The organism is Burkholderia sp. NFPP32 (assembly GCF_900119325.1).
GTDB classification, from domain to species: Bacteria; Pseudomonadota; Gammaproteobacteria; order Burkholderiales; family Burkholderiaceae; genus Burkholderia; species Burkholderia pyrrocinia_C.
The window spans coordinates 282890-374601 of record NZ_FPJP01000006.1 but is presented as its reverse complement, the minus strand read 5'-3'; the positions used below and the strand labels follow the sequence as shown (position 1 = coordinate 374601).

General features: G+C 65.3%; 89 protein-coding genes and 2 pseudogenes. 55 read left to right on the top strand and 36 right to left on the bottom strand.

Annotation, left to right across the window (positions count from 1 at the left end; all coding sequences use genetic code 11):
* Positions 1–320: 320 nt before the first annotated feature.
* On the bottom strand, positions 321–1391 hold the full coding sequence (locus tag BT264_RS15655; protein WP_072445493.1) for an IS110 family RNA-guided transposase: 1071 nt from the start codon (positions 1389–1391) through the stop codon (positions 321–323).
* Between the two features lie 183 nt (positions 1392–1574).
* Here BT264_RS15655 and BT264_RS39595 point away from each other — a divergent pair, with 183 nt between their 5' ends.
* The 5 genes from BT264_RS39595 to BT264_RS15635 all read left to right on the top strand — a co-directional run bounded on the left by BT264_RS39595 (position 1575) and on the right by BT264_RS15635 (position 5020).
* Positions 1575–2009, top strand: a complete 435-nt coding sequence (locus tag BT264_RS39595) for a hypothetical protein (protein ID WP_181437220.1) — start codon at positions 1575–1577, stop codon at positions 2007–2009.
* Positions 1930–2208: a ribbon-helix-helix domain-containing protein gene (locus BT264_RS15645; protein WP_072437682.1), complete on the top strand. Its 279-nt coding sequence runs from the start codon at positions 1930–1932 to the stop codon at positions 2206–2208. The genes BT264_RS39595 and BT264_RS15645 overlap by 80 nt, the downstream gene beginning before the upstream one ends.
* Positions 2208–2357: a type II toxin-antitoxin system RelE/ParE family toxin gene (locus BT264_RS40490; protein ID WP_110281458.1), complete on the top strand. Its 150-nt coding sequence runs from the start codon at positions 2208–2210 to the stop codon at positions 2355–2357. Before BT264_RS15645 ends, BT264_RS40490 begins: the two co-directional genes overlap by 1 nt.
* 450 nt (positions 2358–2807) lie before the next feature.
* Positions 2808–3530 (top strand): response regulator transcription factor, encoded by a 723-nt coding sequence (locus BT264_RS15640; protein ID WP_072437683.1) that lies wholly within the window; start codon positions 2808–2810, stop codon positions 3528–3530.
* Complete coding sequence (locus BT264_RS15635; RefSeq protein WP_072437684.1) at positions 3527–5020, top strand: HAMP domain-containing sensor histidine kinase; 1494 nt, start codon at positions 3527–3529, stop codon at positions 5018–5020. The genes BT264_RS15640 and BT264_RS15635 overlap by 4 nt, the downstream gene beginning before the upstream one ends.
* A 19-nt stretch (positions 5021–5039) precedes the next feature.
* Here BT264_RS15635 and BT264_RS15630 read toward each other — a convergent pair whose 3' ends face one another.
* The 4 genes from BT264_RS15630 to BT264_RS15620 all read right to left on the bottom strand — a co-directional run bounded on the left by BT264_RS15630 (position 5040) and on the right by BT264_RS15620 (position 7748).
* Positions 5040–6146 (bottom strand): AraC family transcriptional regulator, encoded by a 1107-nt coding sequence (locus BT264_RS15630; RefSeq protein ID WP_072437685.1) that lies wholly within the window; start codon positions 6144–6146, stop codon positions 5040–5042.
* A 158-nt stretch (positions 6147–6304) separates the two neighbouring features.
* Positions 6305–7054: an SGNH/GDSL hydrolase family protein gene (locus BT264_RS15625; protein ID WP_072437686.1), complete on the bottom strand. Its 750-nt coding sequence runs from the start codon at positions 7052–7054 to the stop codon at positions 6305–6307.
* A 50-nt stretch (positions 7055–7104) separates the two neighbouring features.
* Complete coding sequence (locus BT264_RS38195) at positions 7105–7497, bottom strand: alpha/beta hydrolase family protein (protein ID WP_143156743.1); 393 nt, start codon at positions 7495–7497, stop codon at positions 7105–7107.
* Complete coding sequence (locus BT264_RS15620; protein WP_072437687.1) at positions 7452–7748, bottom strand: NERD domain-containing protein; 297 nt, start codon at positions 7746–7748, stop codon at positions 7452–7454. Before BT264_RS15620 ends, BT264_RS38195 begins: the two co-directional genes overlap by 46 nt.
* 366 nt (positions 7749–8114) lie before the next feature.
* Here BT264_RS15620 and BT264_RS15615 point away from each other — a divergent pair, with 366 nt between their 5' ends.
* The 3 genes from BT264_RS15615 (at position 8115) to BT264_RS15605 (ending at position 11893) form a co-directional block, all read left to right on the top strand.
* Positions 8115–9749: an AMP-binding protein gene (locus tag BT264_RS15615; RefSeq protein WP_072437688.1), complete on the top strand. Its 1635-nt coding sequence runs from the start codon at positions 8115–8117 to the stop codon at positions 9747–9749.
* Positions 9749–10909, top strand: a complete 1161-nt coding sequence (locus tag BT264_RS15610) for an AraC family transcriptional regulator (RefSeq protein WP_072437689.1) — start codon at positions 9749–9751, stop codon at positions 10907–10909. The genes BT264_RS15615 and BT264_RS15610 overlap by 1 nt, the downstream gene beginning before the upstream one ends.
* A gap of 204 nt (positions 10910–11113) precedes the next feature.
* Positions 11114–11893 carry a GNAT family N-acetyltransferase gene (locus BT264_RS15605; RefSeq protein WP_072437690.1) on the top strand — a complete coding sequence of 260 codons (780 nt, stop codon included), beginning with the start codon at positions 11114–11116 and terminating at the stop codon, positions 11891–11893.
* Positions 11894–11924: 31 nt separating this feature from the next.
* Here BT264_RS15605 and BT264_RS15600 read toward each other — a convergent pair whose 3' ends face one another.
* Genes BT264_RS15600 through BT264_RS15585 form a run of 4 tightly spaced genes read right to left on the bottom strand, consistent with a single transcriptional unit; the run spans position 11925 to position 17621 of the window.
* Positions 11925–13202, bottom strand: coding sequence for an MFS transporter (locus tag BT264_RS15600; protein ID WP_072437691.1), 1278 nt, complete (start codon positions 13200–13202; stop codon positions 11925–11927).
* A gap of 29 nt (positions 13203–13231) precedes the next feature.
* Positions 13232–16051 (bottom strand): molybdopterin-dependent oxidoreductase, encoded by a 2820-nt coding sequence (locus BT264_RS15595; RefSeq protein WP_072437692.1) that lies wholly within the window; start codon positions 16049–16051, stop codon positions 13232–13234.
* Entirely contained in the window at positions 16032–16886 is an 855-nt protein-coding gene (locus tag BT264_RS15590) for an FAD binding domain-containing protein (protein ID WP_072437693.1), read from the bottom strand. The genes BT264_RS15595 and BT264_RS15590 overlap by 20 nt, the downstream gene beginning before the upstream one ends.
* Before the next feature lie 57 nt (positions 16887–16943).
* Complete coding sequence (locus tag BT264_RS15585) at positions 16944–17621, bottom strand: TetR/AcrR family transcriptional regulator (protein ID WP_072437694.1); 678 nt, start codon at positions 17619–17621, stop codon at positions 16944–16946.
* Positions 17622–17953: 332 nt separating this feature from the next.
* Here BT264_RS15585 and BT264_RS15580 point away from each other — a divergent pair, with 332 nt between their 5' ends.
* The 3 genes from BT264_RS15580 to BT264_RS15570 all read left to right on the top strand — a co-directional run bounded on the left by BT264_RS15580 (position 17954) and on the right by BT264_RS15570 (position 20613).
* Positions 17954–19342 (top strand): sensor histidine kinase, encoded by a 1389-nt coding sequence (locus BT264_RS15580; protein WP_072437695.1) that lies wholly within the window; start codon positions 17954–17956, stop codon positions 19340–19342.
* Between the two features lie 336 nt (positions 19343–19678).
* Complete coding sequence (locus BT264_RS15575) at positions 19679–20068, top strand: BON domain-containing protein (RefSeq protein WP_072437696.1); 390 nt, start codon at positions 19679–19681, stop codon at positions 20066–20068.
* 98 nt (positions 20069–20166) lie between these two features.
* Positions 20167–20613: a DUF3331 domain-containing protein gene (locus BT264_RS15570; RefSeq protein ID WP_072437697.1), complete on the top strand. Its 447-nt coding sequence runs from the start codon at positions 20167–20169 to the stop codon at positions 20611–20613.
* A 49-nt stretch (positions 20614–20662) separates the two neighbouring features.
* On the opposite strand, the gene BT264_RS15565 is transcribed toward BT264_RS15570, so the two are convergent.
* From BT264_RS15565 to BT264_RS15555, 3 genes are all read right to left on the bottom strand, one after another.
* Positions 20663–21094: a universal stress protein gene (locus BT264_RS15565; protein ID WP_072437698.1), complete on the bottom strand. Its 432-nt coding sequence runs from the start codon at positions 21092–21094 to the stop codon at positions 20663–20665.
* A gap of 163 nt (positions 21095–21257) precedes the next feature.
* Complete coding sequence (locus tag BT264_RS15560) at positions 21258–21806, bottom strand: RNA polymerase sigma factor (RefSeq protein WP_072437699.1); 549 nt, start codon at positions 21804–21806, stop codon at positions 21258–21260.
* A gap of 554 nt (positions 21807–22360) precedes the next feature.
* Positions 22361–22597, bottom strand: a complete 237-nt coding sequence (locus BT264_RS15555; RefSeq protein ID WP_072437700.1) for a DUF4148 domain-containing protein — start codon at positions 22595–22597, stop codon at positions 22361–22363.
* 596 nt (positions 22598–23193) lie between these two features.
* Between BT264_RS15555 and BT264_RS15550 the strand changes: the two genes are divergently transcribed.
* The 6 genes from BT264_RS15550 to BT264_RS15525 all read left to right on the top strand — a co-directional run bounded on the left by BT264_RS15550 (position 23194) and on the right by BT264_RS15525 (position 30919).
* A complete protein-coding gene (locus BT264_RS15550; RefSeq protein WP_072437701.1) occupies positions 23194–25416 on the top strand; it encodes an ATP-binding protein in 2223 nt (740 codons plus the stop codon).
* A 55-nt stretch (positions 25417–25471) separates the two neighbouring features.
* Complete coding sequence (locus tag BT264_RS15545; RefSeq protein WP_072437702.1) at positions 25472–26140, top strand: response regulator transcription factor; 669 nt, start codon at positions 25472–25474, stop codon at positions 26138–26140.
* A gap of 133 nt (positions 26141–26273) precedes the next feature.
* Positions 26274–26657 (top strand): response regulator transcription factor, encoded by a 384-nt coding sequence (locus BT264_RS15540; protein ID WP_072437703.1) that lies wholly within the window; start codon positions 26274–26276, stop codon positions 26655–26657.
* Positions 26658–26793: 136 nt separating this feature from the next.
* Positions 26794–27861 carry a sensor histidine kinase gene (locus tag BT264_RS15535; protein WP_072437704.1) on the top strand — a complete coding sequence of 356 codons (1068 nt, stop codon included), beginning with the start codon at positions 26794–26796 and terminating at the stop codon, positions 27859–27861.
* Between the two features lie 323 nt (positions 27862–28184).
* Positions 28185–29477, top strand: a complete 1293-nt coding sequence (locus BT264_RS15530) for an MFS transporter (RefSeq protein ID WP_072437705.1) — start codon at positions 28185–28187, stop codon at positions 29475–29477.
* A gap of 248 nt (positions 29478–29725) precedes the next feature.
* Positions 29726–30919 (top strand): MFS transporter, encoded by a 1194-nt coding sequence (locus BT264_RS15525; protein WP_083534029.1) that lies wholly within the window; start codon positions 29726–29728, stop codon positions 30917–30919.
* Between the two features lie 162 nt (positions 30920–31081).
* On the opposite strand, the gene BT264_RS15520 is transcribed toward BT264_RS15525, so the two are convergent.
* The 3 genes from BT264_RS15520 to BT264_RS15510 form a co-directional block, all read right to left on the bottom strand.
* On the bottom strand, positions 31082–31339 hold the full coding sequence (locus BT264_RS15520; RefSeq protein WP_072437706.1) for an NAD(P)/FAD-dependent oxidoreductase: 258 nt from the start codon (positions 31337–31339) through the stop codon (positions 31082–31084).
* Between the two features lie 25 nt (positions 31340–31364).
* Positions 31365–32522: a phthiocerol/phthiodiolone dimycocerosyl transferase family protein gene (locus tag BT264_RS15515; RefSeq protein ID WP_256260638.1), complete on the bottom strand. Its 1158-nt coding sequence runs from the start codon at positions 32520–32522 to the stop codon at positions 31365–31367.
* Positions 32523–32701: 179 nt separating this feature from the next.
* A complete protein-coding gene (locus BT264_RS15510; protein ID WP_072437708.1) occupies positions 32702–33184 on the bottom strand; it encodes a cupin domain-containing protein in 483 nt (160 codons plus the stop codon).
* A gap of 206 nt (positions 33185–33390) precedes the next feature.
* On the opposite strand from BT264_RS15510, the gene BT264_RS39925 reads away from it, so the two are divergent.
* The 7 genes from BT264_RS39925 to BT264_RS15480 all read left to right on the top strand — a co-directional run bounded on the left by BT264_RS39925 (position 33391) and on the right by BT264_RS15480 (position 38886).
* Positions 33391–33774 (top strand): DUF4148 domain-containing protein, encoded by a 384-nt coding sequence (locus tag BT264_RS39925; protein ID WP_256260637.1) that lies wholly within the window; start codon positions 33391–33393, stop codon positions 33772–33774.
* Positions 33775–33858: 84 nt separating this feature from the next.
* Positions 33859–34275 carry an organic hydroperoxide resistance protein gene (locus tag BT264_RS15500; protein WP_072437709.1) on the top strand — a complete coding sequence of 139 codons (417 nt, stop codon included), beginning with the start codon at positions 33859–33861 and terminating at the stop codon, positions 34273–34275.
* A 139-nt stretch (positions 34276–34414) separates the two neighbouring features.
* On the top strand, positions 34415–35686 hold the full coding sequence (locus tag BT264_RS15495) for an epoxide hydrolase family protein (protein ID WP_072437710.1): 1272 nt from the start codon (positions 34415–34417) through the stop codon (positions 35684–35686).
* 90 nt (positions 35687–35776) lie between these two features.
* The gene (locus tag BT264_RS15490) at positions 35777–37009 is read left to right on the top strand and encodes an MFS transporter (protein WP_072437711.1); all 1233 of its coding nucleotides are present in this window, start codon (positions 35777–35779) and stop codon (positions 37007–37009) included.
* A 30-nt stretch (positions 37010–37039) separates the two neighbouring features.
* Positions 37040–37165, top strand: a complete 126-nt coding sequence (locus BT264_RS39920; protein WP_256260636.1) for a hypothetical protein — start codon at positions 37040–37042, stop codon at positions 37163–37165.
* A gap of 237 nt (positions 37166–37402) precedes the next feature.
* The gene (locus BT264_RS15485) at positions 37403–37951 is read left to right on the top strand and encodes an RNA polymerase sigma factor (RefSeq protein WP_072437712.1); all 549 of its coding nucleotides are present in this window, start codon (positions 37403–37405) and stop codon (positions 37949–37951) included.
* A complete protein-coding gene (locus tag BT264_RS15480; protein WP_072437713.1) occupies positions 37948–38886 on the top strand; it encodes an anti-sigma factor family protein in 939 nt (312 codons plus the stop codon). Before BT264_RS15485 ends, BT264_RS15480 begins: the two co-directional genes overlap by 4 nt.
* A 150-nt stretch (positions 38887–39036) precedes the next feature.
* On the opposite strand, the gene BT264_RS15475 is transcribed toward BT264_RS15480, so the two are convergent.
* Positions 39037–39282, bottom strand: a complete 246-nt coding sequence (locus BT264_RS15475) for a hypothetical protein (protein ID WP_143155701.1) — start codon at positions 39280–39282, stop codon at positions 39037–39039.
* A gap of 382 nt (positions 39283–39664) precedes the next feature.
* On the opposite strand from BT264_RS15475, the gene BT264_RS15470 reads away from it, so the two are divergent.
* The 4 genes from BT264_RS15470 (at position 39665) to BT264_RS15455 (ending at position 45294) form a co-directional block, all read left to right on the top strand.
* Entirely contained in the window at positions 39665–41455 is a 1791-nt protein-coding gene (locus tag BT264_RS15470; protein WP_072437715.1) for an acyl-CoA dehydrogenase, read from the top strand.
* Between the two features lie 81 nt (positions 41456–41536).
* The gene (locus tag BT264_RS15465) at positions 41537–43165 is read left to right on the top strand and encodes an electron transfer flavoprotein-ubiquinone oxidoreductase (protein ID WP_371293614.1); all 1629 of its coding nucleotides are present in this window, start codon (positions 41537–41539) and stop codon (positions 43163–43165) included.
* A 42-nt stretch (positions 43166–43207) separates the two neighbouring features.
* Positions 43208–44401, top strand: a complete 1194-nt coding sequence (bktB, locus tag BT264_RS15460; protein WP_072437717.1) for a beta-ketothiolase BktB — start codon at positions 43208–43210, stop codon at positions 44399–44401.
* A gap of 38 nt (positions 44402–44439) precedes the next feature.
* Positions 44440–45294: a 3-hydroxybutyryl-CoA dehydrogenase gene (locus tag BT264_RS15455; protein ID WP_072437718.1), complete on the top strand. Its 855-nt coding sequence runs from the start codon at positions 44440–44442 to the stop codon at positions 45292–45294.
* Positions 45295–45359: 65 nt separating this feature from the next.
* Here BT264_RS15455 and BT264_RS15450 read toward each other — a convergent pair whose 3' ends face one another.
* Entirely contained in the window at positions 45360–46025 is a 666-nt protein-coding gene (locus tag BT264_RS15450; RefSeq protein WP_072437719.1) for a TetR/AcrR family transcriptional regulator, read from the bottom strand.
* Between the two features lie 97 nt (positions 46026–46122).
* Here BT264_RS15450 and BT264_RS15445 point away from each other — a divergent pair, with 97 nt between their 5' ends.
* Both BT264_RS15445 and BT264_RS15440 read left to right on the top strand, forming a co-directional pair.
* The gene (locus BT264_RS15445) at positions 46123–46947 is read left to right on the top strand and encodes an NmrA family NAD(P)-binding protein (RefSeq protein ID WP_072437720.1); all 825 of its coding nucleotides are present in this window, start codon (positions 46123–46125) and stop codon (positions 46945–46947) included.
* Between the two features lie 2 nt (positions 46948–46949).
* Entirely contained in the window at positions 46950–47435 is a 486-nt protein-coding gene (locus tag BT264_RS15440) for an anthrone oxygenase family protein (RefSeq protein WP_072437977.1), read from the top strand.
* A 24-nt stretch (positions 47436–47459) separates the two neighbouring features.
* On the opposite strand, the pseudogene BT264_RS15435 reads toward BT264_RS15440, so the two are convergent.
* The 4 genes and pseudogenes from BT264_RS15435 to BT264_RS38190 all read right to left on the bottom strand — a co-directional run.
* A pseudogene (locus tag BT264_RS15435) lies at positions 47460–47659 on the bottom strand (helix-turn-helix domain-containing protein); the annotation flags it as partial.
* Positions 47660–47907: 248 nt separating this feature from the next.
* Positions 47908–48207 carry a hypothetical protein gene (locus BT264_RS15430; protein WP_072437721.1) on the bottom strand — a complete coding sequence of 100 codons (300 nt, stop codon included), beginning with the start codon at positions 48205–48207 and terminating at the stop codon, positions 47908–47910.
* Between the two features lie 313 nt (positions 48208–48520).
* Complete coding sequence (locus BT264_RS15425; RefSeq protein ID WP_072437722.1) at positions 48521–49111, bottom strand: dimethylsulfoniopropionate lyase; 591 nt, start codon at positions 49109–49111, stop codon at positions 48521–48523.
* Positions 49112–49453: 342 nt separating this feature from the next.
* Positions 49454–49597, bottom strand: a pseudogene (locus BT264_RS38190) (transposase); the annotation flags it as partial.
* 129 nt (positions 49598–49726) lie between these two features.
* On the opposite strand from BT264_RS38190, the gene BT264_RS15420 reads away from it, so the two are divergent.
* From BT264_RS15420 to BT264_RS15365, 11 genes are all read left to right on the top strand, one after another.
* A complete protein-coding gene (locus BT264_RS15420; RefSeq protein ID WP_072437723.1) occupies positions 49727–53182 on the top strand; it encodes an adenylate/guanylate cyclase domain-containing protein in 3456 nt (1151 codons plus the stop codon).
* Positions 53183–53274: 92 nt separating this feature from the next.
* Positions 53275–54324 carry a patatin-like phospholipase family protein gene (locus BT264_RS15415; protein ID WP_072437724.1) on the top strand — a complete coding sequence of 350 codons (1050 nt, stop codon included), beginning with the start codon at positions 53275–53277 and terminating at the stop codon, positions 54322–54324.
* Between the two features lie 138 nt (positions 54325–54462).
* A complete protein-coding gene (locus tag BT264_RS15410) occupies positions 54463–55002 on the top strand; it encodes an HD domain-containing protein (RefSeq protein WP_177318358.1) in 540 nt (179 codons plus the stop codon).
* A gap of 350 nt (positions 55003–55352) precedes the next feature.
* Positions 55353–56156, top strand: a complete 804-nt coding sequence (locus BT264_RS15405) for a transporter substrate-binding domain-containing protein (RefSeq protein ID WP_083534028.1) — start codon at positions 55353–55355, stop codon at positions 56154–56156.
* A 4-nt stretch (positions 56157–56160) separates the two neighbouring features.
* Complete coding sequence (locus BT264_RS15400; RefSeq protein WP_072437725.1) at positions 56161–56895, top strand: ABC transporter permease; 735 nt, start codon at positions 56161–56163, stop codon at positions 56893–56895.
* Entirely contained in the window at positions 56892–57659 is a 768-nt protein-coding gene (locus tag BT264_RS15395) for an ABC transporter permease (protein WP_072437726.1), read from the top strand. Before BT264_RS15400 ends, BT264_RS15395 begins: the two co-directional genes overlap by 4 nt.
* 27 nt (positions 57660–57686) lie before the next feature.
* Positions 57687–59069, top strand: a complete 1383-nt coding sequence (locus BT264_RS15390) for an LLM class flavin-dependent oxidoreductase (protein WP_072437980.1) — start codon at positions 57687–57689, stop codon at positions 59067–59069.
* Positions 59070–59420: 351 nt separating this feature from the next.
* Positions 59421–60929, top strand: coding sequence for a sugar ABC transporter ATP-binding protein (locus BT264_RS15380; RefSeq protein ID WP_072437728.1), 1509 nt, complete (start codon positions 59421–59423; stop codon positions 60927–60929).
* Between the two features lie 15 nt (positions 60930–60944).
* Complete coding sequence (locus tag BT264_RS15375; protein WP_072437729.1) at positions 60945–62003, top strand: ABC transporter permease; 1059 nt, start codon at positions 60945–60947, stop codon at positions 62001–62003.
* A gap of 263 nt (positions 62004–62266) precedes the next feature.
* Entirely contained in the window at positions 62267–63343 is a 1077-nt protein-coding gene (locus tag BT264_RS15370) for a substrate-binding domain-containing protein (protein ID WP_072437730.1), read from the top strand.
* Between the two features lie 72 nt (positions 63344–63415).
* Positions 63416–63946: an OsmC family protein gene (locus BT264_RS15365; RefSeq protein WP_072437731.1), complete on the top strand. Its 531-nt coding sequence runs from the start codon at positions 63416–63418 to the stop codon at positions 63944–63946.
* 50 nt (positions 63947–63996) lie between these two features.
* Here BT264_RS15365 and BT264_RS15360 read toward each other — a convergent pair whose 3' ends face one another.
* From BT264_RS15360 to BT264_RS15350, 3 genes are read right to left on the bottom strand one after another with little or no spacing between them, the layout of a single operon-like run.
* Positions 63997–64827 (bottom strand): ABC transporter ATP-binding protein, encoded by an 831-nt coding sequence (locus tag BT264_RS15360; RefSeq protein WP_072437732.1) that lies wholly within the window; start codon positions 64825–64827, stop codon positions 63997–63999.
* A complete protein-coding gene (locus BT264_RS15355) occupies positions 64824–65678 on the bottom strand; it encodes an ABC transporter permease (protein ID WP_072437981.1) in 855 nt (284 codons plus the stop codon). The genes BT264_RS15360 and BT264_RS15355 overlap by 4 nt, the downstream gene beginning before the upstream one ends.
* 10 nt (positions 65679–65688) lie before the next feature.
* Positions 65689–66681, bottom strand: a complete 993-nt coding sequence (locus BT264_RS15350; RefSeq protein WP_072437733.1) for an aliphatic sulfonate ABC transporter substrate-binding protein — start codon at positions 66679–66681, stop codon at positions 65689–65691.
* Between the two features lie 343 nt (positions 66682–67024).
* Here BT264_RS15350 and BT264_RS15345 point away from each other — a divergent pair, with 343 nt between their 5' ends.
* Entirely contained in the window at positions 67025–68452 is a 1428-nt protein-coding gene (locus BT264_RS15345; RefSeq protein ID WP_034184591.1) for an MFS transporter, read from the top strand.
* A gap of 121 nt (positions 68453–68573) precedes the next feature.
* Here the strand turns inward: BT264_RS15345 and BT264_RS15340 are convergent, their stop codons facing one another.
* Positions 68574–69974 (bottom strand): LLM class flavin-dependent oxidoreductase, encoded by a 1401-nt coding sequence (locus BT264_RS15340; RefSeq protein ID WP_072437734.1) that lies wholly within the window; start codon positions 69972–69974, stop codon positions 68574–68576.
* A complete protein-coding gene (locus BT264_RS15335) occupies positions 69971–71230 on the bottom strand; it encodes an acyl-CoA dehydrogenase family protein (RefSeq protein ID WP_072437735.1) in 1260 nt (419 codons plus the stop codon). The genes BT264_RS15340 and BT264_RS15335 overlap by 4 nt, the downstream gene beginning before the upstream one ends.
* A 292-nt stretch (positions 71231–71522) precedes the next feature.
* On the opposite strand from BT264_RS15335, the gene BT264_RS15330 reads away from it, so the two are divergent.
* Entirely contained in the window at positions 71523–72761 is a 1239-nt protein-coding gene (locus BT264_RS15330; RefSeq protein ID WP_072437736.1) for an SfnB family sulfur acquisition oxidoreductase, read from the top strand.
* Positions 72762–73007: 246 nt separating this feature from the next.
* Here BT264_RS15330 and deoC read toward each other — a convergent pair whose 3' ends face one another.
* Positions 73008–73688 (bottom strand): deoxyribose-phosphate aldolase, encoded by a 681-nt coding sequence (gene deoC / locus BT264_RS15325; RefSeq protein WP_072437737.1) that lies wholly within the window; start codon positions 73686–73688, stop codon positions 73008–73010.
* 146 nt (positions 73689–73834) lie between these two features.
* On the opposite strand from deoC, the gene deoR reads away from it, so the two are divergent.
* The gene (deoR, locus tag BT264_RS15320; protein WP_072437738.1) at positions 73835–74605 is read left to right on the top strand and encodes a DNA-binding transcriptional repressor DeoR; all 771 of its coding nucleotides are present in this window, start codon (positions 73835–73837) and stop codon (positions 74603–74605) included.
* A gap of 22 nt (positions 74606–74627) precedes the next feature.
* On the opposite strand, the gene BT264_RS15315 is transcribed toward deoR, so the two are convergent.
* From BT264_RS15315 to BT264_RS15295, 5 genes are all read right to left on the bottom strand, one after another.
* Complete coding sequence (locus tag BT264_RS15315) at positions 74628–75680, bottom strand: aldose 1-epimerase family protein (RefSeq protein ID WP_072437739.1); 1053 nt, start codon at positions 75678–75680, stop codon at positions 74628–74630.
* A 2-nt stretch (positions 75681–75682) separates the two neighbouring features.
* Positions 75683–77056, bottom strand: coding sequence for an L-fucose:H+ symporter permease (gene fucP, locus BT264_RS15310; RefSeq protein ID WP_072437740.1), 1374 nt, complete (start codon positions 77054–77056; stop codon positions 75683–75685).
* Between the two features lie 41 nt (positions 77057–77097).
* Positions 77098–78024, bottom strand: coding sequence for a ribokinase (gene rbsK / locus BT264_RS15305; RefSeq protein ID WP_072437741.1), 927 nt, complete (start codon positions 78022–78024; stop codon positions 77098–77100).
* Positions 78025–78749: 725 nt separating this feature from the next.
* Positions 78750–79160, bottom strand: coding sequence for a PIN domain-containing protein (locus BT264_RS15300; protein WP_072437742.1), 411 nt, complete (start codon positions 79158–79160; stop codon positions 78750–78752).
* A complete protein-coding gene (locus tag BT264_RS15295) occupies positions 79160–79378 on the bottom strand; it encodes an AbrB/MazE/SpoVT family DNA-binding domain-containing protein (RefSeq protein WP_072437743.1) in 219 nt (72 codons plus the stop codon). The genes BT264_RS15300 and BT264_RS15295 overlap by 1 nt, the downstream gene beginning before the upstream one ends.
* 360 nt (positions 79379–79738) lie before the next feature.
* On the opposite strand from BT264_RS15295, the gene BT264_RS15290 reads away from it, so the two are divergent.
* Positions 79739–80122, top strand: coding sequence for a hypothetical protein (locus tag BT264_RS15290; protein ID WP_256260635.1), 384 nt, complete (start codon positions 79739–79741; stop codon positions 80120–80122).
* A 745-nt stretch (positions 80123–80867) separates the two neighbouring features.
* On the opposite strand, the gene BT264_RS38180 is transcribed toward BT264_RS15290, so the two are convergent.
* Both BT264_RS38180 and BT264_RS15280 read right to left on the bottom strand, forming a co-directional pair.
* The gene (locus BT264_RS38180) at positions 80868–81086 is read right to left on the bottom strand and encodes a hypothetical protein (protein WP_143155702.1); all 219 of its coding nucleotides are present in this window, start codon (positions 81084–81086) and stop codon (positions 80868–80870) included.
* A 72-nt stretch (positions 81087–81158) separates the two neighbouring features.
* Entirely contained in the window at positions 81159–81542 is a 384-nt protein-coding gene (locus BT264_RS15280) for a hypothetical protein (RefSeq protein WP_072437982.1), read from the bottom strand.
* A 247-nt stretch (positions 81543–81789) separates the two neighbouring features.
* Between BT264_RS15280 and BT264_RS15275 the strand changes: the two genes are divergently transcribed.
* From BT264_RS15275 to BT264_RS15265, 4 genes are all read left to right on the top strand, one after another.
* Positions 81790–82230 carry an Hsp20/alpha crystallin family protein gene (locus BT264_RS15275; RefSeq protein WP_072437744.1) on the top strand — a complete coding sequence of 147 codons (441 nt, stop codon included), beginning with the start codon at positions 81790–81792 and terminating at the stop codon, positions 82228–82230.
* A 15-nt stretch (positions 82231–82245) separates the two neighbouring features.
* Positions 82246–82653: an Hsp20/alpha crystallin family protein gene (locus BT264_RS15270; protein WP_072437745.1), complete on the top strand. Its 408-nt coding sequence runs from the start codon at positions 82246–82248 to the stop codon at positions 82651–82653.
* Positions 82654–82731: 78 nt separating this feature from the next.
* Positions 82732–82911, top strand: coding sequence for a hypothetical protein (locus BT264_RS38175; RefSeq protein WP_143156742.1), 180 nt, complete (start codon positions 82732–82734; stop codon positions 82909–82911).
* A 50-nt stretch (positions 82912–82961) separates the two neighbouring features.
* Positions 82962–83525, top strand: coding sequence for an Hsp20/alpha crystallin family protein (locus BT264_RS15265; protein WP_072437746.1), 564 nt, complete (start codon positions 82962–82964; stop codon positions 83523–83525).
* A 159-nt stretch (positions 83526–83684) separates the two neighbouring features.
* Here the strand turns inward: BT264_RS15265 and BT264_RS15260 are convergent, their stop codons facing one another.
* Positions 83685–84764: an extracellular catalytic domain type 1 short-chain-length polyhydroxyalkanoate depolymerase gene (locus tag BT264_RS15260; RefSeq protein ID WP_072437747.1), complete on the bottom strand. Its 1080-nt coding sequence runs from the start codon at positions 84762–84764 to the stop codon at positions 83685–83687.
* Positions 84765–85551: 787 nt separating this feature from the next.
* On the opposite strand from BT264_RS15260, the gene BT264_RS15255 reads away from it, so the two are divergent.
* From BT264_RS15255 to BT264_RS15240, 4 genes are all read left to right on the top strand, one after another.
* Entirely contained in the window at positions 85552–86358 is an 807-nt protein-coding gene (locus tag BT264_RS15255) for a transporter substrate-binding domain-containing protein (RefSeq protein ID WP_034184581.1), read from the top strand.
* 65 nt (positions 86359–86423) lie between these two features.
* Positions 86424–87110 carry an amino acid ABC transporter permease gene (locus tag BT264_RS15250; RefSeq protein WP_034184580.1) on the top strand — a complete coding sequence of 229 codons (687 nt, stop codon included), beginning with the start codon at positions 86424–86426 and terminating at the stop codon, positions 87108–87110.
* Positions 87107–87757, top strand: coding sequence for an amino acid ABC transporter permease (locus BT264_RS15245; protein ID WP_072437748.1), 651 nt, complete (start codon positions 87107–87109; stop codon positions 87755–87757). Before BT264_RS15250 ends, BT264_RS15245 begins: the two co-directional genes overlap by 4 nt.
* On the top strand, positions 87744–88493 hold the full coding sequence (locus BT264_RS15240; protein WP_072437749.1) for an amino acid ABC transporter ATP-binding protein: 750 nt from the start codon (positions 87744–87746) through the stop codon (positions 88491–88493). Before BT264_RS15245 ends, BT264_RS15240 begins: the two co-directional genes overlap by 14 nt.
* 71 nt (positions 88494–88564) lie before the next feature.
* Here the strand turns inward: BT264_RS15240 and BT264_RS15235 are convergent, their stop codons facing one another.
* Positions 88565–89542 carry an AraC family transcriptional regulator gene (locus tag BT264_RS15235; RefSeq protein ID WP_072437750.1) on the bottom strand — a complete coding sequence of 326 codons (978 nt, stop codon included), beginning with the start codon at positions 89540–89542 and terminating at the stop codon, positions 88565–88567.
* A 94-nt stretch (positions 89543–89636) separates the two neighbouring features.
* Between BT264_RS15235 and BT264_RS15230 the strand changes: the two genes are divergently transcribed.
* The gene (locus tag BT264_RS15230; RefSeq protein ID WP_072437751.1) at positions 89637–90470 is read left to right on the top strand and encodes an oxidoreductase; all 834 of its coding nucleotides are present in this window, start codon (positions 89637–89639) and stop codon (positions 90468–90470) included.
* Between the two features lie 160 nt (positions 90471–90630).
* The gene (locus BT264_RS15225) at positions 90631–91467 is read left to right on the top strand and encodes an alpha/beta fold hydrolase (RefSeq protein WP_072437752.1); all 837 of its coding nucleotides are present in this window, start codon (positions 90631–90633) and stop codon (positions 91465–91467) included.
* Positions 91468–91712: the final 245 nt, after the last annotated feature.

Here is a 91712-nt window from a genome sequence, read left to right as displayed (position 1 = left end):
TGAACCGCCTATAAGGACCTCCCCGTTTTGACAAGCGGGTTTAATGCGTCACTGGTCAAGCTCCGGTGTCGTTCGAGACGTTGGCGGTGCGGACGGCGGCGAGACAGACTGCATGCCTATAAACGGCCTTGCTGGGCGCTGTGGTTGCTACGCCCGGGCCCGGATAGTAACCGCGCAGCGGGACTCCATCCCTGGGACGGCGAATAGATGCGATTTGGCGCCTTACGGTTCATCGAGTTCGCCCGCTGCCGGTCTGACCTGTCGCTATCCTTTACCTGTTGCGTCTTCGAGAGCATAGTGGATCCTGGTTGATGCCTGGATCAGCTGTTTGTTGCGCAAATCACCGCGCGCGGAGCAATACACACGTGCGATGGATCGAATTTCTCGCCTTTCGCGAGCACGGCCCAGAGAATACGCGCATGCTTGTTGGCGACGGCGACCAGCGTCTTGTAGTAGCCGACGCGCGCCTGGAGCTGGACAATCCAGCACGAGAGCCGGTCGTCACGTCGGTGTGCCGTCAGAACCGCTGAGCGCGCGCCCTGAAACAGCAGGGTTCGGAGATAGTCGTTGCCTTGCTTGGTGATGCGTCCGAGCCGCTGTTTGCCGCCGCTGCTGTTCTGTTTAGGTACGGTGCCGATCCAGGCAGCCATCTGCCGGCCGTTTTTGAATTGTCGCGCATCAACGACGGTCGCAACAGCGGCGGAGGCAGTCAGAGGGCCCACGCCGCACACGTCCATGCACCGTTGTGCCTGAGGATCATGACCGGCGTGTTCGGCAATCTGTTTGTCAAGCCACGCAATTTCCTCATCCAGTGCCTGGCATTGTGCCCAGCCACGCATCAGGGCCTGGCGTGCGGGACCAGCGAGTTCGTTGCTGCCGTCTTCGATACGGTCGACGATGTGTTGGTGTAATGTGCGGATGCCTTGCGACAGAAACACACCAAACTCGGCAAGCAGTCCGCGCAGGCGATTCACCAGCGCGGTACGCTCCTCGACAAACCCGGTCCGCATGCGGTGAAGTACAAGCACGCTTTGCTGGGCCGGTGACTTGACCGGCACGAAACGCATCTGTGGACGGCTAGCGGCCTCACAGATCGCTTCGGCATCCTGTGCGTCGTTCTTCACGTGGGGACCTCCCTTGCGATAGGGGGCCGCAAATTGCGGTGGAATGAGCCGCACTTCGTGTCCGAGCGTGCGCAGCTTACGCGCCCAATAGTGCGCCGCGCTGCACGCTTCCATGGCCACCAGGCACGGCTCAAGATTGGCAAACCAGATCACGAACCGTTCGCGGGCAATTGCCTTGCGTACGACGACACGTTCGGCAGCGTCAACCGCGTGGACTTGCATCACATTCTTCGCCAGATCCACGCCAACGCGAGTAATCTTTTCCATGACTTCCCCCTTCGCTGAAGGTTGTGTAGCACAGCCATGATGGCACCAACCGGTGCCGATCTGGCGATCGGGGAGGTCCTTACCAATTCCCGGGAATGTAGGAGACTTCGGATCTTGGCTGACACCGGGGGAGGCGGCGCGGATTCACGTGCTCGTCGAATATGAGGGGGCGCGCGCAAGCTGATGCACACGCGCCGCAAGCGTGTAGGCGAGCCGGAATGGCGCGATGCGCACAAGGTCGAGCCGTGCGGCATCAAGGCGCTGCCGGAATTCCACTTTCCAATGCACGGCGAGCTTGTCGCGCTGTATCGGCACGCGCGCGATCCAGATGTGCGCCGGGTGATCCTCGAAGTGGTGCGTGCGCGGCGCGTAATAGGCGAGATTGAGGACGCAGGGCTGTCGCGCGGTTACCGCGACCGACACATAGCACAGCCATCACCCTATGAGACGCTGTTCAACTGGCGGACAAGCAGTCCGCCGGTTGCTTTCCGCAGCCCGAGATGTAGGATTAAATCCTACTCAATCACGGAGGCCTATCGTGCGTTCGACCCAGCAATTCAGCATCACATTGCCGACGGAGTTGGCCGAGCTAGTTCGCTCGAAGGTCGCCAGCGGTGAGTACGCTACCGATAGCGAAGTCATCCGTGACGGTCTGCGGACGCTGGCAGCCCGCGATCGGGCCGTGGAGTCTTGGCTAAGAAATACGGTTGCGCCCACGTACGATGCTTTGAAGGCCGATCCATCGCGTGCGCTGACGGGAGACCAGGTTCGGCAACGGTTAGCCGAGAAGCGTAAGATGCGCGGAACCAAAGTCTGATGGCCGCGTTTTCCGTCGAGTTCGCCCCGGAAGCGGTAGAGCAACTCGAACAGATTGAAGAGTACATAGCCGAACAGGGTTCGTCCCGTGTCGCTACTGCCTATGTCGATGCCATCGTAGCCTTTTGCGAGAGTCTGCAGTCGTTTTAATTGGGGAACACAGCGCGATGACATTCGACCTGGCTTTCGGATCACCAACTATAAGGGCAGCGCAATCAGTGCGTTCGCGGTGATCTCCGGCGAGTGCTCGGCGGCTCGGGAACGGACGTCATGGCGCAGGTAGGATTCTGCTCGAAAATGCGCGGCTTGCGCCATCGCTCGGAGCGTATCGCGTCCGCTTTTTAGTGTCTTTTTAGTGTTCGGGCGGGATGACGCAAATTTTGTTTTAGGGGCCGGAGCGGAAAGCCTTGCAGGGATTGGCTTACAGTACAGGCGCGATCCAAAGTTAAATGATTTGTGATCACTCGCCGCCGCAAAATTTTGCACAATGGCGGCAGCGCGGCGTTGCGCCGCGATTCGCCCCCCCGGCAACCGGCAATCCCGACCACCGTTGTCGCAACCGTTACCGAACCCGAGCCCGACGTGCCGCCGCCCACCGCCATGGACCATCCGAAACGCATCCTGATCGTCGAGGACGACGCCGACATCGCCGACGTGCTGAGCCTGCACCTGCGCGACGAGCGCTACGAAGTCGTGCACAGCGCGGACGGCGCCGAAGGGCTGCGCCTGCTCGAACAGGGCAACTGGGACGCGCTGATCCTCGACCTGATGCTGCCGGGCGTCGACGGCCTCGAAATCTGCCGGCGCGCGCGTGCGATGACGCGCTACACGCCGATCATCATCACGAGTGCGCGCTCGAGCGAGGTGCACCGGATCCTCGGCCTCGAGCTCGGCGCCGACGACTATCTGGCGAAGCCGTTCTCGGTGCTCGAACTCGTCGCGCGCGTGAAGGCGCTGCTGCGGCGCGTCGATGCGCTCGCGCGCGATTCGCGGATCGACGCGGGCACGCTCGACGTCGCCGGGCTGTCGATCGACCCGATCGCGCGCGAGGCGAGCGTCGACGGCGCGCGCATCGACCTTACGCCGCGCGAATTCGACCTGCTGTATTTCTTCGCGCGGCACCCGGGCAAGGTGTTCTCGCGGATGGACCTGCTCAATGCCGTGTGGGGCTACCGGCACGAAGGCTACGAACACACGGTCAACACCCACATCAACCGGCTGCGCGCGAAGATCGAGGCCGATCCGGCCGAGCCCGTGCGGATCCTCACCGTATGGGGACGCGGCTACAAGCTCGCCGCGCCGGGCCAGCGGGACGCGTCATGAAACTCACGCTCACCCAGCGGCTGTCGCTCGTGTTCTCGGTCCTGCTGCTCGCGTGCTCCGGCGCGTCGGCGTGGCTGCAGATCCGCGCGAACGACATGCGCGAGAAGGAAGTCGTGCAGGCGCTGTCGCGCGACCTGGCCGCCAACATCGCCAACAGCGCGCCGCTGATGGACGCGAACGGGCTGCGCCCCGACGCCGTGCGCACGCTGTTCGGCCAGCTGATGGGCGTGAACCCGAGCGTCGAGGTGTACCTGCTCGACAACGCGGGGCGGATCAAGGGCGACGATGCGCCGCCCGGCCACGTGAAGCGCGACCGCGTCGATCTTGCTCCCGTGCAGCGCTTCATCGCGGGCCAGCCGCTGCCGATCCTCGGCGACGATCCGCGCAGCCCCGACGCGCGCAAGGTGTTCAGCGCCGCGCCGCTGCAGCGCGCCGGGCAGCCGCCGTCGGGCTATATCTACGTGGTGCTGCTCGGCGAGGCGCACGACCGGCTGGCCGCGCGCGTCGACGCCGGCAACGTGCTGCGCACGACGCTGTGGTCGATGGCGGTCGTCGCGCTGCTCGGCCTGCTCGCGGGCCTCACCGCGTTCAGCTTCATCACGCGCCCGCTGCGCCGGCTGACGGACGCGATGCGACGTTTCGACGCGAACGGCGTGCCCGACACGCAGCCGCCGGTGCCGCGCTCGCCGCCGGGCCGGCGCGGCGACGACATCGTCGTGCTCGAATCCGCGTTCGCTCAGATGGCCGACCGGATCGGCGAACAGTGGCGCGCGCTGACGCACCAGGACCAGCAGCGGCGCGAACTGATCACGAACATCTCGCACGACCTGCGCACGCCGCTCACGTCGCTGCACGGCTATCTGGAGACCCTGTCGCTGAAGTCCGACGCGCTCGCCGAACCCGAACGGCGGCGCTACCTGTCGATCGCGCTTGCGCAGAGCGCGAAGGTCGGCCGGCTCGCGCAGGCGCTGTTCGAACTCGCGCGGCTCGAATCGGGCGGCGTGCAGGCCGAGCGCGAGCCGTTCTCGCTGGTCGATCTCGTGCAGGACGTGTTCCAGAAATTCGAGCTGGCCGCGCAGGCGCGCGGCATCGCGCTGCATGCGCGGATCCCGCCGCGCGTGCCGGTCGTGTCGGCCGATCTCGGGATGATCGAGCGCGTGCTGACCAACCTGCTCGACAACGCGCTGCGGCACACGCCTTCGCGCGGCGAGGTCGAGGTCGCGCTGGAGCCGCGGGGCGACTGCGTGGTCGTGACCGTGTCGGATACCGGCGAAGGGATTCCGGCGGCACGCCGCGAAGGGCTGTTCCAGCGGCCGCAGCGGCCGATGAGCGGCGCCGCGTTGACGAGCGGCGGGCTCGGCCTGCTGATCGTGCACCGGATGCTGGCGCTCAACGGCAGCAGCATCCGGCTCGTCGATCGGGCCGGGCGCGGCGCGGTGTTCGAATTTGCGCTGGCGGTCGCGTCGCCGGCGGCCGGCGACGCACGCTGAAATTCGTCAGCGTCCGCGTTCAGCCGCCGCGCTTGCGCCGCACGTCGCTCGGCGTGGTGCCGGTCCAGCGCTTGAACGCGTGACGGAATCCGACCGCATCGCTGAAGCCGAGCGTCAGCGCGATGTCCTCGGTGCTGAGCGTGGTGGTGCTGAGATAGTCGATCGCGAGCGCCTTGCGCACGCTCGTCAGCAGTTCGCTGTACGACGTGCCTTCGGCTTCGAGCTTGCGGCGCAGCGTGCGCGCGGTGATGCACAGCGTCTGTGCGATCGCGTCGAGGTCCGGGAACTGCCCCGGCATGCGCGTGAGTTCCTGGTAGACGCGGCGCGTGACGCCCGACTGGGTGCGCAGTTCGTCGAGCAGCCGCGCGCAGTGCGACGACACCTGCGCGGCGGTGATCGGGTTCGCGAGCTGCGGTGCGCGCGTGAGCCACGCGGCCGGGTAGCTGAGCACGTTGCGCGGCTGGTCGAACGCGAGCGGGCATTCGAGCGCGTCGGACAGCATGGCCGCGTGCGGCGGCTCCGGCTGCGTGAACTGCGCACGCGCCGGCACGCACCACGTGCCCATCACGTCCTTGATGATCGTCACGTGCAGCGCGAACTGCATGTCGATCAGGAAGCGGTACAGCGGCTCGTCGAGACAGGGCAGCGGCATGGTTTCCCGATCGGGAAACAGCCACGAAACCGTGTCGTCCTGCACGACCCAGCCGATTTCGAGCATGCGGTTCGCGAGCTGGTGGTATTTGACGGCCGAGTCGAACGCGTGGGCCATCGATTCCGAGCACAGCATCGCGTAGCCGTACATCCCGTAGCTCGACGCGTGCAGTCGGTGCCCGACCCGCACGCCGAGATCCGGGTTGCCGTAAGCGCGGATCGCGTTGCCTGCGGCTGTCAGGAACTGCTGGGACGACGTGAGCGTGAACGGATCGGCGACCGCGGCGGGATCGAGATCGGTCCCGGCGAGCACCGCACCGGCGTCGAGCCCCAGGTCCGACGCGACCTGCAGCAGGACCGCGAGCTTGGACGGCGAGAAGCACTTCTCGCGCAGCATGGCGGGCAGCGCGGCGTCGGGCGACCGATCGCCGGGGGGCCGTGTCTTGGCCGGTTTCAACGGCGCGTCGCGCAGCATGGGTGAGTCCTGAGTCCGATTCGATAGCGATTCCGGGTACGCGATTCTGCCCTCGAATGCACCGGGTCGCCACGGGGTTCACCCTGAGTCCGGCCGCCGCCCGTGGGCCGGACCGTCTGCCGTGCATGGCGCCGGCGCTCCGTTTTGCCCGATGTCGACTACTTTCCCGTGTGTAGAGGCGGGCTCGTCTCGCTGAGCAACGTCAGAATTTTGTCGGTGACGAGTTCGGCCCATCGACGATATTGATTCGGCCCGGGATGGTACCGGTCGATTGCCATCTCGGCGGGATTCGCGGCCCACTCGAGCGACACGTAACGTCGCGCGGGATGGAGGTCGACCCAGCGCCGCAAGATCCGATCGAGTCGAATGGCGTAGCGGCCGAGGTACCACCGCAGCGGATGCGGTGCGGCCGGCAGGATGCGCAACGGCGGCAATCCTGTCACGACGATGCCGGCGGCGCCGGTTCGCAGTCCGAGATGATCCGCGAGCGCGATATAGTCGCGGATGAATTGCCCCGGCTTGCGCTGGGACGTGACGTCGTTCGTGCCGAGCGCCGTGACGAGGTAGTCGGCCGGCCCGATCGTGCTGCACGTCAACAGCTTCAACGCCTCGTCCGTATTGATGCCGGACTTCGCGATCAGTTGCCATTCGACCCGTCGGCCCGTGGCGCGTGCCAGGAGCCGTGCAACCGGCTGCGCCAGTGCATGTTCCTGCTCGTCCACGCCCACGCCCGCCGCCGAAGAATCGCCGACCACCAGGATGCGCAGGGGCGCCGTCGAACCATCATCCGCGCCCTCGCTCCCTTTACGGGGACCGTTGGCCTCGGGCAGGCGCAGCGCGGTTCTGCGCAACCAACGTGCCTGAGCCAGCAGGATCGGGCCAAGCGCGTACTTATATAGCGTCAACATAGAGCAAGAAGATCGAGGTGATGCGCTTTCGCAGTGAAGAATCGCGGAGGCTACGCGACTTCGTTCATAAAGGCCAGCGTGGCCGCAATACCGGTCTTGTCGCGCAAGATCTTCCGATGACCTTGCTTGCGTGTCGAGAAGAGCCTTGCGTTGATGTGGCTCGAATGGAGTTCCTGCGCCTGTCGGAACGGCACCTCGTCGTCGTCCTCGTCATGAATCAATAGTACCGGCCGATCGAAACCACGGATCAGTCGCGCCGGCGCTATCTGGTCCCAACGCCACGCATTCCGATGTCGCTGTTCGAGTCGTACGCGCATTGCATGAATGACGGACGCTTTTATCCGGAAAAATCGCGCAAAAGAGTCGGTGATGAATACGGCGTCGGAAAAGCAGCTGATCAGCACCAGCTTCGTCGTGGCGAGGCCGAACCGGCTGATCGACAACAGCGTGCAAGCCGCTCCGAAGGAGTGATGCTGCCCGAGACAGCGTGGCGATAGCTTTTGACCTGCAGCACGAGCGTCGTGATTTCGGTGCCGACAAGCAAATCAATCTGTTGGCCGCCACAATAGAAGTCGCAGAGAACGACGGCCGGATGTTCATTGATTTCGAGGATCTCGACGACTCGTTGAAGAACGCGTCTCTCGGCAGCATTCTTCGCGCCTTTGGAATATCGACAGAAGATTTCAACCGTCATGGTCTGCTCGTGGGCCCTGTTGTTTTTCACGTCAGCCAGCTATTAGAGCATGCTGCACCCCATTTTCATTTCGTTATTGATGCGCTTCCGACAGCGGCGAGCGGCATCCGAGTCGATATTGTCCGAGGATGTTCATTTACGAGCTTCGGCGTTGGCTGCGGGGCGACATCCGATGCGTGTCCGTTTCGATCATCTTTACGACCGCATCGATCATTTGCAAAGCACGGCCGGCGGGCGATAGTCGGCATTCGTGAGACAACCTTCGCCCAAGCGGCACGGGGCGTCGAGCGAGCGGCGCCAGCATCGATCCGGGAGCGGTTCCCGCGATGCGCGAAGCCTGCGCGCCGGCCGCACAAGGATACCTACATGATCAAGAGACACTGGACCGCGTCATATGGCGCGATCCCCGCCGAGATCGACGCCGATCGCCATCCTTCCGTCAGCGTGCTGCTGGACGACGCGATGCGCCGCTTCGCCGATCGTCCCGCGTTCCATGCGTTCGGCCGCACGCTGACCTATGCCGATGTCGATCGCCTGTCGAGCGCGCTGGCCGCCTATCTGCAGCAGGTCGTCGGCGTCCGCAAGGGCGACCGCGTGGCCGTGATGCTGCCCAACGTGCTCGCGTTTCCTGTCGTGTTCGTCGCCGTCGCGAGGATCGGCGCGATCCAGGTCAACGTGAACCCGCACTACACCGCGCACGAGCTCGAGCATCAACTCAACGACGCAGGCGTCGAGGTCGCCGTGGTGTGCGGCGGGTCGATGGGCACGTTCGCCGACGTGGTCGGCGGCACGCGCGTGCGCACCGTGCTGAGCGTGGGTCGCGGCGATCTGGGCGTGGTCGACGCGCCGGCCGGTGCGTGCGACGCGCTGCCGCCCGGTTCGATCGCGCTCGCGGACGCGATCGCCGCAGGCGAATCGCTCGCGTGCGAGCCGGTCGCGCTGGGCGGCGCGGACCTGCTGCTGCTGCAATACACGGGCGGCACGACCGGATTGTCGAAGGGCGCCGCGCTGTCGCACCGCAACCTCGTCGCGAACATCGAACAGTTCGCGGCGATCGTGGCGGCCGCGCGGGTGCCGGGCGAGGAAGTCGTCGTCACCGCGATCCCGCTGTACCACATCTTCGCGCTGACGGTGAACTTCCTGTCCTACTTCGCGATCGGCGCGCAGAACTGGCTCGTCGCGAACCCGCGCGACATGGACGCGTTCATCGACGTGCTGAAGGCCGCGCGGCCGACCGTGTTCGTCGGCGTGAACACGCTGTACGCGGGGCTCGCCGGCCATCCGCGCCTGAAGGAAGTCGACTGGTCGCGGCTGAAGCTGTCGGCCGGCGGCGGCGCGGCGGTGATCGACGTGATCTCGTCGCGCTGGAAGGCGGTGACGGGCAACTTTATCCGCGAGGGCTACGGGCTGTCGGAAACGTCGCCGGTCGTGTCGTTCAACCCGCAATCGATCGACACGTTCACGGGCACCACGGGCCTGCCGCTGCCGTCGACGGACGTGAAGCTGCTCGACGACCAGGATCGCGAGGTCGCGATCGGCGAAGCGGGCGAGATCTGCGTGAAGGGGCCGCAGGTGATGACCGGCTACTGGCAGAAGCCGGAAGCGAATACGGCCGCGTTCACGGCGGACGGCTATTTCCGCACCGGCGACGTCGGCGTGTTCGACGCAGCCGGCTTCCTGCGGATCGTCGACCGCAAGAAGGACATGATCATCGTGTCGGGCTTCAACGTGTACCCGAACGAGGTGGAAGCCGTCGCGACCGCGCTGCCGGGCGTTGCAGAATGCGCATGCATCGGCGTGCCGGACGCGCGCACCGGCGAGGCCGTCAAGCTGTTCGTGGTGCTGGCGCCGGATGCCGACGTGACGGAGGCGCGGCTCGTCGCGCATTGCCGCGCGAGCCTCGCGGCCTACAAGGTGCCGAAGCTCGTCCGCTTCGTCGACCGGCTGCCGAAGTCGACGGTCGGCAAGATCCTGCGCCGGGAACTCAGCCGCACCGACTGATGGCGCCGAAGCGCCGCGCGGCCGCGGCGGCGCGGCCCGGCGCGCCGAAGGCCCTGAAGCAGACGCGCGGGCCGCTCAAGTACAATGCGAGCGGTTCGATCGACGGGGACGCGATGACCGGCTCAGATTCACTTTCCGCCCGGCCCGGGCGTGCGCTGCCGTCGCCGAGCGCGACGGTGCCGATCTCGCTCGTCAACGGTTTCCTCGCGAGCGCGGGTGCGCAGCGCGACGTGGTCGAACGCTACCTGCGCGGGGCCGGCATTCCGATCGAACTGCTCGGCGAGCCGCATGCGCGCGTGACGGAGGAGCAGTTCTCGACGCTGTACCGCACGCTCGCGATCGACCTCGACGACGAGATGCCCGGCATCTTCTCGCGCCCGCTGCGCGGCGGCACGCTGAAGTATCTGTGCCTGAGCCTGCTCGATGCGCGCAACCTCGAAACGGCGCTGCATCGCTTCGGCCAGTTCTTCCATATCCTGCTCGACGACTTCTTCGTCGAATCGAAGCGCGACGGTCTCGTCGCACAGGTGCTGCTCCGCCCGAACGAGGCCATCGGCCCGATCGGCGCGCTCGGTCAGGAGCTGATGCTCAAGCTCGTGCACGGCGTATGTTCCTGGCTGATCGGGCAGAAGATCCCGCTGCTGCGGATCGAGTTCGCGTGCCCGCGGCCGCGCCATGCGGTCGACCACCTGTACTTCTTCACCGGCTCCGTGCAGTTCGACTGCGAGCGCACGCTGATGCGCTTCAGCGCGGACTACCTCGATGCGCCGATCCGGCAGAGCAAGCGCAACCTGCGCAAGTTTCTCGCGCGCGCGCCCGGCGACTGGATCTTCGAATCGTTCAGCGAACAGCTCGTGTGCCATCGCGTGCGGCAATACCTGTCGGCGGCGCTGCCCGACCTGCCCGTGATCGACCAGGCGGCCGAGCACCTGCATTGCTCGGTGCGCACGCTGAGCCGCCACCTTGCGGCCGAAGGGACGACGTTCCAGGCGCTCAAGGATGAACTGCGGCGCGACATCGCGATCCAGCGGCTGACCGATACGCCCGACACGATCGCGGCGATCGGCGCCGATATCGGGTTCGACGATCCGAGCGCGTTTCATCGCGCGTTCCGGCACTGGACGGGGAGTACGCCGGGGACATATCGGCGGCGCGCGTAGCGCGCGACGCCCGCTGTCGTCTTTTCGAAGCCGGTTCCCATAGCCGGCTCCCATCGGCGGTTCCCATAACCGGCTTCCTTCGCGGGTGGAAGTGAATCGTGGAATCTCCGATGCGGCGACGCGCTCTGCGACGCGGGGCGCGGAATAAATCCGTCGTTCGCGTGTTGTCGATAGATCAGCCATCGACGCTGTTCCAGGAACGAAATGCGCTTATTCACCGATATGCTGGATGCTTCCGTCGCCGCGTGGCACGAATCGATCGACGCGTTTTGCCGCTTGCAGGACGTCGGTTCCGTGGCAACGGGCGCGCACGGAACGAAGTCGATCTACAGTGGCGCGCCCGTGCCCGTGCTCAATGCGGTCATCGGCATGACGCGCGAGCCCGACGTCGACGAGATCGGAGTCTTTGCCGAATCGTTCAGGGATTGCGAATTGCCATGGAGTATCCAGACACGCGCTGCCGGCACGCAAGCCGCGGCAATCCGACAAATCGCGGGTGAATACGGTCTGACGCAATGTGTCGCGCTGCCATTCATGACGAAGCGGCTGGACCGCGTCGAAGCGCCGGCAACCGGCGATGGCCGGGTGGTCGTGCGGCGTGTGGCGGCAGCGGACAGCGAACGGTACAACAGCACGCTTGCCGCAGGCTACGGCGCGCCGGAGCAGGTGTTTCGACGATTGAGCGCGCGGGCGGTGCTGGAGTCGGACGGGATGATGGGCTTTCTGGTGGAATGCGCCGGCATTCCGGTTGCAACATCGTTCGGTGTCCTGTGCAACGACCAGGTGGGGGTATTCAATGTGTCGACCGTTCCCGAGTATCGGCGACGAGGCTACGCGCGAGCGGCGACCCAGGCGGTATTGAACGCCGCGATCGACAAAGGCGCGCATACCGCGTTTCTGCATTGCACACCGGCGGGACGCCACGTGTATGAGTCGATGGGCTTTGCCGCCGGCGAGGAATGGCAAGTGTACGTCGGTCGGTGACAGACGGGCGCGCGTTTTCGACGATGAACATTCAAAGCGATTGGGCCTTGGTCTCCGGCAACAGGAGAACCGCGAGCAGCACCACGCCATAGGCCGCCCCTGAAAAGATTGCGATGGCCATCGCCAGCCCGATCGAGTGGCTCAACATCCCGACCAGGCTTGGAAACAGGGCACCGATTCCGCGGCCGAAGTTATAGGTAAAGCTCTGTGCATTCGCGCGGAAGCCCGACGGAAACAATTCCGTCAGGTACGCGCCGACCCCGCTGAAGATGCCGCACGAGGAAAAGCCCAGCGGAAACCCGAGCCAGAGCATCTGCGCGTTGGATAGCGGAAGCGTCAGGTACAGGCACACCGATACGAGCGACAGCGCCGAAAACAGCATGAAGTTGCGCCGCCGCCCCCAATAGTCGGAAAGGTATGCGCCGACGACGTAGCCGCAAAACGACCCCACTATGATCACGAACAGATACGCGCCCGTGTCGAGCACGGAGAGATGTCGCTCGATCTTGAGAAAGGTCGGCAGCCAGATGGACATCGCATAGAAGCCACCCTGGATGCCGGTGCAGAGCAGTGCGGCCAGTACCGTGCGGCGCACCTGCGAATGGGAGAAGATAACCCATGCCGAGGGCCGGCCGGCGCCTTGTTTCCGGGTGGCGGCTGCCTGCGCGAACACGTCGGGTTCCGGCACGTGCCTGCGGACGTACAGGACGAGCAACGCGGGCAGGATCCCGACCCAGAAAAGGCTGCGCCAGGCGAGCGATTCCGGCAGCACGGAAAACGCGATACTGTAGAGAATCGCCGCGATACCCCACCCGACGGCCCAGCCGCTTTGCACCAGGCCGACCACCTTGCCGCGATGTGCGGGCGAGACGATCTCGCCGATCAGCACGGCGCCGACGGCCCATTCGCCGCCGAAGCCGAGCCCTTGCAACGCGCGCAGGACGAAGATCTGCTCGAAATTCTGCGCGAAGCCGATCGCGAGCGTACAGACCGAGAACCATAGGATGGTCCCTTGCAGGACCTTGACCCGCCCGTATCGATCCGCCAGGATGCCGGCAATCCATCCGCCGATCGACGAGAAAATCAGCGTCACGGTGCCCAGCAGGCCTGCCTTGCCGCGATCGAGCCCCCAGAGGTCGATCAGCGAAGCCAGAACGAAGCTGAACACCATGAAATCGAACGCATCGGTCACCCAGCCGGCGAACGACGCGTTGAACGTGCGCCTTCCCGCAGGGCCGAGTTCCGCATACCAGGATGGGCGGGATACCGCGGGTTGCGACACGTGCTCGACATTTCTCGTTGACGTCATTGTTCTGTCCGGGAGTAGAAACGGCCCTGTCAAAGCCCCGCGGGCGAGCGTCGGGTCGCCAGCGCCCGACGGACGACATCCGGTGATGCGGGGGCTTCGCGGATTCGTAGGCCGATCGCATCATGAATGGCATTCAGGATGGCCGCGGCCGTCGGGACCAGCGCCGGCTCGCCGATGCCTTTTGCTCCGTAGGGGCCGACGGTCGTCGGTGCTTCGACGAAAATCGACTGCACCTCCGGCATGTCATGCACCGTCGGAATCATGTAGTCATGCAGATTGTTGTATTGCCCGGGGTGATACTTCTCCATCAGCGCCATGCCGACGCCTTGTGCCACCGCGCCCTCGATCTGCCCTTCAAGCAGTGTCGGATTGACCATTCTGCCGACGTCGTGTGCGGCCACGATCTTCAGCACCCGAACGCGCCCGCTCTCGCAGTCCACCACGACTTCCGCAATTTGCGCGCCAAACGCGTAGGCGGCGTAGGCGATGCCTTGCCCTGTCGCATCGAGCGTCGTCGTCGGCGGATCGAAGCTTTCTTCTGCCGCGACGACGTAGCCGTGTGCATCGACGGGCAGGGCCCGGAGATCCAGTGCGGCGCCGTCGATGGCGATCCCGCGCGTATCGGACGAAATCCTTGCATCGGGCGCCGCGCCTGCCAGGGCGAGCAGCCGGTGGCGCAGCGTCGTGCCGGCGAGGAACGCAGCCCGGCCGGTGACCATGGTCTGGCGTGACGCCGAGGTACGGCCGCAATCCGGCGTCAGCGCGGTGTCCGGACCGACGATCCGCAGGCAATCGACCGGTACGCCCAGCGCATCGGCCGCGATTTGCGGAATGACCGTGTTCGAGCCCTGGCCGGCATCCACCGCGCCCTGGTGCAACACGATCGTGCCGTCGGGTCGAATACCGAAGCGGACCGTCGACGGATTCGGCAGCGCGGTGTTGCCGCAACCATAGAAGAACGCGGCCACGCCGACGCCATGGCGAAGGTGGCCCGGCGACGCGCCATTCAGCGCGGCGACACGGGCTTGCGCTTCACGCCATGCCGGCCGCAGCGCATCGAGGCACGCGACGAGGCCCACGCTATCGTCCAGGACTTGCCCCGTCGGCAGCAGGTCTCCCGGCCGCAGCGCGTTCATTGCACGAAACTCGAGCGGATCGATGCCCGCCTTGAGCGCCAGCTCGTCGACGAGTTGTTCCTGCGACATCGTCGTTTGCGGTACGCCAAAGCCGCGGAACGCGCCCGCGGGCGTGACGTGCGTATGAATCGCGCGCGAGTGCGCCGTATAGTGGGGAATGACGTACGGGCCGCCGGCATGCACCGGTACGCGATTGGCAACGGCGGTGCCCCAGGAAGCGAACGCGCCGGTATTGAAGTCGCCGTCGAACGTCACGGCACACAGTCGGCCATCGGCATCCGCGGCCATGCTGGACGTCATTCGGCCGGGATGGCGCTTGGTCGACGTGGCCATCGATTCCTCGCGCGACAACACCATCGCAACGGGCCTGTCGAGATGCCAGGCCGCGATCGCCAGCAACGGCTGGACCGTCATGTCGAGCTTGCCGCCGAAGCCGCCGCCGACCGCGGTCGCCACGACGCGCACCTGCTCCGGCGCGACGGCGAGAATGCGGGCGAGATCGCCGCGATGCGGATGGGGCGCCTGCGTGGACGAATGGATCTCGATGGTGTCGCCCACGCGTCGCGCCCAGCCGGCCTCGGGCTCGAGGTACGCATGCTCGACGAAACTGGATTCGAACGTCGCGCTCACGACATAAGGGGCGCCCTGTATCGCGCGTTCCGCGTCGCCGCGGCGCACGAGCCCCTCGATCAGCACATTGCCGGGACGATCGGCGTGCAGTTGCGGACTGTCGTCCAGCACGGCGTCGGCGATCGCGAGCACCGGTGTCTGCGGTTCCCATGTGACGGGAAAGCGGCTCAGGTCGAGCGCCGCGATTGCGTCGCGCTCGCCGACCACCAGCGCAACCGCCTCGAGATGGTGTCGTGTTTCCGTTTCCGGAAGGACGGGCTGGTCGGCGTACGGTGTCGCGACGCCGTGCAGATTCATGCCGGGCACGTCGACGTGGGTCAACACACGACGCACGCCCGGATGGGCTGCGACAAATGCGTCGAGGTCGCCGAACGCGAAGCGAGCGCGGTGATGCGGACAGCGGACCGCGCGCAGGAACAGGCTGTCGGCCGGATAGTCGTCAGCACCGAAACGCTGGCTGCCATCGACTTTTTCGGGCCCGTCGAGGCGCGTCAGCGGTACGCCGACGGACGGCCCGTCGGACGGGGCAACCGTACAGTGCCGCGCGGCGGTGCCGCACCCGACCTCGGTCACGGCGTCGACGATCTTCCGGTAGCCCGTGCAGCGGCACAGCACGCCATCGATGGCGGCCCGCGCGCTCGCGCGGTCGGTCACGCGGTTGGCGTCGATTGCCGCCGCCGCTGCCGTCAGCATGCCCGGTATGCAAAATCCGCATTGCACCGCCTGATGCGCGAGGAAGGTTTGCTGCAGGCGGCTGCCGCATCGGGTGCCGTCGGCCAGCCCTTCGACGGTGACGACGCGGCGTCCCGCGACTTGCCCCAACGGAATCAGGCAGGCATAACGCGCATCGCCATCGACGATCACGGTGCAGCTTCCGCAGTCGCCCTGGCGGCAACCCTCCTTGGTCCCGAACTGCCGCAAGTCCGCGCGCAGGTAGTCGACCAGCCGCTGCGACTGGTCCGCCGGCAGGCGCAGCCGCGTGCCGTTGAGTTCGAACCAGTCGAGTGGCGGCGAAACCGGCGCGCTGCCGCTGGCGGTGGTTTCGCGAACGTCGGCAAGCTCGTCAAGCAGTGGATGCGCCACGTGCGTTCTCCTCGATGCAGCCTCTGAAAGCGCGCGCCACAGCCAGCCGCGCGAGATGAATGCGATGCAATGCCGTCGCCCGGCAGTCGTCGAGCGGGGACAGCTCCGCGAGCGGCGCCGCTTCGATCACGCCCGCCAGATCTTCGCGCCGCCGGCCCGACAGCGCCGCCTCGAGCACCGGTATCCGCCGCGCAACGTCGGATGCGCCACCGACGGCAACGGCGGCCGCCTCTACCGTACCGTGCACGGACACGCGCAGATGCGCGGCGGCCGAAACGACGGCGATCGCTGCGCCGTCGCGATTCGTGCATTTGACGAACGATGTCCGATCCTGCGCGCGCGGTAGCGCAAACAGGATGGCAACCAGCAGTTCGTCCGCGTGCAGCGCGGTCCGGCGGCTGCCCGGCAAGAACTCGGCCAATGGCAAACGGCGCACGCCCCGTGTGCTCGCCAGCTCGACGCAAGCGTCGAGTGCCAGCAGCGGCGGGATGCCGTCCGCCACCGGAGAGGCATGGCACACGTTCCCGCCGATGCTGCCCTGGACGCGAATTTGCCGGGGCCCGACGGAAGCTGCCGCTTCCGTGAGCGCCACGGGCAACCAGGCAGTCCGGGCGATGGCTTCCCAGGTGCTCGCAGCGCCGATACGGGCTACACCGTCGCGCTGCTCGATGCCGCGCAATGAGGCGATGCGGCTGATGTCCACCCATGCAGACCTGGCGGGCACCAGCCCGATATCCGCGAAGGCGTCGGTTGCTCCGCAGACGATGCGCGGCCGCGGATGCTCCGCAAGCCTGCCGAGCACTTCGTCGATGGTGTTGGCGCGAAGATAGTTCATCGCAAGAGTGCGTGCATCTTCATGGTTACGATGGTGGACATTGGTACCGGCACGCGCTCAGTCGCCGGCCGACGCATCCTTGCGGACAACCCGCAGCACGCTGTCGATCACGAACGACTCCCAGTGGCGCACGGCATTCGGCGCATCCAGTTCCTCCCCGAGGAACACGGACAACGTGTGGCGGTTCGACGTATAAAAATACGCTGTCGAGATGATCAGCAGGAAAACGTCGCGCGCATTCAGGTCCTTGCGAAACAGGCCTTGCTCGACGCCGCTTTCAAGAATCTTCGCGATGACCTGCACCGCATGCGACGAGTATTCGCCCCAGCGTTTCAGCTTGGACACGTGCTTGCCTTTGTGCAGGTTCTCCGTGTTGAGCAGCGTGATGAAATCGGGATTGCGCCAATAATAGTCCAGCTTGAAGCGGATCACCGATTTGAGCGCTTCCACGGGAACCGAAGGATCGGGTGCCATCTTGACTTCCGCTTCGTCCATCCGTCGATAGATGCCTTCGAGCACCGCGACGAACAGGCCCTCCTTGCTCCCGTAGTAGTAGTAGATCATCCGGTCATAGGACTTCGCCAGCCTGGAAATCCTTTCCACGCTGCCGCCTTCGTAGCCGTAGCGCGCGAAGACCTTGGTCGCCGCACGAAGGATCTTGTCGCGGGTTTCCTGTGCCGCTGCTTCCCGGACACCGGTTCCGCGCACAGCCTTGCTTTTTGCTGCCTGGGCCATACTGCTCCTATGGCGGCCAATAACCTGGGCATTGCCGCCTGAAAAAACTTCCAATAGCGGGTTTCCTCGACTTTCGTACAGGGAACGCTACATGAATCCCGGATTCTACGGAACTCTTTGCGCGACTGCAACAAGACATAAAAGTGTCGTGAATTCAACGGGTTATTTTTGACGTGATCCGCCGTCCAGGCATGCTGGGGAGTGAATCTTCCACCTCTCCCAGTTTTTATTTCCGAAAAGTGCTGCTACCATTCGTTTGTGGAGTACTCACTACATGAAACGCTGATTCCAGGTTGTTTGGGGCCGATGTCCGGTAAGCAGGAGATAGACGAATGAACAACGAACTCGACGATCCCTGCAGCGCTTTCGCTGCGCGGAGCATCTGGAAATCGCCCTCCGACGCGAGCGATCCTGAAATGATCCCGGTCTTCGAGGGGCGTGCGTCTCGATCGCTGCTCGATCTGGACATGCTCGCGTTGCGACACGTTTCCCAGGCGATGGCGAACGAGGTCGCGCCCGCAGCGCGCATTGGAAAATTGCTCGAGGCCGCGATGCAGGGCGCGACGGCGACCTGGGGGCTGATTGCGGTCATGCGCGACGGCGGCTGGGAGGGTGCCGCCGAGGCGACGGCATCGGCGGCGCCGAACGTCGACGTGGAACGGCTGCCGATCGACCGGCTTCCGGTCTCCATCCTGGCGACAGCCGTCCATCTGCGCAACGGACTGGTGCTGGACGATGCCCGTGCCGCCGATCAGTGGCGCATGGACGACTATGTGCGCCGTCGCAAGCCGCGCGCCGTGATCTGCGTGCCGATCCGGTGCAACGGCGCATTGACCGGCGCGCTGTATCTGGAACACGGTGACGTACCAGGCATCTTCACACCGGCGAACACCGCGTTGATCGAGATCATTGCACTGCATGCCGGGTTCGCACTGGAGAACATGCGTCTTCGCGACGAGCTTGCCGGGCTGCACGCACGCCTGAGCAGCACCGAAGCAAGGATGCACGACACGCTCTCCGAAATGGATCGCGTCGACCGGCTGAAAGCCTATGGGGAACTGGCGGCGTCGATCGTGCATGAAGTCGCCCAACCCGTCACGGCAATAGACACGTCCGCGCGCGCCGGGCTGAAGTGGCTCAACCGCAATGCCCCGGATATCGACGCCGCCCGCGAGATGCTCGCCCACATCTGTGCATGCGCCATGCGTGCGCGGACCATCATCAGCGCGCTGCGCGCAAGGGCGCGGCACGCAGCGCCCGTCTTCACAGTGTTCGATCTCACCGACGCGCTCCGCGAGGCGGCCGAAATCGTGGAAAGCACGCTGGACGCGATGAAGGTGAGCTTGCGCCTCGATGGATTCTCGTCCCCGATGCTGATGCGCGGCGAGCGCGTGCAATTTCAGCAGGCCATCATCAGCCTGCTGATGAACGGCGCGGAATCCATGCTCGGCACTCCCGAGGACGAACGAGTGCTCGTACTGGCATGCGAATCCGCTCCCGACCGCTTGCGCATTCGCGTCGACGATCGCGGCGACGGCCTCGATCCGAAGTTGGCGCAGCGCATCTTCGAACCGCTGTTCACGACCAAGCCCCATGGCATGGGCATGGGCCTGTCCATCTGCAAGTCCATCGTGGATGCGCACCATGGCCAGCTGGTGCTGATGCCTCGTTCGGAAGGCGGTACTCGGGCGACGGTGACGCTTCCGCCTTTTTCGATGTGACGCGCACGGGTTCCACGGCGAGCGGCGTGAAGCGCCGAGCGATCGGTGGGGGTTGAGAGACGGCATGTGCATTCGGTAAAGGATCGGGTGCCTATACAAACGTATGGGGCGACTTATCCGGACGCGTCATCCGGCTAGCTGCAGATTCAATGGATCGGGTCGACACGTCGCCTTATGCTCGTCTCACCGGTACGCGAATCGCATTGGCGACGGCTCGAGCGACAGTTCGTCGAGCTCGATTCGCGATGTGGCGGAAGTGCGATGCGTGTGCGTCGTGACGATGCAGATGACCGGAACGTGCGTGCTTCTCGATACCCGAAATCCAAGGAACCCATCATGAAACTCCGACAAATCGTTGCAAGCGGCGGCTTGGCCGTCGTCCTGACCACCTGCTTGCAACTGCAGGCATTTGCCGATGAACGGCCCGATACGGCGGGCGCGGATGTCGCGGCGACGTCGACCACGTCGCCCGGTACGACGAAAAAGGCCATCCGTGCAGCCAACCGCACATTCTCGCGGTCGGTCCAGAAAGTGCTGGCCCGCACCAAAGGATTGGAAGGGAAGCCGATCACGGTTTTCGGTAACGCTTCGACAGGGCGGGTGACGCTGGCAGGCCAGGTGGAAAGCGAGGATCAGGATCATCTGGCGGTCGAGGTGGCCAGAAAGGCTCGCGGAGTTACGTCGGTGAACAGCCGGATCACGCTGCGACCGCAAGGCGGAGCCTGAGCGACGAGCGGGCGCACTGCCGGGCCGGATGGCATGTATCGGTGACCTGCGTGCGTCCGCTTTCACATGACCGATCCGATTGGCTGGGAGAAGTGGCGATGGCGACACTGCCTGAAGCGGACATCGTGGTTCGCACTTTGATCAATGTCCTCGATCCTTCGCTGGAACAACGCGATGTTTGCCTGCGAGCGCAGCGCGCGCGATACAAGGCGCGACGCTTCGGCTTGCGTCGATGCGACGAACCCGATGTGCTTGCGCGGGCCGAACCGCTTTCCAGCATAGCGGTGACGGAGTGCATTTCGCTATCCATGATCAGCGTGTCGTGGAGCGACTCGTGTTCGGGGCGGTATACCGAGCAAATCTGGTGCAGGAGCCGCGCGCGCGTACCATCGGTCTGCGCGCTGACGGGGCGCGCAATACGGCGCGGCGATCCCGTGTTTCGTCCGCGTGCGAGCGATATCTGCCTGCCCTCGAACCGTCAGCGAATGATTCTTGCCGCGACCGTTCAACCATGCAGCGGCGCGTCCGCGCCCGATACGATCTAGCGGTACGCGCGAATCGATCGTGCATCCGCGGGCGTGGCATGAGCCGGGTCTAAGGCGACGGGACCGTCACGACGATCAGTGCCGCACCGTGCAGGCGCTCGGCCAGATCGAAGTGAACGGGGCGCTCTCGCCACCAGCGCGCGAACCCGCTACGGGCGCAATGTCCGACGACGATCAGGTCCGGACGGGTTGTCGCAGCATGTGCCGCGATGGCGTCCGCCGGGCGTCCGAACCGCACGTAACCGCGCGCGGCGATACCGTCGTCCGCCAGTGTGCCGACCGCCCGTTGAAGTTCGTGACGCGCGAATTCCTCGATGCGGTGGTGGGCGAGATCGCCGAGCAGTCCGGCCGCCTGTGCATTCGCGGTCACGGGGTCGACAACGGCCACGACGTCGACCTCGGCCGACAATGCCCGCGATAGCGCCGCACACCGCGCGAGTGCGGCTTTTGCTTCATCGGTCCCGTCATAGACGAGTAGCATTCTGGAAAGCGATGACATGTGTTTCGCGTTGGTTGTGGGAATGGACTCGTCCGCGGCGAGCGCCGGCATGCGTGGCGGGTGCCCGGATACTTCCGCCGCAGCGGACGCGATTGCCTACACTGAACACGCGAGGCATCCCGTTTATTCCGGCGTCATTCGAACGTCAGCCGCAGGCTTCGGTATCGACGAAATTTTCTGGCCGCATGCGTGATTCGCGGGGCTCGTCGAACGCCGTGCGAATCGCCTTGCGCGCACGGGATATCCGGCTCATGACGGTGCCGACGGGTATATCGAGCGTATCGGCTGCTTCCTGATAGCTGAACCCGTCGATGCTGACGAGCAGTAACGCGATGCGCTGGGGTTCCGGCAACCGCGCCACGGCATCGATGATCTGCCGGACGGCGAGGCCGGTTTCGGACGTGGAGCGCGGATCGGCGATCGTTTCCATCAACGCATCGTTCCAGTCGAGCAGCAGGCGGTCGCGATGATTGCGTTGGCGCAATTCATTGAGCCATATCGAATGGATGATCGAGAAAACCCAACTCAGGGGCGACGTATCGGCGCGCAGTTGATGGGCCCGCTCGAGCGCGCGAACGCAGGCACGCTGAACGAGTTCTTCTGCGTCATGCCGATTCCCGGTTATGCGCATGGAGAACGACCGAAGGCGTGGCAGCATGTCGGGAAGCATCGTTGAAAGTTCGGTTTGCTTCATTGGCTACTCGAGTCCGGCGCGGGATCCCGGCTGCACATCGCGCGACGCGTCGACGCGCAGTACGCGCGGAATGGATCCCTGGGGAAAAGAATGTCCAGATGCGGCGATTGGGCCGATTGCGTGGTTCGTTACGATCCCGCCAGCCGTGCGACGTCTGTACCGACGTATTGGAACGTCGCAACGTATCGGGCATATTTCGTCAGACGGGATGAATGCAACGCCATGTACCTGCGGCGCGTCCGGATACATGGAGAGACAATCGAAGGCGCTATACGGACGACGGTTTGCACCCTCGGCGTCGTGATTCGACAGCAGTTCCCGTCATCGACGGGCACGATTGCGCGGCACGGCGAACGTCCGGATGGAATCCAGGCCAGACGATTCGCCGGATGGACGGCCGCGCTGCAATCGAATCACTCGTCCGTCAGGCGGCCGTGCGGATTGAAATGATTGAACATTGGAACGGGACCGGGACGAGATGCAGTAGCGGTCCGGGTGCCGCGGGCGTGTGGACGTTGCACCGTCAGTACCGGGCTTGACGCGGAGGCCCGTGTTCAATGGCCGGAATACAGCTTCCTCAGTGCGTCGAGCTCGCCGCTCTGCCGCGCCCGCTCGAGTTCCTGGCGTACTTCCGTGCGCGTCCTTGCCATCGGCACCATGGCAACCGGTGCCCACTGGTTCGTGGCCTGGGCATCGTGATTTCCCGTGATCGAATCCGCGGGGGATGCCGCATGGACCGAGGCGGTCATCGCGAGCGCGGCGAACGAGAAGGTGATCTTCAATGTGTTCATGTCGGAATCCTTAAAATAGATCGATCGAAAAGTGCGTACGGCATCCGATGAAGTCGGGCGCGCGCATGAGCCGGCCGCGTGATGGTTTTTCGCCAGATTCCGTCGTGTGTGTATTGGGCGCCGGGCAGGTATCTCGCATGTGTCCGGGGCGCGGCATTTTGCAATGTCGTGTATCCATCCGTTAGCGGGATACATTCGGATACGAAATTGCCCGTCATCGCGGGGCTCGAGCCGGCTTCGACGGCCGGCGGCCCGATTCGAACGGGGGGCTCGACTGTCGGGGCCGGGCGCCGGGGGCTCGCGACGCCGGGTTGTGCTGACTCGGGGCCCGTTGTTGCGTTGGCGATTTCGGGCTGGGCTGGAATAATCTGACGGCTCGCGTGTTTTCAGTGGTGCCGGCAGAAGGTCGTTGCGATCGGCGGGGGGCGGCAACGACCGAGTGAAGTCGACGAGGGGCAGCTGCCGTGGCATGCGCTGCGGTTGCGTGTCCGACCGAACGGATAGGACCGGGTATCCCGCTCCGAGCCTGCGCGCAGGTGCCGCCGTGCCGGCGGCGTCCGAGTTCATGCCCGCCCCCGTTTCCTTACTGCATCCGCATGATCGAACTTTCGACACGACGCTTCATTGAGCTTTGCCCAGGCCCGCCGCGGCTGCAACGTGCGTTCGACGACAATGCGCGGTCCGTCCTGATCGCCGGGCACGGTGCGGCACCATCGGCCGTCACGGCAATGCAGCGCGAATATGCGTTGCGCGCGATGCTGTGCGATGGCTGGTCCGCTGTTCCGCAAGCGATCGTGTCACATGGAGGCGGGGCCGTGCTCGTACTGGCCGATCCGGGTGGGGAGCCGCTGTCCGGTGCCGGTCAACCGCAGGAAGGGCCGGCCGCGTTCCTGCGGCTCGCGATTGCGCTCGCGACGACGGTGGGTGCGATGCATGCGGCCGGTGTCGTGCATCGCGCACTCGCGCCGCATCGTTTTCTGGTGGACGACGACGGCCGTGCGTTCCTGACGGGCTTCGGCCATGCCGTCCGCACAGGAGTGATCGACCCGTTGCGCGACGCCGAGCTCGATTGGGACGACACGAATGTCGTCTACATGGCGCCCGAACTCTGCGCGGGCATGAACACATGTGGCGACGCACGGGCCGACCTCTACGCGCTCGGGTGCATTTTCTATGAGCGGCTGGTCGGGCTGCCGCCGTTTGACGCGACCGATGCCGCCGCACTCGTGCATGCGCACGCCACGCAATCGGCGCAGGCGCCTCACGAGCGTGCCCGGCACGTACCCGAGCAGATCTCGCGGATCGTCATGAAGTTGCTCGAAAAGGCCCCGGAGCAACGCTACGGCACCGCTGCGGCGCTCGTCGCTGATCTGCGGCGGTGCGAACGATGCCGTCGCCGCGGCGAGATCGCTGCGCAAGCCCATTTTCGCCATGCGCAGGGCGCCTGGCAGCGCTGGGAAGCGCTGGCCAAGGCGCGGCAACTGCCGGCTGTGCATGCCGAGGGTTTCGATGCGGAAGCGGGCAATCCCGCCGGGAATCGTTTGCACGAACTGGACGTGCGGGCGGTGCTGCGCATCTCGAACGCGCTGGCGAGCGACATCGTGCCGGCGCGCCTCGTCGAGACGCTGTTGCGCACAACGCTCGAAAGCGCCGGGGCCGAATACGGCGCGCTCGCGGTGCTGCGCGAGCGCGTCTGGCATGTGCCTGCGCGCGCGGACGCGGTCGACGGTACGATCGTCGTGACTCAGGCAGCCGAGCCTTTCACGGCGGGCGTGTTGCCCATGTCTCTCGTGCAGGCGGTTGCGCGTACGCAGGAGGGCGCGGTGATCGACGATGCGTCCGAGTCGCCGGTCCACGCCCAGGATGCGTACGTTCGGCGCAAGCGCCCCCGTTCGGTGATGTGCGTGCCGCTGATGCGTCATGCGACGCTCGTCGGCGTTCTGTACCTGGAAAACAATCTGGCGGCGCGGATGTTTACCGCGGCCAAGGCAGCCCTGGTGGAAGTGATCGCGTCGCAGGCCGCGTTCGCGCTCGAGAATGCGCGGCTCTACGAGGAACTGGTCGAGCAGAACCGTCAGCGCGCCCATGCCGAGGAACAGCTTCGAGCCGCCCTTGCCAGCCTCGAGCGCGCCAGCCGCCTGGAAGCGATGGGCGAACTCGTCGCGTCGATCGTTCATGAAGTCGGACAGCCGATTGCGGCCGTCGATACGTCGGCGAGCGCGGCGTTGCGTTGGCTGAGCCGGGAGCCGCCGGATGTCGGGGAGGCGCGGGAAATGCTCGTTCACATCAACCGGGGGGCGGCGCGAGCCAAGAGCATCATCCAGGCCTTGCGCGCGAAGGCGCGCAAGGCCGAGCCGCAGTTCGCGACGGTCGATCTCAACGAGGCCGTCCGTGAGGCAGCGGCGCTTGTCGCGCGGCAACTCGACGCGCTCGACGTCGTGTTGGAGCTGCACGTCCAGCACAGCCCCGTCTGTGTCCATGGCGACCGGATCCAGCTCCAGCAGGTCGTGATCAACCTGCTCACGAACGGTGCCGAAGCGATGGCGGGGCTCGAGACGGTACGTTGCCTGTCGCTTGCTTGCGAAGCGGACGGCGTTGACAGCGCTCGCGTGACCGTGGAGGATCTCGGCAGCGGTATTGCGCCGGATGTTGCGGACCGGCTGCTCGAACCGCTCTTTACGACCAAGGAGAACGGGATGGGCATGGGCCTCGCCATCTCGCATTCCATCGTCGATGCACACGGCGGGACGTTGACGTTGTCGACCCGCGACGGCACGGGTACGCGCGCGATCGTCATGCTGCCGCGCGCCGATCCATGACCGGGTCGTCCGCCGCCACGCGGCCATCCCTGCACATTCACCAGCGAATACTTCGATGCCCGAAACCAGAATGCCCTACCCGGATCCTTCCTCTGCGGATCGGAACGGCCGTGTCGTCTACGTCGTCGACGACGACGAGTTCATTCGTGCCGCGCTGATCAGCCTGCTGCGATCGATCGACCTGGACGTTCGCGCATTTGCGTCGACTGAGGAATTTCTCGCGGCGCCGAAGGGCGCCGGACCGTCGTGCCTCGTGCTTGACGTGAGGCTGCGCGGGCAAAGCGGGATTGCGTTCCAGAAGTCGCTGGTCGAGAACGGCGGTCCGCAGATGCCGATCATCTTCATCACGGCGCACGGCGATATCGCGATGACGGTGAAAGCAATGAAAGCCGGTGCGATGGATTTCCTGACGAAGCCGTTCCACGACCAGGAAATGATCGACGCGGTGATCGCGGCGCTCGATCGCGACGCGAAACGGCTGGAGGCCGATCATTCGCTGCTCGATCTGCGCGCGTGTTGGGAATCGCTGACGCCGCGGGAATGCGAGGTGCTGCAACACGTCGCGGCGGGCTTGATGAACAAGCAGGTCGCGGGGAACATGGGCATTGCGGAGATCACGGCCAAGATCCACCGCGGTCAGGCGATGCGCAAGATGAAGTGCCGCTCGGTCGCGGAACTGGTGCGCAAGATGAGTGCGCTCGGCATCGGGCCGCCCGCACACTAGCAGCGGCACCGTCATTGGGGGAAAGCCTACCCCATACGTAGATATGGTGACGGTGCGGCGGCGTGGCGGTATGCTGGCAACTTGGGTAGCCGTAGTCGGGACGGTCCGGTCCGTTCACTCGCCATAAGCAGGGATGCCTTTTTCACTCTCAGCCACCGATCTCGTATCGATTGTCGACGACGACCCGTTCGTGCGCGCCGCCGCGAGAAGCTTCGTGCGTTCGCTCGGCGGGGACGCGCACGAGTTTGCGTCGGGGCCGGCGTTCCTGGCGTCGGACGTGGCGTTGCGAACAGGCTGCCTGATCTGCGACATCCAGATGCCGGAGATGGATGGCCTTGAAGTGCTGGCCCGGATGGAAGCCCGCGGCCTGAACATTCCGACCATGTTCGTCACGGCATTCGCCACTGCGCGCGATCGCGAGCGCGTGCGGGCCAGCGCCGCGCTGTGCCTGCTCGAGAAGCCGATCGACGCGCAGGAGCTCGAGACGTGGCTCGCCCGCGCGCTCGGCTACGTCTGACCCGCCGCGGGTTGCGGCCACGGCAACCTAAACCTTCGTAGGGGGTGGATGGCCGCTCGTTTGATGGTGCGAGCCCCCATCTGCGTGTTTTCATCCTTCCTGTACCGTCCGCCGTGGCGGCGACAGGAGAACGAAGATGGCGAACCTCCCTACCTTATCGTGCGGAACCTTGTCCGAATTCCGCATCGCGCGTCGCATACGCAACGTCGCCCGCGCAGGGTTCCCGTATGTGCGTGAGTTCATCGTGTGGCCCGTCCGTCTTGTCCTCGCGGCTGGCGTGCTGCTCGTCGCGGAGCGCATGCATGACGCTCGTGCCATGCTGCCGAGCGCGTTGCCTCCCGTTGCCGGCGGTGGTCCGCTGCTTGCAAGCGCGGCCGGGATCCTGTTTGCGCTGGCAGCGGTGCTGTGGCTGCGTACGCGGAAGCTGGACGCGAGAATCCGGCAACTCGCCGCGGCAATCGAGAATCATGGCGTCGAGGCGCTGCCCGATGCACCGGTCGAACGCGGCGCGCCCTCGATCGCAAGGCTGACACGCGCGATCAACGATGCACATCGCCAGCACGCGGAACGCGTGACGGAATTGCTGCACGTGCTGGCCGCCTATGCGCATGATCTGCGCACGCCGTTGACGCGGATGATGCTGCGTAGCGGGATGCTGGAAGATGGCGCGTTGCGTGACGCGATGGAGCGCGATCTTGCCGAGATGGGGGAACTGGTCGAAGCGAGCCTTGCCTGCGCGCGACTTCAGTGCAGCGTGGCGGAGCCGCCGCGGCGCGTCGATGCGGACGAGTTGCTCGGTGCGCTGGTCGGCAACTATCGCGACGCGGGCCTGACCGTCGGCCTCGACGGGCGGGTGGGCCATCCGCTGGTGACCTGCCCGCACGCGCTGCGCCGCGTGCTCGTCAATCTGATCGACAATGCGCTGCGATACGGCGGCGACGTCCGCCTGTGTGTCCGGGTCGATGCCAGACGCGTGATGCTCAGCGTGGTGGATTCGGGGCCCGGTATCGTGCCGGCGGAACTGGAGGCGGTGTTCGCGCCCTGGTATCGTGCGCCGCAGACAGCGGCGCGCGCGTCGGGATCGGGGTTGGGGCTGGCGATCGCGCGCCGTCTGACGCAGGCGATGCAAGGAGAATTGCAGTTGAACAATCGCAGTACCGGAGGCCTCGAAGCGAGAGTGACGTTACCGCTCGCCGTCGCATGACGGCATGGGGGCGATGTCATTGGCGAGCGCGACGACATTGCTAAAGCGATCGTCGAGGCGTACCGCCGGGATTGCAGCGAGAGCCAGCCTCGCTCTGCTCTCGAAAAGTCGCTACTAACTGAATTTGCTCATCAGCTTGCGCTTTCGAGGATGCCGCTGTTTTCCGGCCCGACGGCGGCCGAAAGGGCCTGCTTTTATCGATGCGCAACGTCGGTCGCGTCGATAAATCGGCGCGCCGTGGAATGACACGAACCGGACAGGTGTTATGAGCGAGGAGCACGTCATTGGGTTGACGCGCCGTCCCTGAACCAGACCTCTTCCAGATGAATTCCATAGACTCTCCTCAGATTCCGGTCGTATCGCATCGTCCGCTGGCAGGCAGTGATCACCGAACGCTGGTACTCGCCGCGCTAGGCGGGGCACTGGAGTTTTACGATTTTGTGATTTACGTGTTTTTTGCAGCCGTGATCGGTCAACTGTTCTTCCCGCAGTCGATTCCCGACTGGCTGCGCCAGATGCAGACGTTCGGCGTGTTTGCCGCAGGCTATCTCGCTCGGCCGCTCGGCGGCGTGATCATGGCGCACTTCGGCGATCTCGTCGGCCGCAAGCGCATGTTCACGATGAGCGTGATGCTGATGGCCTTGCCCACGCTGATGATGGGGCTGCTGCCCACCTATGAGTCCATTGGGGTTGCCGCACCCGTGCTGCTCCTGCTGTGCCGGGTGTTGCAAGGTGCGGCGGTGGGCGGCGAGGTGCCCGGGGCCTGGGTGTTCGTCTCCGAACACGTTCCGCCGCGTCATGTCGGCTATGCCTGCGGTCTGCTGACGGGCGGCCTGACGTTGGGCATCCTGCTCGGCTCGCTGATCGCGTCGGGGATCAACCATCACTATTCGCCTGCCGCAATCAGTGCCTATGCGTGGCGGATGCCGTTTGTCGTCGGTGGCCTGTTCGGGATCTTGTCCGCGTTTCTGCGACGCTGGCTCAATGAAACGCCCGTGTTCATCGAAATGAAGCAGAGCCGGTTGCTGGCCGGAGAAGTGCCGTTGAAAGCCGTGTTGCGCGATCACGGCCGGGCAGTGCTCGTATCGATGATCCTGACGTGGACGCTGACCGCGGCGATTGTCGTCGTGATCCTGATGACGCCGACGCTCGTGGCAAAGCGCTTTCATATCGCGCCCGCGCTCGCGCTACAGGCGAATTCGGCGGCGACGCTCTGCCTGACGATCGGATGCGTCGTCGCCGGTTCGGTGGCGGGGCGGATCGGTACCGGCCGCACGATCTTCTTCGGCTGCATGCTGCTCGGCGCATCGTATTTTCTGATGGCCACGCGACTCTCCGTGGATCCGTCGTCGCTGCTGCCGCTCTACGCGGTATCCGGTTTCTTCGTCGGTGCGGTTGCGGCGATTCCGGTTGCGATGGTCAACGCGTTTCCGCCTGTCGTGCGTTTTTCGGGCATCTCGTTCTCGTACAACGTCGCGTATGCCGTGTTCGGCGGTCTTACGCCGGTGTTCGTCTCGGTGATGCTGAAATCGAATCCGCAGGCGCCGGAAATTTACGTGGGCGCGTTGTGCATCGTTGGGGCGCTGGCAGGTCTTGCGTTGCGCCCCGCGCGCTAGGGACGCACATACGAAGGTATGCGGCGCATCATCGGAACGGTTCGTTCCTTTGCCGGCAGATTGCATGGATCATGATGCGACTGGCTCCCGACCTGTTCGCGGCGGGCCTGAATCGATGGGGATGATGGGGATGTGCTCATGCGGTTGGCCAGTCGAGCTCTGCGCGCGCGGCGACGCGTGACGCCACGCCGGCGCGTTGCTTCGGCACCGACAGCTCGAATGGGCTGGAATTTTGAAAGAGGGGAGCCATGATGGCCTATCCACGCACGATGTCCCCGCGCGTCGCGTCGTTCGGGCTGCTCGGTGCGCTGCTGACTGCATGCGGATACGGCGCGACGTTTCTTCTGTCGATGCATTTTCGTTCGGCAGGAGGCAACGACGTCGATACGGGGGCCGCACTGGCCGAAGCGATGGTCGGCACGCTGATCGGCCTGCCGCTGGTCGCGTGGCTTGCACACGGGATCGGGGCCGCGCGCACGACGGCGCTGGCCGCGCTGATCGTCGGCGCGGGCGTCGTCGGCTTCGCCGTGATCGGGCGCACCGGCTCGCTGAGCGTCGTGCCCGGATTGCTGGTCGGCGTCGGTTGGGGTGGGTTCTACCTCGCGGCGCCGATGATGCTGGCGGAGCGGACTACCGATGCCGAGCGCGAGCGCTGGTTCCTGCGGTTCGGCTCGTTTCAGATGGCCGGCGTCGGAGGCGGTCCGGCGGTCGCGGCGCTCGCGATACGCAACTGGCACTGGACGACTGGCACGGTGTTCTGCACCGTCGGCGGCTTGTGCGCGATGGCGGCGTTGATGCTGGAGTGCTTCGGGCGCCTCTCGCCTGCGCCGCTCCCCGTCGTGCCGCCGATACGGGAACGGTGGCTACGCGAGATTCGTGCGATCGCCCGCACGCATGCGATCTACCCGATCGCAATCATCGCGCTCGGCTCGAGTGTCTTCTCGGGCCTGATGACGTTCCAGATGTCGATGGCACAGGAAACGGGCGTGAAGGCGGGCACGTTCTTCGGCCTCTATTCGGCAACGGTTGTCGTCACGCGCTGGCTGCTCGGTGCGATCGTGATTCAGATGCGTGTCAGCGCGACCACGCAGATCCTCCTCGGCTTCATGATACTGAGCGTCGCCGTGACGTTTGCCGTGCCGCACAACACGATGCTTCATTCGGTCAGCGCCGTGCTGCTCGGTACCGGGTATGGCCTCATCTATCCGATCGTTCAGGCGCAAGCCGTCAACAGTACCGATGCGCGGCACCGGCACGCGGTGCTGACGTGGTTCGTGGCGTCCTATTTCGTCGGCGTGTTCGGATTTCCCGCTGTCGGCGGGCTGGTGCTGGTCAGCATGGGCAAGACGACGCTGCTGCTGCTCATCGCCGCGTGCGGCCTGGCCGCGCTGCTGCTCTCGATCGTCGAGCACCGGAAGAGAGCCTCGCTCGTGGCCTTCTGAAGGCACGGGAACGTTTCGGACGCGCAAGGGTTCGGGCGATTCCGGCAACGGAAACGGTTCGGGTCGGGTTCCCGCGAGGCAACACGCCGGGTGATACGGAACGGAAATCGTCGCGGCGCGCGTGCTCGGAACCTTTCCGGGCCCGCTGCGATTTGCATTGCTTCAACGCGAGGATTGCACCGCTGCGGAGCGCACGGCCGCAATGAAGTCGTCCCTGGAATCCGCTTCGATGCGCGTCTGGATTTCCTTCGCGGCCACCACGCCATCGGCCATCGCTGTCACGCAGCACGGATGCATTCTCTGCGCGACCTCGCCGATCGCGAAGACGTTGGATATCGACGTTTCGGTCGTGCTGACGTCCGTCGAGACGAATCCCCTGGCATTGCGCACCAGATCGAAGCCATGCATGAAGTCGAGCATGCGAAAAAATCCTCACCTGACCTCGTCATCGGCGTGACGGTGCCGTCGCGGCTTCGTCGAGAATCGCCCTGACTTCGCCGAGCAGCCCGGGTATCGCGCCATAGCTCGTGTGCGTGAGCCGCAGAATGCCGTCGATCGTGCACACGCCGATGGCCTGGTCGTCGGCGAAGCCCGAAGTCACGACGGGGCCCCATAGCGCTTTGAGCGACAGGCCGTCGTAAGCGGCAGCAATGGGCTGATTACCCAGATTCGACAGCAGCACGTCGAAGGCCAGCACGGCCGACAGGAATCCGGCCGCGTGTTCGACGCTCGGCCGCGCGGACATCGCGGCATCGAGCGTTTTCAGTTCCGCTGCCACGCTCGCGCGCGTTTGAAAAGGTGCGAGATCCTGTTTGATCTTGCGAGCGACAGTCCATAAATCGGTACCGCGCGGGTAGTCGTCAATCGTGATGGTCTGCGTGATGTACACGCCGTTGGCGATGCCGACTTCATCGGCAAGATGGCGCACGTCGATCGGCGTGACGGTGCGCAACGCGCGCTCGGACCATTCGCTCGACAGACGCCGGCCCGCTTCGTGAACGGCCGCGGCAACGGCGCCGTGCACGGTGGTTTGCTCGACATGCGCGCGGGCAATGAGCTGGCGCGTGGATTCAGCCGAAAGCTCGACGGCGTCGACACGCGGCACGTCCGCGGCGCCCGGGCGAAACGGCTTGGGGGCGGGCGCAGGCAGGGCGTGCGGCAAGACGGCGGTCCGGTTCAGGTCGGCGTCGAGCACGGTCTCCAGCGGCTGTACCAACGGCAACGGTGCCAGCGACTCGCCCGAGAGCAATCGCAGCAGATCCTCGATCAGATATGCGCTGCCCATGCCGTCGACCGCGGAATGATGTGCAACCAGGATCAGCGTCGAGTTGCCGTCGCCTTGCAGCAAGGTCGCGCGCAACAGCGGCGCTGCCGACCAGTCGAAGCGCGTCGCGATTTCGCAGGCCGCTTCCGCGTGCCACGAAGTTTCGCTCTGCTCGATCACGCGCAAGGGCACCACGGCATCGGGTGCACGATGGAAGCCGGAATTCATCTGCGCGTCTGCGGCGATATAGGTCGACAACAGCGGATGCCTCCGCTGGAGCGCGCGAAAAGCCGCATGCCATGCTGGCGGCGGAAAACGGCGGTCGATCTCCGCGACCATGGCGAAATGCGTCGGCCGATTCTGATCGAGCAACCAGAACAGGTGTTCCGTACTGCCGAGTCCGCGGACGTGTGTCGGCGCGGTCGATTGATCGTTGCCGGTTTCCTGTTGCTGGTTCTGCATCGTCTCGCTCCTGCGGAAGGGGGTGTCTGTATTACAGAACACGCGAGAACGGATCGCTATTCCGCCATTTTCGGATTACCCGATATATCGGGCTGCTTGTTTGCGTCGTCGGGGCTGTAGGTCACATAGAGCTTGGTATAGCCAGGCGTGTCGAAATGCCCCGTCCATCCCTTGGGAAGCGTGACGGCTTCGCCGGTCTTCACGACCATCACCGAACCGTCCGACGAGGTCAGCTTCACGCTGCCCGACAGAAAGTACAGGAACTCGTTGTACGGCAATCCTTGCGGCCCCTTGATTTCTTCATGCGAAGGCCCGGATCGATAGACGCCGGTCTGGTAAGTGGTGTCGGCCGACGTGAACGTCACGACGTCGGCGCTCCGCTCGCCACTTTCGTCTTTTTTCACGGCATCGGCGCGAGCGAATATCGCACCGGCCAGGTCGGACTTCGACGCCTTGATCGGCTTGATTGTTTCAGCGCACGCGGCGGCCGAGGTCATGACGCCGGCCAACACCAGCGTTCCGATTGCGTATCTGATCATCGGTCATCTCTCCTTGATTCTTCCCGTGGCAACGAGGCAATAGGGCGGGCTTGCCATTGCAGCGTCATTTCATTGGAGCGCCATTCTGTCGGAAAAGCGATCTCCATTTTGGAGAGGCGTCGAAAACGGAACGGCGGATTTGTTTCTTAATGTGTACGAGACCGGAATAGATACATGGCATTGCAATAGCCCCGATCTCGAGACACATGCCGGATACGTGGCCTGGATTTAATTCACCTCAACGAACGGATTCGATCGCGGCACTCGGGCAGACATCGCAGGATGAAGCCGCCACCGAGTGCCCGGAGGGATTCGCGACATTTGAATTGCTCCAGGAGAACGACATGAAAGCAAAGACGATCGCCTTGGCTTTTGCGGCTTGTGCCGCAGTTGCAACCGCTGCTTCTGCTTACGCAAGCAGCCCCGCCGACACGAGCGCCAACGACCATGGCGCACAGCAAGCGCGCCAGTGGGCGTCGGTCGACCCGTCGCCGAAGGCAAGGACGCGTGCCGAAGTGCGCGAGGAACTGGTGCGAGCGGAGAAAGACGGCCAGCTCGCGGCGCTCGACAAGCTCTATCGGGGCGGCTGATTTCCGGCTGCCGACGCAACGCCGATTTCAAGCATCGTCATTCACCCACCGCTGTCACCAACTCAGTTCAATACGATACCGATCATGAGCCAAGAAACGAAAGTCCTTTACACCGGCAAGACCCGCACCACCGGCGGTCGCGATGGCGCCGCCCACAGCTCGGACGGGCGCCTGGACGTCAAGCTGTCCGGCCCCGGTTCGGCCGCGCCCGGCACGAATCCCGAGCAGTTGCTGGCCGCAGGCTGGTCGGCATGCTTCATCGGCGCGATGGGCCTGGCCGCGCAACGGTTGAAGATTGCGCTGCCGCGCGACACGCATGTCGATGCGGAGATCGATCTGGCCATGAACGACGGTGCGTACTTCCTGCAGGCGCGACTGAACGTCAGCGTGCCGGGCGTCGACGCCGCCGTCGCGCATGCGCTGGTCGACGCGGCACACCAGACCTGCCCGTATTCGAAGGCCACGCGCAACAACATCGACGTCGTCGTCGCCGTCGTTTGACTCGCCTGCTGCCGGGCCCGCGCACGACGCCGTTTGCGTGATCGGCACGCCCGGCGTGGTGCGCGCTTCCGGCAGGCACTCCCGCGTGTCGCGTATCGATCGCGACTCGCGGCCTTCTTCTCGCGCCTGGATATCCATCATGTCATCCACACCGTTTTCTCCTCGTCGACGTCACGTGCTTGCCGCTTCCGTCGCTGTCGGCGCCATGGGGCTGATTCCCGGATCGGTGTTCGCCGCAACCGGCAGCACGGCAATTCGTCCGTTCAAGGCCAGCGTGCCCGAGGCCGCCCTCGTCGATTTGCGGCGCCGCATCGCGGCGACACGCTGGCCCGGCAAGGAGACCGTCAACGATGAATCGCAAGGCGTGCGGCTCGCGAGAATGCAGGCGCTCGTCCAGTATTGGGGTTCCGACTACGACTGGCGCAAAGGCGAGGCAAAGCTGAACGCGCTGCCGATGTACATGACCGAGATTGACGGCCTCGACATCCAGTTCATTCACGTGCGTTCCCGCCACAAGAACGCGCTGCCGTTGATCATGACGCACGGATGGCCAGGTTCGATCTTCGAGCTGATCAAGGTCATCGGTCCGCTGACCGATCCGACCGCGTACGGCGCCAGTGCGGACGACGCGTTCGACATCGTGATTCCGTCGCTGCCTGGCTTCGGCTTCTCCGGGCAGCCGAAAACGACCGGCTGGGGCTCGGATCACATCGCCCGCGCATGGGGTGAACTGATGGCCCGACTCGGCTACTCGCGCTTCGTATCGCAAGGCGGAGATTGCGGTTCGGTGATTTCGCACCGCATGGCGATGCAGAAGGTGAAGGGGCTGATCGGCATCCATGTCAACATGCCGGCCACCGTACCGCCGGACATCGCGACCTTGCTCGCACTCGGCGAACCCGCACCGGGCAGGCTGTCGCCGAAGGAAAAGACCGCATACGATTCGCTCAACGTCTTCTACAAGGACAATTGCGGCTATTCCGCGATGATGGTGACGCGTCCGCAAACCGTGGGTTATGCGTTGGCGGATTCGCCCGCCGGCCAGGCCGCGTGGATGTACGACAAGATCTCGCAATGGACCTATAGCGGCGGCGTGCCGGAACGTTCGCTCACCCGCGACGAAATCCTCGACGATATCTCCCTCTACTGGCTGACGAACAGCGCGACGTCCGCCGCGCAGATCTACTGGGAAGATCATTCCAACAATTTCAACGCGGTGGACATTTCGATGCCGGCCGCCGTGACGATCTTCCCCGGCGAGATCTATCAGGCGCCGCGCAGCTGGACGGAGCGGGCTTACCACAACCTCATCTACTTCAACGAGGTCGACAAGGGCGGTCATTTCGCCGCGTGGGAAGAACCGCAACTGCTCGCAAGCGAAGTACGCGCCGCATTCCGGACGCTGCGCTGAACAAGCAGGTTTCGACGGCGATCGCCTGACGCGGTCGCCGTCGCGTTCCGATGCCGATGCAACGCGAGCACTGTCACGCCAGGAATAGTCATGTCCGAATCCACCGATACCCGCAAGGCAGCCGCGGCCATCGCGCTGTTGATACTCTCGATTGCGTTGCGCCCGCCCATCGTGTCGATCGGGCCGGTGCTCGAATCGATCCGGCAGAGCTTCGGCCTGAGCTACACGCAGGCGTCCCTGCTGACCGCGATTCCCGACGTCTGCATGGGCGTCTTCGCGCTCGCCGCGCCGGGCGTCGCGCGCAGACTGGGCACGGACAACGCGGTCGTCGCCGCGCTGGCCCTGCTGTGCGTCGCGATGGTCGCCCGCGCGTTGGCCGGCTCTGCCGGCGTGCTGCTTCTGTGCACCGTCTTTACCGGGATCGGCATCGCGATTTCGGGTTCGCTGATCGGCGGCTGGGTGAAGAAGCACTTTGCGCGCGACGCGACGTTCTTCATGGGTATCTACAGCGCGGGGCTCAGCGTCGGCGCGACGGTCGCGGCGAGCGCGTCGGGTTATATCGCGCTGAGTTTTGGCGGCTGGCGCGTGGCCGTCGCGTTGTGGAGCGTGCTTTGCATCACCGCGATCCTGAGCTGGCGCGGGCTGGCCCGGCGTTTTCACGAGGCGAAGGCCGCCGAGGCGCAACCTCGGCAGGCTGCGCAAGCGCCGGCGGCAGTCGGCCTTCCGTGGGGCAACATCCAGGCGTGGCGGGTCGCGGCTTACTTCGGCGCGAGCCAGTTCATCGTGTACGCATGCTTTGCGTGGCTCGCATCGTCGAGTGCCGAGCTGCGTATCGAGACGCTGTCGCCCGGTCTTGTATTGGGCCTCTTCACCTGCGTGTTCGCGCTCGGCAGCTTCGGAATGGGCATGAAGGCCGGCCGCTCCACCGACCGGCGCGGCTGGCTCGGCCTCGCGTCGGCCATCACGGCGGTGGGCATCGGCGGACTGGCGTTTGCGCCGACCACCTATCCGGTGTCGTGCATCGTGCTGATCGCGATCGGACAAGGCATGTGCTTCACGCTCGCGATGACCTTGCCGCTCGATCACACCCATTCGCCCGCCGAGACCAACGCGTGGAGCGTATTCATGCTCTTCATCGGCTATCTGGTTGCCGCATTGGGTCCGCTCACCTTCGGGTATCTCCGCGACCGGACGGAGGGTTATTTCGCGTCCTATTTCATGCTGTTTCTGGTTGCCGCGGGTATTACGCTGATGGTGCCGCTGCTTCGTCCCACGCCGGCGCCGAAAGACGGGGCTATTCCTGCCGTTTCCGAATCGCCTTGATTTCACGGAGGCTTCGGCGGAATTCGATATATGGAGGGCGACAGCGGTGACGCGAGCCCAGCACCGCGCCGTCGGAATAAAGCCGGCATTCAAGTGTTCCGGTTCGGCAATCTGCAAGCGGCGCTGCTCGCGCACTTCGGCGTCAATCTGGTGTAGCTCAGCGTCGCCGACCTGTCCATCCATCGCTCGCGTCTGAGCGAACGCGTTCCCCGGCCGCAACGAGCCGGGATCAGGCCATTCGGTCAACATACGACGGCGATGGAATATCTTCGCCGACCAACTGTTTACCAGGAGGGGTATCGCCCGCTCAATTTCGCCAAAACCCATGGATATATGTCAGGTACTGCAGTTTCTCAACGTCGGCTTGGTCGCACCGCGGGAGGATCGACGTAGATGACCGCAGCCGAATTGTCCGCCATGCTTCCTTCGATGCTCCCGCGTCTGTGGGCATTCGCGCTACGGATCTCGGGTGATCGCCACGACGCTGAAGATCTCGTGCAGTGCGCGTGCCTTCGCGCGCTCGAGCGCGCGCATCAATTGCGACCGGACACCGCGCCGCTGAGCTGGATGTTCTCGATCGTCCAGTCCACCTGGCTCAACGAACTCCGCGCACGCAGCGTGCGCAGGCGCTCGGGCATGGAGTGGGACGACGACTTCCTCGAAACCGTCTCCGATCCCGCTGCACCGACGCTGGAGCAACAGGCCCTGGATGTACAGATTGTCAGGGCAGTGCAGCAGTTGCCCGAAGCCCAGCGGGTGGTCATGCTGCTGGTCGGCGTGGAGGGGCTCAGCTATAGCGAAGCGGCCGACGCGCTCGGCGTACCCATCGGTACGATCATGAGCCGGCTTTCGCGAGCTCGCCAGTCGATCGGTTCCCTGTTCATCGATCGAAAAGAACGACGTGTGAAAAGCGCAGCGAATAGAGAGGATCAGGGGGCATGAAAATGGACGACATCCTGCTCATGGCATACGTGGATGGAGAGCTCACGTCGCACCAGCGCGAGGAAGTCGAGAGGGCGATTGGAATGTCGGCCGATATCGCCACACGCGTTGCATGGCTCGAAGCATCGGTGTTGCCGTATCGGCGTGCATTCGAGCAGCAGGAATGGCCGTCGGTTCCGCAGAGCCTGGTGCGCAAGGTCGCCGAAATCGCGCAGGCGTACGCCGCGCCTTCGGACATTTCCGCGGTTGGCGTCAGTCATCCGATGGATGCGCCTGTTTCGCAACGCGATGTACGCGAAGCGCCCGCCGTGCCGATACGCTCGCACGTTCGCATGATGGTGCCGTGGCTCGCCATGGCCTTCGTCGCGGGCGCGTTCTGCTGCGGCGCCATACTGCGCTTCGCGCCGGGCGCAGCTCACGGTGACTTCGCACCGCAGGGCGCACCGGTGGTTGCGCAGACGCAGGCGTCCCCCTGGGTTATGGCCGCTGTGAATTATCTGCGACTCTATACGCGCGACACCGTTGCTTTCGATTCGTCGAATCTCGCTGTCGCGGCGCATACGGTGGAAAACATTCGCCGTGACGACGGGCTGCCGATACGGATTCCGGATCTGCGCTCGACGGGGCTGACGTTCAAGCGCATACAGCGCCTGCACTTCAACGACAAACCGTTGGTGCAGATCGTCTATCTGCCGGGAAAAGGCATGCCGGTGGCGCTGTGCGCTATGAAGGACGACAAGCCCGACACGGCGCTCGCCCGACAACGGGTCGGCGGCATGGACGTCGTGACATGGCGGCGTGCCAGGATCACTTATGCGCTGATCGCCCGGCCCGGCGACACCGACCTCGGCGCAATCGGCAAGCAGATCTCCGAAAACGGCGTGGGGGAAATGCTCGGTCAGTTGCCGCATGTCGACCAGGCGATCGCGAGTTGAAGGAGATCTCGAGGTCCGCAGCGCATTTCGGTTACACGGCGCGCATTTCCACGCCAGTTTCACGTTGAGTTGGCCGCGGCATTGCCGTCGAGCGGCGACGCGGTATGGACGCCGCTGGTGACGGCGCAGGCTTGCCGATATGCAAGCGCGCTACGCTTCGCCGGGTGCGTCGGGCGTCGGCGTGATCAGCCGTTTCAGGCCGGCGTCCGTTTGTCGCGCCTGCTCCTGAAGTTCCGCGATGGCGGCGCTTGCATCCTTGCGTCCACGCCGACTCGCGATGACATTGTTGCCCCGTTCGACTGACGTACCCACGCGTCGTATCGTCTGCTCCTGGAAACTCATCGCGCCATCGTCCGGATTGGCGTCGCGTCGTTGATTCTTTATGTTGGTGACCATCCGCTGGGTCGAGGCCGCAGAGTCCTCGCGACCCGTGCCGACTCCTGCCGCACGCTCCCATGGGCGGCTCCCATCGGCGATTCCCATAACCGGCTCCCATTGCCGGCACGCGTCGTCACCACGCTCGCCGCTTCGACCCCATCACCCGGGCATGCCGATGGCCGGCCGCTGACTCGATCCGGACAAACCCGCATGCTGCAGGCCGTTTCCGGGCAACGCCCGCGCATCCCGTGGCCGATTTTGTCACCAGGTGGGCCGGATATGACATTGGGAATCGGCCATCGCGGCAGTACGATGGGTTACGTCGTCGCCCGGGTCTGGCCGGTTTTGCCGTACCGGCCCGGTAGCGCGCCTCATTCACCGCCTGATTGGAACATCGACCATGAGCTATAACGCCCCCGTCAAGGACATGCTGTTCGTGCTGAAGGAACTCGCGGGCATCGACACCGTTGCGCAGTTGCCAGGCTTCGAGGATGCCGGTTACGACACGGCGCAAGCCGTGCTCGACGAGTCCGCGAAATTCTGCGGCGAGGTGCTGGCGCCGCTGAACGTCGAAGGCGACCGCAACCCGAGCAGCTGGAAGGACGGCGTCGTGACCGCGACGCCGGGCTTCGCGCAAGCGTTCCGCCAGTTCGTCGAGGGCGGCTGGCAGGGGCTGCAGCACCCGGCCGAATACGACGGCCAGGGGCTGCCGAAGCTGATCGCGACGCCGTGCATCGAGATGCTGAACGCGTCGAACCTGTCGTTCGCGCTGTGCCCGCTGCTGACCGACGGCGCGATCGAGGCGCTGCTGACGGCCGGCACCGACGAGCAGAAGCAGCGCTACGTGCCGAAGCTGATCTCCGGCGAATGGACCGGCACGATGAACCTGACCGAGCCGCAGGCGGGCTCCGATCTGGCGCTGGTGCGCTCGCGCGCCGAGCCGCAGGGCGACGGCACGTACAAGGTGTTCGGCACGAAGATCTTCATCACGTGGGGCGAGCACGACATGGCGGACAACATCGTCCACCTGGTGCTGGCGCGCACGCCGAATGCGCCGGAAGGCGTGAAGGGCATCTCGCTGTTCATCGTGCCGAAGTTCATGGTCAACGACGACGGTTCGCTGGGCGCGCGCAACGACGTGCACTGCGTGTCGATCGAGCACAAGCTCGGGATCAAGGCGAGCCCGACGGCGGTGCTGCAATACGGCGACCACGGCGGCGCGATCGGTTATCTCGTGGGCGAGGAAAACCGCGGCCTCGAATACATGTTCATCATGATGAACGCGGCGCGCTTCGGTGTCGGCATGCAGGGGATCGGCGTGGCCGATCGCGCTTACCAGAAGGCGGCGGCGTTCGCTAAGGAACGCGTGCAGAGCCGCCCGGTGGACGGCTCCGCGAAGCAGTCGGTGACGATCATCCATCACCCGGACGTGCGTCGCATGCTCGGCACGATGCGTGCGCTGACCGAAGGCGCGCGGGCGCTGGCGTATGTGGCAGCCGCGCACAGCGACATTGCCCACCGCCATTCGGACGAGGCGACGCGCGGCCGTCATCAGGCAATCTACGAATATCTGGTGCCGGTCGTGAAGGGCTGGAGCACGGAGATGGTGAACGACGTGGCGAGCCTGGGCGTGCAGGTGCACGGCGGGATGGGCTTCATCGAGGAGACGGGTGCGGCGCAGTACTACCGCGATGCGCGGATCCTGGCGATCTACGAAGGGACGACGGCGATCCAGGCGAACGACCTGGTGGGCCGCAAGACGATGCGCGACGGCGGCGCGGTGGCGAAGGCGCTGATCGCGGAGATCGGCGACACGGTGGCAGCGCTGGGCAGGCTGGACGGTGCGGCGGCCGCGTCGATGAAGGCGCAGCTGGAAAAGGGTGCGCGCGCGCTGTCGTCGGTGGTGGACTACGTGGTGGCGAACGTGAAGCAGGACCCGAACGCGGTGTTCGCGGGCAGCGTGCCGTACCTGAAGCTGGCGGGCGTGGTGCTGTGCGGGTGGCAGATGGCGCGCGCGCTGGTGGCCGCGCAGGCGAACCGCGCGAGCGACCCGGCGTTCTTCGACGCGAAGATCGCGATCGCGCAATGCTATGCGGAGCACATTCTCGTGCAGGCCGGCGCGCTCGAAGCGTCGATCGTTGGCGCGAAGGGCAACGAGAGCGTGCTCGCGTTGACGGAAGACCAGTTCTGACCGGCTGACGGTCGGGACGCAGGAGGAGACAGGATTTTGACCACACAGGACTTGCTTGCGCAATACGGCCCGCGCGAATCGATGGAATACGACGTCGTGATCGTCGGCGGCGGCCCCGCCGGGCTGTCGGCGGCGATCCGGCTCAAGCAGCTGGCCGCCGAGAAAGGCACCGAGATCGGCGTGTGCGTGCTCGAGAAGGGTTCCGAGATCGGCGCGCACATCCTGTCGGGCGCGGTGATGGACCCGCGCGCGATCACCGAACTGTTCCCCGACTGGAAGGAACAGGGTGCACCGCTCAGCGTCGAGGTGACGGAAGACCGCTTCCTGTTCCTGTCCGAGAAGAGCGCGGTAACGACGCCGAACTGGGCGCTGCCCGAGAACTTCAAGAACCACGGCAACTACGTGATCTCGCTGGGCAACGTCACGCGCTGGCTAGGCCAGCAGGCGGAAGCCTTGGGTGTCGAGATCTTCCCGGGCTTCCCGGCTGCGGAGATTCTGTATCACGACGACGGCTCGGTGAAGGGTGTGGCGACCGGCAACATGGGCGTGGGCAAGGACGGCGAGCCGACCGAGAACTTCCAGCTCGGCATGGAGCTGCACGCGAAGTACACGCTGTTCGCCGAGGGCTGCCGCGGCCATCTGGGCCGCCAGCTGATCTCGAAGTTCAAGCTCGACGCGAACGCCGATCCGCAGGCGTACGGGATCGGCATCAAGGAGCTGTGGGAAATCGATCCCGCGAAGCACAAGCCGGGCCTCGTGATCCACACGGCCGGCTGGCCGCTGAAGTCCGATACGTACGGCGGCTCGTTCCTGTATCACATGGACGACAATCAGGTCGTGGTCGGCTTCGTGGTGGGCCTCGGCTACACGAACCCGTACCTGTCGCCGTTCGAGGAATTCCAGCGCTACAAGACGCATCCGTCGATCCGCGCGTTCCTGGAAGGCGGCAAGCGCGTGTCGTACGGCGCGCGCGCGATCACCGCGGGCGGGCTGCTGTCGCTGCCGAAGACGGTGTTCCCGGGCGGCGCGCTGATCGGCGACGACGCGGGCTTCCTGAACGCATCGCGGATCAAGGGCAGCCACGCGGCGATCAAGACCGGCATGCTGGCCGCGGATGCCGCCTTCGACGCGGTGCAGGCCGGTCGTCAAAGCGACGAGCTCAACGCGTACCCGGATGCGTTCAAGCAATCGTGGCTGTACACCGAGCTGTACCGCGCGCGCAACTTCAAGCAGTGGATGGCCAAGGGCCTGTACCTGGGCACGCTGATGGTCGGGCTCGAGCAGAAGGTGATGGGCGGCAACGTGCCGTGGACGCTGCATCACCAGCACGCGGACCACGAGACGCTGAAGCCGGCGTCGCAGTGCGAGCCGATCGAGTATCCGAAGCCGGACGGCAAGCTGACGTTCGACCGGCTGTCGTCGGTGTTCATCTCGAACACGAACCACGAGGAGAACCAGCCGGCGCACCTGACGCTGAAGGATGCGAGCGTGCCGGTGAACGTGAACCTGCGCACGTACGCGGGGCCGGAGGGGCGCTTCTGCCCGGCGGCGGTGTACGAGTTCGTGAAGAACGACGACGGCAGCGATCGGCTGATGATCAACGCGCAGAACTGCGTGCACTGCAAGACCTGCGACATCAAGGACCCGACTCAGAACATCGTGTGGGTCACGCCGGAAGGCGGCGGCGGGCCGAATTACCCGAACATGTAACGCATCAGCGCGCATGCTTGCGCGAACGAACCGGAGCAGACGATGAGCAATGCAGCGAAAGAAGTCGTGGTGGTGAGCGGTGTCCGTACCGCGATCGGTGATTTCGGCGGCAGCCTGAAGGATTTTTCGCCGACCGAGCTCGGTGCGAAGGTCGTGCGCGAAGTGCTGTCGCGCGCGAACGTGCCGGGCGATGCGGTCGGGCATGTCGTGTTCGGTCACGTCGTGAACACGGAACCGAAGGACATGTATCTGTCGCGCGTCGCGGCGATCGACGGCGGCGTCGCACAGCACACGCCCGCGATGAACGTGAACCGCCTGTGCGGCTCGGGCCTGCAGGCGATCGTGTCGGCCGCGCAGACCATCATGCTCGGCGATGCCGACGTCGCGATCGGCGGCGGCTCGGAGAACATGAGCCGCGCGCCGTACACGGTGCCGGCCGCGCGCTTCGGCCAGCGCATGGGCGACGGCAAGCTCGTCGACATGATGCTCGGCGCGCTGCACGACCCGTTCCAGACGATCCACATGGGCGTGACGGCCGAGAACGTCGCACGCAAGTACGACATCTCGCGCGACGCGCAGGATGCGCTCGCGCTCGAATCGCATCGTCGCGCGGCGCGCGCGATCGCGGAAGGGCGCTTCAAGGATCAGATCCTGCCGATATCGATCCGCACGAAGAAGGGCGAGGTGGCGTTCGACACCGACGAGCACGTGCGTCACGACGCGAGCGCGGACGATTTCACGAAGCTGCGCCCGGTGTTCGCGAAGGAGAACGGCACCGTGACGGCCGGCAACGCATCGGGCATCAACGACGCGGCCGCGGCCGTGCTGATGATGAGCGCGGACGCCGCGCGCGCGCAGGGCGTGAAGCCGCTCGCACGCCTCGTCGCGTATGCGCACGCGGGCGTCGATCCGGCGTATATGGGCATCGGCCCGGTGCCGGCCACGCAGAAGGCGCTCGAACGCGCGGGCTTGAAGATTACTGATCTCGACGTGATCGAGGCGAACGAGGCGTTCGCAGCGCAGGCCTGCGCGGTCACTCAGGAGCTCGGCCTCGATCCCGCGAAGGTCAACCCGAACGGGTCGGGCATCTCGCTCGGTCACCCGATCGGCGCGACCGGTGCGTTGATCACGGTCAAGGCGCTGTACGAGCTGAAGCGCATTGGCGGGCGTTACGCGCTCGTGACGATGTGTATCGGCGGCGGCCAGGGGATTGCTGCGATCTTCGAGAACATCTGATAATCGGACACTCAGCACCCGAACACACAGGAAACTTCATGGCCATCGAAATCGTCGGCGTCGTGGGCGCCGGAACCATGGGCAACGGCATTGCGCAGACCGCCGCCGTTGCGGGACTCAACGTCGTGATGATCGACGTCAGCGATGCTGCGCTCGACAAGGGCGTCGCGACGCTGAAGGGCAGCCTCGAGCGGCTCGTGTCGAAGGACAAGCTCGACGCGGCCGCACGCGACGCGGCGCTGGCGCGCATCACGACGTCGACCGACTACGCGAAGCTCGCGTCGGCCGACATCGTGATCGAAGCCGCGACCGAGAATGTCGAGCTGAAGGGCCGCATCCTGAAGCAGATCGAGGCCGTCGCGCGGCCCGACGCGATCGTCGCGACCAACACGTCGTCGATCTCGATCACCGCGCTCGCGGCGCCGCTCGCCGATCCGGCGCGCTTCGTCGGCATGCACTTCTTCAATCCGGTGCCGCTGATGCCGCTCGTCGAGATCATCCGCGGGCTGCAGACGAGCGACGCGACCGCGTCGGCCGTGCGCGAACTGACCGAACGTTTCGACAAGTCGCCGATCGGCGTGCGCAATTCGCCGGGCTTCGTCGTGAACCGGATCCTCGTGCCGATGATCAACGAGGCGTTCTTCGTGCTGGCCGAAGGCATCGCGTCGGCCGAGGAGATCGACGCGGGGATGAAGCTCGGCGCGAACCACCCGATCGGGCCGCTCGCACTGGCCGACCTCGTCGGCCTCGACGTGTGTCTCGCGGTGATGGACGTGTTCGTGAAGGACTTCGGCGATCCCAAGTATCGTGCGTGCCCGCTGCTGCGCGAGATGGTGTCGGCAGGGCGGCTCGGGCGGAAGGCGGGGCGCGGGGTGTACGACTACAGCAAGTAAGCGGCACACCATGCCACTTCGTCGCGCGGCCGCCTCAGGGCGGCCGCGTGCATTAAGCGGTGCGACTACGCGTCCAGCACCCCCAGATCCCGCGGCAACATCCGCTTGAACATCGCGAGGATCTGCCGCGCCGTCTTCGGCGGCAGCGTGATCGCATGGCGCACGGCTGCTGCGATCTGGATCATCATCAGCTCGGCGAACGCGCGCCGCTGCGCGCGTGTCGTGTCGGGCGCCACGTCTCCCAATGCATCCGCTAACAGCGCGGCCAGAAACTCGCCGTCCGCCCGGTCGAGTTCCTGCAGCGCGCGGTCGGCCTGCGTCGCGCGCCAGATGTCGCGCATCAGCGGCTCGTCGACGAACATCCGGTAGTAGCTGTCCGTGATGCGGGCGAGCGTGCCGTGCAGGTCGTCGAGCGTCTTCATCGCGGCGAGATCGCGCCGCACGCAGTCGTGCCCGACGGCGTTGTAGCGTTCCGCGAGCGTGCCGATCACGGCCGCCTTGTCCGGAAAGTACTGGTACAGCGAACCGAACGAGATGCCCGTGCGTTCGACGATGTCGCTCATCCGGAACGCGTCGCAGCCTTTCTCGATCATCACGTCCGACGCACACGCGAGGATGCGCTCGAACCGCTCGCGGCTGCGCTGCTGCGTCGGCACGAGCCGCGCGCGCGCCGGCGCGTCCGCTGCCGCCGCTTCGGGTGCGTCGTTCTGCCCCGATTTTTGTCGGCCCATGCCGCCTCCGGAAAAACTTGACGTTGTAAATGCGAGAGTCTATCGTGTTTTTAAAACGCGAGACATTCTCGCATTTTAGAGAGAAAAGGAGACGCACATGTCGGCACTTCCCATCCTCATCGTCGGCGGCTCGGGCAAGACGGGCGCCCGCGTCGATGCACGGCTGCGCACACGCGGCATCGCTACCCGGTCCGTGTCGCGCACGTCGGCCGTCCGCTTCGACTGGACCGAGCCCGTGACGTGGCCAGCCGCACTCGACGGCGTGTCGGCCGCGTACGTGACCTACCAGCCGGACCTGGCCGTCGAAGGCGCGGTGGAAGCGATTGCCGCATTCGCACGGCTCGCGCGTGAAAGCGGCGTCGAGCGCGTGGTGCTGCTGTCCGGGCGCGGCGAGCCCCGCGCGCAGGCCGCCGAGGCCGCGCTGCAGGCGTCGGGCGTGGGCTGGGGCGTGGTGCGTGCGAGCTGGTTCAACCAGAACTTCTCCGAGGGCTACCTGCTCGACGGCGTGCTGGCCGGCGAGGTCGCGCTGCCGGTCGGTGCGGTGCGCGAGCCGTTCGTCGATGCGGACGACATCGCGGACGTGGTCGTGGCCGCGCTTACCGATGCCCGGTTCGCGGATCGCGTGATCGAGGTCACGGGCCCGCGCGCGCTGACGTTCGCCGAAGCCGTCGGCGAAATCGCGCGGGCCGCCGGCCAGCCGATCGCGTATCGCGAGATTCCGCCCGATGCGTTCGTCGCAGGGCTGCGCGAGGTCGGCGTGCCGGAGCCGGTCGTCGAGTTGCTCGACGAATTGTTCGGCACGGTGCTCGATGGGCGCAACAGCGCGGTGGCGCATGGCATCGACGACACGCTCGGGCGGCCGGCGCGCGACTTCGCCGACTATGCGCGTACGACGGCCGCAACCGGCGTGTGGAGCGCGTGACCATGATCGCGTTCGTGACTTCCGCATTGCTGTGGGGTTCGGCCATCGGCTGCGGGCTGATGGCCGGCGTGTACTTCGCGTTCTCGACGTTCGTGATGACGTCGCTCGGACGGATCGCGCCGCAGGCCGGCGCGGCCGCGATGAATGCGCTCAACGTCGACATCGTGCGTTCGCCGTTCATGCCGCTGTTCCTCGGCACGACGCTGATGGCGCTCGCGCTGGCCGTGCTCGCGCTGTTCGATCGCGATCGGCCGGGCGCGATGGCGGCACTCGCGGGCGGCGTGCTCTACGTGGCCGGCATGTTCGCGGTGACGATGGCCGTCAACGTGCCGCTCAACGATGCGCTCGCCGCGGCCGATCCGGCGACCGCGCAAGGCGCGGCGCTGTGGACGCGCTACGTGCACGACTGGACGATGTGGAATCACGTGCGCACGGTGGCGTCGGCGGCCGCGTGTGTGTTTTTTATCGCGGGGATTGCGGCGCGTTAGCGCTGCCGTCGAGCCGAACACGCGCTACGCATGAAACGCCGACGGCGACGTGTCGAAATGCCGCTTGAACATTGCGGAAACGCGCTCTGGCTGCTGTAACCGTGATCCATCGCGACGGTCGGCACCCACTCGCCATGTGCGAGGCGCTTGAGCGCGAGCCGCCGCCGCGCCTGCTCGCGCCAGCGGCGGAAGCCGAGCCTCGTCTCGCGCCGGAACGCGCGATTGCGGTTCGAACGGCCGCTCCCTGATGTCGCGCAAGCCGTGCCGGAAGCGAAAACACCGGCGGCCTGCATGGCCGATGAAGGACGCCGGGAATCGGGGTCCGCGATACAGCGATTTCGTTTTCTTCATCCCGGCGTTCTGGACTCGCCAATGTGACAAGTGCCATGGAAGCTGCATTTATTTCGGGTTTTCCGGAAATTTATTCTAATAAGACCCCGGGTTGCCGGAAGGAATGCAGATCGGTCGATTTTTAGCTGATCGAGCCGATAACGACGAAACTGAAATTCCGGTCGGAATATTTGCCGTTTGCGTCGCCGGTTTGAATCGTGGCTCCGCTGCCGGAAAGTGCCGGAAAGATCACGTTGTCCAGCGTGTTTTGTCCGCCGCCGTATCCCCATTGCGAGCCGACAATCGCGGGCGTTTTGATGAATGCGGTATTGAACGAGAGCTGGTACGTGCCGGTGCTTTCGCGTTTCACGGCGAATCCGCCCGAGCCATCCACGACCGTGCCGTTGCCCTGCACGCTGCCCCACAGTGTAACTTGAGCCATGATCGTTTCTCCTTCGCTATTTTTCTAAAACAATATCGGGAATTGAAACGGAATGTCGATCGTATGCAGTCGGGATTCCCCGGATCGACAGCTGTATTGTATGTGATGGATTTTTAATGCCAGGATCGGCGGTAAATAATTTATTCTGGTTTGTATTCTAAATAAATCGAATTTGTAATGACTGGCGCGAATTGTTGCGCAATATCGGCGCGTGGCGTCGGCAACCAATAAAAACCCGCATTTATCGGGAGCGGACCGTGGCATGCCGATCGCGGCGGGCAATCCGCGAGCGGCGGCGAACCCGACGCCGGGCTCAAGGCAAGAGGCACCACATCGCGAGAAACGGCGCGCTGCCCGAGCGCATCGCATGCACGATATTGGGCGTGTTGTGCAGTCCGCCGCCGATGCCCGGATCGAACCACGCGCCGTCCCGCTGGCGAAATTCACCCGCGGACAGCAGCACGTACGCCTCTTCCGGCAGATGCTGGTGATCGGGGTAGCGGGTAAAGGGCGCGATCAACGAAAACCCGAGCTGAACGTCGTAACGGCTCTCCATTCCGCCCGGCCCGCAGATCATCCCGTTTACATGCTTCTCGACGTAATCTTCGCTCCCGTTCAACCCCGACGTTCGTCGTTGCCAGCCCAGCGAGGGTTCGAGCGTCTTGAGCGCGCGTGCCGCGGCGCGCAGGTCGGACGAATCGTCAAGAAGGGGCGCAAGCGCGGAATCGAGGAGGTCGCAGGCCGGATATCGTTTCGCGGCACGCATGCCGTCGTGAGACGGATGCTCGAGGCGAGCGAAAACCTGCGCCGCTGCGTGGCGGGCCGCATCCGGCAACCTGGTCGACTGAAACAGGGCCCGGGCGATGGCGATGAAATGTTCGAGGTCTTCGTTGCGCGTGTACATGGTGCTCCATGAATGCGGTGACGGCCGTGTCGCATGCGTTGCGACGCGTTGAGTGCGTGGCGATTTCCCGTGAATGCCATTGCACGCTCTCGGGCGTTGCCCTCGGTCCGAATCATAGGCCAAGCGCGTCATGTCCGGCACGGCTGCCGTATCGCGTCGCGCTCGGATGGAAAGCGCTCGCGCGGCGACACCTCTCTCGTTGCGAAGGCCCGCCGGTATTGGCATTGTGCGCCGGCCGGCGCACCGTCCGAGCGCTATCTCAATCAGTGATCGACAGCGGTGCCGAATGCGGGCGGTCGGCCAGCGCCGATCGTCGAGCGTCGCACGCCGCGCCAAGAAGCTCTAACAAAATGAATTTTGAAGCCGTCGCCGGCAAATGATGCAGGCGGCGATTCTCACGAATGCTTCATGGATCGCCGCGAGGCATTCGAACCGGATGCGCGGGCGTCTGAAGTTGTGAAGCCATGCGAAGGTATGCTCGACCACCGCATCTGCTACCGTCGAGCCATTGGTTTCTTCTCTTGTCGGCATGCATGATCACGCTCGCCGGCCTGAATACCCGCAGATAGTGGCGCATAATGTTTGGATATCGACCCTTGGCAGAAAGAGGGTTTTATGCGCTGCACAATATGCGGATCCGAGAATCCTCCCGGTGCGAGGGTCTGCCAGGAGTGTCAGGCCGTGCTGTCCCACACTTGTCCGCAATGCGGACATGAGGCCGAGCCAGCAGCCCGCTTCTGCAGCAATTGCGGGGCGTCGCTGGCTACACCCGCCGCTGCGCCGTCATTTTCTCGACCATCGGTTCGGGAGCCGCCGCCAACCCCCATTCATTACACGCCCGATCATCTCGCCGAGCGGATCCGTGCCGAACACGCGGCCATGGAAGCGCGCGGCGAGCCCGCCGGCGAGCGCAAGACCGTTACCGCGCTGTTTGCCGACATGGCCGGGTCGACCGCGTTGATCCACGATCTCGATCCCGAAGTGGCGCATCGCTTGATCGTGCCCGTGGTCGAGCTGATGATGGAAGCCGTCCACTACTACGAAGGGTACGTAGCGAAATCGCTCGGCGATGGCATCCTCGCGCTGTTCGGCGCACCGATCGCCCACGAAGACCATGCGCAGCGAGCGCTTTTCGCGGCATTGCGCATGCAGCAGGCGATGCGGCAGCATGGCGACCGCATTCGTCTGCGGGAAGGCATTCCTCTGCAAATTCGCGTCGGCGTTCATACGGGCGAGGTCGTCGTCCGTTCCATCCGCACCGACGACTTGCACACCGAATACGATCCGCTCGGGCATACGATCCACATCGCGTCGCGGATCGAGGGAATCGCCACGCCCACGTCGATTCTCGTCAGCGAGTCCACCCATAAGCTGGCCGAAGGCTATTTCGAGTTCAAGGCGCTCGGGGCAACGCAACTCAAGGGAATTCCGGCGCCGCTGTGCGTATACGAGGTGCTTGGCCTGGGGGCGTTGCGCACGCGCCTGCAGCTGGCGGCGCATCGCGGTCTCGCGCGGTTCGTCGGCCGTGAAACGGAAATGGACCATCTGAACCGGGCACTGGAGGCAATGAGGGGCGGGCATGGGCGCGTGGTCGGCGTGGTGGGGGAAGCGGGCGTCGGAAAGTCGCGCCTTTTTCACGAGTTCAAGGAGCGTTCACGGCGTGGCGCGCTGGTGCTGGAAACGTTTTCGGTCTCGCACGGCAAGGCGTTTCCCAATTTGCCGCTCATCGAACTCCTGAAGAACTATTTCCAGATCACGACGCAGGACGACGAGCGGCGCTGCCGGGAAAAGGTCATCGGCAAGGCGCTCACGCTCGAGCGCAGTTTCGAGGACCTCGTGCCATACGTCCTCTATCTGCTTGGAATCGGTGAGGGCGGGACGATACTGGTCGAGATGGATCCGCAGATCCGGCGCGACCGTACCTTCGACGCGATCAGGAAGCTTCTCGCGCGAGAGAGCCGGAATCAGCCGGTCCATTTGCTGTTCGAGGATCTGCAATGGCTGGACCGTGAGACGGAAGCCTTCCTCGCATACCTGGTCGACCACGTGCCGGACGAGCGAATACTCCTTCTGGTGAACTACAGGCCCGAGTATCGGCCCGCGTGGGACCGCGCGGTTCATTGCAGCAAAATCCGTCTCGAACCGCTGGGTCCGTCCGATGCTCAAGGACTGCTTACGGCGCTGCTCGGCGAAGATCGCACACTCGTGCCTCTAAAGCAGCTCATTCTGGAGAAGACGGAGGGCAACCCGTTTTTCATGGAGGAAGTGGTTCAGACGCTTGTCGAAGAGAAATCGCTGCTCGGCGATGCCGGGCATTACCGCATCGTGGAGACCCCGGCGACGCTGCACATTCCCACCACCGTGCAGGGCGTGCTGGCTGCCCGGATCGATCGGCTTCCCATCGAGGAAAAGGAACTGCTACAGGCGCTCGCAGTGATAGGCCACGAGTTTCCGTTCAGCCTGATCCGGCGAATTTGCAGTGAAGCGCCGGCGCGGGACGATGAACTGCGTCGTCTGCTCGCCCATCTGGAAGCCGCGGAGTTCATCTACGAGCGACCCGCCTTTCCCGAGGTCAATTATTCATTCAAACACGCGCTGACTCAGGAAGTGGCCGGGCGCTCGTTGCTCACGGAACGGCGTACCACATTGCACGAGCGCACTGCGCAGGCGATCGAGGTGCTGTTCCCGACGCGCATCGCCGATTACTGCAGCGAACTTGCGCACCACTACAGTCAGAGCGGAAACATTCCCAAGGCTGTCGAATATCTGCATCGTGCGGCGCAGCAGGCGCTACGTCATGCCGCCCACCCCGATGCAATGAATCACCTCGGAGCGGCGCTTGCGCTGCTCGAGCGTTTGCCGGATACACCGATGCACGCGCATTGGGAACTGACGCTGCTGCTTTCCCTGGGGCCGGTCTTGATGGATGTCCGTGGGTATGGCGCGACGGAGGTGGGCGTGACATACAGGCGCGCGCTCGAGTTATGCGAGCGGACCGGTGAGGCATCGCAACGCTTTGCGACGCAGTTGGGCTTGCGGATACACCATGTGGTGCGCGGCGAGTATGCAATCGCGACCGATCTGAGCAACCAGATGCTCGGTATTGCCAGGGATGCGAATGATCCAGGCATGCTCGTGGAGGCACATGGTGCGCTGGGCGTGTGCTTTTTTCTGCAGGGCGATTTCGGCGCTGCTCGTGCAAACCTGGAACAGGCCTGTGCGATCTACGATCCGAAGCAGCATCAGGCACACGTGTTCGCACACGGGGTGGATCCCGGTATTCGGGCGCTCAATTACCTCGTATTGACTTTGTGGTTTCAGGGCTATCCGGAACAAGCGCTCAAACGCTGCACCGAAGCACTCACGCTCGCGCAGGGCCTTGCTTATGGGCCATCTCTGGCGTTCAGTCTTACCTACGCAGCCCACTTGCATCAACTGCGGAGGGAGCCGGCGCTTGCCGGTGAGCGTGCCGATGCGGTCATTGCCGTATCGACCGAGCACGGTTTACCTTACTGGCTCGCGTGGGGGACGCTTCTGCGAGGCTGGGTGACGAGCGAGCAAGGAAACATCCAGGACGGAATCGCGCAGATGCGGTTGGGCCTCGACGCGCAGCGGGCAGCCGGCGGCGAAGACCTGCGGCCATATTCTCTCGCGTTGCTCGCCGACAGTTACTGGCGTGCGGGCGACAAGAGGGCAGCACGAGACACGCTGGAAGAGGCGATGGCGATCGTCGAGAAATCCGGTGAGCATTGCTACGAAGCCGAGCTCTGCCGGCTCACGGGAATCTATTTGGCCGGAGAGGCGATCAAGGACGGCACGGCACCTGCACGCGATAACGAAGCCGTAGACTGTTTTCACAGAGCGATCGCGCGAGCGCGCCGGCAGGGTGCCAGGGCGCTGGAATTGCGAGCAGCGTCGGACCTTGCGAGGCTGTTGCAACGGCAGGGGAAGACCGTGGAGGCAAGGCGGGCGCTGTCCGAGGTGTACAGCTGCTTCACGGAAGGATTCGGCACGAGCGACCTGCGAGAGGCGAAAGCGCTGCTGGATGCTTTGGACGCGCGCGCCGGATGAATGGACCTGCGGCGCACGACGACGTATCGCATGACGCCGTATCGTCCATTACCTGCCGGTGCTCCGCATAACGGAGAGCTGGGGAGACGGGCATGACGATCACGCACGCAAGACGCCGCAATGATGGACCGCGCAAACAGATCGCGCTGGCTTTGCAGGGTGGCGGGATGCACGGCGCCTTTACCTGGGGTGTGCTCGACAGTCTGCTCGAAGACAGCAGGCTCGAAATAGAGGGTGTCAGTGCAACCAGCGCCGGCGCGATGAACGCCGCTGTACTCGCATACGGGCTGCAAAAAGGCGGCGAAGACGGGGCGCGTCGGGCACTGCACGACTTCTGGCGGGCAGTCGCGCAATCGGCCGAGCGCTACAACCCGCTGCGTTGGGTGCCCTGGCTGAAGGGCACGCACAGCTTCGGGCTCGATCATTCGCCGCTGTATGCATTCGCCGACATGATGCTGCGCGTTTTTTCGCCGTATCAGTTCAATCCGAACAACCTGAACCCGCTGCGCGAAGTGCTCGAAAGCCAGGTCGATTTCGACGCGCTGCGCAAGCACTGTCCGATCCGGTTGTACCTGTGCGCAACTAATGTCGAGACGGGGAAAATACGCATCTTCACGGGAGAGGATGTCAGTGCGGACGCGGTACTTGCGTCGGCATGCGTGCCGACACTGTTCCAGGCGGTCACGATCGATGGCGAGTACTACTGGGATGGCGGCTACATGGGTAATCCGGCCATCTATCCCCTCATCTACAATTGCGCGACGCGCGACGTCGTGATCGTGCACATCAATCCGCTCGTGCGCCGCGGCGTGCCGATCACGGCTGCGGAAATTCTCAACCGTATCAGCGAGATCAGTTTCAACTCGTCGCTGATGCGCGAGATGCGAGCAATCTCGTTTGTCACCGACCTGATCCGGCAAGGCACGATAAAACGTGGCGAGATGAAGGAAATGCTGATCCATTCCATTCGCGCCGACGACGCTCTGTGCGCGTTGAGCGTATCGAGCAAGTACAACGCGGATTGGGGATTTCTCAGCGAACTGCATGACTACGGGCGACGCGAAGCGGATACATGGCTCGCGCATCACTACGGAAACATCGGACAGCGGTCGAGTATCGACATCCGCAGTGAATTTCTCTGAGCGCATCGCGGTAATGTCGGCATGGGGCGATCATGCGCAGCCGTCCCGGGCCAAGGAGCGAACGTGAACCGGACGCGGGCGCGGTTCGTCGCGTTGTGGTCGTGCAGCGGCGGGACACATGCCGAGGATGTCTATCGCATGCTGGCGCGATGCTATATGGAGCCGGCGCGCCATTACCATACGCTCACGCATGTACGGCGATGTTTGCGTCATCTCGACCTGGCGCGCGACTCGATTCCCGAACCGGACGCCGTCGAGCTCGCGCTCTGGTTCCATGACGTGATTTTCGTTCCGGGCGCGCAAGACAACGAGCAGCGTAGCGCGGACTGGTTCAGACGCCAGGCAGGGGAGCGAATCCGCGCGTGCGACCGTATCTGCGCGATGATTCTCGCGACGACCCACTCGGGCATTGCCGCGGAACTGGATACCCGTTTCGTGTGCGACATCGACCTGGCCGTGCTTGGCGCTTCTCGCAGCCGATTTCGCGAAGACGGTCGGCGCCTCCGGGCAGAGCGCCCCGATCTTGACGACCGGGCTTACGACCTTCATGAACGGACGATTCTTCGCGGGCTACTCGCACGCCCGCGCATCTATCTCACGGATTTCTTCTACACGCGCTGCGAGACGCGAGCGCGCAGAAATTTGAGCTGGCGGCTGGGCTTGCCGAGTCCGGAATAGCCTCGACAAGCTGCTGTCGGCGTTCGCAATTGGCACTGGCGGTGCGATCGTCGATTTGCCGGAGCCTGATTCGCCGACGATGCCGAGCGTCGGCGCGATGCACCGGCGGCCGAGCGGCGGCATGTTCGATGGAGAGTCCCGCGATCGCGATCTGCCGGCGCGCAAGTTCGCCGGGTTGTACTGATCCACGCATCGCGCGGCTGTTCTCGCCCCCCGATTCACATATCGCCCGATCAGATATCGATCGCAAAAATAACCATTTGGTACACGCGTCGGCACGCATTACAGTCTCGCCTCCTGCTGCCGGTCGCGACGCCGGTCATTCCGACGCTATTTCAGAAATCTGCCAAATGAATCGTTTGATGCGTTCCAGGGTCCGCGGCGCCGCCGCCACGCTGTTCGTGCTCGGCGCGGCGTGCGCCGCCCACGCGGCTCAACCGACGCTGCGCGTCGGTATCGATGCCGAGTCGTATCCGCCGTTCTTCTCGAAGGACGCGACCGGCAAATGGAAAGGGTGGGAAATCGATCTGCTCGAGGCCGCATGCGGCAAGCTGAACGTGCGCTGCGAACTCGCCGACATCGCGTGGGACGGCCTGATTCCGGCGCTGCAGAACCGCAAGATCGACGTGATCTGGTCGTCGATGACGATTACCGGCGAACGGCAGAAGGCCATCGACTTCAGTCGTGCCTACTACGAATCGCCGACGGTATTCGTCGGCGCAAAAAGCGACCGGCGCCGCGTCGATTGCGCGGTGCCCGCGAGCTTCAAGGGCCGAGTGATCGGCGTCGAGGCCGGCACCAATTTCTCGGCCTTCCTCGATGCGCGATTCAAGCAGGACGTGCAGATCAAGGCCTTCGACAAGTTCGACAATGCGCTCGCCGATCTGGTCTCCGGCCGGGTCGATTACGTGCAGGAAGCGAAGGGCCTGTTCACGGCGTTCCTGTCGTCTCGCGACGGCAAGGATTTCGAGGTCAAGGCCACCTGCGCGGACAACCCGGTGCTGGGTCTCGGCATCGGCGCGGGCGTGCGTCGCGGCGATGCGCTGCGCGACCGGCTGTCGGGCGCGATCGCGCAATTGCAGCAGGACGGCACGTGGGATGCGATCACCGCGCGCTATCCGAACCTGAAAGGCACGATCGAGAAGGGCCGTTGAACCGATGGCCGCAGACGATTCGTTGCTGGCGCTGCTCGCATTCGGCGACGGCGGTTACGGCCGCATCTTCGCGAGCGCGTTCGCGCTGACGCTCGGCGTCGCGGCCGCGTCGTTCGGCGCAGGCACGCTGTTCGGCATCGCCGGCGCGCTCGGCAAGCTGTCGCGGCACGCGGCGCTCGCCTGGCTCATCCGGCTCTACACGACGCTGGTGCGTGCGCTGCCCGAGCTGTTGTGCCTGCTGCTCGCGTTCTATGCGCTCGCGCCCGCCGTCGAGGCCGCGCTGCGCCGCGGCGGCCTGGTGCCTGACGGCTTCGCGTTTCCGCCGTTCCTCGTCGCCGCACTGTCGCTCGGCTTCATCCAGGGCGCCTATCTGACCGACATCTTCCGCGCGGCGCTCGTCAACGTGCCGGTCGGCCAGATCGAAGCCGCGCATGCGTACGGAATGACGCCGTGGCAGACGCTGCGACGCATCCGGCTGCCGGCCGCGGCGCGGCTCGCGCTGCCCGGTGTCGGCAACGTTTGGCTGAACGCGACCAAGGATGCGTCGTTCATCAGCGTGCTCGGATCGTTTACGGATTTGCTGAAGGCGAGCCAGCTCGCCGCCGGCGCGACCCGGCACTACGTGTTCTTCTATCTGGTCACGGCGGCGCTGTTCCTGCTGCTGAGCGTCACGTCGACGGGGCTGTTCGCCGCGCTCGAACGGTACGCGAATCGTGGCGCAACGAGCGCAACCGCATGAGCTTCTCGCTGCCGTTCCTGCTCGATACGGTGATGCCGAAGCTGCTCGCCGCGGTGCCTACGACGCTCGCGCTGATGCTGTTGTCCGGCGTGGCCAGCGTGCTGCTCGGCATGCCGCTCGCGCTGGCCGCCGGCGCACGCCGGGCGCCGCTTCGCTGGTCCGCACGCGGCTGGATCATGCTGATTCGCGGCACACCGATGCTGGTGCAGCTTTATCTGCTGTACTACGGATTCGGCCAGATCGTGCCGCGCGAATGGATGCGCGACAGCTGGGCGTCGCCTCTGTTGCGCGACGCGTTCTGGTATGCCGTCGTTGCCTTGAGCGTGAACGAGAGCGCGTATGTCGCGACGATCCTGCGCGGCGCGATCGCCGGCGTGCCGGCCGGCGAGATCGAGGCCGGCTATGCGTACGGAATGACGCGCGCGGGTGTGCTGCGCCGCATCGTCGGCCCGCGCGCGTGGCGGCTCGCGCTGCCCGCGCTCACCGGCGAAGCGATCCTGCTGCTGAAATCGACCGTCCTCGCGTCGACCATCACGGTGTTCGACGTGATGGGCACGGCCAATACGCTGCGGTTCGAGACGTTGCGCGTATACGAACCGCTGGCCGGCGCGGCGATAGTCTATGTCGTGCTGGTCGCGCTGCTGACGATTCCTGCCGCCCGTCTCGAGAGACGCCTCAACCGCTACCTGACGCGCGAGTCGGACGACCGCGCACCCGCGCGCGCACGTAACGCGTCGTCGGGCGTGTGGGCGGCACCCAACTGATTCCCCTGTTCCGCATTGAGCATGACGATGTCCGATCCTCGACCCCTGCTGTTTTCCCTCTATGAACAAGCCAGCGTCGGCTGCGGCGGCGCGCCGAGCCTCTGGACCCATCCCGCCGACGAACGGCTGCGCGCCAATACGCTCGCGTACTGGTCGGACCTGGCGCGCAAGGCCGAGCAGGCCGATCTCGACATGCTGTTCTTCGCGGACGTGCTTGGCCTGTACGACGTGTACGGCGGGTCGGCCGACGCCGCACTGCAGTGGGCGGTCGAAGCGCCCGCGAACGATCCGATGATGCTGATCCCGGCGCTCGTCGCGCAAACCGAGCGGCTGGCGTTCGGCGTGACCGCGAGCACGACCTACGAACATCCGTTCGCGCTCGCGCGCCGCTTCAGCACGCTCGATCACCTGAGCAACGGCCGGATCGGCTGGAACATCGTGACGTCCTACCTGACGAGCGCGGCGCGCAATTTCGGGCTAGACCGGATGATCGGCCACGACGAACGCTACGCACGCGCGGAGGAGTTTCTCGACGTCGTGTACAAGCTGTGGGAAGGCAGCTGGGCGGACGACGCGGTCGTCGCGGACAAGCAGGCGCCGCGCTATGCGCGCGGCGACCGCGTGCGGCCGATCGCACACGAAGGCACGCACTATCGGGTGCACGGCCCGCACGTGTGCGCGCCGTCGCCGCAGCGCTCGCCGGTGCTGATTCAGGCGGGCTGGTCCGGGCGCGGACGGGAATTCGCGGCGAAGCACGCCGAGATGGTGTTCGTCGCGAAGTCGAATCCGCACGAGATCCGCGCAGGCCTCGACGAGATTCGCCGGCTTGCAGTCGAAAACGGCCGCGCGGCGGACGACGTGAAGGCGCTGACGGTGCTGCGGATCGTGACGGCGCGCTCGTCGAGCGACGCGAAGGAGAAATACCATGCGCTGCAGCAGCACTATCACCTGCAGGCGCAGCTTGTCAGCTACGCGGGCGACACCGGCATCGACATCGATCGCTATGCGGACGACGAGCCGCTGACGACGCAGACGGAAGGGCTGACGTCCTACGTGGTGCGACCGGACGGCAGCGGCAAGCCGCTGACGGCCGGCGACGTGCGGCGCAAGTTCGCGAACGTCACGCGCGGCACCGACCTGATTCTCGTCGGTTCGCCGGACGAAGTCGCGGACCAGCTTGCCGAGCACGCGCAGCAGTCGACGACGAGCGGCTACATGCTCAATCCGCTGATCAGCCCCGGCACGCTCGACGATTTCGCCGAACTGATCGTGCCGGAGTTGAAGAAGCGCGGCCTGTACCGGACGCAGTCGCCGGGCGGCACGTTCCGCTCGCGCCTGGGCGGCGGCGATCGCCTGCCGGACAGTGCGTATGGCGCGTCGTTCCGGCAGCCCGCGGCGGCCGGGCGCTGACGGTCGGACGGATATCGATTCCCCAAAACATTGGTAGGGCCGCGCGATGACGAGCGGTAGAGTCGACTATTCGGTCGCGGACCGGCCGCATCGGGAACAGCGGGCGCAGCATGCGTCCGTCCCGGCGGAACGACGAACCCGGGAGTTGCCTGACATGAACCGTGAGGTGCCGTTTCAGCCGGAAGCAGGTTGTGCCGACTCGAAGCATGACGACGAGCGTTTCGTATCCGCCTGCGGGAGCGCGATCGAAGCGCCGTTCGCGAGCGATGCCGAACGCGGCTTCGAATGCGAACGGCTGGCCGGACGGCGGTACGACTTTCCGAAGTGGCACGGGCGCCGGCGGGCACGACCATGAGCGCAGGCGCCGCAAATCGACCGCGCCGAGCACCGACGCCGCCCGTCCTGAGCGCGGCCGGCATCGCGAAACGGTTCGACGCGACCGTCGCGCTGGCGGCGCTCGACCTGTCGATCGGCGCCGGTGAAGTCGTCGCGTTGATGGGCGCGAACGGCGCCGGCAAATCGACTTTCGTGAAGATCCTGAGCGGCGTGATCCGGCCCGACGGCGGCACGCTGACGCTGCGCGGCGCACCCTATCGGCCGGCTTCGCCGCACGCGGCGAAGCGGCTCGGCGTCGCCACTGTGCACCAGTCGGTCGCCGACGCCGTCGTGCCGACGCTGTCGATCGCCGACAACCTGTTGCTCGACCGGCTGTGCGATCCGGCGTCGCCGTGGCATGCGCCGCCGGCTGCGCGGCGCGCCGCGGCGCGACCGCTCGCCGCGCGCGTCGGGCTCGACGTCGACCTGTCGGCGCCGCTCGCATCGCTGTCGCTGGCCGATCAGCAGCGTGTGACCCTGGCGCGCGCGCTCGCCGGGCAGCCCGGCCTGCTGATTCTCGACGAGCCGACCGCGAGCCTGTCCGCGCCGGAAGCGGAGCGGCTCTTCGGGCTGCTGGACGCGTTGCGCGACGACGGGGTCGCGATCCTGCTGGTGTCGCACCGGCTCGGTGACTTGCGCCGCATCGCCGATCGCGTGGCGATCGTCCGCGACGGCCGGATCGTCGCCGATCTGGCCGCGCCGGTCGACTTCGATGCCGCGGTGGAAACGATGATCGGGCGGCCGTTGCCGAAAGCACGCGCGGCGGGCTCGGGCCGCGCCGCGTCGTCGCCCGAAGCGGGCCTCAGCCTGCGGAACCTCCGGCTGTCGCCGGCCAGCGTGCCGTTCGATCTCGACGTCCGGCGCGGCGAGATCGTCGCGATCGCGGGCCCGGTCGGCGGCGGCAAGTCGTGCCTCGCCAGCGTGATCTTTGGCACCGTGCGCGCGGCTGCCGGCGAGATGGCGCTCGATGGCCGGCCGTGGCGGCCGCGCTCGCCGGCCGATGCCATTCGAGCCGGCGTGTTCCTGGCCGGCGAGGACCGCTGGCGCACGTCGCTGTTTCCCGACAGCGTGCCGTTCGCGTCGATCGCCGGCACGATCAGCTTTCCGTTCCTGTCGCGCTGGTTCACGGGCGGCGCGCTGAGGCCGACCCGCGAACGCGCCGCCGCCGCGGCCGCGATCGCCGCCTTCGGCATCCGCTGCACGGGCCCGGACGACCGGCTCGTGCGCCTGTCCGGCGGCAACCAGCAGAAAGTCGTGCTCGCGCGCTGGCACGCGGAACGCGCGCGGCTGCTGCTGCTCGACGAACCGTTCCAGGGCATCGATGCCGGCGCGCGCGCCGATATCGTCGATACGCTGCGGCGCCACGCGCACGAGCGCGCGACGCTCGTGTTCGTCAGCGATCTCGAAGAAGCGGCCGAGATCGCCGATCGCATCGTGCGGTTCGATCGCGCCACGCTCGACCATCCGCTTTCGTCTTCCTCCTGAATGACTGCGCCTCCCATGAAACCCGTTTCCACTTCCGTCGTGCCCGATGCATTGCCGGGCGAGCGGGCGCGCCGTCCCGCGCCGGCCCGCATCCGCGCGGCGCTCGAACGCACGGGCATCCTGCTCGTGCTGGCCGCCCTCGTCGCCGTGTTCGCACTCAGGGAGCCCGCGTTCCTGAACCTCGACAACCTGTTCAGCATCCTTCAGGCGGTGTCGATCGTCGCGCTGCTCGGCATTGGCGTGACGATCACGCTCGCGGCCGGCGGCTTCGACCTGTCGGTGGGCAGCGTCGCCGCGTCCGCGCAGATGGCCGCCAGCTACGTGCTGGTCGTCTGGCACGGCGGCACGTTCGCGGCGGTGGCCGCCTGCGTCGCGCTCGGCGTGGCCGCCGGGTTGTTCAACGGCCTGCTGATTACACGGCTGCGCGTGCCCGACCAGCTCGCGACGCTCGGCACGCTGTTCCTGCTGGCGGGCCTGCAGCTGATCCCGACCGGCGGCCGGTCGCTCGCGACCGGTTCGGTGCTGCCCGACGGCACGGACGCGACGGGCGTGTTCCCCGTCGCGTTTCTCGCGCTCGGGCGCCTGCGCCTGTTCGACGTCGTGCCGTTGCCGGTGCTGTTGCTCGCGGCGGTGACGGTGCTGGCCTGCGTTGCGATGGAGGCGACGCGCTGGGGCCGCGTGATTTACGCGATCGGCGGCAACGAGACGGCCGCGCGGCTCGCCGGCGCGCCGGCCGCGCGCTACCGGGTCGCCGCGTATGTCGTGTCGGGCGCGATCGCGTCGCTGGGCGGCGTGCTGATCGCCGCGCGGGTCGGACGCGGCGACGCGAGCGCCGGGCACTCGCTGCTGCTCGACGCGGTGGCCGCCGCGCTGGTGGGTTACGCCGTGTGGGGGGCCAAGCGACCGAACGTGTTCGGCACGGTCGTGGGCGCGGTATTTGTCGGCGTGCTGCTCAACGGGCTGACGATGCTGAACGCGCCGTACTACATGCAGGACTTCATCAAGGGCGTGTTGCTGGTGCTCGCGCTGGCGTTCACGTTCGGCATCGGCCGCCGTGCGGACGCGCATGCTTGACGGGGCGGGGCGCGCGGCGCCCCGTCAAGCGGCTCGGCTGCGCCGTGTCGCGGCGTCTGCAGTCAACCCGGGCGCGGTCCGCAACCCTCGATTCCGGAGACGGTTATCACGAGCGCGCTCGATTGCTTGTTCCCGAATCGACGCGCTGCCGCCGCAACCGATTTGACATCCGAAGGAATATCCATTGCCGAATCGCTCGGTTTGAGCGCGCGTGTCGCGCTGATAGATTGTGCGGGTATCGTTCCCACGGAGACAGGCAGACCATGCGATCGTCGCTTCGCCACAAGCCGCGCATCGACCGGAAGGTCGGCGCGCTCGCGCTGTTTTTTGCAGCGGCATTGGCCGCGCTCGCACCCGCGGCGCACGCCGGCCCGATCAAGGGCGCGCCCGCGCCGTTCGACAAGGGCGGCGTGAAGATCGCACTCGTCAACTATCTGTCGACCGGCGACTTCTTCCAGGCCTACGAGGCCGGCGCGCAGAAGCAGGCGAAGGCGCTCGGCGTCGATTTGCGCATCTACGAGGGCCGGCAGGACGCGGCCGAACAGCGCGAGCAGATCCAGCAGGCGATCGGCATCGGCGTGTCCGCGATCATCGTCAACCACGGCTTGCCCGAATCGTTGAAGGACGTCGTCCAGCGTGCGCTGGACAAGGGGATCAAGGTCGTCGCGTTCGACGTCGATCTCGGCAATCCGAAGGTGCCGCAAATCGAGCAGAGCGATCGCGACCTGGCCAACCTGCTGCTCGGTCAGGCGGTCAAGGACAACGGCGACGCATTCGCGGCCGGTTATGTGTATGTTGCCGGCTTTGCGCCGCTCGACCGGCGCGATGCCGCATGGCGCGACTTCAAGCGCGCGCACCCGAAGGTGCAGGAAAAGGCGCGCTGGGGCACCGTCGACAATCCGATTGCGCAATCGGTCGCGAATCAGGCGGCAGCGGCCTATCGAGCGAATCCCGACATCCGCGTCGTGTTCGCGCCTTACGACGAGTTCGCGCGCGGCGCGAAGCTCGCCGCGGACGAAGCGAAGCTGTCGTCGAAGATCCGCATCTACAGCGCGGATATCTCGACCGCCGACATCGAGGCCATCCGCGCACCGAACAGCGCGTGGGTCGCGACGGCCGCGACCAATCCGGCGATCGTCGGCGCCGTGTCGGTGCGGGCCGCCGCGCTGCTCGTCGCCGGCCAGGACCCGGGAGCGCGCATTGTCGTCAAGCCGACGCTGATCACGCGCGACGATCTCGTGAAAAACGACATCCGGACCGTGGCCGAACTCGGCGCGAAGTTCCCGGCGTTCCGCGCGAGCGACGCGGCGACTGCCGCATGGATTCCGAAGGCGGACTGAGCGCCGCCGACAGCGGGCGGCGGACGCCGCCCTGCGCGAAGCACAATCGACTGACGCACTGACGACCCGGCCATGACGACCCTGAACGACTATCTCGCCCAAAAACGCGACGCCTGGCGTGCGAAGCAGGAAGCGGCACGCAACGATCCCGATTTCAAGGCGACGCCGCTGAAGGCGACCGTGCGCGCGCTCGGCCGCAGCGGCGTGCGGGAGATCCGCATTCGCGACTTCCAGGTGATCAGCGACAGTCCGCCCGACTTCGCGGGCTACAACCTCGGACCCGCGTCGCCGGAGCTGCAGCTCGGCGTGCTGGGCAGCTGCCTCACGCACATCACGCTGATCCAGGCCGCCGAGCGCGGCCTGAAGATCGATGCGATCGAGGTGGAGGTGACCGGCGACCAGCATCCGCTCGCGCAGCAGCCGGGTTTCGAGCATGTGCCCGTGTTCCCGCACAACCTCCGCTATACGCTCGACATCGTGTCGCCCGAGCTGCCCGACGCGATTCGCGCGCTGCATCAGGCGGTCGAAGCGGTCTGCCCGATCTTCAACCTGCTGAGGTTGCCGCAAACCATCGACGGCGAACTGCGGCACACCCGTGCATGACGCGCCGGGGCGGCACGCTCGCAGGACTGGCCGGCTCTTGCCAGGGAATTTCAAGCCCCCCGGATTCCGGATGCCTGATGGCCGCGCGGCTGGGGTCTCGTGCCGTCGGCGCGATCGTGAAAACGCTGGAACGCGTCCATTAGCCGCGCGCGTTGCGCGGCCAGCGACGGGTCGCGCCGATCGCGCGGCTGCGCGACCGCGACGTGGATCTCGTCGTGGACGCGGCCCGGGTTCGGCGCGAGCATCAGCACGCGATCGCCGAGATACAGTGCCTCGTCGAGATCATGCGTGACGACGATCGCGGACATCCGGTGACGGTGAACCACATCGAGCAGCAGCGTCTGCAACCGCATCCGGGTGATCGCGTCGACCGCGCTGAACGGTTCGTCGAGCAGCAGCAGGTCAGGCTCGCCGAACAGCCCGCGCGCGATCGCGGCGCGCTGGGCCATCCCGCCCGATAACGTGGCCGGCAACTGCCGCGCGGCGCCGGCAAGGCCGACTTCGTCGAGCAGCCGTGCGACAGTCGGCTCGCGGCCGCCTCGCGGGCCGGACGCGAAGCCGACGTTGTCCGCGATCGATAGCCACGGCAGCAGCCGCGGTTCCTGAAAAATGACGCCGACGCGCGGGGATGGCCCGTCGAGCGCCATTCCGTCGAGCTTCACGCTGCCGCGGAAGTCCGTGTCGAGACCGGCGACGATTCGCAGTAGCGTGCTTTTTCCGCAACCGCTTGGGCCAACGATGCAGACGATCTCGCCGCGGGCGACCTGCAGCGGGATGCCGGCGAGGATCGTGCGATCTCCGTAAAGCTTGCTGGCGATCCGCAGGTCGAGCAGCGGCGCATCGGTGCCCGCCGTCGTGTGCGCAGAAGGAAGCGTGCTCATTTCGACGCCTCGCGCGGCGTGTTGTCGAACGCGTCGCGCCAGCAGAGCCAGTGCGACTCGATGCGCCGCATCGCGCCGTCGGTCAGCTTGCCGAGCAACGCGAGCAGCAGGATCGCGCCGAACACGAGATCGGGGCGCCCGGTTTCCCGGCCGTCGCTCAACAGGAAGCCAAGGCCGCGCGTTGCCGCGATCAGCTCCGCGGCGACCATGAACATCCACGCAAGGCTGAGGCCGGTACGCAGGCCGGTAACGATTTGCGGCAGCGCGGCCGGCAGCAGGATTCGACGGAACAGCGCGATCGGGCCAAGCCGGTATACCGCGCCGAGCTCGACGAGCTTGCGGTCGACGTCGCGAATCCCGGCGACCACCGCCAGATGAACCGGAAAGAACGCGCCGATCGCGATCAGCGTGATTTTCGGCGCTTCATCGATGCCGAGCCACAGCAGCAGCACCGGCACCCACGCGAGCGACGGGATCGCGCGCAGCGCCTGGAACGTCGGCTCCAGCAGCGCGTCGATCCGTCGGCTCAGGCCCATCGCCGCGCCGACGACGAGCGCGAGTCCGGCACCGGCCGCGAAACCCGACGCAACCCGAAGCGTGCTCGCGCCGATATGGCGTGCGACGCGCGTGATGCCCATCCGGGCGAGCGTATCAAGAATCTCGCTCGGGGCCGGGACGAGATGGTCCGGCAGCCAGCCGTGCCGCACGCCATATTCCAGCAGCGCGAGCGCGGCGAACGGCAGCGCGAGGCCCGCGACGCGCCACGCGCGAAGCGGGTCGCGCCGGCTCGCGCGGGGCGATTCGGCGAGGCGGGGCGCGAGTGCGTCGTCGCGGGCAGCGGTGTCCGTCATCGGCGGCACCTCAGTGCGATGCGGCGACGAGCGGGCGCGCAAATGCCGGATCGATCAGCGTATCGACAACCTTCGCGGGATCGACGCCTGGCTTGGTTAGCTGTTCGGCCGTCAGCACCGGTGCCGCTGCCTTCAGCGCCGCGCGCTGGGTATCGCCCGGCACCGGGTCGCCAAAGTCGTTGCGCTGAAGCTGCAGTTTCGCGACCGGCAGCGATACCTTCGATTCGTCGGCGACGATCTGTGCGGTGTCGGCCGGATGCGCGATGATCCATTGGCGTGCGCGATCGTATACCTTCAGCACGCGCGTGACCGCCTGCGGGTACTGGCTGGCGAATGCGTCGCGGACGTTCAGGAACCCATACGTATTGAATGCGACGTTGCGGTACAGCAGGCGTGCGTTGTCGTCGAGCTGGGCGGCGGCCATGTGCGGATCGAGACCGGCCCATGCGTCGACCTGACCGTTCGCGAGTGCGGAGCGCCCGTCCGGATGCTGCAGGTTCACGATCTCCACATCGTCGCGCGTCAGGCCGGCCGTGTGCAACGCGCGCAGCGTGAACAGGAACGGATCGGTGCCGCGCGTCGCCGCGATTTTCTTGCCCTTCAGGTCCGCGAGCGAGCGGATCGGCGAATCCTTGCGGACCACGAGCGCAGTCCACTCGGGGCGCGAGAACACGTATACGGCGCGGATCGGGTTGCCGTTTGCCCGGGCGAGCACCGACGCGAGCCCCGCGGCCGATCCGAAATCGACCGCGCCGCTGTTCAGGTATTCCAGCGCGCGATTGCTGCCGAGACTCAGCACCCAGCGAATCGACGTGCGGTCGGCCTTGAACTCGTCGTCGAGCCAGCCGAAGTGGCGAATCACCAGGCTCTCCGGCGAGTAGTACGCATAGTCGACGCGGATTTCCGCGGGGGTTGCCGCACGTGCGTGCATCGATACGAGACCGGCGAATGCGGTAACGACGACGGCCGCGGATTGCCATGCGCGGGACCAGGACAGCTTCATCGGGGAATCTCCGGAAGAGCGGCAACGCGCCGCGAACAGGCAGGATGACCGTCCAATGTACCGAAGCGCCGGCGAATCGATAACGAAGAAATCCACGATTGCACATGCACGCTGCTGCTAAGCGCACGCGACGGGCAACTTTATGACGCATACCGAATAATTTATCGCTTTATATCGCTTGGGATAACCGGATCGGGAGAACAGAATCTCCGCTGCCGGAACTCGACGACAGTACGTGCCGACGGTTGGGCATTCGCTTCATGCGCTGTCGACAGCGAATGCGCGTGCTGGGTTCCTGGCTCCCGTGAATATCGCCGAGCATTCGGCGCAACAAAGGAAAGCGATGAGTTCGATCGATCTGAACGCGGTCACGCCGGTTTCCGCGCCTATCCGCTCCGCGAGCGACGTGGCGCGCCTGATCAATACGACGGACAGCTCCGTCAGCCATGCGCGGATGATCGTGCTGCTCGCGCTCGGCGGCGTGTTTCTCGATGCGTACGACCTGACGACGTTGTCCTACGGCATCGACGACGTCGCGCGCGAGTTCGGTCTGACGCCCGCGCTGACCGGGCTGGTCGGTTCGGCGATCATGATCGGCACGATCTTCGGCAGCCTGATCGGCGGATGGTTGACCGACAGGATCGGTCGTTATCAGGTGTTCATGGCCGACATGCTGTTTTTCGTGATCGCCGCGATCGCGGCCGGGCTGGCGCCGAACGTCTGGGTGCTGATCGGCGCACGCTTCGTGATGGGGCTCGGTGTCGGCATCGACCTGCCTGTCGCGATGGCGTTTCTCGCGGAATTCTCGAAGTTCAGCGGCCGCGGCAACAAGGCGTCGCGGCTCGCCGCGTGGTGCCCGATGTGGTACGTGGCGTCGTCGGTCTGTTTCCTGCTGATCTTCGGCCTGTATTTCCTGTTGCCGGCCGAGCACGCGGGTTGGCTTTGGCGCGCGTCGCTGATCTTCGGCGCGGTGCCAGCGCTCGTCATCATTCTGGTCAGGAATCGTTTCATGAACGAGTCGCCGCTATGGGCCGCGAACCAGGGCGACCTGGCCAATGCCGCGCGAATCCTTCGCGAGTCGTACGGCATACACGCACACGAAGCGGAGGATGCGCGACGCGAGCCGAGCCAGCCGCCCGTGCGGATTCGCGTGCTGTTCCAGCGCCCGTATCTCGGACGCACGATCGTCGCCAGCGTGATGAACCTGTGCATCCCGTTCGAGTACACGGCGATTGCGTTCTTCCTGCCGTCGATCCTGTCGCAGTTTCTCGGTGCGGGCGTGTTCGAGACGATCGCGGCGTCGCTCGCGTTGAACGTTCTGTTCGCGTTTACCGGCGGCTTGCTGGGCATGCGCCTCGCGTATCGATATCCGTCGCGTCATGTCGCGATCGCGGGCTTCGCGCTGCAGTTCGTCGCGCTTGTCGCGCTTGCGCTGGCCGGGCATCCGCACGGCGCGCTCGCGGTCGGCATCGTGCTGCTGATGCTCGGCACCTGGCTGTTCGCCGAAGGTTTCGGGCCGGGTGCGCAGATGATGATTTATCCCACCTTGTCTTACCCGGCGGCGATCCGCGGCACCGGTGTCGGCTTCGGGCGTTCGCTGTGCGGCATCGGCCAGGCGCTTGCGCTGTTCGTGCTGCCGATCCTGCAGGCCCGTCTGGGTACGGATATGTTCTGGGTCGTCGCGATCAGTGCCGTCACGCCGATCGTGTTTCTGTTGATCGTGCGTTACGAGCCGACGGCGCGCGACATCGACGACGAAAGCGCCGCGTAAACGCTGGCGGACGAGCGTTCACCGCCCCGGAAAATACCAACGGCTTCGTCGGACCGCACGAAGCCGTTTGCGCTGAAGCCGGTCGCCGCAGAATGCGGGCAAGCCGGCTTCGACCTTGCCGTCACGCGCTGACGGTCTCCCGCCCGGCATCGCGCTTGACCTGCTCGATATCGCGAAACTGCGCGGCCGGATGCTCGTCCGGCAGCCGCGCCGTGCCGCCGAACAGTTTCTCGCGCAGCGTGCCCGGCGCATACTGCGTCGGATAGACGCCGCGCCGTTGCAGCTCCGGAACGAGAAAGCGCACGATGTCTTCGAAGGTTTCATGCGCGACCGCATACGCGAGATTGAAGCCATCCACGTCGGTTGCGGCAACCCATTCCTGCAGGATGTCCGCCACGGTCGCTGCCGACCCGACGAACACCGGGCCGAGTCCGCCGATGCCGCCCCATGCCGCCAGCGCCTCGATCGTCCACGCGGTGTCGCCGCCGGCGAGGTGCTCGACCGCCGACACGATCGCATTGGTTTCGACGCGCCTGACCGGATCGGCCGGCGCATACTGGCCGAAGTCGATGCCGGTCCAGCCGGACATGAACACCAGCGAGCCGTCGTACGACACGTAGCGGCGGTACTCGTCGAACTTGGCCTGTGCTTTTGCGTCGGTTTCGTCGACGATCACCGTGACGAGGTTGTAGATCAGCACCTTGCGCGGATCGCGGCCCGCGGCGGCGGCCTGCGCGCGCACATCGGCCACGTAGCGCGCGAGCTGCTCGCGGGTCGGCGCGGCGACGAACACGCATTCGGCGTGCTGCGCGGCGAACGCCTTGCCGGGGCCGGACGCGCCGGCCTGGAACAGCACCGGCGTGCGCTGCGGCGACGGTTCGCACAGGTGATAGCCGGGCACGTCGAAGAAGCGGCCCTTGTGGCCGATCTCGTGCACCTTCTCGGGATGCGTGAACACGCGGCCGTCGCGATCGCGCACCACCGCGCCGTCTTCCCAACTGCCCTCGAACAGCTTGTACAGCACCTCGACGTATTCGGCCGCGACCGCATAACGGTCGTCGTGCGTGCGCAAGCCGTGATCGCCGACGTTCTTCGCGCCACTTTCCAGATAGGACGTGACGATGTTCCACGCGAGCCGGCCCTTGGTGTGATGGTCGGCGGTCGATAGCCGGCGCGCGAACGTGTACGGGTGCTCGAACGTGGTCGACGCGGTGATGCCGATGCCGAGATGCTCGGTCGCCATCGCGATCGGCGCCGCGAGCTGCAGCGGGTCGTTGACCGGAATCTGCGCGGCCTGGTGCAGTGCGTGGTAGTTGCTGCCCTTGTAGACGTCGTAATAGCCGATCACGTCCGCGATGAAGATCGCGTCGAAGATCCCGCGTTCGAGGATGCGGGCGAGGTCGGTCCAGTAATCGAGGTCCTTGTACTGCCACGAACGGTCACGCGGATGCGCCCACAGCCCCGGCGACTGATGGCCGACACAGTTCATCTCGAACGCGTTGAAGCGAATGGTCTTGCTCATCGCGCGACTCCCGGTTCCGCGCCGGCGCTCGTGCCGTTGCCGACGCGCCAGACGAACGGCGGCGTGCGGCCGTTGATGACCCAGTCGCCGACGATCCTGGCCTTGTAGACGAGCGGATTGTGCGACGACACCGTGCGCGCGTTGCGCCAGTGGCGGTCGAGCGCGGTCGTGCTGCGCGTGGCGGACGCACCGAGCGCGTCGAACAGGCGTGTTGCGGCGCGCAGTACGAGTTCGGACACGACGAGCTGGCTCTGCGCGGATTCGATTTCGGCCGCGACGTTCGCGTCGTGCTCGGCCTGTTCGTCGCCGCCGAAGCGGGCTTCGTAGGCGAGCTGAAGCGGCTGCGCGGCGCGCAGCGCGAGCGCGTCGGCCGCGTACGCCCACGATGCGATCTCGCCGATCACCTGCTGCAGCTGTGCGTCGTCGCCCGCGCGCGGCGCGTTGCCGTGGCTGTACACGCGGGTGCGAGTGCGCACGAGCGCGCCCGCATCGCGCACGATCGCGTGGCCGATGCCGGCCAGCGTCGCAACGTGGAAGAGCTGGTAGAACGCGGTCTGGTACTTGAAGCGGCGTGCGAAGTCGATCACGTTGTCGGCGTCGACCGTCGCATTCTCGAAGTGCGTCGTGCCGCTGCCGGTGGTCGTCTGGCCGAAGCCGTCCCAGTCATCTTCTCTGATCACGCCGGGCTGTGCGGTCGCGACGGCGACGATCACGTCGCTGCCGTCGTGCGCGCGCTGCGCGAACACGTCGATCCAGTCGGCGAACAGGCTGCCCGTGCTGTAGAACTTTCGCCCGTTCAGCACGAGCCGGCCGTTCTGCTCCGACACCTTCGTGATGGTCTGGCCGAGCGGCACGTCGCCGGCCTCCGACCACGCGTTGCCGACGAGCTGGCCGCTCGCGAATCGGTCGAACCATGTCGTGCGTTGCGGCCCGGGCGGCGCGTTCAGCCAGTCCTCGACGAACGCGAAGTGTCCACGCAACGCCTGCGGCAGATTGGAATCGGCGGCGGCGAGCTCGATCAAGAGCCGGAACAACTGCGGCAGCGATGCGCCGGCACCGCCGTCTCGTATCGGCAGCCGCACCGCGCCGAAGCCGGCCGCCTTCAGCCAGCCGATCGCTTCGTGCGGCAGTTCGCGGCGGCGTTCGCGTTCGGCGGTGCCCGCAGCGATGCGGTCGAAAATCGGCCGGAACCGGCTCGCGAGTGCGTCGTAGTCGGTGCCGGTGGAAAGGTCGGTGTCTGCGTGCGACGAAGTCATGCGGATTTCCTCGAATGGCGGGGCCGTTTGCGCCGGGAGGCCAGTATAGGAAGCGCGGGGCGTGCGTTCCAATAACGGATTCGCAGATCGTTATCGTCGATGAGCATTACGCGGACCGGCTGGGGACGCTCCGCCGTTCGGGCATCGATTGCGACGCTGAAGCATGGTGCCGCGTACGTGATTCTCGATATCGTTTGTGATCCGAAGGAATATCGTTACGAGAATCGCTCGGTTTGCCGACCTGCAGCGCACTGCTAGATTGAACGCTTTCGCCATTCGACAGGAGAGCCCGATGTCAGATACGAGCGCCACGATTCAGGAGCGGCCGGCCGAAGCGAAACCGCAAGCGGCCCGAGTGATCACCGACGATGCGCAGGCGATCGCGGCCGCGCATGTGCTGGCGCAGCGGCTTGCGGAAGGCGCCGCCGGACGCGATCGGGAGCGCCGGTTGCCGCGCGACGAGATCGAATGGTTCTCGCAGTCGGGGCTATGGGCGATCACGGTGCCGAAGGCATACGGTGGCGCGGGCGTATCGCATGTGACGCTCACCGAGGTGATCAAGATCGTCGCGGCGGCCGATGCGTCGCTCGGACAGTTGCCGCAGAACCATTTCGGGCTGGTCGACGTGATCGCACTGGTCGGCACCGATACGCAAAAGCGCTATTTCTTCGCGGAAGTGCTGAGCGGCAAGCGGTTCGGCAACGGCTTCTCGGAGAAGGGCACGAAGCACGTGCTCGATCTGAAGACGCGCGTGCGCGGCGACGGCGACGACTATGTCGTCGATGGCACGAAGTTCTACTCGACGGGCGCGCTGTTCGCGCATTACGTGCCGGTGCTCGGCCTCGACGATGCGCAGCACGCGTGGCTTGCGTACGTGCCGCAGCCGACGCCGGGGCTGACCGTGATCGACGACTGGTCGGGGTTCGGGCAGCGCACGACCGCGAGCGGCACGGTGGTGCTCGACGGCGTGCGCGTGCCCGCGTCGCATGTACTGCCCGCGCAGCGCGTATCGGACGAGCCGACGCTCAACGGCCCGCTGTCGCAGATCATCCAGGCGGCGATCGATGCCGGCATCGCGAAAGCGGCCATCGACGATACGCTGGTGTTCGTGCGCACCCGTACGCGGCCATGGGTCGACAGCGGCGTCGAACGGGCGGCAGACGATCCGCTGATCCTCCGCGAGATCGGCCGTCTGCATATTCAGCTTCATGCGGCGGAAGCGCTGCTCGAACGCGCGGCGCGCACGCTCGACGAGATCGGCGCGCGCGGCACGGTGACCGATGACGATGTCGCGCGCGCGTCGGTCGCGGTCGGCGAAGCGAAGGTGCTGACGACCGAGATCGCGCTGCTCGCGGGTGAGAAGCTGTTCGAGCTGGCCGGCACGCAGTCGACGCTCGCCGAGCACAATCTCGACCGGCATTGGCGCAACGCGCGCACGCATACGTTGCACGATCCGGTGCGGTGGAAGTATCACCTCGTCGGCAACTACTACCTGAACGGCGTGCGTCCGGCGCGCCATGCGTGGAATTGAGCCGCTCGCGATCCGGCTGATAGCGGATACGCACGTTGCGCAAGTCGCCGACGGTGGCCGTGATTTGCGGATGATCGGTTGATTTTTTGGACCGGAGCTGCGCTCTGGCTCGCCTCCCGAAGCAGGCAAGCCGAATGCGGATCCACGCTTCGTGGCTTGCCGCGGTGACGGACGAACGGCTCGTGGCGGTGAATGGAGTTCGACACCGCCGCTGACAGTCCGGTTCTGGCACTCGCCCTTCGCGCGTCAGTACGCCGAATCGCTGCCGCCCCGATCGGTGACGATCGCCACCCCTGAGCTCGTGCCGAGCCGCGTCGCGCCGGCCTCGAGCATCGCGAGCGCGGCCGCGCGGTCGCGCACGCCGCCCGATGCCTTCACGCCGAGGTCCGGCCCGACCGTGCGGCGCATCAGCGCGACATCCGCGAGCGTCGCGCCGCCGTGGCCGAACCCGGTCGACGTCTTCACGAACGCGACGCCGAGATCGCGGCACATCTCGCACACGCGCACCTTCTCGTCGTCGCTCAGCAGCCCCGTCTCGAGGATCACCTTCAGCGGCACCGCGCCGCATGCGTGCTGCACGGCCGCGATGTCGGCCTTCACGTCGTCGGCGCGGCCGCTCTTCAGCGCGCCGAGGTTGATCACCATGTCGATCTCGCCGGCGCCCGCCGCGATCGCAGCCGACGCCTCGAATGCCTTCGCGGCCGACAGCGCCGCACCGAGCGGAAAGCCGACCACCGCGCAGACGAGCACGCCGGTATCGGCCAGCTCGTGTGCGGCGAGCGGCACGTTCGCCGAATTCACGCAGACCGAGTAAAAGCGATGCGCGGCCGCCTGGCGGCAGAGTTCGCGGATCTGCGCGTCGCTCGCGTCGGGCGCGAGCAGCGTGTGATCGATGGTTTGGGCGAGTTGGGCGTTGGAAAGCGGCATGTTTCAGGACTCCACGGATCGTGTGCCGGAAAGGCACACGGAAAGTTGATGTTTTCACATCGGTTTGTTACAAATACGACATTCCGGCCGGGCCCGCGCGCCCGGCACGACGAGCGACGAGTGCGACAGGCACGCAGGATACAGGCATGGAAACGAAGAAGGGCGAACGGATCAAGACGCTGATGAACGTGCTGCAAGGGCAGAACGCGATTCATCTGAGGGAAGTCGCCGAGCTGTTCGGCGTGTCCGAGATGACGATCCGCCGCGATCTCGCGGACAACCCGCACGGCCTGAGCCTGATCGGCGGCTACGTGACGCGCCATTTCGCTGCGCAGCGCAGCGACATCGGCGAGTACCTGATCAGCGCCGAGAACAACCGTCAGACCGAGGAAAAGCGTCGCATCGGCAAGCTGGCCGCGCAGTTCGTGACGACCGGCGACACGATCTTCATCGACTGCGGCTCGACCACGCCGTTCATCGTCGACTTCATTCCGGACGACCTCGAATTCACGGCCGTCTGCAATTCGCTGAACGTGTTCGCGAAGCTGCAGCAAAAGCCGCATTGCAGCGTGATCCTGTGCGGCGGCGCGTATCACCGCAAGAACATGGTGTTCGAGTCGGTCGCCGAAACTGGCATCCTCGACACGGTGCGCGTGTCGAAGGCGTTCATCTCCGCGGCCGGCGTGAGCGACCGCTGCGGCGTCACGTGCTTCAACTTCCACGAAGTCGACGCGAAGAAGAAGGTGATGGCGCGCGCGCAGAACCGCTTCCTGCTCGTCGACCACACGAAGTTCGACGAAGTGCGCGCGGCCTATTTCGCCGAACTGACCGACTTCAACTATGTAATCTCCGACGGGCAACTGGGCAGCCGCTACGAAACGGCGATCCGCGAACACGGGATTGCGTTCGTGACCTGACGCAACGCGGCCGCGCATCGCTTCACGCATCGCGTGCTTCCGCCGCGCTCAGGTAGCCGGTCACCACGTCGAAGCGGCGCGTCGCGCCCGGCGCGAGCGCCGCGACATGGCCCTTGCGGCGTTCGGCTTCATACCCCTCCGGCTCGCAGGTCGACGGCAGCGCGAACGCGGCGACCTGCTGGTCCGCGTTGTGCAGGATCCAGCGCGTCGCATGCGGGAACTGTTCGGGGCGGTACGAGGTATGGAATGCGCCGCCGTCCGGATGCGCGAGCAGGAAATGCGCGACGCCGTCTGCATCCGTTTCCGCACCGTTCATGAAAAACACGATCTCGGGGTCGTACAGCGCGGGCGCATCGAGCGTCGCGAGCCGTTCAGGTTCGCGTGCGAGCGTGGCCGTGTAGTCGCGCCACGCGGCGGTAGGCTTCACGTGCGCGGGCACGCTTTCACGCAATCGCAACCCGCCGCGCGGCAACCACTGCACGAAACGGCCGCCCGGCACGTATGCATAGTTCAGGTGTGCCATGTACATCAGGTCCATCGGTGCGCCGCCGAGATTCGTCACGTCCATCGCGATCGTCATCTGCGCGTCGTGTTCCGCGAGCCGTACCGACGGACGCGCGACGTAGTGGCTGCCGAAACCCTGCACGTATTCGTATTCGCCGGTCACTTCGGCTGTTGCGCCTTGCGCATCCGTGCCGACGATCAGGCTTGCGCGATCCATCGGCGCGCACGGCATCTCGCCGTGCAGCGCGTGCGTGTCGTCCGGGCCCGGGCAGCCATTGCGCAGCAACCCGCTGTGGAACATGAAGCAGCCGTAGGTATCGATGATCGACACCGCGCGCTTCGGCTGCCGGAACATGTGCTTCATCGTCAGGTCGCGGCCGTCGAACGCGGCGGCCCAGATCATCTGGCCGAGATACGGCAACACGACGACGTGGCCGCGGCGGTTCTCGAGCTTCAGCGCCTCGACGCCGGACGGATACGCGAACGCGGTGACGGTGATGCCGTCGGTGCGGTACAGCGTGCGCGGCATGTCGCGGAAGTCGTCGCGCCGCAGTTCGATCTCGCCTCGCATGGTTACGCTCCCGACGTGGTGCGCGTCGCGGCGTAGCGCGCGGGCGCGTTGCCGTCGGCTGCCGCGTCGGGCGTCGCGACCGGCAGGTGGCGCAGGCAGTAGAAGCCGTAGTAGACGATCACGACGAAGCACGCGAGCGGCACGGCGAACGCGAGCTGCATGTTGCCGCCGGTATGGTCGGAGATCAGCCCCTGGATCAGCGGCACGACCGCGCCGCCGACGATGCTCATCACGAGGATCGAGCCGCCGTATTCGGTGTCCTTGCCGAGGCCGTCGATCGTGAGGCCGTAGATCGTCGGCCAGCACGGGCCGAGGAACACGCTCACGCATACTGCTGCGTAGACGGCCGTGATGTTATGCACGCTGATCGTGTACGCGAGCAGCGAGATGCACAGGATGCCGTAGACGATCAGCACCTTGGCCGGCCCGACGCGCTTCATCACGAGCGTCGCGACCAGCTTGCCGACGAAGAACGCGAAGAACGTCGCGAGCAGGTAGCGCGATGCGCCGCGCTCGGTCAGGCCGCCGATCTGCATCGCGAGCCGGATCGTGAAGCTCCACACGCCGACCTGCGCGCCGACGTACAGGAACTGCGCGACGATGCCCGCGACGAAGCGCCGGTTGCCGAACAGGCGCGCGAGCGTGCCGCGCGCGTCGATCCTGTGCGTGGCCGCGCTCGGCCCGTTGCCCTTGCAGGCCGGGTAGGGCGTGAGCGCAAACACGATGAATACCGCGACGAGCACGACGATCAGCCATTTATACGGCTCGAGCGTGGCCTGGATCATCGCGAGCTGGTGCACGTGCGCATCGGCCGCCGACATTGCCGCGAGCTGCGCATGCGACGCATCGCCTTCCTTGAAGATCAGGAAGCTGCCCATGTACACGCCGGCCATCGCGCCGAACGGGTAGAACGTCTGCGAGATGTTCAGCCGCCGCGTGCTGGTGTCGCGTGGGCCCATCAGTGTCGAATACGAGTTCGACGCCGTCTCGAGGAATGACAGGCCCGCGGCGATCACGAACAGCGCGACGAGGAACATCCCGTACTTCGCCATCGACGCAGCCGGGAAGAACAGCAGGCAGCCGGTCGTGTAGAGCAGCAGGCCGACGAGGATCGTCGTCTTGTAGCTGAACTTCTTCACGATGGTCGCGGCGGGGATCGCGAGGAAGAAGTAGCCGAGATAGAACGCGGACTGCACGAACGCCGATTCGAAGTCGGACAGGAAGAACGATTTCTTGAACTGCGCGATCAGCACGTCGTTCAGGTTCGCGGCGGTGCCCCACAGCGCGAACAGGCAGCACAGCAGCGTGAATGCGAACAGCGGTGTGCGGGTCAGGTAATAGCCGTCGGGTGTGTGTTCGATTCTGGCTCGGCTCACGGGTGTCTCCTTCCCAATTGTCTCGTCGATGAAGGCGCCGGTCAGAGGCCGGCGTCGCGGAGGAAGCGTTCGAACGTTGCGGCGTCGGCGTACGACTTCTGCGTGCCGAGGCCGGTGACCGAATGCGCGGCGTACGCGGATGCGTGGCGCATCGCGTCGACCACGTCGCGCGACGCGGCGTAGCAGCGCGCGAAGCAGCCGATATACGCGTCGCCGGCGCCCGTCGTATCGCGCGCGTCGACCGGCACGCCCGGCACGTGCCGCACGTCGTCGCGCGACGCGAGCAGCGAACCCTTGTCGCCGAGCGTGACGAGCACGTGCTTCAGGCCGCGCGCGACCAGCGCTTCGGCGGCGCGCGCCGCGGTGTCGCGCGAATCGACCGGCATGCCCGACACGATCGCGAGCTCGGTTTCGTTCGGCACGAAGAATTCGACGGAGCGAATCCGCTCGAAATCGAGATCGGCCACCGCGGGCGCGGGGTTCAGCAAAACGGGGATGCCGTGCCGTGCGCCGAACGCGATCGCGTGATAGACGGTGTCGAGTTCGATCTCGAGCTGCAGCACGATCAGCGCGCATTCGGCGAGCGCCGGCGCGGCCGCGTCGATGTCAGCCGGCTTCAGGTGGCGGTTCGCGCCCTTGACGATCAGGATGCTGTTGCTCGAATCGGGTTCGACGAAGATCGGCGCGACGCCGCTCGGCACGCCGGCGACCTTGCGCACATGCGTGGTGTCGATCCCCTCGCGCTCGAAGTTGCGGATCGTGTTGTCGGCGAACACGTCGTCGCCGACCTTCGTCACCATCACGACGCGCGCACCGAGGCGTGCGGCCGCGACCGCCTGGTTCGCGCCCTTGCCGCCGCAGCCGAGCTCGAAGTTCGGTGCTTCGAGCGTTTCGCCCCGGGCGGGCATGCGCGCGACATAGGTCACGAGGTCGACCATGTTGCTGCCGATGACGGCGATTGTCTCCATCTGCGTCTCTTCCTTGGTATGGGGTGCGCCGCATGCGTGGTCGGCAGCGGCCTGCTACGAGTGATAATAAAATCACATTAAATGTGAAAAAGCAATCTCGTGATGTTAGGCAGATCACTATTTGGGATGGAGGCGTGCGTTGCTGGGGCGGGACTCGACTCAATGCGAGCAGGTAAAAACTGGCGTCGGCGCTCTCTTCGCGGGTGACAGAAGGCGAAGGGCGTGGCACGGATGCACGGGACGCCGACCGCACGGGGGTGGTTCAACATAGACGCCGTTCAGAACGACGACAGACCTGCAAGGACCGTGTGACGCCTCGTCGACGTTGTGGTGCTCAATCGCGAGAACTGAAGGAAAACATATTAAGGGCTATGTTCCCCCTTCATTTCGGGACGTCGCGCGAAAGCTCTACGCTCGCGGCGTTCTCCAGAGGGAATTGAGCGCTCCACCGCGGCGATCGAGAAACGGCGCCGCCACCACTTCGGCGCCCCTGTATTTCCTGCGTTGGCGACGACGTGCCGGCGGGCAGGTTCATTGGACATTGCGTCACACGCGGGCCTGGACGTTCTTTGATTCGGGCGGGGCTGCGGGTGAGGTGGCTTCGCCTGAGACGGGGTTGAAGCTCAATTGCGAGCGCCCATACACTCAGCGGGGCGAGAGGCAACGGCCTCGGCGGGCCGATCGAAATCGAATCCAGTGCGTGTCGGTGAGCTTTGTAATGCCTACTACTTGAGCTGTGGATCGAGATTCTGGGCACCCGGCAAACGTGACGCACGCTGGTCGAAAGTTAGAAGCGGTGCGCGACCCGCGGCTCCGCTTTGGCCAACGTGCAGGCAGTCAGCAAAATCCCCGCCGTGCTCTCGGTACAAGTGGAGGGCGCGTTCAACGGCGCCTTCCGCTTCAAAACTGAGTTCGCGCGTCTCGAGCAGCGCCGTGAGTGCTGTCACGATCTCTTGCCGATTGAACTTGTAGCGTGAACGCAGGACCCATTCGATTTCCAATGTCACGGTCACTGGAACGTAGAACGCCTCGGCTTGTCCGGCTGACGCGGTGAACAACTCACGGATGCGCGCGACCTGATCGACGTCGTCGTTGGTGAGCCAGCGCACGAGGACGTTGGTATCGAGACTGGGCATCAGGCGTCGCCCATCCGCATGACCTCGGTCGGTACACTGGTGTTCGACGGTAGCGCGCCCTGCAGATCGAGCAGGCTGCGGGTTTTGGCGCGCAGGATGACCGTCCCATCGTCGAGCGGGGTAAACACGATCCGTACGCCGGCCGCGAGGCCGAGCGCGTGCCGGATCCCGGCGGGCAACGTCAGTTGCCCCTTACTGGTGAGCGTGGCTTCAAACATGATTCCTCCTTACATTTGAGGTAATTGTAAGGCGGTGCGATGATCTTCGCAATCGGCTCGACGCGAGCGGTAACCGCCCCTCGCGCGACCCGACCCAGCAAGCGCATGACACGGTTTTATCATACGAATTTGCGCCGAATCTCTATATTGAACGTTCGGCAGTCGAGGGCCGAATCTTCAAAACGCGCACGCGTTGGCAAAAGCGCCCATGTCGACGACCGAGCATGCTGCCGATCACGGATCACTACGAGGAGTTGCAACCATGGGATCGTCTCTGCAGGGCATTGCGTTCAGGTCGGTGTACAACAAAAAGTGGATATCGCTGGTTACTAGCTTCTTCGGCCGAGATTGTTACGTCGCATGCAAAGACACACCGGATGCGTTCTGCATGTTTCCCTGAATCCGCCGATGGGGGTATTTAGCGATGTGGATGACAACTGGATCATGCAAAGCCCGGACGATCCGCCGAAATTGATCCCATATTCAGCCGTTGAGCCGCCGGATGACAATATCCTCAATCACGCGCGCTTCGGGTTCACGAAGTCCGCGCTCGGCCAGGGCACCGTGGTAGGGCTCTATACGCTGGATAAAAACTGGAGCTGGGTGGTCGACGACAACGGCACCGACCAAGGCGTGCTCAGCTTGGTCGCCAATGATTCGTTAGATGGCATAGGCGACAACTTCGTTGGCAAAACGGCGTTCGAGTGCTGGGGCAGCGTGCTGTCGCCATGGCCGCCCGCCTAAGGGCGGTCGGGCCGCCTGACTGCCGGCCCCCCTGGCGCTTGCCCTTGCTGCGGGCGTGAAGCAGACCGCACCGCACTGCCGCTCACGCCGCTGAGCGGTCCTGCGAAATCGCCTGGACGACCCACGGTCACGTCCCTCATAACCCGGCTTCGGCCGGGTTTTTTCATGGCCGGCGCCAGCACACAGCAGGGCAGAGGCATAAAAGTGCTGCATCTGATAACTCGGCTTATCAGATGGGTGATTTTTCACTCCCCGATTGAGTCGATTCCACCGCACCTGAACCCAGTCGCAGCGAGTTCGGTCCGAGGTCGTTAGCTTCGGTTTCCACATATGCCATCCTGAACGACCGGCCACTTGAATGTGCCTCGGTGATGCCTAATGTGCGCGATAGGTGTCTATAACTAGTGCATAAAAGGAGCGCGACACCATGAACACCCTCGCGCCCTCCGCCCAGCGGCCTCTGCAGCGACGCCCGCCGGCGCCGCACCCGCCAGCTTCGAGGCCTTTCTCAGCTCGCTGCGGGAACCCGACACGGCAGCCCCCGTGCTGTCGGCCCGACGCTATGTGGCGGCCCTGAACATCGACCTGCAGACGCTGGCCGATCAGGCGCATGTTCACCGCAACACCGTAGCGCGGGCCTCGGAGTCGGTGTCGGTTCAGTACTTCCTGAGCGAGGCGATCCGCGTGATTCGCGCCGCGACCGACCTGTCCGGTGACGTGCACCGCGCGTTACTATCCCGGCGATTTACGCCGCGTACGGATAGTCTCCCGGCGCGAACTGCCCGTTGCCCCGCTGGATCGGGCCGCCGATCCGGATGTCCTGCTGGATTGGCAATGCCCGCGACAGTGGTGCAATAGCGACCACTGCCGCAGGGACGGCGCCCGCGGCAGGGCCGCCGCGGCGAATAATCGGCGTGCCCCTATTTTCATGGTGGTACTCCCATTCCGCGACCAGCACCGCCACGTCCGCGCCTTGTCCGCATGGCACGAGGCGGGAGTCGGCACCGGCCGCATGGCGAGGCGCCGGACCGATCGCTCACTGGATCGGCGGTGCCGCCCCCAGCTTCTCCGACAACATTCGCTCGTACACGCCAAAGTGTAGATCGACCTCCTCCTGCGTGACGTGAGAGACCGTGATGGTGATCTGGCCAGGTAACAGGCCCAACACGACCGCGACCGCAGCTTCAAGTTGCGGTGCACAAATCTTGTCCTCCACCATCGTCGTGCCGACCAGCACATCGTAGGTCTTCTCCTGCCGACAGACGACTTCGACGAGTCGCGCCCGCGCGCTCATGTTGTTGTCGATCGCGAGCCTGACGACCTCGGTCACAGTGCGCATCGTCTCGGTCGGAAAGCCCTTCGTCGAGCGCAGCCGGATACGATGCCTGCCAAGCGTAAGCCAGTCCGTGTCGAATTCCATGGCGTCCTCCGCATGCAGTTCCAAGCCGCTGCGATGATAGGTTCCAGCGCCGAAATTTCAAGTGCGAAAATCCGCCGACACCCCTTGAAATTTTCCGTAGAGTTCCTATCTTAAGTTTCGCTCAGGCAGACGCGCGAGTTGCTTCATTCCGCGCGCTGCGTGTTTCGATTTGTTTGCCAGCAGTCTGGCAGGCGAACTGGAGCGCGTAGGCCCGTTCGCCTCCCGGCTGCACTCAAGGAGGACGATCGTGAGCGATCTTTACTTCGGAACCGACCTCTTCAGCGAGTTCGACCGTCTGCAGCAGCAGATGGCGCAACTCTTCGGCGGGTTCCCGTCCAGCCTCCGCGCCGGCCGGCTCGGCGCGTTTCCTCAGATCAACATCGGTGCGACCGACGAGTCGATCGAAATCGTCGCCTTCGCGCCCGGCGTCGATGCCGCCGCGCTCGACGTATCGATCGACAAGGGCCTGCTGACCATCAGCGGCGAACGCAAATCGACACAACCCGATACGGGAAGCGAGACGCGCACCTATGCGCAGGAGCGCTTTGTCGGCACCTTCCGACGCGTCATCGAATTGCCCGACACCGCTGATCCCGACAAGGTCCAGGCGCGCTACGAAAATGGCTGCCTGTCGATCAGTGTCGGCAAGCGCGAGTCGTCCAAGCCGCGCGCCATCACTGTCCAGTAGCCTGAGGAGACGATCATGACTGACACGACCCAACTGGCCGAACGCGACCAATCAACCGTAGCACGTCGCGACACTGAACTGCCCACGCGCCGGATCACTCTCGTCCCGGCCGTCGACATATACGAGGACAGCCAGGGCGTCACACTTTGGGCGGATCTGCCCGGTGTGACGAAGGACAAGCTGGACGTCAAGGTTCATGACAGCAGCCTCTCGATCGAAGCCGAGGCGGTGGTGCCGACGCCGGCAAACCTGCGGCTGCAACATGCCGAGGTCCGCGAACCGCACTTCGCCCGGACGTTCACGCTGTCACCGGACTTCGATACGTCAAAGATCGAGGCGAGCCTCCAGGATGGGGTGCTGAAGCTGACGATCCCACGCCGCGACGAAGCGCGCCCGCGGCGCATCGAAGTCAAGTCCACCTGACCGTCAGCAACGGCAGGTCAGAAGCAGCGGCGGGAGCGATCGCGCTGCCGCCGCTGCGAATCAGGAGCAGTGGCACCGGTGTCTGATGTCATGCAGGAGTCCTGGAAAGAACATGCGATCCGCATCCGTACGATTCCCGTGCGAAAGATCGTGACGCGCGCGGCCGAAACGCAACGCGACGCGGTCTGGTCCGCGGCGAAACTGATCGATCGCGGCGTGCTTGGAGCAGTCGGAGGTCAGGGCGCGCTCGCTACCTGATGGGCTGGGCGCCACGCACAAAGCAGGTTGAAGCTGAATCGGAGGACGCTATGGATAACGATCTGAAAAAGTGGAATCCCTTCAAGTTCCTTCGCGGGGCTGCCCGCCAGTCCGATGCAGAAGGCCCGGAAAGCCCGCCGGCAAGCGAACAGTGGCGGGCCCCGTGGCCTGACATTCCGCGACTGTTCTCACGCGAACCGTGGCGTGCAGTGGAGGAGTTCTTTCACGACCCATTTGCGGGCCGTGGCGCGCTCGAACGATGGTTTGGCGATTTCAGTTCATCGCGCTTCCAGCCGCGCATCGACGTCGTCGATGAAGGAAAGGTGCTGCGCGTGACCGCCGAACTGCCTGGAATGGAGCGCGAAGATCTGACGGTGAGCGTCGAGGATGGGGTAATCGTGCTGCGCGGCGAGAAAAAGCAGGATGTGCGCAGCGAGGAAAACGGCTGCTACCGGCTGGAGCGATCGCATGGAAGCTTCATGCGCACGATCCCGATGCCGAAAAACGCCGACCCCGACCACACCTTGGCGAAGTTTGACAACGGCGTACTCACGTTGACCGTGCCGAAATCGGAGCCGGCGCACACTGTGAGTCGCACGATCGATATCGGCTAGGGCAAGCACGGAAAGTGACACGGTGGAGGGCGGATATCGAACGCAACGAATCCATGGATGACGGTCGCCAGCCGAGGTAGAAGGGTCGTTACGGAAATGCATGAAGCTGGAGACACTCGACGCATATCGCGCTGCTTATCCCATGATACGGCGGACGCTTCATGCCGCGCCGCGCCGCTGCCGGCGAAAAAAATCCCACAGCATCGCCGTCGCGTCAGGGCCCTTGTCTGAATGAAACGCTTCGCGAGGGTCGCCACCGCTCCATGCGTGACCGAGGCCTCGAACGATGCAGATCCTCACGACGAGCCGGCCGGTCTTCAGAAAGTCCACGTAGTCGACCGCATCGCGAGTGTACGTTCGCTGTTCGCCGACGCGTAGCTCGCCTTGCGCATCGACCAGCCGGTTGAGCCGTGCAAATTCGATGCCGAGCTGTGCGGCGTTGCGCTTCGCGACAACGACATCGAGCTCACCGTGGACGATGATGGCAGGCATGCCCGGATAGCTGGATACGTCGACCGACGCCTCGATCAGGCGCAGCGGATCTTCACGACTGCCGTTACGCATGACGCGCATGGCGGTCATGGCGGAACTGGTGACACCGAACACCGGGCCCGAATGTAGACCGACGGCGGCAAAGAGCGCGGGGTAGTGAATCCCTAGAACCGCAGCGAGACCGGCTCCCGCCGAGATGCCCGCGAGATAGACGCGCTGATGGTTGAAGCCGTGTTCCCGGACGGTCGCCGCGACGAGCGATGCGACGGCAGGCGCCTCGGAGTGCGTCAGGTTCTCGTGCCAATGCCAGCATCGGTGAGGGTGCGTGGTCTTCGCCTGCTCGGGAAGCAGCACCGCAAAACCGGCCCGATCGGCGAGCCTGCAAATGCGCGTGCCGGCGGCGAACGACTCCACGGTCTGCCGGCAACCATGCAGCATGACGACGAGGGGCAGCCCCGTCGGCGACGCCGCGGTAGCCGGCAGATACAACGCGTACGTGAGATGGTTGACGAGCCGACCGGCCAATGGCGGCGCGGAGTGAAACGAGCGTATCCACCGACCGGCCGTCCGCATCGATGGAGGGCGACCCGTGCGCGGTTTGCCGACGCGCTTCGCGGCGACCGGGCGAGCGGTCTTGACCGTCGACGGCTTGCGCGCGACGGTTTTCCTCTTCTTCGGCCGCGAGACCGTCAGGCTGGAGAGCAGACGGAGACCGCTGAGCCAGACGCTGGTCTTTTTCCTGGGCATGGAGGCTTGCAGCAAGGCTTCGCTGTCGATGTCACGCGTCGATGGCGGGTTTGCGTTCGACCCCGAACGACACCCCGCATACTAACGCAGAGCCGCGCGCGGCGGGCAGGCGAAGCCGCGACCCATCCAGGTGAGCGTTGAATCGGCGGCTGTATTGGCGCGCGTGTCGGGCAGGGCCGGGCACGCATTCCAGTCCGAACTCGTCGCGAGTCGGTCCGCCGCGCTCGAGTCGCCGATCGGCGAAAACGATGTGTTGCCCCTGCATGCTTGCGCTGAGCAAAAGCGGAATGTGTCTCGGATCGTTCGGTGGTTGGCAGGACTATCGAAAGGCGGCGATTCGAAACGGGACCTGCCTGAAGCGTAATCGGACCGACGGTCTGCCGCGATTCCGCCGTGCGTTACCGGACAACGAAGGTGACTGGCGAGCCGGGGCCGCCGAAGCCCGCGGATGCCGAACGCGCTGGACTTTCGTCTGACTCTCCGATTTCGATGTTTCGCGCATTCCGGATCGACCGATGGGAGCCGGCGTGTCCTTCCGCGACCGCCGGCCGATTCGTCTGGTCAGACTGGTCGGATGGTTTGGTGCATGGGCGCGCGCCGCGAACGGGCAACCGCGGCATTCGGCATCGAATCATGCACCGAAATGAGGAATGTGTTTCGGCATATGTGGAGGCTATTGCCGGCAATTGAAGCGTTAAGCGGGGGTGGCCCGGTTTTTGCTGAAGTGGGCATGGCCGCGCAACGGTTGCGCGCTGCCCGACGACAGACGAGACAAGGAAGACTCACCGTGAATTCGATCACCCGACCGTTCCCCCGACGCGCATGGCTGGCTGCGCTGATTGCCGCGCCCGTAATGGCGCTGTTTGCCGCCGCGCCCGCGCGCGCCGACGCGCTCGACACCATTGCGAAAAGCGGCGCGCTGCGCGTCGCGGTGCCGGAGGACTATCCGCCGTTCGGCTCGGTTGGTACGGACATGCAGCCGCAGGGCTACGACATCGACATGGCCGAACTGCTTGCGAAATCGCTCGGCGTGAAGCTGAAGCTGGTGCCCGTGAACAGCGCGAACCGGATTCCGTATCTGACGACCAACAAGGTCGACATGGTGATCTCGTCGCTCGGCAAGACGCCGGAGCGCGAGAAGGTCGTCGACTTCTCGACCGCCTACGCACCGTATTTCCAGGGCGTGTTCGGGCCGGCCGACGTGAAAGTGAGCACACCCGCCGACTTGAATGGCAAGACGGTCGGCGCTACGCGCGGCGCGCTCGAGGAGATCGCGCTGTCGCAGCTCGCACCGAACGCGACGATCAAGCGCTTCGAGGACAACAACGCGACGATCCAGGCGTTCCTGTCCGGGCAGGTGCAGCTGATCGCGGCCGGCAACATCGTCGCGGCAGCGATTCTCGCGAAGAATCCGCCGCGCCGGCCCGAGGTCAAGTTCGTGATCAAGAATTCGCCGTGCTTCGTCGGCGTGAACAAGAACGAAGCACGCCTGCTCGCGAAGATCGACGACGCGATCGCACATGCGAAACAGGACGGCACGCTGAGCGCGATGTCGAAGAAGTGGCTCGGCCAGCCGTTGCCTGCCGGCCTGTGAGCGATCGCCGCCGTGCCTGCGACGGCGCGGCGATCGTCGTCTGAACCCGAACCTTCCCATCTGTCATGAGCTATCAGCTTCGATTCGGCGAGCTCGCCGAATACGCCGGCATGTTCGCGAGCGGCGCGGCGACGACGTTCGCGCTGACCGCCGTCGCGACCGTGCTCGGCGTTTCGATCGGCGTGCTCGGCGCGGCCGCGTACAGCGCCGATGCGCGCGCGGCCGTGCGGCTGCGCCCGTTGGTCGGCGCGTACGTCGAGGCGATTCGCAATACGCCGTTCGTCGTCCAGCTATTCTTTATCTTCTTCGGATTGCCCGCGCTCGGCGTGCATATCGACGAATACACGGCCGCGATTCTCGCGATGACGCTGAATCTCGGCGCGTACTCGGTCGAGATCGTGCGCGCGGGCGTCGCCGCCGTGCCGAAGGGGCATCTCGAGGCGGCCGCCGCGCTTGCGATGTCGCGCGCGCAGATGCTGCGTCACGTCGTGTTGCCGCAGGCGCTCGCGAAGGTGTTTCCGGCGCTCGCGAGCCAGATCGTCATCACGATGCTCGGCTCGGCCGTCGTGTCGCAGATTTCGGTGGCCGATCTCACCTATGCGGCGAGCTACATCCAGTCGCGCAATTTCCGCTCGTTCGAAACGTATTTCGTGATCGCGCTCGCGTATCTGGCGATGGCGCTGCTGCTGCGCGCCGCGCTTGGCTCGATGGGGCGCCGCCTGTTCTCCCGCCGTGTGCGAGGTGCGCGATGATCGATTTCACGTTCGGGCAGATTCTGGCAAACCTGCTGCTCGCCGCACGCTGGACGGTCGTGCTGTCGATCGTGTCGTTTCTGTCCGGTGGTCTCGTCGGCCTCGGGTTGCTTGTGATGCGCGTGTCGAACTCGCGCGTGCTGCGCAGTTGCGCGAAGCTGTATATCGAGGTGTTCCAGGGAACCCCGTTGCTGATGCAGCTGTTCGTCGTGTTCTTCGGCCTGCCGCTCATCGGTCTCGATGTGTCGCCGTGGGTTGCGGCCACGGCCGGCCTCACGTTCTTCACGAGCGCGTATCTCGCGGAAATCTGGCGCGGCTGCGTCGAGGCGGTGCCGAAAGGGCAGTGGGAGGCATCGGCAAGCCTCGCGATGAGCTACGTCGAGCAGTTGCGTCATGTGATCCTGCCGCAGGCCGCGCGCATCGCGATCGCGCCGACGGTCGGGTTCGGCGTGCAGGCCGTGAAGGACACGGCACTGGTGTCGATCATCGGCTTCACCGAGCTGACCAAGGTCGGCGTCGCGATCTCGAACGCGACGTTCCGTCCGTTCGTCGTGTACGGGCTCGTCGCGCTCATCTATTTCGCACTCTGTTATCCGCTTACCCGTTACGCGCGCACGTTGCAAAGGAGATGGAATGCCGCTCGTTGAAACCCGTGGTCTCGAAAAGAATTTCGGCACCCATCATGTGCTCAAGGGCATCGATTTCTCCGTCGAACGCGGGCAAGTCGTGTCGATCATCGGCCGCAGCGGCTCGGGCAAGAGCACGCTGCTGCGCACGCTCAACGGGCTCGAAAGCATCGACGCGGGCACGATCGCGATCGACGGCGAACGCGTCGACGCGCGACACGCGGACTTGCGTGCACTGCGGCTCAAGGTCGGGATGGTGTTCCAGCAATACAACCTGTTTCCGCATCTGAGCGCCGGGCAAAACGTGATGCTCGCGCAGTCGGTCGTGAAGAAGTCGCATCGCCAGCAGGCGCGCGCGATCGCGGAGCTGATGCTCGAGCGTGTCGGCCTCGGCGACAAATTCGACGCGTTTCCGGAACAGCTGTCGGGCGGTCAGCAGCAGCGCGTCGCGATTGCGCGCGCGCTCGCGATGAAGCCGAGCGTGCTGCTGTGCGACGAAATCACGTCGGCGCTCGATCCGGAACTTGTCGGCGAGGTGCTGGGTGTCGTCGAGCAACTCGCGCGCGACGACATGACGTTGATCATGGTCACGCACGAGATGAACTTCGCGCGCGCGGTGAGCGACAAGGTGGTGTTCATGCATCAGGGCAGGGTCTGGGAGAGCGGGACGCCGGAGGAGATCTTCGCGCGACCGGGGACGGTGGAGTTGAAGCGGTTTCTTGGAGGGCTCCAGAAGACGGAAGCGCTCGTGAACTGACGCCGGTCCGATCCGCGGATGTTCGTGATGGCGCTTGATCTGCTCCGGGCCGCTATCCGGCCACGCGCCTCTCAATGCGACGACACGAACACCGCATCCTCGAACGCCTCCGGAATCGCGAAGCTCTCGCGCATGCGCTGCGTTTCCTTGGCCGGTGTCAGGCCGAACAGACGCTTGAATTCCCGGCTGAACTGCGACGGGCTCGTATAACCGACCGCGTAGCCGGCCGCCTCGGCCGTCAGGTCCTGTCGCACCATCAGCAGCCGCGCCTGATGCAGGCGTGTCGACTTCAGGTACTGCATCGGCGACAGCTGCGTGATCGCCTTGAAGTGGCTGTGAAAGCTCGGCACGCTCATGCCGGCCTCGTCGGCCAGTTGCGATACGTCGAGCGGTTGCGCGTAATCGGCATGGATCACGCGCAGCGATCGGCCGATCCGGCCGAACTGCCCGCGCATCGCGAGTGCGCTGCGCATCGCGCTTCCCTGCGCGCCGGTCAGCACACGGAAATACAGCTCGCGAAGCAGCGCCGGGCCGAGCACCGCGGCTTCGAGCGGCTGCTGCATCGCCTCGACGAAGCGCAGCACCGACGCGTGCATCGCTGCATCCATCGGCGTAGACATCATGCTTCTGGGCGCCTGCACGTGTTCCGCCACGCCTTCGCGGTCGATCTGCGCCGCGAGTTCGGCGGCCATCGTGAAATCGAGGTGCAGATACAGCGCGAGAAGAGGGCGTTCGGGCGTCGCGTCGGTTTCCATGCTGAACGGGACGGGTACGGACACGGCGAGGTAGTGATGTTCGTCGTACAGATAGCGTTCGCCGCCGAAGTAGCCGCGCTTGCAGCCCTGGCAGACGATCACGATTCCCGGGTCGTACAGCACCGGCGTGCGCGATAGCGCGCGGTTCGAGCGCAGGATGCGCACGCTCGGCAGCGCCGTCAGGTTGTAGCCTTCGTCGGGCGCCAGCGCGCGCAGTAGCGCGACCAGGCGTTTGCGGTTTCGCGGTGATGACGACAGTGACGAATGTCGGGCGGAGGAGGGCTCGGCGCTCATAGTTTTGTGCAAGAAAATCAGCGGAATCGGGCTTATTCGACGTTGATCGTCAGACTAGTATGCATGCTTCAATCGACATTCGGGAGAAGCGAACATGGCATCCGGCAACATCATGCTCATCACCGGCGTCAGCAGCGGCTTCGGCCGCGCGCTCGCACAGGAGGCGCTCGCGGCCGGCTACACGGTGGTCGGTACCGTGAGAAGCGCGCCGGCGGCGCGGGAATTCGAGGCGCTGTCCGCGCAGTCGGCTTTCGCGCGCGTGCTCGACGTGACCGATTTCGACCGCATCGACGGCATCGTCGCGGAAATCGAAGCGAACGCCGGGCCCGTCGACGTGCTGGTGAACAACGCCGGCTACGGGCACGAAGGCATCATGGAAGAAGCGCCGCTCGCCGAGATGCGCCGGCAGTTCGACGTGAACGTATTCGGCGCGGTCGCGATGATGAAGGCCGTCGTGCCGTTCATGCGCGCGCGCCGGCGCGGCCGCATCCTGAACATCACGTCGATGGGCGGCCACATCACGATGCCGGGAATCGCTTACTACTGCAGCAGCAAATTCGCGCTGGAAGGCATTTCCGAAACCGTCGGCAAGGAGCTCGAGCCTTTCGGCATTGCGGTGACGGCCGTGGCGCCCGGTTCGTTCCGCACCGACTGGGCCGGCCGCTCGATGGCGCGCACGCCGCGCTCGATCGCCGACTACGACGCAATCTTCGATCCGATCCGCAAGGCGCGCGAGGAGAAGAGCGGCAAGCAGCTGGGCGATCCCGCGAAGGCCGCGCGGGCGATGCTCGCAGTCATCGCGGCGGAACATCCGCCCGCGCACCTGTTGCTCGGCAGCGATGCGCTGCGGCTGGTGCGAACCAAATTGTCGGCGCTGGAAGCGGAAATCCGTGCGTGGGAGGCCGTGACGGTGTCGACGGACGGTTGACGATCGGCGCACCGGCATCGCTCGCATCCCAGGCGTTTATCTCCCGTCAGTAGATGATCGGCAGTCGCGGCGCACCGTGGCATCACGGTTTCACAATAAAGGCAGATAATGGCTGCCGGCCGGTACGCCGAGTTCATCCACCTCACAGGAGTCAATCGCGATGCCATACGTCACTACGAAGGATAACGTCGAGATCTTCTACAAGGATTGGGGCCCGAAGGATGCACAGCCCATCGTCTTCCATCATGGCTGGCCGCTGTCTTCCGACGACTGGGATGCGCAGATGCTCTTCTTCGTTCAGAAGGGCTATCGCGTGGTTGCGCACGACCGGCGCGGCCACGGCCGGTCGGCGCAAGTGTCGGACGGCCATGACATGGATCACTACGCAGCGGACGCGTTCGCGGTCGTCGAGGCGCTCGACCTGCGCAAGGCGGTGCATATCGGTCATTCGACCGGCGGCGGCGAAGTGGCCCGCTACGTTGCGAAGCACGGCCAGCCGGCCGGTCGCGTCGCGAAGGCGGTGCTGGTCAGCGCGGTGCCGCCGCTGATGCTGAAAACAGAATCGAACCCCGAAGGCCTGCCGATCGACGTGTTCGACGGTTTCCGGAAAGCGCTCGCCGACAATCGCGCGCAGTTCTTCCTCGACGTGCCGAGCGGCCCGTTCTACGGTTTCAACCGGGCCGGCGCGACGGTGCATCAGGGCGTGATCCGGAACTGGTGGCGGCAGGGGATGGAAGGCAGCGCGAAGGCGCACTACGAAGGCATCAAGGCGTTTTCGGAAACGGATCAGACCGGGGACCTGAAGTCGATCACCGTCCCGACGCTCGTGCTGCATGGCGAAGACGACCAGATCGTGCCGATCGCCGATGCCGCGCTGAAGTCGATCAAGCTGCTGCAGAACGGCACGCTCAAAACGTATCCGGGTTATTCGCACGGCATGCTGACGGTCAATGCGGACGTGCTCAACGCCGACCTGCTGGCGTTCGTGCAGGCGTAACGGTGTCGGCAGGCGTCCGGCAGCGCCGTTGGAAACGGCTGCCGGATCGCCTGCCGCATCCTGCATTGCGATAGTCCTCGCCGAGTCCGTTCTTCGATTCCAGGTCCTTGAGCCGACGGGCGTCGGCCACATCCTGCCGCCGAACTTATCAATCGAAAGAAGCGCCGCGTTGCGGGTATGAGTGTGTCATGCCTCACCATTTTTGGAACTGCAATAGACAACGGGGCTGGATTGAAAAATGTAAA

Bases quoted from the DNA above. Each gene is read 5' to 3' on its own strand.
- BT264_RS15655 (WP_072445493.1), bottom strand. From the start codon at position 1,391: ATGGAAAAGATTACTCGCGTTGGCGTGGATCTGGCGAAGAATGTGATG.
- BT264_RS39595 (WP_181437220.1), top strand. From the start codon at position 1,575: ATGCACACGCGCCGCAAGCGTGTAGGCGAGCCGGAATGGCGCGATGCG.
- BT264_RS40490 (WP_110281458.1), top strand. From the start codon at position 2,208: ATGGCCGCGTTTTCCGTCGAGTTCGCCCCGGAAGCGGTAGAGCAACTC.
- BT264_RS15640 (WP_072437683.1), top strand. From the start codon at position 2,808: ATGGACCATCCGAAACGCATCCTGATCGTCGAGGACGACGCCGACATC.
- BT264_RS15635 (WP_072437684.1), top strand. From the start codon at position 3,527: ATGAAACTCACGCTCACCCAGCGGCTGTCGCTCGTGTTCTCGGTCCTG.
- BT264_RS15630 (WP_072437685.1), bottom strand. From the start codon at position 6,146: ATGCTGCGCGACGCGCCGTTGAAACCGGCCAAGACACGGCCCCCCGGC.
- BT264_RS15625 (WP_072437686.1), bottom strand. From the start codon at position 7,054: ATGTTGACGCTATATAAGTACGCGCTTGGCCCGATCCTGCTGGCTCAG.
- BT264_RS15620 (WP_072437687.1), bottom strand. From the start codon at position 7,748: ATGACGGTTGAAATCTTCTGTCGATATTCCAAAGGCGCGAAGAATGCT.
- BT264_RS15615 (WP_072437688.1), top strand. From the start codon at position 8,115: ATGATCAAGAGACACTGGACCGCGTCATATGGCGCGATCCCCGCCGAG.
- BT264_RS15610 (WP_072437689.1), top strand. From the start codon at position 9,749: ATGGCGCCGAAGCGCCGCGCGGCCGCGGCGGCGCGGCCCGGCGCGCCG.
- BT264_RS15605 (WP_072437690.1), top strand. From the start codon at position 11,114: ATGCGCTTATTCACCGATATGCTGGATGCTTCCGTCGCCGCGTGGCAC.
- BT264_RS15600 (WP_072437691.1), bottom strand. From the start codon at position 13,202: ATGACGTCAACGAGAAATGTCGAGCACGTGTCGCAACCCGCGGTATCC.
- BT264_RS15590 (WP_072437693.1), bottom strand. From the start codon at position 16,886: ATGAACTATCTTCGCGCCAACACCATCGACGAAGTGCTCGGCAGGCTT.
- BT264_RS15585 (WP_072437694.1), bottom strand. From the start codon at position 17,621: ATGGCCCAGGCAGCAAAAAGCAAGGCTGTGCGCGGAACCGGTGTCCGG.
- BT264_RS15580 (WP_072437695.1), top strand. From the start codon at position 17,954: ATGAACAACGAACTCGACGATCCCTGCAGCGCTTTCGCTGCGCGGAGC.
- BT264_RS15575 (WP_072437696.1), top strand. From the start codon at position 19,679: ATGAAACTCCGACAAATCGTTGCAAGCGGCGGCTTGGCCGTCGTCCTG.
- BT264_RS15570 (WP_072437697.1), top strand. From the start codon at position 20,167: ATGGCGACACTGCCTGAAGCGGACATCGTGGTTCGCACTTTGATCAAT.
- BT264_RS15565 (WP_072437698.1), bottom strand. From the start codon at position 21,094: ATGCTACTCGTCTATGACGGGACCGATGAAGCAAAAGCCGCACTCGCG.
- BT264_RS15560 (WP_072437699.1), bottom strand. From the start codon at position 21,806: ATGAAGCAAACCGAACTTTCAACGATGCTTCCCGACATGCTGCCACGC.
- BT264_RS15555 (WP_072437700.1), bottom strand. From the start codon at position 22,597: ATGAACACATTGAAGATCACCTTCTCGTTCGCCGCGCTCGCGATGACC.
- BT264_RS15550 (WP_072437701.1), top strand. From the start codon at position 23,194: ATGATCGAACTTTCGACACGACGCTTCATTGAGCTTTGCCCAGGCCCG.
- BT264_RS15545 (WP_072437702.1), top strand. From the start codon at position 25,472: ATGCCCGAAACCAGAATGCCCTACCCGGATCCTTCCTCTGCGGATCGG.
- BT264_RS15540 (WP_072437703.1), top strand. From the start codon at position 26,274: ATGCCTTTTTCACTCTCAGCCACCGATCTCGTATCGATTGTCGACGAC.
- BT264_RS15535 (WP_072437704.1), top strand. From the start codon at position 26,794: ATGGCGAACCTCCCTACCTTATCGTGCGGAACCTTGTCCGAATTCCGC.
- BT264_RS15530 (WP_072437705.1), top strand. From the start codon at position 28,185: ATGAATTCCATAGACTCTCCTCAGATTCCGGTCGTATCGCATCGTCCG.
- BT264_RS15525 (WP_083534029.1), top strand. From the start codon at position 29,726: ATGATGGCCTATCCACGCACGATGTCCCCGCGCGTCGCGTCGTTCGGG.
- BT264_RS15520 (WP_072437706.1), bottom strand. From the start codon at position 31,339: ATGCTCGACTTCATGCATGGCTTCGATCTGGTGCGCAATGCCAGGGGA.
- BT264_RS15515 (WP_256260638.1), bottom strand. From the start codon at position 32,522: ATGGTCGCGGAGATCGACCGCCGTTTTCCGCCGCCAGCATGGCATGCG.
- BT264_RS15510 (WP_072437708.1), bottom strand. From the start codon at position 33,184: ATGATCAGATACGCAATCGGAACGCTGGTGTTGGCCGGCGTCATGACC.
- BT264_RS39925 (WP_256260637.1), top strand. From the start codon at position 33,391: ATGCCGGATACGTGGCCTGGATTTAATTCACCTCAACGAACGGATTCG.
- BT264_RS15500 (WP_072437709.1), top strand. From the start codon at position 33,859: ATGAGCCAAGAAACGAAAGTCCTTTACACCGGCAAGACCCGCACCACC.
- BT264_RS15495 (WP_072437710.1), top strand. From the start codon at position 34,415: ATGTCATCCACACCGTTTTCTCCTCGTCGACGTCACGTGCTTGCCGCT.
- BT264_RS15490 (WP_072437711.1), top strand. From the start codon at position 35,777: ATGTCCGAATCCACCGATACCCGCAAGGCAGCCGCGGCCATCGCGCTG.
- BT264_RS39920 (WP_256260636.1), top strand. From the start codon at position 37,040: ATGGAGGGCGACAGCGGTGACGCGAGCCCAGCACCGCGCCGTCGGAAT.
- BT264_RS15485 (WP_072437712.1), top strand. From the start codon at position 37,403: ATGACCGCAGCCGAATTGTCCGCCATGCTTCCTTCGATGCTCCCGCGT.
- BT264_RS15480 (WP_072437713.1), top strand. From the start codon at position 37,948: ATGAAAATGGACGACATCCTGCTCATGGCATACGTGGATGGAGAGCTC.
- BT264_RS15475 (WP_143155701.1), bottom strand. From the start codon at position 39,282: ATGGTCACCAACATAAAGAATCAACGACGCGACGCCAATCCGGACGAT.
- BT264_RS15470 (WP_072437715.1), top strand. From the start codon at position 39,665: ATGAGCTATAACGCCCCCGTCAAGGACATGCTGTTCGTGCTGAAGGAA.
- BT264_RS15465 (WP_371293614.1), top strand. From the start codon at position 41,537: ATGGAATACGACGTCGTGATCGTCGGCGGCGGCCCCGCCGGGCTGTCG.
- bktB (WP_072437717.1), top strand. From the start codon at position 43,208: ATGAGCAATGCAGCGAAAGAAGTCGTGGTGGTGAGCGGTGTCCGTACC.
- BT264_RS15455 (WP_072437718.1), top strand. From the start codon at position 44,440: ATGGCCATCGAAATCGTCGGCGTCGTGGGCGCCGGAACCATGGGCAAC.
- BT264_RS15450 (WP_072437719.1), bottom strand. From the start codon at position 46,025: ATGGGCCGACAAAAATCGGGGCAGAACGACGCACCCGAAGCGGCGGCA.
- BT264_RS15445 (WP_072437720.1), top strand. From the start codon at position 46,123: ATGTCGGCACTTCCCATCCTCATCGTCGGCGGCTCGGGCAAGACGGGC.
- BT264_RS15440 (WP_072437977.1), top strand. From the start codon at position 46,950: ATGATCGCGTTCGTGACTTCCGCATTGCTGTGGGGTTCGGCCATCGGC.
- BT264_RS15430 (WP_072437721.1), bottom strand. From the start codon at position 48,207: ATGGCTCAAGTTACACTGTGGGGCAGCGTGCAGGGCAACGGCACGGTC.
- BT264_RS15425 (WP_072437722.1), bottom strand. From the start codon at position 49,111: ATGTACACGCGCAACGAAGACCTCGAACATTTCATCGCCATCGCCCGG.
- BT264_RS15420 (WP_072437723.1), top strand. From the start codon at position 49,727: ATGCGCTGCACAATATGCGGATCCGAGAATCCTCCCGGTGCGAGGGTC.
- BT264_RS15415 (WP_072437724.1), top strand. From the start codon at position 53,275: ATGACGATCACGCACGCAAGACGCCGCAATGATGGACCGCGCAAACAG.
- BT264_RS15410 (WP_177318358.1), top strand. From the start codon at position 54,463: ATGCTGGCGCGATGCTATATGGAGCCGGCGCGCCATTACCATACGCTC.
- BT264_RS15405 (WP_083534028.1), top strand. From the start codon at position 55,353: ATGAATCGTTTGATGCGTTCCAGGGTCCGCGGCGCCGCCGCCACGCTG.
- BT264_RS15400 (WP_072437725.1), top strand. From the start codon at position 56,161: ATGGCCGCAGACGATTCGTTGCTGGCGCTGCTCGCATTCGGCGACGGC.
- BT264_RS15395 (WP_072437726.1), top strand. From the start codon at position 56,892: ATGAGCTTCTCGCTGCCGTTCCTGCTCGATACGGTGATGCCGAAGCTG.
- BT264_RS15390 (WP_072437980.1), top strand. From the start codon at position 57,687: ATGTCCGATCCTCGACCCCTGCTGTTTTCCCTCTATGAACAAGCCAGC.
- BT264_RS15380 (WP_072437728.1), top strand. From the start codon at position 59,421: ATGAGCGCAGGCGCCGCAAATCGACCGCGCCGAGCACCGACGCCGCCC.
- BT264_RS15375 (WP_072437729.1), top strand. From the start codon at position 60,945: ATGAAACCCGTTTCCACTTCCGTCGTGCCCGATGCATTGCCGGGCGAG.
- BT264_RS15370 (WP_072437730.1), top strand. From the start codon at position 62,267: ATGCGATCGTCGCTTCGCCACAAGCCGCGCATCGACCGGAAGGTCGGC.
- BT264_RS15365 (WP_072437731.1), top strand. From the start codon at position 63,416: ATGACGACCCTGAACGACTATCTCGCCCAAAAACGCGACGCCTGGCGT.
- BT264_RS15360 (WP_072437732.1), bottom strand. From the start codon at position 64,827: ATGAGCACGCTTCCTTCTGCGCACACGACGGCGGGCACCGATGCGCCG.
- BT264_RS15355 (WP_072437981.1), bottom strand. From the start codon at position 65,678: ATGACGGACACCGCTGCCCGCGACGACGCACTCGCGCCCCGCCTCGCC.
- BT264_RS15350 (WP_072437733.1), bottom strand. From the start codon at position 66,681: ATGAAGCTGTCCTGGTCCCGCGCATGGCAATCCGCGGCCGTCGTCGTT.
- BT264_RS15345 (WP_034184591.1), top strand. From the start codon at position 67,025: ATGAGTTCGATCGATCTGAACGCGGTCACGCCGGTTTCCGCGCCTATC.
- BT264_RS15340 (WP_072437734.1), bottom strand. From the start codon at position 69,974: ATGAGCAAGACCATTCGCTTCAACGCGTTCGAGATGAACTGTGTCGGC.
- BT264_RS15335 (WP_072437735.1), bottom strand. From the start codon at position 71,230: ATGACTTCGTCGCACGCAGACACCGACCTTTCCACCGGCACCGACTAC.
- BT264_RS15330 (WP_072437736.1), top strand. From the start codon at position 71,523: ATGTCAGATACGAGCGCCACGATTCAGGAGCGGCCGGCCGAAGCGAAA.
- deoC (WP_072437737.1), bottom strand. From the start codon at position 73,688: ATGCCGCTTTCCAACGCCCAACTCGCCCAAACCATCGATCACACGCTG.
- deoR (WP_072437738.1), top strand. From the start codon at position 73,835: ATGGAAACGAAGAAGGGCGAACGGATCAAGACGCTGATGAACGTGCTG.
- BT264_RS15315 (WP_072437739.1), bottom strand. From the start codon at position 75,680: ATGCGAGGCGAGATCGAACTGCGGCGCGACGACTTCCGCGACATGCCG.
- rbsK (WP_072437741.1), bottom strand. From the start codon at position 78,024: ATGGAGACAATCGCCGTCATCGGCAGCAACATGGTCGACCTCGTGACC.
- BT264_RS15300 (WP_072437742.1), bottom strand. From the start codon at position 79,160: ATGCCCAGTCTCGATACCAACGTCCTCGTGCGCTGGCTCACCAACGAC.
- BT264_RS15295 (WP_072437743.1), bottom strand. From the start codon at position 79,378: ATGTTTGAAGCCACGCTCACCAGTAAGGGGCAACTGACGTTGCCCGCC.
- BT264_RS15290 (WP_256260635.1), top strand. From the start codon at position 79,739: ATGCAAAGACACACCGGATGCGTTCTGCATGTTTCCCTGAATCCGCCG.
- BT264_RS15280 (WP_072437982.1), bottom strand. From the start codon at position 81,542: ATGGAATTCGACACGGACTGGCTTACGCTTGGCAGGCATCGTATCCGG.
- BT264_RS15270 (WP_072437745.1), top strand. From the start codon at position 82,246: ATGACTGACACGACCCAACTGGCCGAACGCGACCAATCAACCGTAGCA.
- BT264_RS15265 (WP_072437746.1), top strand. From the start codon at position 82,962: ATGGATAACGATCTGAAAAAGTGGAATCCCTTCAAGTTCCTTCGCGGG.
- BT264_RS15260 (WP_072437747.1), bottom strand. From the start codon at position 84,764: ATGCCCAGGAAAAAGACCAGCGTCTGGCTCAGCGGTCTCCGTCTGCTC.
- BT264_RS15250 (WP_034184580.1), top strand. From the start codon at position 86,424: ATGAGCTATCAGCTTCGATTCGGCGAGCTCGCCGAATACGCCGGCATG.
- BT264_RS15245 (WP_072437748.1), top strand. From the start codon at position 87,107: ATGATCGATTTCACGTTCGGGCAGATTCTGGCAAACCTGCTGCTCGCC.
- BT264_RS15240 (WP_072437749.1), top strand. From the start codon at position 87,744: ATGCCGCTCGTTGAAACCCGTGGTCTCGAAAAGAATTTCGGCACCCAT.
- BT264_RS15235 (WP_072437750.1), bottom strand. From the start codon at position 89,542: ATGAGCGCCGAGCCCTCCTCCGCCCGACATTCGTCACTGTCGTCATCA.
- BT264_RS15230 (WP_072437751.1), top strand. From the start codon at position 89,637: ATGGCATCCGGCAACATCATGCTCATCACCGGCGTCAGCAGCGGCTTC.
- BT264_RS15225 (WP_072437752.1), top strand. From the start codon at position 90,631: ATGCCATACGTCACTACGAAGGATAACGTCGAGATCTTCTACAAGGAT.